Raw genomic sequence first — 115,343 nt, forward strand, 5'->3', positions numbered from 1 at the left:
AAAACCCCATCAAAAGTATTTACGGAAAATGAGGTGGTGAACCTATCGGTAAAGGCATAGTCAAAACCAAATTGTGCTGAAAAACGATCTACCAGAAAACTATTTCGTGGCTCTTCCATGGGTATATTCCAATAACGTGTACCGAAATAGAGCTGTAAGGCTCCTTTTTTACGCGTTTCCACCGATTGGGCCACAGAGAGTCTTGTGTTCTTGAAGGTGGCCATTGTAAGTAGCGTGGTGTCCTTACGTTCCTTGTTCAAAATATCCAATAGATTCTCTTGTGCGCTTACTTTAGATAGGCCCAAAAAGCACACAAAAACAAAAATTATGTTAGCTGACCTATTCATATGGAAAATATTCAAATCTAAATTCTACTTGTATGTTCTTAGCGATGTTGGGAGAAAGTAATGCGGGTATTTTGATATTGAAATCTTTGACCGGAACTTCAAATTGTCCTTGAAAAACCGTACTGTCTGGTGTTTTACTGACCTTGATCTTTAGTTCTATTTCCTTTTTTACCCCATGAAAATCCATTTCTCCACTTACCAAATAAGTACCGTTTTCCAATTTGGGATTTTTCATATCTTGAATCTTTCCGATGAAGGTTAACTCGGGATAAAGGTCCGATTCCACATAACTTTCGTTAAAGTGCTCTTCCATCAACGCCTTTTTAAAAACAAAGGCCCTCATCAACATATTCACCAAAATCTCCCCTTTCGGCACATCTATGATACTCAATACTTGGTTATTTGTCGCCTCGATATCCTCGACTGAGGTATAGGAAAAGAAGGACACGCTGCCCTGTCGTGCAATAATTTCATTGCTCTCTTGGGAATGGACTCCAAAATGGAGCATTGCCAATAAGAACAGTGTTTTATGGATCGGTGTTTTCATTGATTGGAACGCAATTTAACATAATTACATCAATTAAATAGCCTTTACAAACACCCACTAAAGTAATGGTGTCCTCTGTTTTAAGACTTTTTAATGTCTCTTTGTACTTTGGTGAAATATCACAAATAACAAAATGATCTTGATATCGTTTGCTTTTAAGGGTTATTGTATGACGGTTGTTTAAAAAATTAATGTTCTTGACCGTTCCTTTTACTGCTATTACTTGTTCTACAAATTCCGTTTGGGCCTTTTTTTTATTGTCTTTAAAGTGAGAAATAATATCTTCGGTATTTAGTGATTTCACCACATCACCATCTGGTTCAACACTTACTGGCCTGTTTAAATATTCTAACCCAATGGTCACACACATGAACAGTAACATGAAAATAAAAATCCAATAAGGTGATTTTCCTTTACTCATTTCAATACTTTTGTCTGTTTGGCCTTGGTATTGATTACTCAAAAATGAGAATTTATGCTACCAAATTAGGCTCACATACGGTGACAAAGAAAATATAATCAAGTTGGTTTTAGGCTAAAAAAATATGTAAAGAGGAAAAAATAGGCTTAAAGGTGAATAAAATAAAGCAATTATCAGATGTTTATTTTAGACGCTCAAAAGAAGATAGGTTTGAAGCTCATTATGGCGAGGATCACGTGAGGATGGTGGTCCGGATGCTTGGGTAAATATGCAGATGCCGGGAGAGAGAGGCGACTACGTTGAGTATATTCTTATAAACGATATGAAACCAAGTCGAAACCAAATGGGTAATATGCACCATATGTGCCTATTGACAGATGATATTCAAAAGGCGCATCGTGATATGTTGTTCAATGCCTTGCCCGATCTTGAACGCTATGAACCCATGATTGGCCGCAGCAACCGTTGGCTGTTCAATGTACACGATTTAGATGGCACACGTAGTGAATTAATGGAATCAAAGGAGGCAATAACTAAATGACTAAAATGATGAATGAGATGGTACCATCACGTTTCTCGCTATTGGCAATCCTGTTTTTAATGGTTCTTCCGCAAGCGGATTTTGCACAAGACAAGTCGGCCTCGGCTGACACGGAAAGTCCTCGTTTCTTCGGGGCAAGACGTGGAGCCTTACCCAAGGTGAAGCAAGCCATTTCCCAAGATGAATCCTCCCTTATGCCGGCCTACGAAGCCCTGGTAAAAACCGCTGATGAAGCTTTAACGGCAAAACCTCCAACGGTAACCGATAAAAAACGGCATCCTGTCACTGGCGATCTGAATGACTACTATACCCAGGCGCCCTACCTTTGGCCGGACCCATCGAAATCGGACGGGCTACCTCACTTGCCAAAGGACGGAGTAATCAATCCGGAATCCAGAGATTCGGATTTTGCAGACTATTCACGGGGACAACAGATTGGTCACTTGGTAGAATCGCTCGCCCTAGCGTATTACCTAACTGGCAATGAGTCCTACGCTGCCCATGCAGCGCGATGCCTTCGGGTTTGGTTTATCGACCCCGAAACGCGGATGAACCCGCACCTTCAATATGCCCAAGCTGTGCCCGGTAGAAACGAAGGGCGGTACATTGGAATGATAGAAGCGGGTGGCGTTGTGCAAGCGGTGGATGCTGCGGGTCTATTGGATGGGTCAATTCATTGGAAAGAAGAGGACCGAAAAGCACTGGAGATTTGGATAACGGACTTTTTGGATTGGTTTATGAATAGCGAGTACGGTCGTGAAGAGGTACAAATGAGGCAGAACCACGGCACCATGTTCGATGTGCGGGTGGTTCGCATGGCACTAGCTCTGGGCCAGCAAGACCTAGCTCGTGAAAAGCTGGAGTCAGTGAAAGAAAACCGCATCGCGCTTCAAATAGAACCAGATGGGGCCCAACCCATGGAACTGCGTCGTACCAAGTCCTTTAATTACTCCGAAATGAATTTGACGGGGCTCACCGAGCTTGCGATTCTTGGCGAATGGGTCGGAGTGGATTTGTGGAGCTACCAGACGGAAGATGGTCGCAGCGTCAAGCGAGCGTTGGAATTCCTGCGACCTTATGTCGAGGTAGTACCAGAAGGGCTACCCCCAAGGGTCTGGCATTACAAGCAAGTGGTTCCCTATCAACCAGAGATTATTGCCCCCGCATTTCGCATGGGGAGTATTGGATATGAAGATGAAGAATATGAAGCTATTGTCTCGCAGTTTGCTGGTTTTAGGGAATCAAGCTTTCAGCTAACGCATCCAAAAAACTCGTTTTGAGCAATACGAATAGCTCAATGGAGTTGAAATTGACAAGAATACATTTTGGAAACTCTCAGGAATGAGATTGACGAATTACGCTTTGTATTGTAAGTTGCAGGGCTGGAATATAAAACTATGAACAACACAATCAAGACCGGAATAGCTGCCTTTGGAATGTCTGGCAGCTTGTTTCATGCACCTTTTCTTAGGTGTCATCCTCAATTTGAATTTTCTGCGGTTGTAGAGCGATCTAAAAAAAAGGTGCATTTGGATTATGAAAATGTAAAGAGTTACAATTCCTTTGATGCGCTTTTATCGGATGAATCCATTGAGCTTGTAGTTGTAAATACACCTAATGAAACACATTTTGAATTCGCTTTAAAAGCAATTAAGGCCAATAAGCATGTGCTGATCGATAAACCTTTTACCACGACGGCCGCTGAGGCAAAACAATTATTTAAAGAGGCGAAAAAAAAGGGTGTATTCTTACTGCCCTATCAAAACCGAAGGTATGATTCCGATTTTCTCTCGGTGAAGGAAGTTGTCGAATCCGGAAAGCTTGGAAATTTGGTTGAGGTGCATTTTAGATACGATAGGTTTAGAACCGCTATTGTTGAAAATAGCTGGAAGGAGGACCCTGCACCTGGAAATGGTGTGATTTATAATTTGGGTGCGCACCCTATAGATGGAATAATTTCATTATTCGGAATACCCTTAAAATGGTCTAAACACTCCTCATCTGTTCGTCCCAACTCTCAAGTAAATGATTATGAACATGTGCATTTATTGTATCCTAATAACTTGCGAGTGTTTGTAACCATCAGTTTATTGGTTGCGGACCCTCAACCGGCATTTGTACTGAATGGAACCATGGGAACCTTTAAAAAGCACAGAACTGATGTTCAGGAAAATCAATTAAATGAGGGAATGAAGCCTGACAATGAATTGTTTGGTGTTGAATTACCGGAAAGTGAAGGAATACTAACAACTATAGATTCCAATGGATTAAAAAAGCAAGAGAAAATCGCCGCACAGAAGGCAAATTATATGAATGTCTTCGAAGATGTTTATCAAACCTTGAGAATGGGTAAGGGGTATCCGGTAACCGAAGAACAAATAATAGCACAATTGGAAATATTGGAATAGTAAAATATCGTACTAGTACCATCAACAGAGCGTGTCAAGGCTTTAGGTAACACATCCAAATCACTCATTTTGAGCGAAAAATAAAATTCACTAAGAATCATGAAAAAAATCAGTTCAATTTTACTTTATCTATGTTGTGTTACCACCTTATGGGCACAAAACGGAATTCCATCCGAGGAAGAAAAGACGATGGCGGACTCCATTTCAAATCCAACACTCCATAGAACCTTGGACGAAATAAACAATCGTTTTGAGAATATCGATGTTACGCTTGTTGAATGGCCAGATTCACTGCAGCAAAGATTGGGGAAACTGAAGAAGATTGCCTTTTTGGCGTTTCCTGTGAAGAAGCCTGGCGGAAAATTACCCTTACTTATTTCCTTGCATGGGGGCGGAGGTAAAGAAATGAGCCTACAACAACAACTTGCCCGGTCAGCGAAAGTGAAAGGTCTGAGGCTAGCAGAATTGGCCCAAAAAGAGTTGGTTTTACTGGAGCCGAACACGGCGGCCGATTGGGATGTGAATTCACTGAATGTGATGCTTGATTATGTATTGAAGAACTATCAAGAAATTGATGCGAACCGTGTTTATGTGATGGGGCATAGCATGGGTGGTCGGGGTACCTGGGCTTGGATAAATGAATCATCAAATCGTTTTGCGGCAGCCGCGCCCTGCGGTTTCTCAGCTGGTGATAAAGGTGATGCCAAGCGCTTGGTAAACCTACCGATTTGGGGCATGGCAGGCGGGGATGATGGAGATAGAGCTACTGGTATTAAAATGATGGTGGAGCGCTTAAGGGCAGCGGGGAACAAGCATGTGAGGCATACAGAATTTCCAGGCGCGAATCATGCCCAAGGAAACGCGGCCGTTTTTAGCTCGGTGGAACTGGTCGATTGGATGCTTCAATTTTCTAGGGAGATGGATTAAAGGAACCAAAGGCTTACCCTCCATGTAAACAATACTCCTTATACAAACAAAACTAAGTACAACACATTGATATTAAGTATTTTAAATCGTTCATACCGTAAATGATTACCACAGCTTGAATAGCAAACCAACTCATAAAGACTCGTATGCAAAATCGAAGAAAATTCATAAAACAAACAGCGCTCGCAGCAGCTGCTGTTCCTTTTTCAAAGGTCTTTGCAGGACCAAAAAAAATGCACAAGTCAAAATGGTATCCCATTAATTTCTTTACCAAACCACTCGATAAATATGACTGGGAATTTACGATGGATACGCTAAAAATGGTAGGGTTTGATGGATTAGATTCCACCGTTAGGCCTAAAGGTTGTGTGCTGCCAGAGCGCGTAGAACATGATTTGCCCAAATTTGTTGAAATGGCAAATAAAAAGGGACTAGCCATTGAGATGATGGTAAGCAACATTACGAAGGCTGATGATCAATTGGCTGAAACGGTTTTGTCCACCGCTGCCCAAAATGGAATTAAACATTATCGTTTGGGGTACTATAAATATGATATTGGGCTGGGGGTGCGATCTTCCATTGAAAAGATAAAAGACGAAATGGTAGCACTTGCAGAAATGAATAAACGTATAGGAATTCAAGGAGGCTATCAAAATCATGCAGGAACTTGGTTCGGAGCTTCAATGTGGGATTTAGCGCAAGTGCTAGATGATATCCCCAAAGCGTGGATGAGCAATCAGTTTGATATTCGACATGCGGTCTGCGAAGGAAACAAATCGTGGCTAACTTCTATGCACCTATTGGCGGAAAACATAGGTTCGCTCGCGATAAAGGATTTTACTTGGGATGTTACTGGAGGCCAATCGAAAGTCAAAAAACTTCCGCTCGGGGAGGGCATCGTCGATTTCGATTTATATTTTAAAACCCTAAAAACTTTGGGCATTGTTGCGCCGATAACACTTCATGTGGAGCACGAATTACTAAGTACGGCTGAAGAAGGATTATCACTATTGAAACAACAGAAAATTTTGGTTTCAAAGCTTAAATCTGATGTGGATTTCATCCGCCAGAAACTTGAAGAACATCAATTGAACTAACCGTATCTAAAATAGTTTTTTACAAAGCATGGGCTATTAGTGCCTAGTGCCACTACAGTTGGTCATCCAAAAAACTGAACGCCGGCATTAAATGGGCGGGTTATGAAGAAAATTACGATAAAGACCGAAGGTTCCAGTTTTTAAAGTCTAACCTTTCTTGAATTCCCGTTGAAACTCGGCCAACATTTCTTTAAGAATCACTTTAGGGTCACCATCCGATAGGCTTTCAAAAGAAACATACCCTTGGAACCCTTGTTTTTTTATCAGGGCCGCCATCTTGGCCATATCCGTCGGTGTTTTCTCCTGATTAGGATATACATGCTCTTTGATAAACCAATAATTGGCATAAGGTGCCAATTTTTCTGCTTCGGCATAGGGGTCGGCTGTAGTGCGCAGGCACGCAGTGTCCAGAATAAGTCCAAACCATTCTGAATCCACCCGTTTTACGATATCGATAACTTCATCGGCCGTAAACAGAAATTCATTATGGTTTTGTAAAGCGGCAATGACCCCAACTTCTGCCCCATACTGGGCACATAACTTATATTCTTCTACCAACCACGCTTTTACCTGGTCTTTGGTGTAGCCTTCGGGAATATTCCTACCCGTGAACATTCTTAAGATGGAGGAACCTATCTGAGAAGAAATCGCCAACCAATCTTTGATCATTTGTCGGTCTTTTTCTCTTGCTGTCACATCTGCGGTGACGAAATTATTCCGTACTCCGGTCCATGAGATGTTCAAACCCAATTCCAACGCACGTTTTTTTAACGCAAAAATCTCAGCCGTATCGGGTAGGTTTGGATAGGTTGAAAAATAGTAGGAAGTTAAATCCACGGCATTGAGTCCAATATCCGCGGCAAACTCCATCATATCGAACAGATCCATTTTCCCGCTTTTAAATTCATCATTGAACGAGTATGCATTAACGCTGTATTGCACTCGCTGCTCCGTGGAAACAGGTGTTACCCTTTTACTGCTTGAAGCCGCAAACAAGCTGGGAGCCGCTGCAAGTGCGGGCACCATTGTTAATTTACGAAGGGCGTCTCTTCTGCTATTTTTCATGGTCTTGATTTTTAGTTGTTCAAAAGGTTGATTACCCTATTCCAAATTTCTTCACTGACCTGCATCCCGTTTTTCTCGTTTTCAATTTTATTGGCTAGGGATTTTTCACCGGGATAGTAGGTTTGTCCATCGGGTTGGGTAGGTGTAATATCTTTGGTATATGAAATGATTTCTTCCAGCAGTTTTTCCTGTAGCTCTCCATCTTTAAAAGTTGCTGCATCCATACACAGAAAAATCTGTGAGACCCCATATTCGTGTTCTTCCAAGCCTAATTTATAGGTAGACCTTCCTGCGGAAAGCAATGTGGCAAGCATATCCAACACCATGGACAGGGCAGAGCCTTTCCAATAGCCAATGGGGAGTCCGCTTTTGGTCGTTAAAATATCCTCCGGATTTTTGGTAAGATTTCCGTCTGCATCAAACCCACCATCATAGGGCAGTTGTTCTCCACGTAATTGGTACTCGTTTATTTTACCAAAAGAGAATTGGGTCATGGCCGTATCCAGAACGATAGGGCCTTTTTTTCTAGGAATGGCAATGACCAAGGGGTTGTTTCCTAATCGTGCCTCCTTACCGCCCCAAGCGGGCATATTGGGCTCCGTATTGGTGAAAAGGATACCAATACAATTGTGTTCCGCGGCCATCCAACCGTAATAGCCAGCCCGCATCCAATGGTTGGTATTACGCAATGCCACTAGACCCATGCCGTTTTCTTTGGCCATTGCTATGGCACGATTGGTGCATTTCACCGCGTTGATCACGCCAGAACCTAAATTGCCGTCCCAGCGTTCTAGGCTGCCAAAGCCTTCTACCTTTTCAGCCTCAGCATCTTTTTTAACCAAACCACGTTGCAACTGTTCAATAAAAAAAGGCACCCGATTAATGCCGTGGGAATTTACCCCGTGAAGCGTATTTTCGGTGTGTACCTCTGCCAACAGTTTTGCTTTTTCCTTAGAAAATCCGTGTTTTTTAAAGAGTGAAAACAGTACGGAATGCATTTCTTCGGAACGAATGGTTCTGGTCATTTTTTTCTTTTTTAACTATGTTTCAGCTTAAACCGGGTAGCATTTTTAAGGCAAAGAAGCCATTCAGGGATTATGGAATTTAATCATTTTCCGCTTTTTCATAGGTAGTATTTGCCCATCTTATTTGTGCCCGACCACCTTTGACCCGGTAAGCCCCATATCTAATTCCGGACTGGATACCGCGTTCAGGTTCTGGAATGTTCCAATTAAAGGCTACCCCACCAATAGTAGCGTTGGCATAGTGTATTTTTTTGGTGGCATCGTTCGGGTCTTCGGCAAAACCAACTTCCAATTCAATTTCGGTGGGTACATTTTTCCCTATGTTGGTCAAGAAGACAATTTCCCTACCATCTGCACCAGAACCGCCCCTAAAATTGATTTGTTCCCTAAAAATATCAAAGGATTGCTGCACTTGATTGCCATTACCATCATCACCATAAACCGGTTTTGCCAAATAGAGGCAAATTGCAGGGTCGTTAGGTCCACCACCTCCGGTATGTTTGCCTTTTGCCTGCATAATGTAGGTGCCATCCGAGCCTACATTGTCGGTTTTGCCAACTTCCAGTATTCTTACGGTACCAGTAAACTTTGCAAAACTACCTACACCTGTGGTCTGGGACCTTGATAGGGACCGTTCAATTCTGGGCTGTAAAGTATTTGGTGCATCTATGTGATTGGATCCATCGGTAATATTGTAAATGCCCCAAATTGTATTGTCAATAGTAATTTCATTGTAGTTGGAATAGCAGCTTCTATCGTCAACGGCTCCTACATTGACTGGATTGGCTATATCGGTTGCCCTTTCTTGATTGGTTCCAGCCTCGGTACATTGGGTTATTGGGCCCGTGTCCTCATCAATAATTGAAGATTCTCCTTGGGTTTCTTCAGTATCCCTATTTTCGTCGACAGCATCTTCTTCCATTATTTCTTCTTGGGTGATTTCGGGCATTTCATCTGCTGATGAACAGGAGCTGAACAAACCAAAACCACCAAAGAGCAGGGAAATCACCAAGTAAATTCTTAGATAATTTAAACGGACCATAGCGATTCAATTTAATTCGAAACTATTTAATACCTCGGTAAAGACTATCCTGTAGTGGGGTGACAAAGGCTAAAAAATTCTTAATTTAAAAGGTTTTTGTATTAGATATAAGTCCTCTCTGAACCCAACACCACAGGATTGAAGTTGACCATCTGTAGGCTATGTTTGTTTTTAAGTTGTTTTATAATCAAAGAGAACATGCGTCACTTTTTACTTTTCTGTATCATTCTATTTTTTGCAATAGGCAGTACTTCTGCCCAACGGATAGAGACTAGTTTTAATGATAATTGGAGTTTCATTTTAGAGGATAATTCTGATTTTTCCAAAGTAAACTTAAATCTGGAGGGCTGGACCAATTTGGATATTCCACATGACTGGTCATTTGAGAAAGGCGTTCGTAAAGGAGGTGACCAGGGCCAAGGTGGAGGTTATCATGATGGGGGCGTAGGCTGGTACAGAAAGGACTTTATAATCAATGAGGATAAGCTAAATAAAATCCATTACTTGGAATTTGATGGGGTTTACATGAACAGTGAGGTTTGGATTAATGGTAAGCTTCTGGGCAAAAGACCTTATGGCTATATCAGTTTTCGATATGATATTTCACCACATTTAGTTGCTGGCAAGAATAGCATCGCAGTGAGAGTCGACAATAGTTTGGAGCCTTCGGCACGTTGGTATCATCCTTGCGGAATTTATGCTCCTGTAAGGATGATAGAAGTCGACCCAACGCACATCATTCCAAATGGAATTTTTGTTACTACGCCCAAAATTGATGACGACAATGGTTCCGTCTTGATAGACCTATCCCTAATGAACGTAGATGGACAAATAAATGTCGAGCATAGCATTAAGTCACCTGATGGAAGCGAATTGGCAAGCAATATTGAAGAGATATCTATCGGTCAAAAAACCGTTCAAACTGAACTAACGGTGGCCAATCCTAAATTATGGAGTCCAGAAACACCTACACTCTATACACTCGTTAGCCGCATAAGCCGCAATGGAAGTTTACTTGATGAAAAGTCTACCAAATTCGGATTTAGAACCGTGGAATGGAAAACTGAGAGTGGCTTTTGGCTCAATGGTGAAAACATAAAATTAAAAGGAGTTTGCGAACACTGGGAGGGCGGCCCAGTTGGTGGCGCATGGACCAAGCCCATGTTGCGTTGGAAATTACAGCTATTGAAGGATATGGGTATCAATGCCATTCGCCCATCGCACAATCCTACACCCCCAATGTTTTACGATATCTGTGATGAAATTGGCCTGTTGGTCATGGATGAAATTTTTGACGGATGGCATAAAAAAGCGCCCGAAGACTACGGCAAACAAGCCTTTGATGAATGGTGGCAGCGTGATGTGACGGAATGGATTACCCGGGACCGTAACCATCCCAGTATTTTTGTATGGAGTTTGGGCAACGAGACCCACAGCAATGTGGCACCGAAGCTTGTAAAATTCGGTAAATCACTGGATTCAACAAGACTGTTCACCTCTGGGGCAGGTAATCCGGAAGACATGGATATACAAGGTGTAAACGGAGGTTCTGAAACCAAGTTGTTTATTGAAAGTAAGACCTTAGATAAGCCTTTTATATCTACAGAAGCACCGCATACATGGCAAACACGTGGGTATTACAGAACGCAAACTTGGTGGAGAGATAATGAGTTGCCAGGTACCTATGAACTTCCCAACCTCACCGAAAAAGAGATTTTCTTTTATGAAGGGCTAAATCCAAAAGATTGGAAGAACAGAAAGCAGCGTTTCAATTCCTCCTATGATAATGCTACGGTACGCGTTTCTGCAAGAAAATATTGGGAGGTTATGCGAGATACCCCATGGCACAGCGGTCATTTTAGGTGGACAGGCTTTGATTACTACGGCGAAGCTGGACTGGTGCATGGCGGTCTGCCCTTCAACCTTTTTATGGGCGGTGCCTTGGATGTTGCAGGTTTTAAAAAAGACCTATATCACTTTTACCGAAGCCAATGGACCAAGGAACCCATGATACACATGTTACCACATTGGACACACCCAAGAATGAAAAAAGCAACCAAAATTCCGGTTTGGGTATATTCAAACGCAGATGAGGTAGAACTTTTCCTTAATGGAGAATCCCTGGGTAAAGATTCACCTGGAACCGTTTGGAACGAAATGCAATGTGAGTGGTTGGTCCCCTATGAAGAAGGCACTATAGAAGCTGTTGGTTATGCTGATGGAAAGGAAGTGAATAGAACCTCTTTTTCTACAGCAGGCCAAGCCAGTACATTGCGCAATACGCTACAAAAATTAAATGCGGAAGCTGGTTTTAGGGCAAGCTATATTGTGACATCTGAGGCGTTTGATATAGATGATAATCCCTCTCCTTATGCAGAGAACAAAGTATATTATGTTATTAACGGCGATGTTACCAAGGTTTCCATGGAAAATGGTAATCCAATCGACCCTACCAGTAGGACCAAGGCTAATCATCGAGCTTTGTTTTTTGGAAAGACAAGGCTCTTTTTAGAAGAAAAACAGGCGGCAACAAATGCTTCTGTGTTCATTGCCTCCATTTTAGGTGATAAAGCCCTTTACCAATCCAATGAAATAACCATAAGTGTACAGGACCTAAGGTTATTTGGTAATCAACAGCCTAAAGAAATTCAAATTTTTTATACCCTTGACGGAAAAAATCCTGAGTTCAGTGGAATTCCTTACACCAAACCTTTCAGGATTGAGGATAATACTACCGTTAAAGCCGTCGTTAAACAGAACGATAAGGTTGTTTTACACATGGAAGAAAGTTTTGGAAAAAGCGAGGGCTTGTTTTGGGGAGATGAGCATTCTGCTGATATGTGGATTGGTAGAGGTGTTAATATTGCTGCTGAAGATGGTATTTTAACAGGAACCGCTATTTCTAGCAGGGATGCCAATAGATTTAAAGGTTCAGGTTTTGTAGATTTTAAAAAAGGTGAAGGCTCAATAACTTGGTACCAAGAAAATGATGGAGAAAATGGAGATTACAGCATTCGTTTTAGATATATGCATAATAATGAGAAAAAGTTACATCCTATGAATTTGTTTGTTAATGACGAATTTGTAAGGAAAATTGAATTTAAACCTACTGGTGGCTGGGATAAAGAATGGAAGTTTACACCTACAATAATTACTTTAAAATCAGGAGCCAATACTATTAAATTAGAGACAACAGGAGAGAGTGGTCCTTACATAGATGAATTATTTATTGATTAATTAATTAAAGAACTTAACTATACAGCAATATCATCCTCAAGAATGTGCTCCTCCTCATTATTTTTAGACTTCATCCAAATGGCCAAACCAAAAGTGAGTACACCAAGTCTACCAATAAACATAAGCGCTATGATGGTAACTTTACCGATGTTTGTTAAGTCTCCAGTTACTCCAGTACTTAATCCAACAGTTCCTAGAGCAGAGGCTACTTCAAAAATAATATCTTCTAAAGCAAAAGATTCGGAAAATGTCAATATAAAGGTTCCTAGAAAGACTAAAATAGTATAAAATATAAAAGAAGATGTAGCTATGTAAAGTCGTTCAAATGGAATTACTCTGCCCAAAAAAGTAATTTTTGCACTGCCTCTTAATCTACTTTTAATGATTGCTAATACGGCAGTTAACGTGGTTATCTTCATACCTCCTGCGGTACCGGAAGGAGACGCGCCGATATACATTAAAAAAACCGTGACTACTAACATAGAGAGATTAAATGTGCCAAAATCCACGGTATTAAAACCCACAGTAGTCATTGCGGTCATAGCTTGAAAAAAAGCTGCGTAACCTTTAGAGGAACCTTCTAGAATTTGAATACTAGGTTCACAAAAGTAAAAGAACACATATCCTAAACCTAAAAGAACTATGAAACCGTAGATAATAATTTTGGTAGTAAAACTTAACTTATGTTCTTTCTTTCTTAATAACAAAGTAAAATCTGTAACTACGATAAAGCCTAAAGACCCGGCAATGGCTAAAAACGCAATAATAAAATTTACAAGACCATTATCCACATAAGCTGTAAATCCACTATTAAATAAACTAAAACCAGCAGTACAAAATGCACTTATGCTATGAAAAATAGCATTCCACAAAGCTGTCCCTGTTTCCATACCTTCGATTTTAAAAGCGATAAAGAAAAGAATGGCACCTACTAATTCCATAATAGCGGTGAATAGTATTACGGATTTTAAAAAATCATTGATTTTTATAGTAATAGGTAAAGTAAATTCTGTTTTTAATAATCTCTGGTGCCAATGGGTAATTTTTCTTGTCGTGGATAAAAGCATAAATGTGGTAAATGTTAAATAGCCAATACCACCAAGTTGAAATAGAATCATAACCACAAATTGCCCAAATAGGTTATAAGTATCAAAAACACTTACCGTAACCAAACCTGTAGTTGAAACTGCTGATGTAGCGATAAACAAGTGGTCTATAAATGGAGCGCTTTCTTTTTGTAACCACGGTAATGAAAGTAATAACGTTCCAGCAACCACATAGGTAAGAAAGCCATAAAATAGATTTTGTTGCGGTGTCTTGCTTAATTTAAATCTTCTATATCTGTTATATATACTTTTTAAAAAATCCATAGGTCTAAAACGTTCATCTATACAAAAGTAGATAGTTTAAGTAATGAAACTAGACTCAAAATAGTTATTCTAAAAAAAATATAGAATGATATACTGTAAAATTCAGATAATCAATTTTTTAATGCTAAAACTAAAGCACCTTGCCAAACAGTACAGGATACAATTTAATACACCTTAAATTACATTAGTTCACTTTCAGTTGTTTTATGAAAAACCCTGTTTTTGGTATAAGTTGTTTATTTTTTTTTCTTTTAATCTCTTGTGTTGGAGACAACATGTCTAATCAAGACTTAGAATTAGCATTTAAAAACCCACCAAAAGAAGCACAACCCAGAACGTGGATGCATGCAATGAGTGGCAATATGTCCAAAGCTGGTATCACTAAAGATTTAGAAGCTATGGCCGAAGTGGGTATCGGTGGCTTTTTACTTTTTAATGTTACCCAGGGTATTCCCAACGGACCTATTATTTACAACTCCGATGAACATCACGAAATGATAGCCCATGCTGCAAAGGAAGCAGAACGATTGGGGTTAAGCTTTGGTGTTCATAATTGTGATGGTTGGTCCTCCAGTGGTGGGCCGTGGGTAACGCCAGAAGAATCGATGAAAATGGTGGTTTGGAGTGAATCACTGGTTTCAGGGGGTGAAGTGACGATACAATTACCGGTTCCAACAAAAAGGGAAAATTTTTACAAGGATATTGCAGTGCTGGCTTACCCAAGTTTAGAAGGTGAATTGGATGATGCCAAAAACCGCCCTACTGTAAAAGCTTCAGATAAAACGACAGATATTCAATTGATTACCGATGGCAAGGTAGATGCCGAATCCAAACTAAACAAACTAAAGAATACCAATCCTTGGTTGCAGTTCAATTATAACCAAGACAAAACCATACGCTCCGTAAAAGCAGTTTTCAATGACAGACGAGCAACGGCGATACTGCAGACCAGTGAAGATGGCATTACCTTCAAGAACGAACGCGAACTGTTCAAAGTCCGTACCGGTAAAGGCGAATGGGCCATCAACGACCATTTCGAAGGCATTACCTCAAAGATTTTTCGCTTGCAGTTCAATCAAACTACCACGCTTAAGGAGGTAGAATTGACAAGTACCTATTACCTCAATAATCCGCTGGGGAGAACCTCCATCGCTAGAACGGAAGACCATGCTTTAGCACCTATTGGTAATCCTACCCAAAATATGATTATTGCCAAGGAAGGCATAAAAGATTTGAGTGAATTTATGAATGCTGATGGAGTTTTAAAAACAGAACTTCCAGAAGGTGACTGGACTATTCTTCGTTTTGGATATACTTCCACAGGGGCATTCAACAATCCGGCCTCGGATGAAGGTCGTGGACTGGAAGTGGATAAGTTGAGTCGACCCGCTTTTAAAAAACACTATGATGCTTTTGTGGGCCAAGTCGTTCAAAACACAAAAGAAATAGCCCCAAATGCATTACAGTATGCCGAAATTGACAGCTATGAGATGGGCGGGCAGAACTGGACGGAAGGAATCGACAGTATTTTTCAAAGCGAAAAAGGGTATGACCTTATTAAAATGTTACCCTTGGTGACAGGACGTTTTGTGCAAAGTGCAGAAGCTTCGGAAGCCGTGCTTTATGACTATAGGGACGTCATTACCAATTTAATGACCAAAAACTACTTTCAACATTTCACCGAACTCTGCAATGCCGATGGTATTCAGAGTTATATTGAACCTTATGGTTTTGGACCTTTAAATGATTTGGATGTGGGCGGAGTCACCGATATTCCGATGGGGGAATTTTGGATGAGTAGACCTATTACCCAAACAGCTTCAGCGGTTTCATCAGCACATATTTATGGCAAGCCCGTCATATCGGCGGAATCGTTCACCTCTACACCGCAAATCAATTGGAAAGGACACCCGGCCATGGCAAAAACATCAGGAGACTTGGCGTGGACATACGGTATCAATGAGTTTATGTTTCACCGTTTTGCGCATCAAGCCAATATTCATGCAGAACCGGGCATGACCATGAACCGTTGGGGATTTCATTTTGACCGAACCCAAACTTGGTGGAAAAATGCAGGGGCCGCTTGGTTTGATTATATTGCCAGAGGCTCTCATTTGCTACGCCAAGGGGTTCCTGTTGCAGACCTGTTGGTTTATATTGGTGAGGGTACTCCAAACTCTTCTTATTATCGGAACGATTTTAAACCTGCTATTCCTAAGCAGTTAAATTTTGATAATGTCAATACTGATGTGTTATTGAACCGTTTACGGATTGAAGGGAATAAACTAAAACTTCCAGAGGGCACAAATTACAGGATATTAGTTCTAAAAAACACCGAAACACTCTCCCTAAAAACCGCAAAGCGACTCTTAGAAATTGCAAAAGCGGGTATAACCATTGTGGGTCAAAAACCAATGCAATTATCCGGTTACCATCCATCGAAGGAAGCATTGGTCGAATTTAAAAATGTGCTAGGGGAGCTCTTACCCTTAATAGGCGAAACCAACGATTGGAAAAAAGTGATGGAACGTGCCCAACTGACACCTGATATGGATATTTTAGATGGGGATGCAGTGGACTATGCACATCGAAAAACGGTCAATGAGGATATCTACTTCTTTTTTAATGCGGATAGCATCGCCAAAACGTTTCAAACTTCTTTTCGGGTGGATCATAAAATTCCTGAATTATGGAACCCGATGACGGGTGAGATTACCAAACTGGCCCAATTCAAAAGCTACAACGAAAGTACGATTACCAACATTTCCTTAGAAGTTGGCGAATCGGTTTTTGTGGTATTTCGAGAAGCATCAAAAAATACAGTGGCAATCGAAAGTCCTACCGATAATCTCTCCTTTTCTTTGTCAGAAGAAAATAGTCCAGTAGCTACCACTGCAACTGCCGGAAGGTACAAAGTTGCTTTATCCACGGGGAAGGCATGGAATTTTTCGGTAACCGATATTCCTAAGGCTCTGGATATTTCAGACCAATGGAAAGTAACCTTTCTAAAAAAACATGGTTATGATGGTACTGTTGACTTTGACTCCTTGGTAGATTGGAGCAAACATCCATTGGATTCCATTAACTATTATAGTGGTACGGCTAGCTACCAAAAGCAATTTGAGCTCTCTAAAGAACAAGTTGCCAATAACATGAATATTTCATTGGATTTGGGCACAGTTTATATCGTTGCTGAGGTTCTAATCAATGGTGAAAAAGTAGCCGTATCATGGATGCCTCCTTTTACATTGAACATTACTGAATTTGTCAAAGAAGAGGTGAATACCATTGAACTTCTGGTGACAAATCAGTGGAGCAATCGATTGATTGGTGACGAACGTTATCCTGCCAATGATGGTGGGTATCAATTGGGACCACATCGTGCAACAGATTTGACCATGCCTGAATGGTACACCAATAATGAACCACGGCCCAAAGGAGAACGAACCACATTTACCACCGCACCTTTTTACAAAAAAGATGACCCCTTAATGCCTTCGGGAGTATTGGGTCCGGTGACTATAAACTTTTCAAAAACCATCTCATACAACCAATGATTGATACAACGAAAAATAGACTTGTTTTTGTCCTTAAAATGCTTCTGACCTTTTTGGTTATGATGGTGTTGGCTGGCTGTGAAAGCAAAGAAGAAACCAATGCTCTTTCTTTTGTAAAAGTTACCACAGACCATAAGGAAAATCCGTTGGCCATCGAAAACAAAAAACCACAATTCTCATGGGTGGTCAATGTCGATGGGTTCAATCGCTCGCAAACGGCCTATCATATTTTGGTGGCCACGTCTGAGGAACTATTGAATGAAAGCGAAGCGGACAGCTGGAATTCTAATAAAGTAGAAAGTACATCGTCCACCTTTGTGGATTATCAGGGCTCCGCCTTACAACCCACGCAAACCTATTATTGGAAAGTCAAGATTTGGGATGAGAATGGTAGACCTTCCGATTGGTCTGAAGTACAACAGTTTACCATGGGCTTAATGGACGAGAGCCAATGGGGCAATGCCAAATGGATCACATTGAATAAAGATACCAGAACATCTCAGTATCGATTCCGCGATTACAAAACCGGTAAAATGGATAAGTCAACTCCCGTAGCAGGGTTTGCGGCAAGTTATTTTAGAAAGGAAGTGGACCTACAGAAAGATGTAGAAAATGCAGAAGCCTATATCTGCGGTTTGGGATATTATGAACTATACCTAAATGGAGAGAAAGTAGGAGACCACGTGTTGGACCCCGCACCCTCGAATTACGACAAACAAGCATACTACGTAAAATATGATATTACTGACGAGGTCAAGTCAGGTGAAAATGCATTTGGCATTATCATGGGGAACGGTTTTTACGGGCAAAACATTTCTTGGAAAAACGACCCAGAATCTGAACGCGATTTGGCCTATGGCCCGCCAACGGTAAAGCTTATGATTAAGGTTACCTATGCCGATGGTTCCAAAGAAAATATTGTTACCGATGCAAGTTGGAAAGAATCCACTGGACCCATTGTATTCAACAATATTTATGGGGGTGACACCTATGATGCCCGATACGAAATCAATGGATGGAACACGGTAGGTTATGACGATGCCTCATGGGGACGACCCAAAGAGGTCACTCCAGTAGTGGGCAAATTGAGCGCACAGCAAATTTCACCAATTAAAAAATTACAAGAATTTGAGCCTCAAAAAGTATTTAAGGGAGCTGATGGCGAATGGATAGTTGATTTTGGCCAAAATATTGCCGGATGGGTAAAACTGAACGTTTCTGAAAAAGAGGGTCAATTGATAGAAGTAACAACCACCGAAGCTTTGCTTACCGATGGCAGCGATATTTTTCAAGGTTCAACAGGAGGTGGTGCTAATGGCATGCCTCAAATATATAAGTATGTCTGTAAGGGCAATGACAAGGAATCATGGGAACCCAAATTTAGTTACCATGGCTTTCGATATGCCAAAGTCAAAGGAGTTTCTAAGCAACCCGATGCAGAAATGATTAAAGCTGTTTTAGTAGCAACGGATGTTGAAGAAACAGGAAGTTTTAATTCTTCTGAAGAACTGTTCAACAAAATGCATAGCATCAGCAAATGGACCATTCAAGATAATCTGCATGGTATACCCGAGGATTGTCCGCATCGCGAAAAATGCGGTTGGTTGGGGGATGCCCACGCCTTTGCCGAGTACGCGCTTTACAATTACGACATGTATGATTTCTATAAAAAATACATGGAGGATATTCGAACGCAGATGCGCCCCACAGCAGGAACAAATGATCCTGATATTATGTTTCAGGTACCTACCATGATTGCACCGGGCAAGCGCACATCCACATACGCCAAAATAGATTGGGGTGTGGCCACCATGTATTTGCCATGGTACAATTATGTTTACTACGGAGATGATGCTATCATCATGGAATACTACAATGAAATGAAGAACCTCACCGATTTTTATTTGAACTTCAAGGGTGAAAATGGCATCATGCAAGATGGTATGGGCGATTGGTGTCCCCCCTTATGGGATAGAAGATTAAATCCAAGTGCCATGGAAACCGACCCCATCATATCGGCCAATGCCTATTTCTACGATGTTTTGGGAATTATGGAAAAGTTTGCTGAAATGAATGGGGATAGTGAATATGCAGCTCAAATGCAACTTGAAAAAGAGGCCTTAAAAAAAGCCTTTAATGCTGAATATTTGAAACCCATTACAGGAACCGAACATAAATGGTACCTCAGTCAGACCGCAACGGTACAAGCATTGCAATTTGGGATGGTTCCAGAGGATGAATTAGAAAAGGTTGTGAATGGTTTGGCACATGATATTGTTGTTGTCAAAGGTGGGCATCATTCAACCGGTATTCACGGGAATCGCTATATCTACACAGTTCTGGCTGCTAACGGAAAAGCCGATTTGGCGCATGAAATATTGACTACGCCTGATTTTCCCAGTCAGACCTACGTCATGAATTCAGGCTTTACTACTTGGCCAGAGCGTCAGTTTGTTTGGGAAGAAATGGAAGGTCCAACCAACTCTTTGAATCATCCGATGCATTCTGGTTTTGCTGCCTATTTCTATGAATCTTTAGGCGGTATTAAGTCCTCAAAAAACAATCCAGGCTATAAAGAGTTTACGGTAACCCCGCAATTTCCTACTCAAATTGAACATATAGATGTTTCCGTTCCTACGCCTTATGGCACTATTAAAAATAAGTGGGTAAATGAGAATGGCAACGTAACCATGGAATTGGAAGTGCCTTTTAATACAACGGCTCTATTTCCTTTTAAAGACATTAATAAAAACAGTATTCAGATTAACAACACCTCTTGGAAAGATTATCAAGATGAATCATTGGATAAGGTGAAATTGGGCTCTGGTAAGTATACCATAACATTTAAATTATGAAGAAATATCAGTGGGGTAAACTAGTATTGTTAAGCATGGCCATTTGCTGTTTCGAGGCCTGTAGCTCAGATAATACGGCAGAAGAACCTATGCAAGAAATGATGGAGGAAGAAAGTGCTGAAGAAGCGGCAGAAGAGTCCGATGATGACGAATCCTTACCAGACAGAATAATTTATTTAGAACGTGATGGTATTATAAGTGTGGAATTTGAAACCGTGGAAGGAGAAATCGAATGGGAACGTGGTTCAACCTTGGAAGGATTTGATGGGGAAGGCTATTTGGTGTGGAACAATCCTGATAGTTTTCAAATGCCGGGTAATGGGATGTTGACTTATAAACTTAATATAAGTACTCCAGGCACCTATCGCTTTATTTGGAGGTCAAGAATTACTGAAGGAGAAACACAGTCCGAGGCCAATGATTCTTGGTTGCGATTCAATGACGCGGCTGATTTTTTCGGAGAGTGTGATGGACGTATCGTGTATCCCAGAGGAACGGGAAAAACCCCAAATCCTGAAGGAAGCAGTGCCGATGGCTGGTTTAAGGTGTATATGAATCGAGTAGGGGAATGGTTTTGGCGTTCCAATACAAGCGACAATGACCCCCACGATATTTTTGTCACTTTTGATGAACCGGGTGTTTACACCATGGAAGTTTCTGGCCGTTCGAAATTTCACGGTTTGGACCGATTTGTGCTGTATGTTGAAGGTAAAACCTTTGAAGAGGCCGAAAGCGCGGAGCGCAGTGAAATTGTAAGACCCTAAAAATTTGAATAAAGACTGAATTTAAGGCACAGCGTTAAAATAAATCAAACATATATGAAACCATTGAAATACCAAGTTTTAATTATTCTTTCCCTTGTAACTTTTGGCTTAACTGCACAAAAGGGCAAAATGCCCTACAAAGACGCTTCCCTTTCTATAGAAGAACGGGTAAATGATTTGCTGCCCAGAATGTCTTTGGAGGAAAAAGTGGCACAAATGCGGATTTTCCACGCCAATATAGGGGTGGAATCTGATGAAAAAGGAAAATTAAAACTATCCGATAGGGTCATTGAAAAATTGAAACTGGGTATTGCGGGCATTAAAAATCCTGGGGAGCATATTTCTCCATTAGCCGCGGCAAAACTCAATAATGAATTGCAGAAGTACATTATGGAGAGTAATCGTTGGGGTATACCAGCACTCTTTGTCACGGAATCCTACAACGGAGTGGATGCCGCAGGTTGTACCAAATTTGGTCGCCCCATAAATTCAGCAGCTACATTTAATCCTGAACTGGTGAACCGCATTTGGGATGTGGTGGGTAGGGAAGCGCGTTTACGCGGTATGCATATGTGCCACTCACCAGAGGCGGATTTGGTTCGTGACCCACGCTTTGGCCGCATGTCGGAAGCGTTTGGTGAAGACACCTATTTGACGACCCAGATGGTGCTCAATGCTATTAAAGGTGTTCAGGGTGATTACGAAGGTTTGGGTAACGGAACCCACATTGGTGCCGTAGCCAAACATTTTGCTGGCTACGGACAAGTATTGGGTGGTTCTAACTTTGCAGCCATCGAGATTTCGCCGAGAACCTTGATTGATGAAATTTACCCACCTTTCGAGGCTGCCGTAAAAGAAGCAAAAACGTTAGGCATTATGGCATCTCATGGCGATATAAATGGGATAGCAAGTCATGGCAATCCAGAACTGTTAACGGGCGTATTAAGAGACCAATGGGGTTTTGATGGCTATGTGGTTTCCGACTCAAACGACATTGCACGACTGTATTATTTTATGAAGGTTGCTGAAAGTCCTGAAGCCGCTGCTCTCATGGGATTGGTAGCCGGTATTGATATCGATTTATATGCCGAAGATTCTTATGCCTATCTACCGGAAATGGTCAAAAAAGACCCCACCATTGAAAAGATGATAGACCGCTCCGTGAGACGGGTGCTTCGTACCAAAATGAGATTGGGCCTTTTTGATAATCCTTATGTGGATATCAAAAAAACTAAAAAAGAGGTACGGTCAGCCACCTCATTGGCTTTGGCAGAAGAAGCCGATTTGGAATCCATCATCCTATTAAAAAACGAAGCCAATACCCTTCCGCTAGCAAAAAGTAAAAAGAAAATAGCGCTTTTAGGGCCGTTATTAAATCAAGAAACCCAAGAAGCGTTTCAAGCTATTGCCGGAGAAGATATCACTTTTGTGGCCGATAAAGGTTTTGAACTCACGGACGGAAACAAAGGCGTTCCGGTTGTGTTGCCTACAGATGAAAAGGCCTTAGAGCAATTGACAAATCTGGCAAAAGACGCCGATGTTTCCATATTGTTTTTGGGTGGTGATGAATTTACCGCCAAGGAAGCCTATTTCAATAATGCCTTGGGCGACCGTGCTACTATAGAACCTGTTGGACCACAAGACGAATTGGTCCAGCGTATTAAGGCATTGGGCAAACCAGTAATCATCGTTTTAAAACACCGTAGAACCTTGGCTATAAATATAATGGCTGAGAAAGCTGATGCTATTTTAGATGCATGGGATTTAAGCGAAATGGGCGATACCGCGATAGCCAAAGTACTCTTTGGAGAAGTTTCTCCATCAGGGAAACTACCTGTCACCGTGCCACGTTCTATTGGGCAATTTCCGTTTCATTACAGCATGAAGGAAATCAATTATAAAAAAGGCTATCTTTTCTTGGAAGACGGCCCGTTGTACCCCTTCGGATATGGTTTGAGCTATGGTGATTTTACCTATGATAACCTACAGCTTTCAGCTGCAACGATTACGCCAACATCGGAAATTACGGTAAACGTGAAAGTAACTAACTCTGGAAATATGAAGGCCAAAGAAGTGGTACAATTGTATCTAAAAGATGAAATAGGCTCTGTTACCCGACCTGACAAAGAATTGAAGGGATTTGAGAAAATAGAACTCAATCCCGGTGAGACCAAAACTGTAACCTTCACCATAACTCCAAAAATGTTGGAGTTTACGGGTTTAACAATGGAAAAAATTCTTGAACCGGGTGATTATACGGTACAAGTTGGCACTTCTTCTAAAGAAGGATTGACCGCAAGATTTAGATTAGAAAAATAGATGAACAAACAAGTAAAACGATACAAATGAGACGAACACCAAATACAATATACAAAAGTGTCTTCCTGTTTTTGCTATGCTTAGGCGTACAGGCACAAATGACCTTAGATAAAGAAAAAATTGAACACGCAATGGTGCGTGCTATGGAGTGGCAAGAGGCCCATCCTATTTTTGCCCTAGCACCAACCGATTGGACCAACGGTGCCTATTACGTTGGTGTATCAAAGGCTCATGAATCTACTAGGAACCCTATATTTTTGGCTGCGCTTAAAACTCAGGGGTATCGAAATGAATGGAAACCGCTTTACCGAACATATCATGCGGATGATGTGGCGATTTCCTATTCTTACCTCTATGCCAACTCTACAAGGCAGAATCTGGTGGATCTAGGTCCAACTAAGGAATTTTTGGACATTCATTTGTACGAACCTAATAAATGGAGAGACGGCTCGGATAAAATGGAATTCAAAAAAATACTATGGTGGTGGTGTGATGCGCTTTTTATGGCGCCACCGGTACTTACTCTTTATGCCAAACAAACGGGAGAAGAAAAATATTTGGATGCGATGCACAAATATTACATGGAAACTTATAACCTATTGTTTGATAAAGAGGAACACCTCTTTGCCAGAGATACCCGTTATCAATGGGGCGTCAATGATAAAGATTTAAAAGAACCCAATGGTAAAAAAATATTCTGGGCACGTGGAAACGGATGGGTTTTGGGCGGTCTAGCATTGGTATTGACCGATTTGCCCAAAGACTACGAACATCGTGATTTCTACATCAACCTTTACAAAGAAATGGCCGCTAAAATTAAAGACCTACAACATGAAGACGGTCTTTGGAGAACAAGTTTGCTTTCCCCTGAATCATGGGACCATGGTGAAGTCAGTGCTAGCGGCTTCTATACCTTTGCTTTGGCTTGGGGGGTAAACAATGGTATACTTGACAAAGCTACTTATGGTCCAGCAGTTAAAAAAGCCTGGAACGCCTTAGTAGCCTGCCAGCATGAAAATGGTATGGTAGGCTGGGTGCAAGATATTGGGGCGGACCCGCAACCAGCAACGGCAGATAGCTGGCAAAATTATGGTACGGGTGCCTTTTTATTGGCAGGTAGTGAGCTGTTAAAAATGGATTAGTGAATAGGGGGAAATCTGCATATTTTTTAGTCACTTTCCTTTGTCTACTCACTTTTGTTGAGGGCTATTCACAATTGACCAATTTGGACTATGAAAAGTTGGTTGAGGTCAAAAAAGCCATTCAAAATGAAGATGCCAATTACCTGCCCGCCTACCTAAAATTGATAAATGAAGCGGACAAGGCCTTGGATGAAGGCCCATTTTCTGTAATGCAAAAAAAGCAAGTAGCGGCCAGTGGCGATAAGCACGATTACCTTAGTTTAGCGCCCTACTGGTGGCCTGACCCCGAGAAAAAAAATGGCCTACCATGGATACGAAAGGATGGTTTGGTCAATCCGATGACCCGCGGTAATAATGTGGACGACCCAGCAAAAGACCGCTTTATTGCTAATGCGCAGGTATTGTCTTTGGCCTATTTTTTTTCAAGCGAAAAGAAATATGCAAAAAAGGTACAACAACTTTTAAAGGTTTGGTTTTTGGATGAAGCAACCCGTATGAATCCAAATCTTGAGCACGCCCAAGGCATCCCCGGAAAAAACACCGGACGGGGTTTCGGAATCATTGAATTTTCAGGTATTGCGCATGTCATTACCGCCATTGAAATCTTGGAACTAAAAAATGCGCTGCCTGATAAAATGCGTTTAGGACTTCAAGGGTGGCTTAACGACTATTTAGTCTGGTTGCAGAATAGCGAGTTTGGTAAATTTGCAAAAACAAGGACGAATAACCACGCCTCCTTGTATGACGTACAAGTGGTTTCAATTTTGCGTTTTCTTAAAAAGGATGAAGCGGCAAAAGCGCTCTTAAACACTGTCTTTGAGCAACGTATAAAACATCAAATTGAACCAGATGGCAGTCAACCCCACGAACTAAAACGTACCAAAGCACTTAGTTACAGTATTTTAAACCTCTCCGCTTTGGTGAAATTAGCGTATCATGGAAAAAAAATGGGAGTAGACTTGTGGGGTACGACCTCCGAAGATGGCGACCTACAAAAGGCATATGATTTTTTATTCCCCTATTTGGATGATACAACGATATGGCCGCATGAACAATTGGGAAGTATGGAAAAAGCAATAGAAAGATTACGTAGAATGTTTGTAAATTCAGGAAGTATGATGGGTATTTCAGACTACTGTGATGTGTTGGCTCAGCTTAAAAATGTGGAGGACATCCAACAACTTATATATCCTTGTATGGCAGAATGATAACTAGATGAAACGAAGCGGAAACTTATGAAAGAAGTCAAAGAAGAAACGGTACAAACAAATAAAAGTATTTCCAGACGGAACTTTATAAGAAATACGGCCATGGCCACTGGATTAATTACTATAGTTCCAAGGCATGTTTTGGGTAGAGGTTTTACCGCGCCCAACGACAAAATAAACCTAGGCTACATTGGTTTGGGAAAACAGGGTGGTATTTTGGCGAACAAGTTCTTGACCCATACCGAAGCACAAATTGTAGCGGGTGCCGAGGTTTGGAGCTCCAAACAACGCTGGTTTAAGCGGTTGGTAGAAGGCTATTATGCAGAAAAACGAAATTTATCAGCCTACAACGGTATAACTACCTATCTAGACTATACCGAGCTTTTAGAGCGCAAAGATATTGATGCTGTAGTTATTGCTACGCCCGACCATTGGCATGCCAAACAGGCCATAGATAGTATGAAAGCGGGTAAAGATGTGTACTGTGAAAAACCCATGACCAATACCATAGATGATGGAAGAAAGTTCGTGGAGGCCAAAGAAAAATATGCAAGAATTGTACAAATAGGTAGCATGCAACGTTCTTGGGAAAAATTTAAAAAGGCCCAAGAACTAGTAAGCTCAGGAAAGCTAGGTGAAATAAAGAAGGTGTTGGTTAATGTAGGTGACCCTTACCGCAGTTACGACCTGCCATTTCAAGAAACACCTCTTGGTATAGATTGGAACCTTTGGTGTGGCCCCGCTCCTTTGTTAAGCTATCATGAGAGCATTGCACCAGAGGTAGTAAAAACCTATCCTGCATGGCGCGATTTCAAAGAAATAGGTGGCGGCCGTATTGCCGATTGGGGTACCCATATGTTTGATATTGCGCAATGGTGTTTGGGAATGGACAAAACAGGTCCAGTTTCCTTTATTCCACCAAAAGACCCAAAAGCCACAAGGGGACTACGCATGTTTTATGAAAATGGTATTGAAATGGTGCATGAAGATTTTGGTCGCGGTTGGGCGGTGCGTTTTATAGGTGCTGAAGGCGAATTGGACGTGAGTCGCAGTTTTATAGAAACCAGACCTGAGAAAATTCTAATGTCCAATGGAGGTGACCCTAAAACCATGTTCCAAGACCAAGGCAATCATTATCAGAATTGGCTAGACGCTATTCGTACGCGTGAAGAACCTATCTGCAGTGCAGAAACCGGGCATCGTTCTGCAACTATCTGCAATGCGGCTAATATCGCTTACGAGTTGGGTCGGCCTTTGACATGGAATCCCGAAAAAGAAAAATTCATAGGGGATGCTAAGGCCAATAGAATGCGGAAACGCAAAAAACGAAACTATGCGTAATCACAACGAAAACATCATACTATGAAAAGAGTGGCCTTTAAAATGAAATTGAATCCTGGACAAAAGGGAGCCTATACCGAACGTCATAATCAACTTTGGCCAGAATTGAAAAAACTTTTAAAAGAATCAGGTGTAAGCGAATATTCCATCTTTTTTGATGAGGAGACCGATACCTTATTTGCATTTCAAAAAGTGTCAGGAGAAGGTGGTTCTCAAGACTTGGCCGATAATCCAATCGTTCAAAAATGGTGGGCCTTCATGGCAGATGTCATGGAAACCAATCCTGATAACTCTCCTATTTCAACAGCGCTGGAAGAGGTCTTTTATATGGAATAGGTCTTTCACTAAAGTAGAAAATTTTAAGTCTATGGTGGTTTGCAGTACGGTACAGGATATCAGAATGCAGGAGTCTTGTTATAATTGGTATCATTAGAGTAAAACCGAACACTAATTTCATGGAAAGACGCAGCTTTACCCAACTTTCACTTATGGCCAGTATGGGGCTATTAGTTCCCATGCATGCCTGTAAGGATAACAAAAATAATACCTCCGAAATCCTAGCGGAAGAACTTCCTTTTAAAACCTTATCTGCCGAATTGTTGACCGAATGGTGTGATGCCATGCTCGCAACCCAAATCAACAATCCTGAAAATCCAGAATTACACGGTGCTTTGTTTTGCAATGCTTGCAATAGAATTCACGGAAGGTGTATGGATGCAGTGTATCCGTTTTTGTATATGGCAGATACCACAGAAGAACAAAAATATTTAGATGCGGCTCTTAAAGTCATGAAATGGTCAGAAAATGTATCTAAAGAAGATGGTAGTTGGACGGTAGTTCCTAATCCTAAATCATGGCCGGGTATAACCGTTTTTGGTGCAATTGCCCTCGCTGAGGCCTTGCACCACCATGGTCATGTTTTACCTCCTGAAATAAAACAACAATGGACAGAGCGTTTGAAAAAGGCTGCTGACTTTGTCCATAAAAATTTCAACATTGATTACAGCCATACCAACTATCCCATAAGTGCGGTTTATGGGCTTCATCTCTGGGGAACAATGTTTGATAATCAGGAATATTTGGCGCATGCCGAACAACTGGCTAGTGAATTCCAAGGAAGGCTAACCCAACCCAATCATATCATTTTTGGGGAAAACAAACCAGCTACTGAACCCAGTGAAAAGGGACTGCTTCCTGTTGATTTAGGATACAATGTTGAAGAAACCCTGAATGGCATTGCACTTTATGCCTTAGCGATAAAAGATGAAGAACTTTTGGCCTTAGTCCAAAAATCGATGGAGGGTCATTTAGAGTTCATGCTTCCCGATGGCGCATGGGACAATAGTTGGGGTACGCGCCAGAATAAATGGAGTTACTGGGGCAGTCGTACTACTGATGGGTGCCAACCTGCATTTGCCATGATGGCCGATAGAAACCCGACCTTTGGTACAGCTGCCTACCGTAGCACCGAACTTTTACAACAATGTACCGTAGATGGTCTGTTGTCTGGTGGGCTACATTACAAAAGTCATGGTGTTACCCCTTGTTTGCATCATACGTTTGCCCACGCCAAATCATTAGCGTTTGTTTTGGACAATGCTAAAATACTTCCAGAAGTCAATACCAAAACACATTTACCTAGAAGTAAAAACTATGGTATAAAACACTTTTCTGATCTTGACGTTTGGTTGGTTGCTACGGGACCATGGCGGGCAACGGTTTCGTCGAATGATGTGGTCTTTAAAAAACCACTATCCCAGGCTGCCACTGGTGGTTCGCTTGCCGTGCTTTGGCACGAAAAAGTAGGGCCATTGTTTACGGCCAGTATGGCGGAATATCTTTTGGTGGAACCGTATAATCAGCAACCCCAGCCTGACGATGAAGATATCGCCCTAACCCCAAGAATGGAAGTAAAAAAAGGCGGGAGCTGGTTTACCAATTTGTATGATCGAAAGGCCGATGTTTTAACAAGTCAGGCCTCAGGAAAATCTGTGATAAGTGTAAAAACACAGCTCACTGATAAAGACCAAAAACAACTTGCCAACGCCCAATTTTATCTCACGTATAGTTTTGATGATGAGGTCACAAAAATCACGGCTATGACCAAAAATTGGGACCAGAGTTCTGGCGCCGCTTCTTTGGTGTTACCCTTAATATCCCCTAATTACGAAAAAGTTGTACAAGTATCCAAGCAAGAAATTGAGGTGCATAAAGAAGCCGGTAAGGTGGTGGTTTCAGCCAATGCTCCGATTGTCATTAGGAAGACCAAAAAGAGTAGGGTGTTCAATATGGTTCCGGGTATGCAGGCCATACCGTTGCAAATTGATTTTGAAGAAGGGATTAATTCCATTGATTGTAGTATTAAAGTGGTATAGGTATTACTGCAGCTATAGAATATAAGGATAATGGTTTAAGAGAAATTTTATTGGACTTCGTAGGTGAACATCTGCAAGCTCGAAGGATTATTCATTTGAATTTCTTGGGAAAGCTTGGTCAAAGTCCCCGTTTTTGAATTGCGTTTAAATACAACTATATTATCACTGAACTGATTGGCCACCAATACATATTTGCCAGACGGGTCTATACAAAAATTTCTAGGGTGTTTGCCATGTGTAGGTTGATGACCTACTAAATTGAGTTTGCCCGTTTCTTGGTTAATGGAAAAGATGCTAATACTATCTTCTTCTGGTCCGCGGTTAGAGGCGTATAAAAATTTACCATCAGGTGAAATGTGAATATCGGCCGCTCTATACAAATCTTGTTCAATTGCGTAGGAGGAATAATCTTTAATAAAACTTAAATGGCCTTTTGTGTACATGTACGCTGTAACCTTACCGCTTAATTCTGCCAATCCATAGCCAAATTTTCCATTAGGATGGAAGGTGAAATGCCGTGGGCCACTACCTGGTTTTGCTTTTATATTTTCAGAGTTTTTGAGTGATATGTTATCTTCAGTGTCGGTTACTTTAAACGTCCTGATTTTATCGCCACCTAAATCGTGTCCGAATAAAAATTCACCATCGGGTGTAAAATTTGTGGAATGCAAATGTGCCTTATCCTGTCTAGCTTTTATGATACTGCTGTCCTTGAATTGGAGAAGTTGGTGGTAAGGGTTTAGGCTTCCGTTTGCATTTATGGCAAAAACCGAGATTCCCGCATCCGTGTAATTGGAGTTTACCAATTGTTTCCCAGAGGGATGCAACGATAAATGAACAGGATTTCTTCCCCCCGCATCTTGGGAACCCAAAAAAGATAGGCTTCCATTGATAGCATTCACCGCAAAAGCGGCAACCTTGCCATGTGTGGGCAACTGACTTTCCATCACGGAATATAAAAAGCGCCCATCGTCAGAAATTTTTAGAAATGAAGGATTAATGGTGTTTGATTGTTCATAAAGCAATTCTAATTCTCCTGAAGCTTGGTCAAATTCATATACCCGAATGCCGTTTGAGGGCTTACCTTCGGTAAAACTTCCAATAAAAACTAGGGTTCTGTAGCTTTTTGTTTCGCAAGAACTTAACAGAATAACTAAACCTACAATTAATCTTAAAAAATACATTAGCGCTAAACTATGGTATAATAATATATGTACCCTTAAAATTTTGATTGAGTACCATGACGGTTAATTCTGTTTTAGTGCTATCGGGAATTATCTCTATAGATGCACGCCCATTAGCCATACCTATTATTTCACTACCCGTGGGGGTACCTTGGTTTTTGAGCGTTGCTCCGCCTTCAAGGCATTGAAAATATACCTTGTCTTCATAATCCAAGCAGCGTAACCCATCTTTGTCTATAGCGGTTGCCGTAACTAAATAATTACCATTTTTCATGAGCTTGTAAGAAAGCTCAAGGCCTTTGGCTGTGTCATTTCTTTGAAAACGATAGTTCACTAGTAAGGTGTCTTGAACAATACCCTCTTTAGTGATACCCACTGCGATTAACTCATTTTTTCCTTCCTTAAAGTCGATGTCCCAAGTGAGTCCTGATGCTGGAAATTTTGAAATATCCTTTTTCTTTTTACCCAAATTAATACCGTTATGGATTAGTTCTACTTCATCACAATTACTAAATACGCTAAGGTTTCGCTTTTTTCCTGCGGGGCCTTGGCGTTCAGTCCATGTTTTGGATTCGATATACACAAAAGGATCTTTGGCCCAATGACTTTTAAATACGTAATAGGCATCTTTGGGATTACCATTGCGGTCAACCAATCCTTTTTGGTTCATGTATGGAATATCGTTTTCGGGTCGTAGTGGGGTTCCAAAATCCTTGAAAGCCCATTGTGCATTGCCTACAAAAGTGGAATCTTGTTCGGTAATGCGTAAATGCCAATCAAAGAGATCCACGATATAGTTTTCGCTCCAATCCCCAATTTGGGCGATGTTCGCCACTTTTGTTTGTACAATGGCCTCTTCCCAACCATCTGAATTAATAACGCCTTCACCTGTAATAGGGTTTTCAGTGTGCCTGCCTACGTGGCTAGAACCGCCATATTCAGTGTGTAAAAAATGGTCGTATTGCGGTTTGTAGGTATCAATAGCTTTTTGGTAACTTTTATAACTCCCTGAGTACCAGCCTGACCATATGGACGGTGAAAATACGTCCACGATTTCTGCGCCCTCATAGTATTTACGGATAGCTGTTTTTCGTGTAGGGTCCATTTCATGGGCAATGTCGTTGAGTTCGGTCAAAAATGCATTCATTCTATCGATATCATCACCATTTTCAAAATCGGGCAGCCAGTACATTTCATTTCCCAGAGACCAAATAATGATACTAGGGTGGTTGTAGTTTTGGTCTATAATTTCACGCAGCATGTTTTTGGTGTTCGTTTGCCATATTTCTTCGCCCAAACCTCCGCGGCACCAGGGTAATTCGTCCCAAACAAGAATACCCAACTCATCACAAGCCTTGTAGATTTCAGGGTCTTGTGGATAGTGCGCCAAACGAACAAAATTGGCACCCATTTCCTTAATCTGTTCCATATCTTTTCGGTGCTGTGCATTACTCATGGCTGCGCCAACTCCGGCATGTTCTTCATGACGGTGAGTTCCTCGTAAGAGCACCCTTTTTCCATTGAGGTAAAAAGGACCGTTCTTTTTAAACTCAAACCACCGTAGGCCCACTTTTTCACTTGTCTCATCGAGCAACTGGTCATTTTTAAATAGCGATACGACCACTTCGTAAAGGTTGGGGTCGTCAATATCCCAAAGCATGGGATCTTCAATATTCGTCAATGCCATTTTACTAGTCTCTCCTTTTACCGTTTGTTCCGCCGATACCACGACGTCTCCTTTAGGATTCTTAAGTACTGCTTTGATATTTAAAGGAGCTGTAGTATTATAATCAGCGATGGGAATTTCAAGATGTACATCGGCAGTTTTGTGGGATACCGTCGGAGTAGTTACCTTAACTGTGCCGAGAGCCAGTTTTGGTTTGGTTACAAGCCAGACATCTCTAGTGATTCCCCCATATATAAAGAAATCACTTTTTTGAGAAGGAATCACATCACGATTGTACCCATTGTCCACCCGAACTAAAATGGTATTATTTCCTTTGTTCAAATAGGACGTTATATCAATTTCAAAACCGATATATCCGCCAATATGGCCACCAGCCTTTTTCCCATTTACATAGACTTCAGTTGTTATATTGGCTCCTTCAAAATAAAGGCTGTATCTAGTATTTGCAGCAATCCCATCAAATGATAATGTTTTTTTATACCAACTACCACTTCTTCTATAGCCTGCCTTGTTATCCGTGGGGTCTTCACTGTTCCAAGTATGGGGCAAATCTATGCTTACCCAAGAATCTAAATTTTGTATGAGCTCAATACCTTCTGCGTTATCTTCAAGATAGTACCACTCTTCATTAATGTTGGTTTTGCTTCTAAGCGCGGTGGTACTTTCCTTGTTTTGACATCCAACAATAGGAAAAAGTAGACTTAGAAATATAATTGATGCTCTCATTTGAGGTAATTATTAAAAAAGATGAAAATATTGTCAGATTGGTTTTAATCCATCCTGTACTACCAAGGGTAGTAGAAGAACAGACCTTAAATTATTTATATTTTTTGCTGTCTTAACAAAGCCTCTAGAAAATAATAGTCACCATAAACTATAGGTTCATCCATTTCGTCGTTCTTAGGCCAATTACCTGTGCTATGCTTTAATATAAAAGGTGCATTTATACTTTTTTCTAAAATATATTCTTTTGATTTTAGGGTGTTTAAAACCTTATTGGCATAGGATTTATACATTGGAGAGTCAGTATAGGTATGTAGTTCGTAACAGGCGGATGCTATTATGGTCGCAGCAGAAACATCACGTACTGCATTAGGAATCTCTGGGTCATTAAAGTCCCAATAGGGTATACCATCATCTCTTAGAGAAGGATTGTTCAGGTAGAAGTCAAAAGTAGCAATGGCTTGCTGCAAAAATTTTGGATTTTTTGTATATCTGTAGGTCATGGTATAGCCATAAATTGCCCAAGCCTGACCGCGAGCCCATGCTGAATTAGCATCAAAACCTTGATGGGTAACCTTGTCTTTGGCTTTGCCAGTAATTGTATCATAAACCACTACATGGTAACTGCTATGGTCATCTCTAAAATGATTTTTAAGGGTAGTGGTGGCATGCGATACTGCAATGTCATGGTAGGTACTATCCCCTGAAATTTTAGTAGCTTCATAGAGCAATTCCAAATTCATCATGTTATCAATAATGACGGGAAACTCCCAGATATCCTTATTAAAATCCCAAGAACGGAGACTGCCAACATTTTTATTAAATCGAGTGCTAAGGGTTTTGGCACTTTCTACGATGATGTCATCATATGATTGGTTGGGTTGTACATTGTTACCTTGACCAAAACTGCAATAGACTTTAAAACCCATGTCATGGGTCCGGTCATTATATTTTTCTTTTTCAATTAATGCAGTCCATTTTATTGCTTGTTCTTTGAACCGTTCGTCACCTGTAAGTTGGTATAACAACCAAAGGTTGCCGGGGTAAAAACCACTGGTCCAATCTTTGGAGGGAACTTTGTTGATTTCTTTTTTCTCTAGGGAATAGCTTCTGGGGAAGCTGAGGGAGTCAACAGGATGCTTTAAAAGGTGTTCGAATCTAACGGATAATAAGGAATCAATAGTTGCCTCTTGGGTTTCCTTAGATTCTTTTGTCTCTTTCTTGCAGGCTAAAAATAGCGAGGCAAAGGTTAGGACAAAAACTAAATACTTAATTTTTGAAGTCATACATTGAAGGGTAAAAAAGAGTGGCCTTTTTCAAGGCCACATCTTCTGAGGGAATATTAATAACCTGTATTGTTCGGTGCTAAGTTTGGATTACGATCTAACTCATCAAAAGGAAGGGGGAACAAATAATCTCTTGATGGGTCAAAATTGGGTTGTGGTTCTAAGCCATTTGGACCAAAAACCTCTGATCCCAGTTGTCTTCTCTTAATATCATACCATCGCTTGAACTCAAAAGCAAGTTCCCATTTACGTTCCTCAAGTACTAAATCTCTAAATTCTTCTTGGGAAAGTCCACTAACTACATCCGCAGGAAAATCAGAACCATTACCCGCTCTTGCTCTTGCTCTTACGCGATTTATATACCCAACAGCCTCACCTGAACCGGGGCTTATTTCGTTTAATGCTTCTGCCGCAATCAAAAGCACTTCAGCATACCGCATAAGTGCATAATTAAGACTAGAGGCTCTACCATTACCTGTACCTGTGGGTCCGATGGCGCGAGTATATTTTGCGATATAAGCACTCTGAATGTTTCTTGAATCAAACTCGGGGAATCTATCGAAGCGTAATTCTTCACCTCCAAAGATACCCGTAGTGTCCAAGCTTACCGCTTTTCTATAATCACGGCCATCCCATGAGTTGTATACATTAATCGTGGGTACGGCAACAGACCAGCCACCACCAATATTACCGCGTTCGTTTGCTCTAATTCCAGTAAGTGCAGGGGTATAGTCTCTTCCATCATTACCTTCACTAAAGCCATTAAAATCTAGACTTAACAAAAATTCATTTAAACCGGCCTGTTTACTATGGTTAAATAAATCTTGAAAATCACTCGCTAAGCCAAGATTAAATTCAGCTTCACCATCGATAATAAATTTTGCTTCATTATAAGAATTTTGAAATTCTCCTAAAGTTAAGTATACCGAAGCTAAGAAAGCTGCAGCTGTAGCTTTACTGGGTAACGCTCTAACAGATTGTGTGTTTGGTAACATTTCTTTGGCCATTTCTAAATCTGCAATAATATTGGCATAAACTTGGTCTGCAGATGTCTTAGAGATGGTTTTAGCATCATCTATATTTTCTACAGGTGCATCTAAATAAGGTATGTCACCAAATAAGCGCACTAAATGATAGTAAGTATATGCTCTAAAAAAATAGGCTTGACCCACTACTGGATTTAATTGCTCAGCTGGTGAATCTAACCTAGCTGCCGCTGCAATAGCCTCATTGGTACCTGCAATAACTTGATAAGCTCTAGGCCATAAAGCGGTTACCATTCCGTTATCTGAGGCCATTGAAAACCGGTCAACATCTTGCCTACGACCAGGAGTACCTTGATCGCCTATAGAAACCATATCACTCCGTAACATAATAGGTAATGATAATTTTCTTCCCCAATAGGCTTCGGTAGCCATATTACCTATGGCACCATTTACTAGAGTTTGAACGTCTTCGGGGGAATTAATCAAGCCGTCAGGAGAAAGTTGTCCTACGGGTACTTCTTCTAAATCTGAACACCCAATAAATATGAGAGAAAGTAATAGTCCGATATATTGTAACCTTTTCATATTATTCTTTTTAAAATTTTAAATTCAATGATACTGTGTAGGCCCTTATGTTAGGGTAACTACCGTAATCGAAACCTCTATTAACATTACTATTTAGATTTCCTTGACTTTGGTAGCTTGCTTCTGGATCAGTACCAGGAAAGTCTGTAAATGTTAATAAGTTCTGGCCACTTACCCCTAATCTAACTGATTGCATACCAAACTTTGATACGATATCTTGTGGGATATTGTAGCCTAGTGCAAGGTTCTTAAGACGAATATAGCTGCCGTCGTAAACAAATCTGTCAGTTATTCTTTTTTCCCGTACTGCTGCAGATGGTATATTAGTATTAGTATTTGACGGTGTCCAGGCATTTAGCACCTCTGGGGTGGCGTTTGATTCTCCTGAAGCTAATTCAAGAAAAGTATAGCTGAAAATATCACCACCCACCGATGCCTGGAAAAAGATATTTAAATCAAAATCTTTATACCTTAAATTATTATTAAAGCCTGCAATCCAGTCTGGATTAGGATCACCAATTATTTTTCTGTCTGCTCCTGTAATTACACCATCTCCATCAATATCTGTAAATAATTCATCACCAGCTCCTGTTTCTGCAAAGCCTGCAGTCCCGGTTTCTGGTGTACCTTGGTTAACTCCTCGATACTCATAACCCCAAAATACACCTACAGCTTCACCTTCTCTTAAAAGATGTGTTTCGTCTTGTAAAAAAGACCCTGGAGAAGAATCTAGAAATATATCTTGGCCATCTACTAATTTTATTACCTCATTGCGGTTTCTTGACCAGTTAAAATCCGTACTCCAGCTGAAGTTTTCGTTAGTGATGTTTTTTGTATTTAAAGTAATTTCTAACCCTCTATTATTAATTTCACCAATGTTTCTAAGAGATGTTAAGTTTGCAAAACCTATATATTCTGGTGCAGAAGAATCTCCAAGAATTAAATCTTTGGTGTCTATGGTGTAATAGTCGAAGGTCATGGCTATTTTATTGTCTAATAACCCTAAATCAAATCCAATATTAGTTTGGTACGAGGTTTCCCATTTTAAATCTGGATTAGCCAATTGTTCAGGTACCACCGCATTAACAGCCTGGTCGCCAACGTTTGAATAAATTCTGCTAAAGCTCGCCAATGATTGGTAAGGAGAAATAGCTGGATTGCCGGTTAGACCATAACTAGCTCTAAGTTTTAAATTAGAAATGGTAGTATTGTTTCTTAGAAATTCTTCATTTGAAATTCTCCATCCGACTGCACCTGAAGGAAAAAAGGCATATTTATTATTTCTAGAAAAGTTAGAAGATCCATCTCTTCTTGCAGTGAATGTTATTAAATATCTATCATCATATTCATAATTAAGTCGCCCAAATTGTGATACTATTTCACGTTCAACGAGACTAGAAAAAGGAGTTTGTATATCTGATCCTGCTCCTAAATTAAAGTAAGAAAGGCTATTACTAATAAAGTTTTGAGCTGCTGCTCCAAAAGATTCAGTTCTGGTTTTTTGATAGGAATACCCCAACAAAGCTGTTAGATTTCCTTTTCCAATTTCTTTAGTGTAGGTAAGATAATTTTCTGATAGAATATCTTTTCTTTTAATTGCTTGTATACTACCAATACCCCCTTGATTACTTGCTTGACCTATAAGTGTTGAGGGTTGAAAACGTCCACGTGTGCTGTTTGTGGTCCCATAACCAAAAGTTGTTTTAAAAGATAAGCCATCTATAATTTGATAATCGGCATAAAAATTAGCTCTGTAATCATCTGTTTTAGTTTCGTCTATTGATTCAGTTGCAATAGCAAAAGGGTTGTCAAACTGATCCCCAACAGGATTGGTAGTATTTACCCCGTTTGCATCTTGAATGGGTGTATCAGGTGCAAAACGATAAGCCGTTGAGATAACATCACCTCCACCGCTACCACCACTGGTAGCCTGACTCTGAACGCCGTCTCTATTGCCTACATTTGCAAATGCATTGAATCCTAATTTTAATTTGTCTGTTGCTTGAACATCAATATTACTTAAGAATGAAAAGCGTTCAAAACCTGAATTAATAACTACACCTTCTTGATTAAAATAATTACCAGACACGTAATAATTAATCTTTTCTGAACCTCCAGAGAAAGAAAGTTGATGATTAGATACACTACCGGTTCTATAAATTAAATCTTGCCAATCAATATTAGCTGTACCTTGCTCATATGTTGGATTTATAGCTTGTCTGTAAGTGCCAAATTCAGAGGCATCTAATAATTCTAGGCGTTCAGATACACTTTGAGATGAGTAAGACGTGTTTAATTCTATAACCATTCTACCCTTGCTTCCTTTTTTAGTGGTCACCAAAATGACTCCGTTTGCACCCCTTGAGCCATAGATGGCTGTAGCTGAAGCATCTTTTAGTATTTCTATAGACTCAATGTCCGATGGTTGGGGTAATGTACCACCTACAAAACCATCTACTACAACTAAAGCCTCACTACTTGCACCAATTGAAGTGTTACCTCTAATACTAATAGAAATTGGCGCTCCGGGTTCACCACCATTGTTTGATTGTACGGCAACACCCGCAGCTCTACCTTGTAAAGATTGCTCTGCAGTAAGTACTGGAAATGCAGCAAGTTCTTCAGCTTTAACGGATGACACAGAACCTGTAATGTCTGATTTTTTGGATGTACCGTAGCCAACAACCACTACTTCATCTAAGGCACTTACATCTTCTTTAAGTGTCACATTTAAGTTGCTATTTCCATTTAGCGGTTGTTCTTGAGCAACAAATCCAATGTAACTGAATATTAAAATGGCATCTTTATTAGATACGGTAATGGTATAATTACCGTCAAAATCGGTAGATGTACCATTAGTTGTTCCTTTTTCGATTACATTAACTCCTGGAATACCTAGACCATCATCACTGGATACAACCGTACCAAATATTTCTTGCTGTTGACCAAATGCTGATAAGGTTAAAAGAAGGAAAACCCCAAAGAGTGAATTCTTTAGTTTTTTAAAAATTTCACTTTCATACATAAGTTTAGTTTATTTAGTTAGTAACTTAAATCAGTTTTAAATTTACCTTTCTTGTAGGTGTCTCATAATGCTATACCTAGGTTATTAAAACCTTTTCAAAACTATTACAATACAGGTTTTCAAAAGTTCAGAAATAGGGGTTAAATAATACAAAAATCTAAAAATTAGAGGGGTATGATTGTGATTTTAATTTAAATCGAAGAAGTTTTCAGAAAATTTCTGAATGTAAGCTGTTGGACTTAGATTGTATTTTTTTTGAAAACATTTACTAAAATACTTTGGGTTATTAAAACCAACTAGATAGCTTATTTCCGAAATATTTAAGTTCCCCTGTTCCAATAGTTCAGCGGACCTTTTCAATCTTAGTTCTTGTATAAATTCGTTTGGTGTGCAATTTGTCCAAGCTTTAATTTTTGTAAACAACAAAGTTCTGCTTACACCCAATTCTGTGGCAAATGTGATTATATCAAAATTAGCATTAGAGATATTACTTTCTACAATTTCTAATGCTTTTTTCAAAAGATTTTCATCCATTGACGATGCCACAATTTCGTTAGCAAGTAAGTTTTGTTTTTCAGAAAATTTGGTGCGCATTCGTTTAGACGAATCAATTAGGTTTCTAATTCGCAGTTTAAATTCTGTTATGTTAAATGGTTTACTTATGTAATCATCTGCACCACTTTCAAGACCTTCAAACTTGTATAACAGAGCTGTTCTAGAGGTTAAAAGTATAACTGGTATGTGACTGGTTTTTAAATTGGATTTTAATTTGGCACACAACTCAGTGCCAACCATTTCTGGCATTATAACATCAGATATTACAAGGTTTACGTCATGTTTTAAAGCTTTCGACATTGCTTCTTTACCATCACCAGCTTCTAAAATATTGTACTTGTCTTTAAGAAAATCTTTTATAAAATTCCTTAAAGGCACATTATCTTCAACCAAAAGAATTGTATCTTTTTGTTTTTCTTGTAATAAATCTTCGGTACTAATTAAAGCATCAAAATCAGTCTGAATAAGTTGAGATTTATACAAGCCCAAATCATCACTGAATTTGTATTCATGGTTGATTTCATTTAGCTCAATGTGGTCTTTGCCTAATTTTAACTGGACCTTGAATATTGCACCACAATTTTGAGCATTGCTTACACTAATATCTCCTTTATGCAGGTCTACTATACTTTTAGCTATAGATAACCCTATACCTGTCCCAGAACCTTTTGCATTTGCAGGTTTTTGATATTCTGGTATTTCGAAAAATCTGTCAAAGATTTTTTCTTTAAACTCTTCAGGTACTCCTGGTCCAGAGTCCGATACGCAAATTAGAATACAATCTGCTTCTTTACGTACTTGAATCTGTATCTTACCTCCTGCAGGAGTGTATTTAAAAGCATTTGATATTAAGTTATAAAAAACTTGCTCTAATTTAGGCCTGTCGTAATAGACTAAAATTTCTTCTGCCTCGGAATAAAATTTATAGGTAAAACCGTTGCATCTAGCATACTCTGAAAATGATAAATAAATCTCTTTTAAAAACTTTACAATATTACCTTCAGCTGCTTCTAAAGTATATTTTTTGTGTTCAAGCTTTCTAAAGTCCATTAATCTATTAATCAATTGTAAAAGTCTATTCGCATTACTTTCTATCACCAATAATTTTTTATAGACTACCCTACTGCCTTTATAATCGGTCAACAATTGCTGTAAAGGACCAGTGATAAGAGTTAAGGGAGTTCTAAATTCATGAGAAATATTTGTGAAGAACTGCAATTTTGCGTCATTAAGAACTCTATTTTTTTCATTTTCTAAATGTTCTAATTCCAGCCGATGTTTAAGTTTAGTTCTAGAACGAATAATGTTTGTTAACCAAAATAGTATAGCTAGAGTAGTTAATATATAGATAGCTTTAGCCCAATTGGTTAACCATGGTGAAGGACTAACATTTATTTTTAAAGATGTTGATTTTTTATTCCATACGCCGTCATTATTTGCGCCTTTTACTTCGAATACATAATCTCCTGGTCTTTGTATTATAAAATTGGCACTTGTAGCTTTCGTATGAATCCAATTTTCTTCTAAACCAAGCATACGATACTTATAACTATTACTATTGGAATTGATATAATTTGGGATAGAAAAATCAATAGAAAAGTTTGTATTATCATGGTTAAGATTAATGGTTTTGGTAAACGAAATATTTTGCTTTAAAACACCATTATTTTCATTAACTTTTACCGTTTGGTTTTTGAGTTTAAAATCGGTTAAAATTACTTGTGGGCTATGGGAATTTGTAGTTAGCTTGTTTTCGTAGAAGATTGATACACCGTTTGGCCCTCCAAATAAAAACTTTGATTTCCCTTGCTTTAAAGCAGCTCCACTGCTGAATTCATTACCGACTAAACCATCTTTTTCAGAATAATTTTGGAATGTTCTGTTGTTTATGTCATATTTAATTAATCCTTCATTACTGCTCAACCACATAGTATTATAATTACCTTGAAGCATAGCGTATATTGAAGTGATATCACTTGAGATGTTTATAGTAACTTTTTTAAATGTGTTTCCATTAAATCTAAACAGCCCCTTTGCTCTTGTGCCGACCCAGATAACACCTTTTGTATCTTGGAAAAGGGTTAAAATATCCTCTCCAGAGCTTGTATTTATATCGTAAAAAAAGCGCTTTATTTGAACTTTATTGTTTGTAGAATCAGCAATTGTCAATAGATTTAAACCGCTTTGGGTTCCAACCCAAACGTTTGAGTTTTTATCTACCATTAAACAACGAACTCTGTTACTAGATAGACTCTGTTCAGAATTGGTTTTGTTTCTGTAATTGAGGATTGATTTGTCTTTAAGATTATATCGCCAAATCCCTTTGCCAAAAGTACCTATCCAAATTTCATTATTTACACCTTTAGTTATTGAATATATTCCAGTGTTCTCTAAAAGTGAATTAAGTTCTGTAGAAACTAAATTTGGTTCTTCCTTGTTCTTTTTTAGATTGAATGTTTCAATACCCTTGTCAAACGTTCCAATCCAGAGTATATCCTGATCAATTAAAAGTGACTTTATATTGTTACTTTCTAAAAATTCAGTATTTGCGGTATTTAAATATTTAGTTTGGTTGTCATTTGTATTTAAAATGGTAATTCCACCGCCTTCGGTTCCAAAATATAAGTTGTTATAGCTGTCTTCTACAATTGAACTAACTACTTTATGAGAAAGTCTTGTTTTACTATCTGATTCTGTAAGATTGATAAAATTAGTGTTAGATTCATCCCAAATGTCAATTCCTCCATAGTATGATCCAATCCAAATTGAACCTTTACGATCTTTAAAAACAGACTTAATATAGTTATGACTTAAGCCATTATTATCATTTGAGTCATACTCAAGTCGTTTCACGTGTTTTTCTGGACTGATAATAGCAATACCTTTAGAGGTGCCTACCCATAATTCTCCATTATTGCCTGAAATGATAGCTCTTACATCTTCGGATTGTTCTAATAGTTTATTTGGAATAAATGATTCGGATATCAAATCAAACTGCAACAATCCTAAGTTTTTTGTACCAATACAAATGGTGTTGTCATCGCAAAGAGACATATTTTGAACGTATGGATAATGTTTACTATCTAATGGCGAAATTGACTTGAAATCATAAGAATGATTATCCTTTTTACTTGCTTTAAATAAGCCCTTAGAGGTTCCTATCCATATTGTACCATTTTTTGCTTGCTTTATGCTCAAAATAAAATTAGATGAAAGTTGATTATCTTTTACAAATTCATTGAGCTGATAATTGGTAAAATGATTTGTTTTTTTATTGTAAATACTTAATCCATTTGCTGTGCCAATCCAGAGTTTGCCATCTGCTGTTTCTTCTATTGCCCAAACAGAATTGTCACATAAAGAATTTTTATCCGTGTAGTAATAGTATCTTGTAAATGAATCTTCAATGGGGTCATATTTGTTCAGGCCGTTGTATGTGCCAATCCAGATATATCCTTGAGAGTCCTCTTTTATTGTTAAAATATCACTATTACTTATAGTAGTGCTGTCAGATGGGTTATTTCTAAATATTCTAAAACCACTGCCATAATATAAGTTTAAGCCATCACGTGTTCCTAACCACATTCTATCCAAATTATCTTGCTCCATTGCTATCACAGAGCTTTGAGAGAGTCCATCAGAAGTGCCAAGATGACTAAATGTATAGGGATTATAGTTTTCCTGAGGATAATTTAAGGTTATCGTTAGAAGACAAATTAAGAGATGAAAAGTTTTCATTTTTATTAGATATATCGCTAGGTGCATTTTCAAAACTGAGCTTTCAACTAATTTTATTTAAGATTAAACAATGGCATTGCAAACAAGATACAACAGGATGGGCAAACTTTATTCACTACCTAATTTTAAGCTATCTAAATGAACAGAATTAGGAGTATTGTGTACGTATTTACACCCCCTAAAAAGAAATGTGTCAAACAAATAAATTAATATTACCAAAACAAATATTTAGAATTATAAATGACAACCAAAACCATTATTTTAACTGGTGCCGGTGGTGTTTTGTGTAGCACTTTGGCAAAGGCATTAGCAAAAGAAGGTCATAAAATTGCCGTTTTAGACCTTAATAAAGAAGCTGCTGATAAGGTAGCCGCAGAAATTACTACAAGTGGCGGTGTTGCTATTGGTGTAGAAGCTAATGTGCTTCAGAAAGAATCTCTTGAAAAAGCACGAGAAACGGTTCGCTCTGAATTTGGTCTATGTGATATTTTGATTAATGGAGCGGGGGGGAACCATCCGTTAGGGACAACCTCTAATCCATTTTTTGAAATGGATGATTTAAAAAACACTACGGAAGGATTCAAAACTTTTTTTGATTTGGATACTGATGGCATACAGTTCACCTTTAATTTGAATTTTATTGGTACGCTTTTGCCAACACAGGTTTTTGCTGCTGATATGGTAGGGAAGGGAGGCTGTAGTATATTGAATATTTCTTCGATGAATGCCTTTACACCGTTGACTAAAATTCCCGCATATAGTGGTGCCAAAGCCGCGGTATCAAATTTTACGCAATGGTTGGCAGTACATTTTTCAAAAGTTGGCATTCGGGTCAATGCCCTAGCTCCAGGTTTTTTCTTGACCGACCAAAACAGGGCCTTGCTAACAGAAAGCGACGGTTCGTTGACCCCACGAGGAAATACGATTATCAGTCAAACTCCTATGGGCAAGTTTGGTGAACCTGAAGACCTAATAGGTACCACACTTTGGCTTTGTGGCGATGGCGCTTCCTTTGTTACAGGTGTGGTTGTTCCTGTTGATGGCGGGTTTAGCGCATTTAGTGGGGTATAACGAAAGTATAGATTGAAAATGAATATAGGATTAGAAAATACATGGCGCTGGTATGGCCCAAATGACCCCGTTAGTTTGGCGGACATTAAACAAGCTGGCGCAACGGGAATAGTCAGTGCCTTGCATCATATACCCAATGGTGAAGTTTGGCCGATTGAGGAAATTCAAAAACGAAAAAAAGAAATTGAGAAAGTCGGACTCTCGTGGTCGGTGGTAGAAAGTGTACCAATTCATGAAGCCATAAAAACCCAAGCTGAGGGCTACATGAATTATGTTGAAAACTATAAACAGACGCTGCGCAACTTGGGCGAATGTGGCATAGATATAGTTTGCTACAATTTTATGCCTGTTCTGGATTGGACGCGTACCAATCTAGACTATGAGGTGGAAGATGGCTCAACAGCCCTACGTTTTGAGGCGGCTGCTTTTGCCGCCTTTGAGCTATTTCTTTTGAAAAGACCGGGTGCTGAAGAAAGTTATACTTCGGAAGAAAAGAAAAGGGCAGCGACCTATTTTGAAAAACTTTCCAACGAGCAAAAAACGCAGTTGAGTAACAACATTATTGCTGGGTTGCCCGGAGCGGAAGAAGGGTATACCCTTGAAGCGTTCAATGAGGTTCTTGCCACTTATAGCCACATCGGCCCAAAAGAATTAAAAAAACATCTTTTTGAGTTTGTAGGTCATATTATTCCTGCAGCTGAAAAAGCTGGAGTACTAATGTGTATCCATCCTGATGATCCACCGTATCCTATTTTGGGGCTTCCTAGAGTGGTGAGCACCGAGCAAGATATTGTTGAACTATATGATGCTGTTGATAGCCCCAATAACGGGCTCACATTTTGTACGGGTTCTTTTGGCGTACGTGCCGATAATGATTTAGCGGGTATGGTAGAACGTTTAGGTCACCGTATACATTTTATCCATTTACGAAGCACCAAACGCGATGAGCACGGTAATTTTCATGAGGCAAATCATTTGGAGGGAGACGTGGATATGTATGCAGTAATGAAAGCCTTGGTTGCGGAACAAGAAAAAAGAAAAGCAGCTGGTCGTGAAGATACTAGAATGCCTATGCGTCCAGATCATGGGCATAAAATGCTTGACGACCTTAAAAAGAAAACCAATCCAGGATATTCGGGTATTGGTCGCTTACGCGGACTGGCTGAATTGCGTGGCCTAGAACTTGGAATACGAAAATCAATATATAACTAACATAAACAAATTATAATGTCAGTATCCTACGAAACACGATATGCTTCAAGTCCTGAAGCAGTTAAAAAATATGACACCACTGAACTGCGAGATGAATTTCTAATTGATAACCTGATGCAAAAGGGGAAAATCAATCTGACCTACACGCATTATGACCGATATATTGCAGGTTCTGCGGTGCCTGATAAGCCTTTGAAGCTGGAAACCATAGACGCTTTGAAAGCGGAGTATTTTTTAGAACGCCGTGAAATGGGTATTATCAACGTTGGCGATTCAGGAAGTGTTGAGGTTGATGGTGAATCGTATACCTTGGCTCATAAAGACGCCTTGTACATTGGTCAGGGTGCAAAAGAAGTGGTATTTAAAAGTGATGATGCGGATAAACCTGCAAAATTTTACTTGAATTCCGCTCCTGCACATACTTCCTATCCTACAAAAAAAGTAAGTTTAGCTGAGGCCAATAAATTAGAACTGGGTTCACTTGAAACCGCAAACCATCGTACGGTAAGTCAAATGATTATTGGTGGTGTGGTTACCACCTGCCAACTTCAAATGGGGATGACCGAGTTAAAAACCGGTAGCGTATGGAACACCATGCCAGCGCACGTACATGACAGGCGTATGGAAGTATATTTTTATTTGGATGTACCTGAAGGGCAATCTGTGTGTCATTTTATGGGGCAACCCCAAGAGACACGACATATTTGGATGCAAAACCATGAGGCAGTGATTTCGCCACCTTGGTCCATTCATTGTGGTTCAGGGACTTCAAATTACACTTTTATCTGGGGTATGGCCGGCGAGAATTTAGATTATGGCGATATGGATGTAGCCAAAATAACCGATTTAAGATAAGCCATGAGCGTAGAACTATTCAATCTTAAAGGTAAAATCGCCTTGGTAACGGGCAGTACTCACGGTCTAGGAATGGCAATGGCCAAAGCAATGGGTAAAGCCGGAGCTACACTTGTGGTCAACGGAAATTCTTCCCAAGAAAAAATAGACAAGGCGCTTGAAGTATATAAAGGGGAAGGTATTCATGCGGTAGGATATAAATTCAATGTTGCTGATGAGGCCCAAGTGATAGAGGCCATTGCTAAGATAGAAAGCGAAGTCGGTCCCATTGACATTTTGGTTAACAACGCCGGAATCATTAAGCGAACTCCTTTGGAAGAAATGGAAGTGGCCGATTTTAGGCAAGTCATTGATATTGATTTGGTGAGTCCGTTTATCATGTCAAAACATGTGGTAAAGGGGATGATTGCTCGGAAAGAAGGTAAAATCATCAACATCTGTTCAATGATGAGCGAATTAGGTCGAAACACCGTTGGAGCCTACGCTGCTGCCAAAGGTGGACTCAAAATGCTTACCCAGAATATGGCTACGGAATGGGCCAAACACAATATACAAATCAATGGTATTGGTCCAGGGTATTTTGCCACTTCACAGACCGCTCCCATTCGGGTAGACGGGCATCCGTTTAATGAATTTATTGTGAACCGTACACCAGCCGCCAAATGGGGAGACCCTGATGAACTTGGTGGCGCCGCTATTTTCTTGGCTTCAAAAGCTAGTGATTTTGTAAACGGTCATGTGCTTTACGTTGATGGGGGAATTTTGGCTACGATAGGTAAACCTTCAAATGAGAACTAAACGATATCTATGAAACCCTTTTCTTCAATATTAGTGGTGCTGTTAGCCGTTTTTGCTATTTCCTGTCAAGAAAGAACAGCTACACAAATGATAGTGGTTGATAATACCATGAATGTCGAACGTGCTTTTGAAACTGTTTCAGTTGACCTTTCAGTCATCAAAAACGATACTGCTTCTGCTGCTATTATTTTAAAGGAATCGGAAACAGGTGAAGTCATGACTACCCAAGAAGTAGATACCGATGGAGATGGTCTTGCGGATGCCTTACTTTTTCAACCTGAAATGGGGGCGAATGAAACCAAAACCTATGAAGTTCATTTTGGTACCGATGAAGAAGAAACCGAAGGCGACCCTGCTTGTTATTCAAGGTTTGTACCCGAACGTACCGATGATTATGCCTGGGAAAACAATCGTGTAGCGTTTAGAACCTATGGGCCTGTTGCCCAGCAGATGAAAGAAGACGGAATTAAAGGGGGCACCTTATCCAGTGGTATGGATGCTTGGTTGAAAAGAGTGGATTATCCCATCATCAATAAATGGTATAAAAAAGAATTGGAGACCGATGGCAGTTATCATAAAGATGATGGCGAAGGTTTGGACAATTTTCATGTGGGTATAAGTCGCGGAGTAGGTGGTATCGCCAAAAAAGTGGATACGTCATATTACATCTCCAAGAATTTTACCGATTGGAAAACCTTAAGTACAGGACCTATTCGGACCAGTTTTATATTGACTTATGCTGATTGGGATGCGGCAGGAAATATAATATCCGAAGAGAAAAAGATTTCATTGGACTATGGTCAGAATCTGTCCCGTTTTGAAGTTACGTTGAAAGGCACGGATACCATTTCCGCTGGTTTAACTCTTCATGAAAAAGATGGAGAAATTGGGGTAAATCAAGATAGTGGTTGGGTAAGCTACTGGGAACCTCATGAAGATTCAGAACTGGGCACAGGTATTGTTATTCCTGGCGATATGATGGCTGGCCATGAACATTATGTAACCAATACAAAAGATGAGAGCAACCTATTTGCCCACATCAAAACCAATGACCAAAAGGTAGTGTACTACGCCGGTTTTGGTTGGAAGAAAAGCGGGCAATTTACTACCAAAGCCGAATGGGAAGCTTATTTGGAAGAATTCGCTCAAAAATTACAAAATCCACTACAGGTAACTGTAAAATAAAGCGTTATGAGATTCAAGTACATTTCCATCATCCTAATTTTAATCTTCTGTTGCAACTCATGTTCAGAGTCCGAGAATTTTAAAACCTTACGCTTAGGTCACGGTTTGGATGTCAGCCACTCTGTGCACAAGGCGATGGTTAAAATGGGTGAAGATTTAGAACAGCTTTCCGGAGGAAAGCTAAAACTCGAGATATACCCTAGCCAACAATTAGGTACCGAAAGACAGTGCCTAGAGTTATTACAAATAGGCAGTTTGGATATGACAAAAGTGTCAGTTGGTGTTTTGGAAAATTTTGCTCCTAAAATGAAGGTACTGGGCTTACCTTTCTTGTTTCGTAACCGTGAACATGCTTTTACGGTGCTAGATGGGCCTATTGGGCAACAATTATTGAATGACGGCGAACAATATTGGTTAAAAGGCTTAGGCTATTACGATGCGGGTAGCCGTAGTTTTTACACTAAAGAAAAACCAGTCAATTCGCCAGAAGATTTGGAAGGTCAAAAAATACGGGTTATGGAAAGCGTAACGGCGATGGATATGGTTCGCGGACTAGGAGGTTCGCCAACACCCATATCTTGGGGAGAACTCTATACAGCATTGCAACAAGGGGTAGTTGATGGGGCTGAGAATAATCCGCCCAGTTTTTATCTTTCAAGGCATTACGAAGTGTGTAAATATTATTCGCTAAATGAGCATACAATGCTGCCAGATGTTTTACTAGCAGGTACCCAAACATGGAAAAAACTCACCCAAGAAGAAAAAGGGTGGTTAAAAGAAGCCGTTAAAAAATCTGTGGTATACCAACGTAAACTTTGGCTAGAAGCGGAAAACGAGGCTTTGGAGGCGGTAAAAAAAGCAGGGGTGGAAATCATTAGACCAGATAAAACCCTTTTTGCCGATAAAATTAAAGACAGCTTTGATAAGTACAAAGATGACAAGGTCATGTACAATCTCATTAAAGACATTCAGGCAACTGAATAATACCTAAAAAACCAAACCATGCAACTACGAAAAACTATAGACAAAATATTGGCTAATTTTTTGGTCATCATCATGGCCGTTATGGTCATCAACGTATTGTGGCAAGTGGCCAGTCGCTTTATCATTGGTACACCAAGTTCTTTTACGGATGAACTCGCTCGGTACTTAATGATATGGATTGGTATTTTAGGTGCTGCCTATGTTTCTGGCAGAAATATGCATGTGGCTATTGACGTGCTTCCTAAAAAGTTCAATCCTCCAACCCAACAACGGTTGATGTTGGTGGTTCGTTTGTTGATTATTCTATTTTGCTTGCTTGCGATGGTTATCGGGGGTTCCCGTTTGGTGTATATCACTTATGTTTTAGGCCAAAATTCCCCCGCGCTACAAGTGCCCTTGGCAGTGGTCTATGCGGTAATACCCATCAGCGGGGTGTTGATTATATACTACAAGCTATCTGATATCCTAAAAAAACAATAGACCATGGAATATATACCTATACTTGTACTAGTACTTAGTTTTGTGTGTTTATTAGCTATTGGTACTCCTGTAGCTTGGAGTATAGCTAAATCGTCTTTTTTAACCCTTTTAGTTAGTATTCCTTTCCTTCCAGCAGCAACTACAGTTTCACAACGTATCGGAACTGGACTTGATAGTTTTGCACTTTTGGCCATTCCTTTGTTTATTTTATCGGGAGAATTAATGAATAAAGGAGGTATAGCAAACCGTTTAATTTCTTTTGCTAAAACTTTAGTGGGAGCATTGCCAGGTGGGCTTGCGCTTATAAACATTATATCAGCCATGCTTATGGGGGCTATTGCAGGTTCTGCTATGGCGGCAGCATCTGCTATGGGTAGTATATTAGGACCTGAAATGGAAAAGGAAGGTTATTCTAAAGAATTTGGAGCTGCTGTAAACATTACCGCTGCAACGACGGGTTTGGTTATACCACCAAGTAACGTGCTAATTGTTTATTCTTTAGCAAGTGGCGGCGCCTCTATAGCAGCTTTATTTCTTGCAGGTTATATTCCAGGTTTGCTCACTGGACTTTTTTTGATGATTGTGGCTTCTATCTGGGCAAAAAAGAAAGGATATAAAGTGGGGAAACGCAGTAGCTTAAAAGAGGTGTTCAAGACTTTTATTGATGCCCTGCCTAGTTTGTTTATGTTGGTCGTGGTCATCGGAGGTATTGTGACGGGAATCTTTACAGCCACAGAGGCATCGGCTATAGCCGTATTATACAGTTTTTTACTAGGATTGTTTTATAAAGAAATAAGCCTACCTAAAATGCCGCAAATTTTATTGGATTCCTCAACAACCACGGCCATTGTGATGTTGTTGATTGGAGCGTCGATGAGCATGTCATGGGCATTGAGCTATGAGAACATTCCGCAAGATATTAGTACGGCACTATTAGCCTTAAGTGATAATCCTATAGTCATTTTGTTGATTATCAATTTACTATTGCTTTTTGTCGGGATTTTTATGGATATGACTCCCGCTGTACTCATTTTTACACCCATATTTCTACCTGTGGTAACGGCCTTAGGTTTAGACCCAGTGCACTTCGGAATTATTATGGTATTGAACCTTTGTATTGGGCTTTGTACGCCACCCGTAGGCTCGGTACTATTTGTTGGCGTAGGTATAGCAAAGACATCTATAGAAAAGGTGGTAAAACCATTGCTTCCACTGTTTATCGCAATGATTATTGCTTTGTTTTTAGTGACCTATTTCCCAGAGTTGAGTTTGTGGTTGCCAAGGCAGTTTGGGCTATAACAAATAGCTTGATTAGCGCCCGCTGAGTTTTTCCATAGCTTGCATAACAGTGAGTCCGTCTTCTGCTGGGCAAGGATTTTTGGCTTTACCTAAGAAATAAGCAACAACAGCTTCAATCATTGGCTGTTGAATATGTTTGGGGTTTTGAAATTTAAAAACGGTTTCACCAGCTTGATTGTTGAGGATGACTTTATCCCCATAAAAAGAAAAACGAATGCTGCCTTTCGTTCCATAAATGACGCACTCCTCTTTTTTACAGTTATCAGGAGCAGTGAAGTTCCAAACACCCCTAAACTGCACTCCATTGTTAAATCTTATAATACCGTTTACGGTATCCTCAACCTTATTTTTTTGCCCAGTCGCATAACCGTCAACTTTGTCAAATGAACCAAAATAATGATACATGAGGTCAATTTGATGCGGAGCTAAATCATAAAAATAACCCCCTCCTGAAACAGCGGGATTCAACCGCCAGTTTTCTTCAGAATTAGCAACGATATCAGAATTTCTAGGTTGTAGAATTTGGATATCTGCAAAAAGTACCGACCCAATAGCGTTCTCGATAAGTAATTTTTTGACTTTTTTAAAGGCGGATAGCTTTCTACGGTAGTGGGCAACGGATAACTTGTTATTACTATTTTTTACGATAGCAACGATTTTCTCTGCTTCTTCCGAGGTAAGTGCCATTGGTTTTTCCAAGTAAACATCTTTACTTGCTGCAAGCGCAGCTTTAGCATAGGCTAAATGGGTGGATGGGGGAGTGGCTACATAAATTGCATTAATTTCATCATTCTTTAAGAGGTCTTCCGCAGAATTCGTCCACATTGGTACACCATGGCGTTTTGCAAAATCTTTAGCCTTTTCGCCATTTCGACGCATGACGCCAATAAGTTCTGAGCCATTCACATTTTTAAAGGCAGGACCACTTTTAACTTCGGCAACATCACCACAACCAATAATGCCCCATTTTACGGTTTCCATAAGTTGAATTTTTTATAGTCCGAAGTATGTTTTTGCATTGTAATAACAGATATCACTTACAATTTTACCAAGCCATTTTTCATCAGCTGGTAGTTCTCCATTTTCAACATCTTGGCCTATTAGGTTACAAAGGATACGTCTAAAGTATTCATGCCTTGGAAAGGATAAGAAACTTCTTGAATCTGTAAGCATACCAACAAAACTACTCAACAAACCCATATTGGACAGGGTGTTGATTTGTTTTTCCATTCCGTCTTTTTGGTCTAGAAACCACCAAGCAGAACCATATTGCACTTTTCCTTTTACAGTACCATCATTAAAGTTTCCAGCCATTGTAGCAAATACCTCATTTTGGGCTGGGTGGAGGTTATACAAAATCGTCTTCGCTAATTGGTCGGTACCATCTAAATCATTTAAAAATCCGCTTAACGCACGTGCCTGCGAAAAATCGCCAATGGAATCAAACCCGGTATCTGGACCAAGTTGATTCAGAAGTCTTTTATTATTATTTCGAATCGGACCCAAATGGAATTGTTGCGCCCACCCCTTTTTATGGTACATTCTGCAGAGCAGGAGTAAAGTGGTCGATTTGAATACATGTATTTCTTTTGTTGACAGTGTTTTTTTTGAAATTATTTTCTTAAAAATACTGTCACAATTTACATCAGCTGTTTCAAAATAATATAGTTGCTCCAAGCCGTGGTCTGCAAGCCTACATCCGGTCGTATGAAAATAATCTACGCGTTGTTCCAATGCAGCAATAAGGTCATCATAGGTATTGATTTCTGAATTGGTGACCGAAGCCATTAACCTCAAAAATTCTAGATAGGCACCGCCATTTTCCACGGCATAGGCCTTGTCGGGTCTAAAAGTCGGATAAGTACTTGGATTAATATTGTTATCAGCAATATGTTTATGGTGCTCCAAGGAATCGGTTGGGTCGTCAGTTGTGCAGAGGTATTCTACTTTCTTTTGCTGTAACAAACCTTGTGTATGATACTCCGAGGTTTTCAGTTTTTCTGAAGTAGCTTCATAAACGGCTTCGGCGTTATCAGGTGTGAGCAATTCATCAATATCAAAATAACGTTTTAGCTCTAAGTGCGTCCAATGATACAAGGGATTTCTAACTGTATATGGTACAGTTTCGGCCCATTTTAAGAATTTCTCTTTGTCAGAAGCATTACCGGTAATGTATTTTTCATTTATACCGAAAGCGCGCATGGCCCGCCATTTATAGTGGTCGCCCTTCAACCAAGCCTGACTAATATTTTCAAAAACACGGTTTTGGGCGATTTCGTTCGGGGGCAAGTGATTGTGGTAGTCTATAATTGGTAAATTTGCTGCAAAGCCGTGGTAGAGTTTTTTAGCAAAATCACTCTGTAATAAAAAATCTTCTGTGATAAAGCTCATATGTCTTACGAACGTATTTTTTTTATAAGGTCAAGGGTTTTGCGCACCTTCGCTGTTAAGCCGTCATAATCCTTAGTGGCCAAGACCTCTTTACTGATTAATTTTGAACCCATACCCACACAGGTCACGCCAGCATCAAACCAGCCGCTAAGGTTAGCCTCCTCAGTACTTACACCGCCAGTGGGCATAATGCTCGTCCATGGTTGTGGCCCTTTAATGGCTTTAACAAACCCAGGGCCGTAGGTGGAACCAGGGAATAATTTGATGATTTCACAACCCAATTCTTCGGCCTTGTTGATTTCGGTGAGTGAACCGCAGCCTGGTGACCATAATACTTTTCTTCGGTTACAAACGATAGCGATATCTTCTCTAAGCGATGGGGTAACTATAAAGTTAGCTCCCATTTGCATAAACAGACTAGCTGCCGCTGCATCTGTGATGGAACCAACACCCATAATCATGCCCGGAAGTTCTTTAATTGCATATTTGTTCAGCTCTAAAAATACTTCATAAGCAAAATCACCTCGTGCAGTGAATTCCATCAAACGCGCACCCCCATCATAACAGGCTTTTAATACATTTTTACCCAATTCTACATCTGGGTGATAGAATAAAGGCACCATTCCGGTTTCCTTCATTACTGTTGCAACTTCAATTCTTGAATATTGTGCCATAAGCCCATCCTAAATCCTTCCCAAAGGGAAGGACTTTTGTTTTTTACTGTTAAAATTATATCTTTTATATTATTCCATTGAAGGATAAGGAGAAATCTATCGGGCAACCCGTCCAGAGGCATCACCACCCATCAATTTTTCTACTTCCTCTACCGTAGCCAAATTAGCATCACCTTTAATAGTATGCTTTAAGCAAGAAGCAGCAACTGCAAAATTCAATGCGTTTTGGTCATCTTCTGGGTATTTTAATAATCCGTAGATTAAACCACCCATGAAAGAGTCGCCCCCACCTACACGGTCTACAATGTGTGTAATCTGGTATTCTGGAGATTTGTACATAGTTTTACCATCATACAATACCCCTGCCCATGTGTTATGGCTTGCAGAAAGGGAACCTCTTAAGGTGGTAATTACTTTCTTAGCCCGTGGAAAACGTTTCATCATTTGTTCACAAACCGATAAAAATGCTTCGGCCTTTACGTGTTCTCCTTGAGTAGTAATATCTAAACCTTCTGGTTTAATGCCAAAATGCTTTTCTGCATCTTCTTCATTCCCCAAAACAATATCGCAATAGGAAGTAAGCTCAGACATAATTTCTTCGCGTTTAGCATCATCACAATACTTCCAAAGTTTAGCTCTATAATTTAAATCTGTAGAAATGGTAACACCCATTTCACTAGCTGCTTTTACCGCTTCTAAACATGCATCTGCTGCACCTTGAGAAATAGCTGGGGTAATACCAGTCCAATGAAACCATTCAACACCTTCAAAGACCAATTTCCAGTCTACCATACCTTTTTCTATTTCTGCCATGGCAGAATGCGCACGGTCATACACCACCTTGCTACCTCTAGATACAGCTCCCGTTTCTAAAAAATAAATACCCAAACGGTCACCACCGTAAACAATCTTATCTGTACCCACACCACGCTTACGCATTTCCATAAGAGCACATTGACCAATATCATTCTTAGGTAAACGAGTTACAAAATCTACAGGTACACCATAATTGGCTAAAGAAACAGCAACATTAGATTCACCACCGCCATACACTACATCAAAACTGTTGGCCTGTGAAAATCTTAAAAATCCTTGAGGTGCCAAACGAAGCATTATCTCTCCGAAGGTTACTACTTTTTTCATTATTTGTTTTTCTAAGTTGTTTATTGAATTATTAATTATTTATAGAAATCTATTTAAGGTGGCAAAGTACTAACTACAAAGCATTCTCAGGTTCATTATTAGAGTGATATTGTACATTGTTTCTTAAAATAATTAAGATTACCGTAAAAAAGTCTCTTTTAATTCTTTAATCTGTTGATCATTAATTGGTTTTAAATTACCAAGAGAAGCCCCCATTACAAGGGATTTAGCACTAAATTCAGCAACTTCTAAGCGGTCAAATGTTTGTAATAACTCATCTCCGGTAATCAAAACACAGTCATTTTTAATAAGTACTGCAGGTTTGGAATCTGTCCAAAGCTTATTTTCTTTATTACTTGTAAAATGATCACCAAAGGGATATGCTAACAAGTCTTGTAAAAAAATCCAACTCTCGGGAATAGTTCTTACATCTAAATGAACACCAGTAATACTAAATGCCATTAAATATGGAGATTGAGTCATAATAATTGAATTCACATTCGGATTATTACGATATATTTCTTGATGGATGGCTGTGGCCCTACTTGGATATTTACCTTTTTCTCTTGTTCCATTTTTGATTTGAACTATATCATCAAGTTGGATTTCCCATCTAGAAAAATCTCTTGGAGTAATCAAAAAATCATTTTCTTTCCATCTAACAGAAACTGTTCCATAGGAACTTATCATTAACCCTTGTTGGCACGCCCTTTTAACAATGGTACATATTTTAGCTCTTTTTTCTCTCTCTTCAGAAGTGTACTTAGGATTGTTTTTTGTTTCTGTTAACTCAGTAATTTGATTATAAAATGCTTCTATTTGTTCGTTTTTGAGGTAGTTCGGCGTTCCTAACATTTGACCATAAAGTAAGGTACTAGCACAAAATTCTAAGGTTTCGAATCTTTGATAAGCATCATCAATATCCGAACCGCCTAGAACAATACCGTGATTTTCCATAATTACGGCTTTAAAGCCCTTTTTAAATTCTTCGGCGATTACACTTCCTAAATCTTGACTTCCCGGCAGCTTATATGCTGCATAACCTATAGGCCCACAAATAGTTTTTGCTTGCGGAATTACATTGGTATTTGGAATTTTATGAACAATACTAAAAGATACTAATGCAGGCGGATGTGCATGTATAACCGATTTTAAATCTGGCCTAGTATCGTAGATTGCTTTATGAAATGGAAACTCTGAAGAAGGTTTATGTTTGCCTTCGATGGTTCCATCTAATTTAACGCAAACAATATCGGATGCTCTGAGGGTTCCTTTATCAATTGCTGAGGGTGTTATCCAAATGTTACCATCTTCATCCTTAATAGATATGTTTCCACCGGAGGTCGTTGTCATACCTCTTTTATAAATTCTATCAATAATGATAATTATCTGTTCCCTTGGATGCAAAAGTTCATGAATCCTCATTAGTTGTATTATTTATTCTTTTGAAGTTGTTTACTAAAAACTAAAAATAGTATACCACACAAAACCCAAGCTGGCAGCGTAACAAAAGACAGAAACACATTAAATTGGATTGAAATGAAATAAAATAGTCCAAAGCTAACTACCCAAGCAAGAAATACCGCTTTATTAAATTTTATTCCAGCTTTTTCTGCATAGTTTTTTTCAATGCCTGCTTTAGTATGATAAAAGTGTTCAAATACGATAACGGCTCCGAATGGTGCCAAGATAAACCCATATAATGCCACAAAACCCAATAATTTCATAGCAAACGCTGGAAATAATCCAGCTATTGTAGCTATGGTACCTGCAATAATAGTGACCCAAAATGTTGAAATCTTAGGTATAATTGCTTGGAAAGCTAAACCTGCTCTATAAATTGTAGGGTTGGCTGTAGTCCATCCGGCAAGCACAACTGCAATAATTCCAAAGACACCAATGGCATTATGTGCTAATGGTCCGGGCGCAACAGGTGGGGCTTCACCGTTAGAAAGAAAAGCTTGGGCTTCTGGAGATTTAAGATATACAGCATATAATAATGCTGCTGCTATCCACGCCATGTAATGCCCCACATACATACCAGCGGCAGTAGTCCATCCTGCACTTGATTTTTTTGCAAATCTAAAAACAGACAAATCAGACATACCTATATGCATGGCTGCATTGGCAAACCATGACCAAATTACTACGTGCCAAAAAGTAAATTTAATTTGACCGGGAAAAGGTTCAGAACCTTCTCCCCAAATATTCCAAAAATCTTTAAAACTACCAACACCTAACTGGTTAAGGGCAACAAACCCACACGCCACAAAAGCCAAAACAATCACGGGAGACATCCAATTTGCTGCTTTGGAAACCGTATCATAGCCTTTTGAAGCAATCAAAGAAATTACAGCACCAATACATATTACAATAATTATCCATGTAGGTCCATTAGGTAAGGTATCTGTAAGTTTAGGCATCTCCATATTAAAGGGTATACCAACTGCGGTTGCAGATACGGTAATCATTGCTCCTGCAAGGAAGCAAAAAAGTATACCATTGGCGAGGTTATAACCAATAACTAAATTTTTACCACAAATTTTTTCTAATTGATAGTAGAGCGTTAATCTATTATCAACGGCAATTTTTGCAGTTAAATAGCGCCAACTTAAAACAGCTAATAAATTACCTAGAAGAAGACCTATAATTAAATCAAAAGCACTTACACCTGCAGTCAAAAATAGGGGTCCAATCATAAACTCTGTACCTGCCGCGTGTTCACCGGCATACATGCCTAGAAAGCTTTTCCAACCTTTGAGTTTAGAAGTTGGTACGGGTTCTCTTTCAAATTCGCCTCCAGCGATTTCCTCAATAATTTCTTCTTCAATGTTGTATTGGCTCATATTTGGTGATTTAGTTGGTAATTAAATGCTTTGGAAGATCTTCAACACGTTCACAACAAAGTTGGTCCATTACTTGTTTAAATTGTGTTTTAAGCATAGTAATAGTATGGTCACCCCCTTGGTTTCCTAGAGCTCCGCATCCGTAAAGAAAAGAACGTCCCATAAAAGTGAATTTTGCGCCAGATGCCATAGCTCTGGCAATATCTGGTCCAGAACGCAATCCACTATCCATCATCACTTCAATTTTATCACCATATTTTGGTGTAATTTCAGTTAATGAATTTATTGTCGATTCTGCAGCATCTAATTGTCTACCTCCATGATTGGAAACAATAATACCATCAAATCCTAATCTTATAGCATCTTCGGTATCTTGAGTAGAGGCTACGCCCTTTAATACTAGTTTGCCTTTCCATCTATCTCTAATAGGCTTAATGCGCTCTTCATTTAGTCTACCAGAAAATGTTTTATCCATAAATTGGCCCAATTGTTTAAGATTTAAGCCTTCTGGGGTATAAGGTTTCAACGTCTCAAATGTAGGTTGACCGTGTTTTAAAGTGTTTAAAGCCCATGTTGGCTTACCTAATATTTGTAAGATATTCGCAATGGACATTTTGGGAGGCAAAGCAAGTCCATTTCTTATATCTCTTGGTCGATAACCAAAAGTGGGAACATCGCACAATAAAACTAATACAGGGCATTGTGCCGCTGCCGCTCGATCGATAATATCGTTTCGTATAGCATCTTCAGCCGGATTATACAATTGAAACCAAGCATTTCCGTTGGTTAGTTCACTTGCGCGTTCAATATTCATAGTAGTTACCGTACTAAGAATAAAAGGGATATTGTGCTGATAAGCTGCTTTAGCTAAAATTTCAGGAGAATTTGGCCACATTAACCCTTGTAGACCAACAGGTGCAATACCAAAGGGAGCATCGAACTCCATTCCTAAAACCTTGGTTTTAGTTGAACTAATTCCTTTATTTCTAAGATATCTTGGTTCTAGTTTTACATCCCTAATCTCACTTGTATTTCTAATGATATTAACGTCTTCATTACATCCCCCGTCTAAGTATTCAAATGCAAACTTTGGAATTCGTCTTTGAGCCTTATTTCGTAAATCTTCCAAAGAAGGATATTTCGAGTTAATTTTGTTTGCCATTTTTTTATTTTATTATGAAGGGAACGTGTTTTTTTAGGGAATAATTCTTTCTTAAAAATTTTGAATTTAATTTTGTATCTGAAATTGCGATAGCAGCACCTAAAGCGGAACCCAAAGAAGAATCTGTTGTGCTCAAATCCATATTTCTTAAATAGTGAGAAACTAATTTTATATAAACATCGTTGTCACTAAAACCACCATCAACATAAAGTTTTTCTATAACATCGTTACCTGCTGCTACTTTAATATAATTGACCTGAATTAATACTAATTCAATCATTAATTGATGATAGGCATGTTCAAACTTATTGTAACTAAACGTAGTCCTCTCTGGCATGTTAGGGTCCGTTATGGTCTCCCATTTAAAACAATAACTAAAATCCTTAATGATATCAAAGAAGGTGTCGTAATCAAAACTTACTGATTTATGATATACCTCTGGAAGATTAAAATGTGCTGCTAATTTTTTTACTTGAATACCATATTCATTACCAAGAAAAACTCTGCTAGCTTTCACAGGCTTTCCATTAATCCTCATGTAATTTATACAGTTTTTGGCAATATCTTCTTCATTTAAAGCTTGTTCAGAAAAAGGATTTAGCGCAATACTCCATGTTCCAGTAGATACTAAAATAAATTTATCTTTGATACTCCTAACATAAGGTAAAAGAGCCGCAGAACTATCATGAATTCCTACTCCAATTTTAATTCTTCTACCATTATAGTTCATATTAACACTCGTCTCCGTTGATACAATTTGAGGTAGTTTTCTATGAATTTCTTCTTCGTATACCCATTGATGATAATCTTTTTTATTATAATCCCACAATGCCGTATGGCACCCTATACTTGTATACTCGCTAAGCGCTATTCCTGTAAATATGTAACTTAAATATTGAGGTAGATGTAAGGAAAATTTAATTTTACTATAAATCTTTGGCTTTTTATGCTTTAACCAATAGAGTTGAAAGCCAGAGTTAAGCATTCCATCATTAGCAGATCCAGTACTCTTATAAAATTCCTCAGGAGGACCATATTTACCATAAAATTCTTCTATGATATCTTCGGGTAACGGTTTAGTATAGTTATATAATGGAGTTAATACTTTACCCGATTCATCTAGGTGTACAAGGCTTGCTCCGTAGGTAGAAAAGTTGATAGCTTTTATATTGTGCTTATCAGTATTTAGAATACGCGTAAATACCTCTTTCATCCATATTTTTAGTGCATCTAAATTCTCTGTTGGATGACCATCTTCATCAACAATTAAATCAAACCTAGCATATTCCCGATAAATTTCTTGGAAATCCTGATTGAATAAAAAAAACTTTTTGTTGGTTTTACCTATATCAAAAACAGCTGTTACCTCCTCCTTCATATCCTATGTATTACAAACCAGTTGCTATCGAAAAAGCCCCCCTTTTTTCAATTAAGTGATTTCTTACATTCAATTCTCTATAAACACTAATCGGTTTTATGGCACCACCCACGTCTAATCTTGATTTTTCTATTAATGGTCTTACGTCTGTTCTGTAAGCATCTTGCAATAATTCCTGGCATGCAACAACATCATGATTTAGTTGTGCTTCTAATAACTTTTGTTGATCAACAAGTAATGCTTTTGCATAGGCTTCTTGTATTGCCTCTAAAGATTGTATTAAATCTTCTAATGGGTCTTTGATGTTGTGACTTGCATCAATCATCCAAGAGGGATATGGATTAATAGGATTATTTTCCATTCCGTATACCAACGCATTAAAGATTAAAAATAACGAATAGGGCTTTATACTGCCTACTGTTAAATCATCATCACCATATTTACTATCATTAAAATGAAAACCGCCAAGTTTGCCTTTCATCATTAAAGTAGAGACAATCTGTTCTATATTAGTGTTAGGTAAATGGTGTCCTAAATCTACCAATGAATACGCTTTTTCTCCGCAGGCATTAGCTAACATGAAGGATGTTCCCCAATCTTGGATTACTGTACTATAGAAATTTGGTTCATATGGTTTATACTCTATAAATAATTTCCAGTCATTTGGAAGTTCTTTATAAATACGTTTTAAGCTATCTTCTGTATGTTGCAATGCATACTGAAAATTAGTTTGTCCTGGGAAATTGGATCCATCCGCTAACCAAACGGTCAAGCTTTTAGAACCCAATTTATCGCCAATTTTAATAACTTCAATGTTATGGGCGATTGCTTGATCTCTTGAATTTATACTTGTATTTGACAGCGAGCCATATTTATATGATTCCTTAGAATCTGGCTGGTCCTGAAATGTGTTGGAATTGACAGCGTCAAAAACAATATTGTTGGAGTTGGCAATTTCTTTAACAGCATTATAATCTTGGGGAACGTCCCAAGGAATATGTAGCGATATTGCACCAGCTGTACCAGTTAATTTATGAATAATACCAACATCATCAATTTTCTCCTCTAGTGATCTAGGTTCACCACTAAAACCAAACCTGCCAAATCTTGTGCCACCAGCACCTAATGCCCAACTTGGAATGGCTACCTGAAAATCTATTAATTTCCGTATTATAGAATCTACGTTAACCCCTTTTTTTAGCAACGAATCTTTAAGAAAATTAAAATGAACTTCATGTACGTCCTTATAAGATTTATTTATATCTGTTAATTGATTTGGATTAATTTTCATATTTAGGTAAATTATTAAAAAAGCCTCTACATATTAGATGTAGAAGCTTAATATATAAACATTTAAATTATTATCTGACAAAGGCATTGGCCATACCACCGTCAACATTTATAATATTACCAGTAGTTTTATCCAAAATTCCTACGCACGCAAAAACACCATTAGCTATATCTTCAGGATATATTATCTGATTCAATAAATTTCTCTTTGCATAATGTGCTGGTAGCTCTTCTACTGTGATACCATAAGCTTTAGCGCGACCTTCAGCCCAATCTCCTTCCCATATCTTGCTGCCAACTATAACTCCGTCAGGGTTAACAACATTAACTCTAATTTGATCTTTGCCTAATTCTGCTGCAAGTAATCTAGACATATGTTGTTGCGCCGCTTTAGAGGTGCCATAGCCAACATTGTTAGGGCCAGAAACCAATCCGTTTTTACTAGCAATACTTATTATGTCGCCTCCAAAACCTTGTTTCCGCATAATTTCTACAGCTTGTTTTGCTAATTCAAATTGACCTTTTACTAGAACATTTTGTAATAAATCCCAATCTTTTTCAGAGGTTTCTTCGAGCGGTTTTGAGATGGCTAAACCAGCACTATGTACAACAATGTCAACACCTCCAAACTCTAAGCATGCTTTACTATAAGCTTCTTTTATTGAAGCTGTATTTGTAACATCGCAAACTGCGTAGCTTGCAGTATCTCTTTTGTAGGTGTCAACGGCTTCTTTTAATCTATCTTCAGCAATATCTGTTAAAACAACATTCGCACCTTCTTCCGCAAGTTTGTCCGCTATTGCTTTTCCAATTCCACCTCCAGCACCAGTTATGAAAGCAACCCTCCTAGAAAGTGGTTTTTCCTTTGGCATTCGTTGTAATTTGGCTTCTTCTAATAACCAATATTCAATATCAAATGCTTCTTGCCTTGGCAGTGAAGTATATTCTGATATGGCTTCAGCACCGCGCATTACGTTAATTGCATTAATATAAAACTCACTCGCAACTCTAGTGGTTTGCTTGTTTTTAGCAAAACTAAACATACCAACCCCAGGATAAATAATTATTACGGGATTAGGATCGCGCATTGCAGGACTATTATCTCTTTTGCATTTTTCGTAATATTCCTTGTATCCTTGACGATATTGTTCAAATTCTGGCTTTAGCTTTTCTAGTACCGTATTAGAATTTGTAAGGTCCTCTGATGTATCTAGTGATAGTACTAGAGGTTGAATTTTTGTGCGTAAAAAATGGTCAGGGCAAGATGTACCCATAGGCGCAAGACGCTCTAAGTCATTACTATTTATGTATTGAAGCACAACATCCGTATCTGTAAAATGTCCAATCATTTGAGCTTCTGAGGAACATAAACCTCTCAATAATGGCATTAATTGCGCAGCTTTAGCAGATCGCTCTTCTTTGGGTAAACTTTTTATTTTTTCACCACCAAATACAGTTCCATTTTCTTCTATTTTCTTTGCAATATATTCAGAAGCCATTTCAATAACTTCTAAACTATTCATATAGCATTCATAAGAGGTGTCTCCCCATGTAAACAAACCATGACTACCAAGTACAATTCCTCTAATTCCCGGGTTATCATTTAAACATTTTTCTAATTGTAAGCCTAAATCAAAACCAGGTCTTTGCCAAGGTACCCAGCCCATAGTATCACCCCAAATTTCTTTAGTTATTTTTTCACTATCCTTGGCTGCGGCAACGGCGATTAAGGCATCTGGGTGTAAATGGTCAATATGCTTAAAAGGTAAAAGACCATGTAATGGAGTATCTATAGAAGGTGCTCTACTATCCAAATCATAAATACAATGATTGAATAAGCCGACCATTCTATCCTCATCATCCAATCCTTGATAGACATTTTTTAAGTTTCTAAGTCTTTCTGTATATAATCCTGCAATTCCAGCTCTAGTAAGTGTTCCTATGTCGCCACCAGAACCTTTTATCCACATGACTTCAACCTCTTCATTTGTTAAGGGGTCTTTTTCAATAGTTTTACAACTTGTATTTCCGCCTCCGTAATTGGTAATTCTTAAATCAGAGCCAAGAAGATTAGAACGGTAAAGAAAAAGTTCCACTTGGTTATCACCAAGCTCTAAAGCTTTATTCTCATTCCAGAGATAATCTACGTGTTTAAAAGTTTTTACGGCCATAGTATTTATTTTAATAACTTTTTAACGAAAGTAAATTTACTAACTAATAATGGCGTCCTGTACTATACTGTTAGTCTTAGAAATGCATTAGTAATAGTTTAGAAAAGGTATTTATGCTATTTTGCAGCACTAATAACTAAGACTGAAAAATGGAAAATATTGAAATTAATGAAGATTCACGCGTCCCAAAATATAAACAGGTGATAGACTCCATTATAAGAAATATAAATAACGGAAATCTTAAAATAGGGCAAAAAATTCCTTCAATAAATGAATTAAGTGAAGAACACCTTCTGTCAAGAGATACTGTAGAAAAAGCATACAGTACCCTAAAGAAAAGACAAATAATAGAATCTGTTAAGGGTAAAGGTTATTATATTTCTAAAACTGATTTATCTATAAAAACAAGTGTTCTATTCTTAATCAATAAATTAAGCACCTACAAGATGAAGATTTTTAACTCATTTGTAAATACATTAGGTGCAGGCACAAATGTTGATTTAGATATTTATCACTGCGAACCCTTGTTGTTTGAAAGTATCCTCAATAAAAAAAAACATCTATATGATTACTATGTGATAATGCCACATTTTAAAAATGAAGAGTTACAACATATGGGGTGTACAGATAATATTCTTAAAGCTATATTATCCATACCAAAAGGAAAGCTTATTATAATGGATCGGAATTTAGATAGCCTGTCTAAAGAGGCTGGTAGGGTATACCAAAACTTTACTGAAGACATTTTTGAGGCTCTAAATTCTGGTGCGCAAAAAATTAAAAAATACAATAAGGTTGTTCTTGCTTATCCCAGTAAGGCGGTATACCCTTATCCTAGTGGTATTGTTACAGGTTTTAAAAGATTTTGCATTATTAACGACTTAAATTTTGAAATACTTGATGAAATTTATGAGGGAATGGAACTGCAAAAAGACGACCTATATATTACTATTGAAGAAAATGATTTGGTTAATCTAGTGAAACAAATAAGGGATAAAAACTTAATTCTTGGAAAAGATGTAGGTATTATATCTTATAATGACACTCCATTAAAAGAATTATTAGGAATTACCGTTGTCACTACAAATTTTGACAGAATGGGCGAATTAGCCGCTCAAATGATACTTGATAATAATTTTATTGAGGTAAAAAATGAATTCAATCTTATAAATAGAAACTCTGTCTAGAACTTATTTTAAAGCTTTTCTCAACAGAACACTACAGGACACTTCGTTAAAATTTGGTTAATATTATTGTTAATGAATAGGCGTGTTTAAAGAAATTTTGTTTCACAGTTCGTAGCAAAATGACCTTTATTCTTGCTGAATTTATTAACTAACAAAAACTAAATTTTACATGAAAAGGATGTTTAACAAAAAATCTAGCAAACACCGGTTAGATTTAATGTTGGCTGTAGTTGTGATGCTTGTAATAAGTATTAATAGTTACGGGCAGATTAGCAATGTATCCGGTAAGGTTACTGACCCTGATGGAGAACCGATACCAGGGGTGAATGTTGTGCAAAAGGGTACTACCAATGGCATTTCAACCGATTTTGATGGTAATTACACCATAAACTTAATCGAAGGCTCTAAAACACTTATATTTTCTTACATTGGTTTTGATACCAAAGAAGTTAAAGTTAACTCTTCATCGCTAAGCGTTGTCCTGAAGCAAGATACGCAAAGCTTAGATGAGGTGGTAATCATTGGTTATGCCAAGGTGTCAAGAGAAAAAGTGCTTGGTGCATTATCTACTGTCAAATCAGAAAAATTAGCAGAAGTAACTCCAACGAATGCATTTGAAGGGGTTCAAGGTAGATTAGCAGGGGTGCAAATTGCAAGTAATGGAGGTCCTGGAGCTGGGTTTGACATTAAGGTAAGAGGTACTTCTACATTTAGTGCTGGTGGTACCGGTCCGTTGTACGTTGTTGACGGTCAACAATTGGATAATATTGATAATATTGACCCTAACGATATTGCTTCTTTAGAAGTATTAAAAGATGGTGCAACAACTGCAATTTATGGTACAAGGGGTGCTAACGGTGTTGTTTTAATCACAACAAAATCAGGTAAAAAAGGAGAAGTTAGTGTTGATGTAAATGTTGTTACCGGCGTAAATTCTTTAAACGGTGCAATTCCGGTTGCAAATACCAGACAACGGTTGTTTTACGAGGATGTAAGAAGAACAGAAGCGCAAAGGCAAAATCCAATTGGAGCACAAAGAGATTCTTTAAACTTGCTTTACAGAAATTCTTTTGATCTTCAAGATTTAATTACTAGAGCTGGTTTTAGAAATCAGGTTAATGTAGCGGTTAGTGCAGGTAATGAAAAATCAAGAGCGTACTGGAATACTGGTTTTTTAAATGAAGATGGTATTGTGGTAAATAGCAATTTTAGAAGAATAAATACGCGTCTTAAAATTGACTTTATGCCAAGTGAAAAATTAACCTTTGGCACTAATTTTAATGCCTCTTTCGAGGAACTTAGTGGACTTGAAGAAAATCAGGTTTTTCAACAACTTGTAGAACGTATTGCTTATTTTCCTGTGCTTGAGCCAAATGGAGACTTTACTCCAGAAATCGCAGGTAGACAAAATCCCTTAGCAGAAGCAAATCTAAGAGAACTTAGACTCCGAACATGGAGAGGACAGAGTTTTAGTTTTGCACAATATGAGCTATTGCCTTCTCTTACTTTAAAGTCAACATTAGGTTTAAATTTTAGATTACGTAGAAATAATGATTTTCAACCACTGTTAGTTTTAAATCCAAGAAACACCAATCCATTAGCAAGTTTTAGAGATCGTATTGATTATGATATTCAACAAGAAAACTTCGTCAATTACACTAACGAGTTTGGTAAGCACAGTGTTTCTGCGTTTGCAGGTATGCAAATTTTAAAGAGATATCAAGAAGAATTTGGTATTTCTAATGCATTATTTGTTTCTGAAGATATAAGAACTTTTAATAATGCTGATCCAGACGGATTAGGAATAAATTCAGGTCAGACATTTAATACTAGAAGTAATCTATACTCTCTGTTTGCTGGTTTTAATTATGATTTTGATAACAGATATTTAATAAGTGCCACCCTTAGAAGAGATGGTTCTTCAAGATTTGGAGAAAACAAAGAGTTTGGTTATTTCCCATCGGGGTCGATTGGCTGGAGGGTAAGTAATGAACCTTTTCTAAAAGGTAATACAGTATTAAACAATCTATTACTTAGAGCTAGTTATGGTGAAACTGGTAATGACAGAATAGGTGATTACGAATTTACATCAGCTTTAGTTCCAGGAGCTATATATGATGGTATCAGTGGGGTGCAACCTACCAGGTTAGGAAACCCTAATCTAAGCTGGGAAAGTACAAATGCCACTAACATTGGTTTTGATTTGGGTATGTTCAGAAATCGATTAACAATCAATTTTGATGTTTGGAGAAAAGATACTGAAGACCTTTTAGCTAACGTTCCATTGCCAGAAGAATCAGGTTTTAGTTCAATAAGACAAAATGTAGGTGCAGTACGTAACCAAGGAATCGATTTAAATGTTGGCGGTACTATTATTAAGGCACCAAACTTTCAGTGGAATAGTAATTTCAATATTAGTTTTCAAGAGAATGAAGTTACTAAGTTAGCTGGTGGCACACCTTTTCAATCGGGAGATTATATTATAGAAGAAGGACAGCCAATAGGTAACATTTTTGGATTTAAGAATTTAGGTGTTTTTCAATACGATGAGTCTAATGCCTTTACAGATGAAGGGGTACAATTAACCCCAAATTTTGACGCAGATGGGCAGTTTACCAATTACACCTTAAACGGCCAAGAATTTACAGGTAACGTAAATCAAATAAGAAATGATGGTAGAGTAGCCGAAGGCGGTGATATTATATGGGATGATGTAGACGGTGATTTTGTAATAACTAATGAAGACAGACAAGTTATTGGTAACGGTTTACCTACAGCTTTTGGAGGCTTTAACAACGATTTCACGTATAAGGATATCTCGTTAAGTTTTCTGTTCGATTTTACTTTGGGCAATGACACTTGGAGACGTTGGGATGAATTGCGAAACGATTTGAATTCTGCTAATGAAACTCCTGGGCCAGACCGTATTGAAGGTTCATGGCAAAATCCTGGTGATATAACTGCTTACCCTAGATTAAATAGAGTTCCACAGAACAGAGATAGACCTAATAGTTTTTATGTAACAGATGGTAGCTTTATAAAGTTAAGGTTTGTAAGGTTAGGTTATAATGTTCCACAATCTGCATTAGACAGATTAGGCTTTTTAAAGAAATGTTCATTCTTTATTTCAGGAAATAACTTGTTAACATGGACAAATTACCCTGGGTACAACCCAGAATTAGGTACACGAGGTAATCCACTACAACCAGGTTTGGATAATCTTAGATTTCCGAATGATCGTGAAGTAATATTTGGAATGAATCTTAAATTTTAAACTGTATTACAATGACAACTTTTAAAATAAGAAAATACACAAAATTTATTCTTGCGGTAACCATTCTATTTATGGGTGTTACTTCTTGTGAAGAATTGGTGGATGAATCCCCAATTAGTGAAATTGATCCAGAAAACTTTTTTAACAACAACAATGATGCACTTGCAGCTGTAATTGGTATCTATGATGCTATGCAACCTGCTTTTAGAGTTAAGCATTATTTATGGGGTGAATTTAGGGGAGATAGCTACATCAACGGTAATGATGGAGCAAACGCAAATAATATTGAACTTACATCTAATGATGTTACTTCTGGTAATTCACCTGCTTTAAGATGGGATAATTTTTATACCATGATAAATAGGGCAAATGAGGCAATCGTAAATATTCCAACAATAGAAGGATTTGATGCAAACCTATTAGCTGAAGCTTATGCTTTAAGGGCATATGCGTACTTTCAGGCAGTTAGAGTTTGGGGTTCAGTACCAGTATTCACTGAGCCTACAAGGTCACCTGAAGATCTACAGAAAGAAAGAACGTCAGCAACAACAATTATCAATGAAATAATTATTCCAGACATGCTTGCTGCCGAGGCAAACATGGATATCGGTCGAATTTCGGACCCTTTTCGGTTTTCTTTAACCAGTATTTGGGCTTTACAAGCAGATGTATACGGTTTTTTAGGAGAGGATGTGAACGCAAAAGAAGCGCTAGAAAAGATTATTAATAGTAATCAGTTTCGTTTAGCAAATTCTCCTGAAGAATGGCAAGATATGTTCTTAAATGATAATGGTGATCCGTTTGATGCAGATTCTGAAAGTGATGGTCCTTTCAAAGTAATGCAAGGTCCAGAATTAATGATGTCTATTAAATTTAGTTTAGATGAAAGTCAAGGTAGTGGTAATGCTAATAGATCAGGTATTTTTTCATTGTTTTTTGCAGGTATACCTTCTTTCACTTTATCACCAGCTTTAGAGAATAAATGGAGAGAAAAATTTCCGATAGATTCTACTTTATGGGTAACAAAATATCCTGATACAGACCCTATTTTAACCAATCCAGAAACCGGAAATTTTGTGTATGGTGATTATCGCTACTATCTATGTAGAGAAGGTTTTACAAATCTCGAATCAAAAGGTGTGGGTAATGCCCGTTTAGCTAAATATAATAAAACTAATTATAATGCAGGTCTAGATGATTCCGATATAGTACTTTATCGTTACGCTAATGTTATTTTATATTTGGCTGAAATTGAAAATCGATTGGGAAATGATGCCGAGGCATTGGCACTCATCAACCAGTTTAGAACAGCACGGCAACTGCCTTTGGTTGAAGCTTCTGAATTTGGTGCTACTGTTGAGGAACGAGAACTCTATATTTTAGATGAAAGACATTTAGAACTTATTGGAGAAGGTCAAAGATGGTGGGATTTACGCCGAACTAATAGAGCACTAGAGATATTGAATCCTATATTAGATACCTTATCTACGGGTACACCTCTTACACAGGAGCGATTATTATTTCCAATCTTTGATGAGCATTTGGTTGAAAACCCATTACTTGAACAAACACCTGGTTATTAATTAAAAATCTATTAAAATGAAATTTCTTATTAATAAATTAAAAGCGATAACCGTGTTAACCATAGCGTTAATTACAGTCGGTTGTGATTTAGAGCTTCAGGATAGATTTGTATTTGAACCTGAGGTGAATTTAGAAGACCCTTATAAAGACATTACTGCTTGGCAGTTTTTAAGTTCTAGTCAAGTTAATAATCAATTTAATGAAGACGGTGCATTAATAGGTGATAATTATGATTACATGTCGGCTGCTATAGAAGCTGCAGGTTTGATTGATGAGTATAATACACCTAATGATGGCAGAACATTTTTAATGTTGAATAATAATGCGTTTCTAGGTAATGGAGATGTAATAGCTTTAGTTACTGGTAGCCCAGATATAGAAGAAGGGGAAACTCCAGCAGAGGTAATGGCACGAGCAGATTTAGATGTACTTAGACTTGTATTACGCTACCATATAATATCAACTTATATAACTCAAAATGACCCTCTAGTTGAATTTGGAGTGAATTATACATTTCAAACTTTGATACCTGGTGAAGATGGTAAGATAGTTTTAAGAAGGGATGATAGACTACGTGTAGATATCAATAGAAATCCTGCTCCATTACCAAGCACTGCTACAGGAGGTGGTAATAATGAACGAATCAGAAATTACAATTATGTTTTTAGCAATGGTATAGGGCATAGCATTAATGATCCAGTTAGAAATAAGCCCTACCCAAAACCCAACAATTAAATTAGAGTAAGTTAGTTTATTTGAGTTAGAAAAAATCCTCCATGATACTTAGTTATTTATGGAGGATTTTTAATTTATTCTGAAAGATATTTGATTGTCGATTTCCTGATGCTTTCTTCTCTTTTTGCAAGAGTCAAAATATGTTTTATACTGTTGGTATAGGTCCATTTATGTTCTGTGAATCAAAGTATTCGCTTTAATATTTAACAACTCTTATATAAGGTTCAATGAACATATTGTTTATCGCTATTTTCTTATCGTCCAAACTCAATTTGACTAAACGGTGAAATACTTCGAAAAAAAAATTGCTTCTTTCTAAGGTTTCGTAAAAGTTTGGGTTATATTTTATTTATACGCGTTATTTCACCAATAGGCTTATATTTTTTAGATAAAATGGATTTTAGCTCTATTTTCTTGTAATATACATGGTCTAAATGCTTTTGGTTGATTCCGCATTTTTTTTCATGGTATGCTAAATGTACATTCATTGGCACCCTTTAAATAGTGGTCGGAGTAGTGCTCGTTCATCCAATGTATGAACTCTAGGTTCAGTCGGGTCTCACCCTTGGGTTTGTAATGATTATAGGACGGTGCAATTGTAAAGTTTGCTCTTTTTTAAGATACTTAGATTGGAATGATTATCCTTAAGTATTTATCTTTATTCCCTTAGGGTTTTTAGTGCAAGGCGAATTTTATATAATAGAGCTCCACTTTTGCTTGCTCATTATCTTTAAAAACAATTACAAAGGATTATAAAAAATAAAACCCTATGTAAAATAGGGGTTTATGCTAGTATTGTAAGGTGCTCCAGAGATTACTCTTGCATTGTATGATATACGTTTTGTACATCATCATCTTCTTCAATTTTTTCTAAAAGCTTTTCTACATCTGCTACTTGCTCTTCATTTAAAGCTTTAGTGACTTGTGGTATACGTTCAAAACCAGAAGACAGTATTTCTATCTCCCTAGATTCCAACTCTTTTTGGATGTCACCAAAACTTTCAAAAGGGGCATAAATAAGAATTCCATCTTCATCTACAAACACCTCTTCTGCTCCAAAATCTATCATTTCTAACTCTAGCTCTTCTGGGTCTAATCCTTCTGCATTAATTCTAAAATTGCAGGTATGGTCAAACATAAATTCAACCGAGCCAGAAGTACCTAAACTACCATTACACTTATTAAAGTAACTTCTAATATTAGCTACAGTACGTGTGTTATTATCGGTAGCGGTTTCTATTAAAATAGCAATGCCGTGTGGTGCATAGCCTTCAAATAGAACTTCTTTGTAATCCCCCTGACTTTTATCAGAGGCTCTTTTAATGGCTCTTTCAATATTGTCTTTGGGCATGTTCACAGATTTGGCATTCTGTATAACAGCTCTTAATCTAGAGTTGGCATCTGGGTCAGGGCCACCTTCTTTTACTGCCATTACTATGTCCTTGCCAATTCTGGTAAACGCTTTGGACATCGCTGCCCAACGTTTCATCTTTCTGGCTTTTCTAAACTCAAAAGCTCTTCCCATGTTTACAATATCGTTTTTTAGATAGCGACAAATTTAATCAAACCCATACAAGAAATACAAATTACTTAGCCCTTAGCTAAGTTCTTCTATACTTTGGGCTAGTTTAATGTCTTTTGTTGTGATGCCATCAGCATCATGCGTATTCAATTTAATAGTAACCCTGTTATATACATTCTCCCATTCTGGGTGGTGGTTTTGTGCTTCACATTCAAAAGCAATCCTAGTCATAAATGCAAATGCGGCTTTAAAATCTGCAAATTCATATTTTTTAAAAATTACCTCACCATTGTAAGCCCAACCGTTAAGTGTTTCTAGAGCAATTTCTATTTCTTTAGCGTCCATTTTTTTCATAGCCCTAAGGTAACTATTATTCTATTGGCAAATGATGGTCAATCACTTCTTGATAAGTAAATTGAAGATTTTTAGGCAACAAATGATCTTTGGGTAAGGCAGCTAGATAACGGTCGTTATTGGTAGTGTATACCTTTTTAAATATAGGATGAAAATTGCCTAAATTCTTAATGGTTTCTTTAACAAAATCTTCGTGATGAACTAAATCTTTGCTACCCAAATGAAATATACCGTACAGATCTTGATTTATAATAAAATGAATTTGCTGCGTTAGCTTATCATCATCTATAACATTGGTAATAAGGTTAGGAAAAACTTCTATAGGTTCTTGCTCTTGCAGGGCTGTTTTTAGCTCTTTTAAGCGGGGAGAGGCATTACCATACACCATTGATACGCGTAAAATTGCCATCTTATATTTAGGAATACGCATAAGCATATTCTCTATTTTAATTTTTAATTTTCCGTAGATACTTTCTGATAAAGTTTTATCGTACTCGTAAGAGGGGTATTTGCTATAGGCGTCAAATACATTAGCAGAAGAAATAAACAGTAAGCGCGCTTCATTTTCTTCTAGGTATTCTACTACATGTTGGTGTGCAATAATCTGAGAAGCAAAATCGCCACGTACCGCAGATATTATGATATCTGGTTTTATTTTTTCTAAAAGCGGAAATATGTCATCTTCCACCATATTGTAAGGATAAAATTGCTGATTATCCTTAAAGGAAGGATTGGTGCAATAGGTGCCATAAGTGTCAAAATATCCTCTTAATTCTTTATAGAGGGCATTACCAATAAAACCACTGCCGCCTAAAATCAATATTTTTTTTCCTTTATCTCTGCTCCTCAAATCCTCTTGGTCGTTAATTAAAAAACAAACATCCTATCTTTTACAAAGGTAGGATGCTTTATTAAAGTGTTTGTTTCTGTTTACACTTTATAAAATGGTAACTTAACCACTTTTGCAGGTACGGTTTTCTTCCGTATTTGTATTTCTATTGTAGTATCTTCTTTTGCCAGTGCAATAGGTACGTAACCTAAACCAATACCTTTATTTAAAGACGGGGACATGGTGCCAGATGTAACATTACCCACAGTTTCCCCTTCAGAAAGAATAGCATAGCCTTGTCTGGGTATTGCTTTTTCTAACATTTCAAAAGCAACCAATTTTTTGTGTACCCCTTCTTCTTTTTGTCGTTTTAATGCCTCTGAGTTTACAAAATCTTTGTTGAATTTGGTTATCCATCCTAAACCAGCTTCTAGCGGAGATGTAGAGTCATCAATATCATTACCATACAAGCAGTAACCCATTTCTAGGCGTAAAGTATCTCTTGCTGCTAAGCCTATTGGCTTAATTCCGTAGGCTTTACCGGCCTCAAAAACTTTATCCCAAACTTGTTGTACTTCAGAATTTTTGCAATAAATCTCAAATCCACCAGAACCAGTGTAGCCTGTAGCAGAAATAATTACATGCTCAATGCCAGCAAAATCACCTACCACAAAATTGTAAAACTTAATCGCAGATAAATCATGAGAGCTCAAGCTTTGCATGGCTTCTACAGCTTTGGGACCTTGAATAGCTAAAAGGGAGTAATCTTCAGAGATGTTCCTCATAGTGGCGCCAAAATCTGCATTGTAGGCAGATATATGGTTCCAGTCTTTTGCTATGTTAGCTGCGTTGACTACTAATAAATAGGTTTCTTCCTTAATCCTATAAATAATTAAATCATCTACAACGCCACCAGCCTCATTAGGCATGCAACTATATTGAGCTTTACCAATGGTAAGTTTGCTAGCATCATTAGTACTTACTTTTTGGATTAGAGCGAGCGCGTTAGGGCCTTCAATTAAGAACTCTCCCATGTGGGAAACATCAAAAACACCAACTCCGTTGCGAACGGTTTCGTGCTCTGCGTTTACACCTTCATAAGAGACAGGCATTTCATAGCCTGCAAAAGGTACCATTTTAGCACCTAAGGCAATGTGTGTATCGTTTAAGGCAGTTTTTTTCATTAGTTACAATATTAGTCGCTGCAAAAGTATTAAAACTAAAGAAGTAAATATTGCAGATGTTTGGTTAACCTTTTATCAAGAATGCTTTTAACTCTTCATATGTTTTTAATTGAGTTGCAACCTTTTTACCGTCCATAACTTTTGCTATTTGTGCAGGTATCTTTGGTGTTAAGCCTAAAGTTTCTTGTACAACGGGTAAAAATTTAACTGGGTGTGCAGTTTCTAAAAATATACCGTAGGTATTTGGGTGTTGCTCCTTAAATTTCTTTAAACCTAGGTAACCCACGGCACCATGGGGGTCTGCTACATAGCCTGTTTCTTGGTATAGTTTTTTCATGGCAGCTTTTGTTTCTTCGTCTGTAAATGAATAGGAAGAAAAAACTTTTGAAAGTTCGTTGAACTGATTACCATATAATTTTTGAATACGAATAAAATTACTAGGGTCACCAACATCCATAGCGTTACTAATAGTTGCTATGGAGGGTTTGGGTTGATAGTCACCTTGACTCTTCATAAATTGTGGTACCACATCATTTACATTGGTGGCTGCAACAAAATGTTTAACAGGCATACCCAATTTTTGAGCAACCATACCTGCACAGATATTTCCGAAATTGCCAGAGGGTACAGAAAATACTAATTCTTTTCCTTCTTTTTTAGCCTGTTTATAGGCAAAAAGATAATATAGCAATTGCGGTAACCAACGCGCAACATTAATACTATTTGCAGATGTGAGCTTGCGCACATTGGTTATTTCTTCATCTAAGAATGCAGTTTTCACCATGCTTTGGCAATCATCAAAAACGCCGTCTACTTCTATTGCTGTGATATTTTGACCTAATGTGGTCAGTTGTTTTTCTTGAATCTCACTTACCTTTCCGCTAGGGTATAGAATAACTACTTGTACACCTTTTACTCCCAGAAATCCATTGGCGACAGCGCCACCGGTATCACCAGATGTAGCTACTAAAACAGTAACCTCCTCTGTATTACCCTCAGAAAAATAGCCAAGACAGTACGCCATAAAACGTGCGCCAACATCTTTAAATGCCATAGTTGGCCCATGAAAAAGTTCTAGTGTGGCTATATCAGTTTCTAGTGGTACTACAGGGAAATCAAAATCTAAAACGTCTGCTAATATTTCTCTAAGTTTTTGATTGGGTATTTCATCACTTACAAATTGATGTATGGCATTAAAAGCAATTTCTTCTTTAGATAGGTTTTCAATATTCTTAAAAAAAGATTCAGGTAGCGGTGTAATTTCTTCTGGAAAATACAACCCTTTATCTGGTGCAATGCCTGCGATTACTGCCTCTCTAAAAGTTGCGGTATGCTGGTTGTTATTTAAGCTGTAATACTTCATATTTATGCAATTGTGCGAACTCCTTTAGTTGCTATTTTAGAAACGTGAATATCAAAATCAATTCCCGTTGAACTATATATTTTTCTCATGGCATCTGCCACTTTTTTGGCTATTTGCTCACCTTCGCTTAAAGCAAAAATAGAAGGGCCAGAACCAGATATACCAGCGCCTAGGGCTCCTGCTTTTTTAGCAGCTTGTGTTACGTTGGCAAATTCTGGAATGAGAATGGAACGTATGGGTTCTATTATATGGTCTTCTAAAGACCTGCCAATAAGCTCGTAGTCATTTGTAAATAGACCTGCAACTAAACCACCCACATTACCCCATTGTTTAATGCCTTGTGTTAATGAAAACGTATTTTTTAAAATTTTACGAGAATCTGCGGTTTTAATTTCTATCTGTGGATGAATAACAGTAGCATAAAGAGCTGTAGGAGTTGGAATAGGAATAACATCTAAAGGTTCATAACTCCTTACTAAGGTAAATCCTCCAAATAGGGCTGGTGCTACATTGTCTGCGTGTGCCACGTTACTGGCTAATTTTTCGCCTTGCATGGCAAAGGTAACCAGTTCTGATAAGGTAAAGGGATTGCCCAATAACATATTCATCCCAGCTACAGCCCCAGCAGAACTTGCAGCGCTGCTACCAATTCCGCTTCCTGGTTTTATTTTTTTGTGAATTTCTATTTCAAATCCACCTTTATAGTTAGCTTTTTCTAATAGGGCTAAGCCGGCAACACCAGCGACATTTTTTTCTGTAGTTAGAGGTAAATCCTGTCCAGTTATTTTGCTGATTTTAATACCGGGTTCTTCCGTTTTACGGACTATCATGGTATCTCCTACACTGTCTAACGCTAAACCTAGAACATCAAATCCGCAGGAAACATTGGCAATGGTTGCTGGGCAAAAAATGTGTACTTCTTCCATGCTTAAAAATTTCCTATTCTAACAATGTCTGCAAAAATTCCAGAAGCGGTTACATCTGCTCCAGCGCCTGCACCTTTAATAATTAAAGGTTGCTGCGGATAACGTTCTGTATAAAAAAGGACAATGTTATCACTACCTTCTAGGTTGTAGAAATCATGGCCTTGTGGAATTTCTTGTAAGCCTACTTTGGCTTTGCCATCTTCAAATTGAGCAACATACTTTAGCTTGCAATTTTTATCTGCTGCGCTTTTGTATAACTTTTGAAAATCTGATTCGTATTTTACTAAAGATGCAAAAAAGTCCTTATTGCTAGAAGTTTGCAGACTTTCTTCTGGAAGAAACGAATTGTTCTCAATATCTTCTAATTCTAATTGATAACCACTTTCGCGGGCAAGAATTAAAATTTTACGGGCTACATCTACACCACTTAAATCTATGGTTGGGTCTGGCTCGGTATACCCTTGTTCTTGTGCTTGTTTTACTACATCATGAAATGTAGTACTATTATTAAAATTATTAAATACAAAATTTAAACTACCAGATAGCACAGCTTGTATTTTCTTTACTTTATCACCAGATACAATAAGATGTTTTAAAGTGTCTAAGATAGGTAGGCCTGCTCCAACGTTTGTTTCGAACAGGAAGGGCGCGTTGTATTTTTTTGCCAATTGTTTTAAAGACAAATAGTTTTGGTATTCACTAGAACATGCAATTTTATTGCAGGTAACTACAGAAATACTGTTACTTAAGTAGTCGCTGTAGGTGCTAGCAATTGCTGCATTGGCCGTATTATCTACAAAAATGCTGTTTCTTAAGTTTAATTCTTTTACTTTCTGTATAAAGGCAGCCCTGTCTGTTTTCTCCCCGGCATCCAAAGCAGTCTTCCATTGCGTTAAGGCAATACCTCCCTCATCAAAAATCATTTTTTTAGAGTTAGATATGCCAATAACCCTAACATTGAGTTTTAATTCCTTTTTTAGGTATTTATGCTGTTGCTCTAGCTGGGCCAACAATTTAGAACCTACATTACCGCAGCCCATTACAAATAAATTGAGCTGTTTTGTGTTTTCTTCAAAAAAAGCTTCGTGTAAAGCATTCAATGCTTTTTTAATATCTACTTTGTTAATAACGGTAGAAATATTTCTCTCAGAAGCACCTTGAGCAATAGCTCTGATGTTTACGTTGTTTTTACCTAGGGTAGCGAACATTTTACCACTTAAACCTTGGTGACTTTTCATATTATCACCAACTAAAGCAACAATAGCTAAGCTAGACTCTACAACTACAGGGTGTAGTTTGTTAGAAGCAATTTCGTATTCAAAGGCTTCATTTACCGCTTTCACGGCTTTTTCCACATCTTTATCGGCAATACCAATACAAATAGAATGCTCAGAAGATGCTTGGGTTATTAAAACAACGCTAACACCAATAGTAGAAATAGTCTCAAAAAAGCGTTTAGAAATACCAGGAATACCAACCATTCCAGGCCCCTCTAAAGATAACAAGCTAATATGCTCTATATGACTTATACCCCTTACCGTTTTGCCACCACCATTGGTGTTTTTAGTGATGAGTGTGCCTTCTTTTTCTGGTTCAAAGGTATTTTTAATTATAATAGGAATTTGCTTATGTAATACCGGTTGTATGGTTGGTGGATATATAACTTTTGCTCCAAAATGCGAAAGTTCCATCGCTTCTTCATAAGAAATATGGGTGACACACTTAGCTTGTTTTACCAGTTTTGGATTGGCAGTAAATAAACCACTCACATCAGTCCAAATCTCTAATTTTTCTGCTTCTAGCGCTGCGGCTATTATTGCAGCGGTATAATCAGACCCACCACGGCCTAATGTAGTGGCATCGCCCTTGGCAGTTGCAGCTACAAAACCTGGTACTACCGTAATTTTATGGTTTTGATCCTTAAAAAAGGATTGGCACACTGCGTTGGTGGTTTTAAAATCTACACTAGCATTGCCAAAATTTGCGTTGGTTACAATCAATTCCCGGCCACTTTTTAAACTCGCATCTAAACCTTCTGTTTTAAAATATTCACTAATGATGTAAGAAGAAAGTAATTCTCCATAACTTACTACTTTATCTGATAAACGTGAGGTAGTTTCGCCAATCAAATAAGCTCCTTCTAACAGTGTTTCAAGTTCATTTAGTTCACTCTTAACCTTACTTATGATACTACTTTGGGCGGTTACAGGAAATAAGGTTTTGATTGTGTCAAAATGTCGAGCTTCAATTTGAGCTAAAACTTCTCTATAGCTTACATCGCCAGAGGCAGCTAGTTCTAAGGCATTTAATAATAAATCTGTTACGCCACCAAAGGCAGAGACAACCACAACCTGTTTATCTTGATTGTTTGCTATTATGGATTTTACGCGTTTTATGTTGGGTGCATTGGCTACCGAAGTACCACCAAATTTTAAAAGTTTCATTAGGGATGAATATTAAATTCTAAAAAAAATAAATACGTGAACAGACGGAAATTATATATACAGACTACCCCAAAGGGGTGGTAGTGGTAATCGTAGTTTGGGTCGATTTACCATTGGATAGGAAAGTTTTTATGTCCGATTGATTAAATTGCATCCTTCATTTGTGTGTATCAAATGTAGTGTATACCAAAAGTGCATCAAACACGTTTGTGTAATTTTTACGATTTTAATAATTAATCAATCCCTTTCTTAGAAAATGAAGATATTATCTGCCCAACAAGTACATGACGCTGACGATTATACAATCAAGAAATATGGTATTTCTAGTGATATACTGATGGAAAGGGCTGCGGACCAATTATTTAATTGGTTGCATAGTAGGTTGCAAGGTGGTCCTGTAAAATTACATTTGTTCTGCGGTATTGGCAATAATGGTGGTGATGGGTTAGCTCTTGCTAGGATGCTTAAGGAGCATGGTTATAACATGGAAGTTTACGTAGTAAAGTACAGTGAAAAACGTTCTAAAGATTTTTTAATAAATCTAGACCGCTTAAAAGACCGTAAACTCTGGCCAGAATTTATAGACGAAACTTTGCACTTGCCAGAAATTGGTAAAGATAATATTGTTATAGATGCCATTTTTGGAATTGGTCTAAACAGAGACCCAGAAGATTGGGTACTACAAGTAATACAACATATTAATAACGCCAACGCATTTACTCTAGCAGTAGATATACCTTCTGGTTTGTTTATGGATAGGTTGCCCACCAAACCAGAAAATGTGGTGCAAGCAGACTTTGTGTTGTCTTTTCAAACACCAAAGTTGCCTTTTTTCTTGCCGCAAACTGCGCAACATTTAAACCATTGGGAGTTGCTAGACATCGGTTTGGAACCCGAATACATTTATAACCTGCCAACCGCTTACGAATATATTGGCAAGCCAGAAATTGCACCGCTATACCAACCTAGGTTGAAATTTTCTCATAAGGGAAATTATGGTCACGTTGCCGTGGTTGGTGGCAGTTATGGAAAAATAGGGGCTATACAATTAGCAAGTAAAGGCGCTTTACAAGCAGGAGCAGGTTTGGTAACCGCCTATGTCCCTAAATGCGGATATATACCTCTACAAACGGCAATACCAGAGGTGATGGTGATGACAGACACCAAAGAGGATTGTATTTCTGAAATTAAAGTGCCAGAAAAAGTCAATGTTGTTTGTATAGGTATGGGTATGGGGCATGATCAGGGTACTCAAAAAGCATTACTTTCCTTTTTAAAAACTAACAAATTACCCTTGGTGCTAGATGCAGATGCTATAAACCTATTAGCTAAGCAAGAAGATTTTTTAGGTTTAATACCAGAAGGCAGTGTTTTTACGCCACATCCTAAAGAGTTTGAGCGATTAGTAGGACCATGGAAAGACGATTTTGATAAGGTTGAAAAGGGAAAACTCTTTTCTAAAAAATACAACTGTATTTTGGTATTAAAGGGAGCGCATACCATAACCTTTGCTAACGGTGTGGGGTTTGTAAATTCTACAGGTAATCCTGGTATGGCTACAGGTGGCTGCGGAGATGTTTTGGCTGGGATGATTGCAGGTTTACTTGCGCAAGGATATAGTAGTTTAAAAGCAGCAATAATGGGCGTTTATTTACATGGTTTAGCAGCTGATGTTGGTGTAAATGCCAGTGGTTTTGAAGCCTTTACTGCCTCGCAATTAGTGGATAATATTGGCAATGCTTTTTTAGAATTATTTAAAAGGGAACAATCTGCTACACAAGAAGCTGATAAGACAGAATAATAAGTTGTGCGGGTTATACGTAAGATTAAAGATTTTTTAAACGGCCAAACAGGTGTTTTAATACTCTTTTGGACTTTGTTGGCATGGTCTGGGTACAAGGCGTTTAAAACAGATTTACATCTTAAATACTATCCCCAATACAGTATTGCTAAATGTACAGGGATTGAGTATCAAAATTCTAATACTTTTATGAACTATTATTTTTATGTTAATGGGGAAAAATACAAAAGTTCCTATTACTTAGGAGATAATTACAGAGCTTTGGAAATTGGTGGTTATTACCGTGTAAAATATTCTAGTAAGGACCCCAGAATAAGTAAATTAAACAAAAATATACGTATTACAGATACGCTTTTTATAAAGGAAGCGGGTTTTAATCTTAAATAAAAATATGAAAACGGTACTAATAAATATTTGATGCTATCTCCCAGCACTTTCTTACCTATTGTATGCTAGGGTTTATAAAGAAAAAAGTGATGGCTTTGATTTTACAGAGCTTTTAATAGTTATAGTACTAGCTTTTGTTGGAGATGTAATCTCAAAAAGATTAATTGCAAAAGATAAATAATTACTTCTTTGCTTTTACTCTTTTTTTAGCCCACGCCACAGCGTTGTCATACTCTATAAAGAACTCCATACACTTTTTATAGAAAAGCTTTTCTATTTTAAAATTATGCATATCTATTTCTTTTTTAGAAACTATAGCTAGCGCAACAAGGTTGTCTAAACCTCTAAGATAGGTGTAGATAATGGGGTCTATAGCGTAAGAGTTCTTACGATTACTGATATAAGCAAAGTTTTTATCTCTAAAATGTATTTCTGATATTCCAATTAATTGGTACACGCGCTCAAGGGTTAAGGTAGCCCCTTCATTAAAATGTGCAACTAAATAATTGTCAAAAACCTGTATAATACCAATATCCAGGTGGTATTCACGGACAACCACCTGTTTTTTACCCGTCCCTAACTTCATTAAATCTTAATATAGTGTTCTCGTTAACAAAAGTAGATGGGTAGAGCTGTCTACTGAAATAAATTAGATTAACGGTAAGTTTCTACTGATTACTGTTAAAATTTAATAGGATGATATAAAATTAACAGAATTGTGCGCATAAAAAAAGGGAGTCAAAAGACTCCCTTTTTTTATTTATTTAAAATGCTAAATTTTACTCTTTAGTTTCAGAAGATTTTTCTGCTTTCTGAATTTTAATCGTCAGCTCTTCTGTCTTTTTATCCAAATCCATAAAAATGCTATCACCCTCATCAAGATTAGAGTTTACAATTTCTTCTGCTAATGCATCTTCAATGTATTTTTGGATAGCTCTTTTTAGCGGTCTGGCGCCATATTGCTTATCAAAACCTTTGTCTGCAATGTAGTCCTTGGCCTCTTCTGATAATTGCAAGTCGTATCCAATACTTTTGATACGCTTGTACAACTTATTTAATTCAATATCAATGATTTTGTGTATGTCTTCTCGTTCTAAGGCGTTGAATACAATTACATCATCAATACGATTTAAAAATTCTGGAGCAAAGGCCTTCTTAAGTGCATTTTCTATCACACTTTTTTGGTGACTATCTGCCTGTGCTTTTTTAGAGGCTGTACCGAAACCAACACCTTGACCAAAATCTTTAAGCTGTCTAGCTCCTATATTAGAGGTCATAATGATAATGGTGTTTCTAAAATCTATTTTTCGTCCTAAACTATCGGTAATAAAACCGTCATCCAATACCTGTAAAAGCATGTTGAAAACATCTGGATGGGCTTTTTCTACTTCGTCTAAAAGCACTACGGAGTAAGGCTTTCTACGCACTTTTTCTGTCAATTGCCCGCCTTCTTCATAACCTACGTAGCCTGGAGGTGCACCTACCAATCTAGAAATAGCGAATTTTTCCATGTATTCGCTCATGTCTATGCGGATTAACGCATCTTCAGAATCAAACAACTCTCTAGCCAAAACTTTAGCTAGCTGTGTTTTACCTACCCCAGTTTGTCCTAAAAAGATAAAAGAGCCAATAGGTTTGTTGGGGTCTTTTAAACCTGCACGGTTACGTTGAATAGCTTTGGCCACTTTCTGTACCGCTTCGTTCTGACCAATTACAAAATCTTTAATATGATTTGGTAATTCTGCCAATTTATTGCTTTCTGTTTGTGCAATCCTATTTACAGGAATACCACTCATCATACTAACAACATCAGCCACATTGTCTTCAGAAACCGTTTCTCTATTTAACTTGCTTTCTTCTTCCCACTGTTGTTGCGCCGTAGCAAGGTCTTTTTCTAAACGTTTTTCATCATCACGTAATTTAGCAGCTTCTTCATACTTCTGCTTTTTTACTACGCTATTTTTCAATTCCCTTACATCTTCTAGTTGCTGTTCTAGCTCTAGAATTTGTTTGGGAACATCCATATTTACAATATGTACACGGGAGCCTGCTTCGTCCAAAGCATCTATTGCCTTGTCTGGTAAAAAGCGGTCTGTCATGTACCTGTTGGTAAGGTTAACACAGGCCTTTATAGCATCGTCTGTATACGTTACATTGTGATGGTCTTCATATTTACCTTTGATGTTCATTAGAATCTCTACAGTTTCCTCAACACTTGTAGGTTCTACCATAACCTTTTGGAACCTTCTTTCTAAAGCACCATCTTTTTCTATATACTGACGGTATTCATCCAGGGTAGTAGCGCCAATACATTGAATTTCTCCACGTGCCAACGCTGGTTTAAACATGTTAGAAGCATCCAAACTACCTGTTGCTCCACCAGCACCCACGATGGTGTGAATTTCGTCTATAAAAAGAATAATGTCATCATTCTTTTCTAGTTCATTCATCACAGCTTTCATTCGCTCCTCAAACTGTCCGCGGTACTTGGTACCTGCAACTAAAGAAGCTAAATCTAGTGTAACCACCCGTTTGTTGTACAAAATCCTAGATACTTTTTTGTTGATAATACGCAATGCTAAACCTTCTGCAATAGCGCTTTTACCAACACCTGGTTCCCCAATTAATAGAGGATTGTTCTTTTTACGTCTACTCAATATTTGAGAAACACGTTCTATTTCTTTTTCACGACCAACAACAGGGTCTAGCTTATTGTCCTCTGCAAGTTTGGTTAAATCTCTTCCAAAATTATCCAAAACAGGAGTCTTAGATTTTTTGTTGGATTTAGCCTGGCCCGCAGAACCAAAAGTACCTTCCTTAGAATCGCCTAAATCATCTGGCTCTCCCGGGAAAGATTCTGCCCTTGTATTGTCTAAAAAGTCGTCATCGCTTGTTATCATAGACTTAAATTGCTCCTTAACATTATCATAATCCACTTTTAGCTTGTGTAAAAGTTTGGTAGTAGGGTCGTTCTCGTTTCTAAGTATACATAGTAACAAGTGCGCCGTATTGATAGAGGAGCTTTGAAACAACTTAGCTTCTAAGAAGGTTGTTTTCAGGGCTCTTTCTGCCTGTCTGGTTAAATGTAAATTCTTTTTGTCTTTTTGTGCTGAACCAGAATTCGGATTAGCAGGGCTTAAAATCTCTACTTTCCTCCTCAAATGATCCAAGTCCACATCTAGAGCATCTAAGATGTTGATGGCCTTACCATTGCCGTCTCGCAATAGTCCAAGCATAAGGTGCTCGGTACCAATAAAGTCGTGCCCTAATCTAAGAGCCTCTTCTTTACTGTAAGCAATCACATCTTTTACTCTTGGTGAGAAATTATCATCCATAGCTTATCTTTTCCGAACTAAAATTAATAAAAGTATTACAACCATGTTCAAATACCGTACCCATAATCTATAAAGATTTGGGAAATTGTGAGATTTGGCAGCATTTTGTATAAACTTTAACGGTTTTATGGGTTGTTTTATTGGCAAGCAAAGTGTTAATAATTTTTTTAATAAACAAGTTTGCAAATTCTTACAAAGGCGCAATTTTTGGTATATTGCCACGATATTTTAACCTCAATAAAATTTAGCATTTACTTATGGCTGAAGGAGAAAAGTTAATACCGATTAACATCGAAGATGAAATGAAGTCTGCCTACATTGATTATTCAATGTCGGTCATTGTGTCACGTGCACTGCCAGATGTTAGAGACGGTCTTAAACCTGTACACCGTAGAGTGCTCTTTGGAATGCACGAACTAGGTGTAAGGTCTACAAGTTCACATAAAAAATCTGCTCGTATCGTTGGTGAGGTTTTAGGTAAATATCACCCACACGGCGATACATCTGTATATGATACCATGGTACGTATGGCTCAAGAATGGAGTTTGCGTTACATGTTGGTAGATGGTCAGGGTAACTTTGGTTCTGTAGATGGCGATAGCCCTGCAGCAATGCGTTACACCGAAGCCAAAATGCGTAAGATTTCTGAAGAAATGCTTGCGGATATTGATAAAGAAACCGTAGACCATCAATTAAATTTTGATGACACATTAAAAGAACCCACAGTACTACCAACCCGTATTCCTAATTTATTGGTGAATGGAGCTTCTGGTATTGCGGTGGGTATGGCAACGAATATGCCTCCACACAACCTGTCAGAAGTGGTAGATGGTACGGTTGCTTATGTGGATAACCCAGATATAGAAATAGATGAGTTAATTACACATATTAAAGCACCAGATTTCCCTACCGGAGGTACAATTTACGGTTATGATGGTGTAAAAGAAGCTTTCCACACAGGCCGTGGACGTGTTGTGATGCGTGCAAAAGCCTCTTTTGAAGAAGTGCAAGGCAGAGAGTGCATTGTCGTTACAGAAATTCCTTATCAGGTTAATAAGGCAGACATGATTAAAAAGACTGCCGAACTTGTTAATGATAAAAAGATAGAAGGTATTTCTACTATTCGGGATGAATCGGATAGAAAAGGAATGCGAATTGTATACATATTAAAGCGAGATGCTATTCCAAACATCGTTCTAAATATGCTATACAAATACACGGCGTTACAATCTAGTTTTAGTGTCAACAATATAGCATTGGTTAATGGCCGTCCGCAATTGTTGAACCTAAAAGAAATGATACATCACTTTGTAGAACACAGGCATGAAGTGGTGGTGCGCAGAACACAATACGAGCTTAGGAAGGCAGAAGAGCGTGCGCATATTTTAGAGGGTTTAATTATTGCTTCTGACAATATTGATGAAGTAATTGCTATTATCCGTGGGTCTTCTAATGTAGAGGAAGCTAGAAATAGCTTGATGGAGCGTTTTAAATTAAGCGAAATACAGGCTAAGGCAATCGTAGAAATGCGATTGAGACAGTTAACGGGTCTAGAGCAAGATAAGCTTAGAGAAGAGTATGATGAATTGCTAAAAACCATAGAAGACCTTAAAGATATTCTTGATAAGAAGGAGCGCAGGATGCAAATTATCAAGGAAGAATTATTAGAAGTTAAAGATAAGTATGGTGACGCAAGACGCTCAGAAATCAATTTTGCTGGGGGTGATTTAAGTATAGAAGATATGATTCCGGATGAGCAAGTGGTGATTACCATTTCTCACGCGGGTTATATCAAAAGAACTTCCTTGTCAGAATATAAAACGCAGAATAGAGGAGGTGTAGGTCAAAAAGCATCTAATACAAGAAATGAAGATTTCTTAGAGCACTTGTTCGTGGGTACCAACCACCAATATATGTTATTCTTTACCCAAAAAGGAAAATGTTTCTGGATGCGTGTTTATGAAATTCCAGAAGGGAGTAGAACTTCTAAAGGTAGAGCAATACAAAACTTAATTAATATAGAGACAGATGACAAGGTTAAGGCCTTTATTTGTACTCAAGATCTTAAGGACGAAGCGTATGTAAATAGCCATTTTGTAATTATGGCAACTAAGAAAGGTACTGTTAAAAAGACCTCTTTAGAGCAGTATTCTAGACCAAGACAGAATGGTATTAACGCCATCACTATTAAGGATGGAGACGAGTTGTTAGAAGCTAAATTGACCACAGGTACTAGTGAAATCTTTTTAGGATTAAAATCTGGTAAAGCAATTCGTTTTGAAGAAAGCAAAACACGTCCAATGGGTAGAAATGCTTCTGGGGTGCGTGGTATTACCTTAGCTGACGATAATGATGAGGTAATAGGTATGGTTTCTGTAAATAATTTTGAAGATAATATTCTTGTAGTTTCAGAAAATGGCTATGGTAAAAGATCCGATATCGAGGATTATCGCGTAACTAATAGAGGTGGTAAAGGAGTAAAAACTATTTCTATTACTGAAAAGACTGGTGGATTGGTAGCTATTAAAAATGTGACCGATTCTGATGACCTTATGATTATTAACAAATCTGGTATTGCAATCCGCCTAAGTGTAGAAGACCTACGTGTTATGGGTAGAGCAACACAAGGAGTACGTTTAATAAATTTAAAAGGGAAAGATGCCATAGCTGCTGTTGCTAAAGTGATGAAAGACGAAGATGCCGTAGACGAGACAGATGTCTTGGATATGGAGGTTAAAGAAGAAGATGGCACGGCAATTGATAATAAGACAGACGAAAACGGTTCTGAAGAACAATCCTCACCGGAAGGGAATGATGATGAATCAAAGGAATAATAAATAAACACTAAATATTTAATTACAACAAGTACAGAAAATGAAAGGTAAAATGTTAATACTACTTGCTATGGGAGCTTCTCTAGCAGGTTTTGCCCAAAAAGACGAAATAAAGACCGCTGCAAAAGCCATGAAAACTGGTGATGCTGCAGGTGCTAAAACAGCATTAATGGCTGCTTCTGGAAGCATTTCTGGTGCTGACGAGAAAATGCAGGCCCAATATTACGCTTTGTTAGGTGATGCGCATGCAAAATTATCTGAGTTTAACCCTGCAATAGAAGCTTACAAGAAAACCTTAAGTATTGAGGAGAAAACAGGTAAGCAAAAATATAGTGCAGACATTAAGCAGAAGATGTCTCAAATGACTGCAGATTTAATTAATTCTGCAGTAGAAGATAACAGCAATAAAGATTTTAAAACTGCTGCAGAAAAGCTTTACCAAGCGTATACGTTAAGTCCTAAGGATACCATCTATTTGTATTACGCGGCTTCTAGTGCGGTGCAAGTTGGTCCAGATAATTATGATCAAGCTATACAGTATTATGAAAAGTTAAAAGAAATTAATTATGATGGTAGCGGTGTAAAATATACGGCGGTTAATGTTGCCACAGGTGAAGTAGAAGAGTTAGATAAGTCTACAAGAGATTTATATGTAAAGGCGGGTACACACAAGGACCCTAAAGAAGAAAAAACCGAATCTAAAAGAGCTGAGGTAGTTAAAAATATCGCACTTATATACCAACAACAAGGTAAGAATGAGGAAGCTTTAGCAGCTTACGAAGATGCTATTGCAAGCAATCCTGATGATGTAAATTTGGTGCTTAACAAAGCAAACCTATACTATAGTATAGGTGAGAAAGATAAGTTTAAAGAGTTGATGGCTCAGGCTTCTGCTATGGATCCAAATAATCCAGATTTGTTATATAATATTGGTGTAATTAACATGGAGCAGGGCGATTTAGAAGGTGCGAGAGCAGCTTATGAAAAAGCTTTGGAAATAGATCCAAACTACATCAACGCTATGCTAAACCTGTCTACGTCTTACGTAAATGAAGGTAACGGACTTATAGATGAGATGAACAATTTAGGTACTTCTAGAGCGGACACTAAAAAGTATGACGAGTTAAAAGCTAAGAAAGATAGCTTGTTTAAAAAAGGAGCTCAAATCTTGGAAGATGCTTTGGTAAAGAATCCAGATAATGAAGGTATTTTGTCACAACTTAAAAACATTTATGGTGCTTTAGGTGATAATGATAATTTCATGAGAATTAAAGGGATGATGGAGTAATCCTGATACACCTTATAAAAAAAAGCCTCGATTTTAAATCGAGGCTTTTTTTATACATAATAATTTGCCTTATAGAATTTTTTTAATCACCCGTAATTGGTGAGAATATCTATTTTCTTCCGTGTTAAAAATACCAGTATGGTCAATACGGTCTATGCGTACTTTACCATACGCATGGATAATATAATTGTCTTTTAAAATGATACCCACGTGATCTATAATACCATCAGTATTGTCAAAAAAGGCTAAATCTCCAGGTTCACTTTCTTCTATAAAACTTAAAGCATCTCCTTGTCTGGCTTGTTCTTGTGTGGTACGCAAAAGATTAACGCCATTTAGTTTATAAACCATTTGGGTTAAACCTGCGCTATCAATACCTATTGGGGTTTTGCCACCCCATAGAAAAGGAGCGTTTAAGTACATAAATGCAGTATTGACCAAATTTGTTCGATTCTTGGTTGTTATTACTTCTTCTTCCTCGTATTTATGATTTAAAAGGGGAGCAATGTCTAACCTAGAACCTAATACAATAGGGCAGAGCATATCATCCTTAGTGGCAATATAGGACAGTAAATCTTGTGATAACGTAGGTTGTGTTACAGCATCTAAGGTAAGGAATGTTTCCTCATTTATTTTAGTTAGTTGTCGGTTGTCTAACCAACCTTCACAACCGTCTGCTATCAACTGTATTCTACTCCAAAATTTACGTTCTTCTTTAATTTTAAAATGATCACCATATAATATTTGGGTTATCATCTCAGAAGAATTATCTGGTGCAATCCTTAAGGGAGCAACACTTAAATGCCCTAAGCCATACTGCATCAATCTAAATTATAAGCGTTCTACAACTAGGGCAGAGGCACCGCCACCACCATTACAAATTCCGGCAGCACCTAACTTGGCGTTATTCTGCGCTAAAACATTTAATAACGTTACTACAATGCGTGCACCTGAACAACCTAATGGATGCCCTAAAGAGACCGCACCACCGTTTACATTAACATTGGAGTCTGTTAACCCTAAAAGTTTCATGTTAGCCAAACCTACTACGGCGAAAGCTTCATTAAATTCAAAATAATCAATAGCATCAATACTTACACCAGCTTTAGCTAAGGCCTTTGGTAATGCTTTTGCGGGAGCAGTTGTAAACCACTTAGGTTCTTGAGCGGCATCCGCATAACCTCTTATTTTAGCTAAGGGTTTTAAGTTAAGTTCTTTTGCTTTCTCAGCACTCATTAACACAAGGGCAGCAGCACCATCATTAATGGTAGATGCATTGGCGGCAGTTACTGTACCATCCTTGGTAAATGCAGGGCGTAAAGCAGGTATTTTGTCCATCTTTACATTCTTGTACTCTTCATCTTCACGTATTACTAGTGCATCTCCTCTGCGTTGCGGTACTTCTACAGGGACCACTTCGTCCTTAAACTTGCCTGCTTGCCATGCTGCAGCAGAACGGTTGTAAGATTGTATGGCAAAAGTGTCCTGGTCTTCTCTGCTAAACTCGTATTTATCAGCACAAGCATCTGCACAAACACCCATTGCGGTTTGGTCATAAACATCTACTAGTCCGTCTCTTTGCAGACCGTCTACTAAGGTAGAAGGGCCAAACTTTGTGCCTGTTCTCATATGAACATAATGTGGAATTTGACTCATATTTTCCATTCCACCAGCAACAACAATATCAGCATCTCCTAAAGCAATAGACTGTGCGGCTTGCATTATGGTTTTCATGCCAGAAGCACAAACCTTATTTACGGTTGTACAGGGGACAGTATCTGGAATCCCAGCATAAATTGCAGCTTGTCTGGCAGGAGCTTGCCCCGTTCCTGCTTGTACCACATTCCCCATGAGCACCTCTTGCACAGCATCTGGTGCTAGATTAATTTTATCTAAGGCTCCCTTAATAGCAACGGCGCCTAATTTTGGTGCTGGGACAGTGGATAATGCACCCATAAAACTGCCAATTGGAGTGCGGACAGCGGACACGATTACAACTTCTTTCATTAAATTCAGTTTTGTGCCACGAAAATACTAAATTTAAGTGCAATCCCACGGAATGGTTAATAACCTTTGATTGTATTTATATTTTCTATTTTTGGGACAGTCCAAGCGTAATTATGGGAAAATCCTTAGATAATTTTTATAAAAATCAAACCCGTATCTATAAGTACATTCTTTATGTAGTTACTGTAGGGCTTATAGTATTTTTCTTTCCTAGAGGAGGTAAATTTAAGTACGATTATCAGAAAGGAAAGGCTTGGCAGTACGAGAACTTATATGCTCCATTTGATTTTAATATTCAGAAGAATTTATCAGAAATAGATGAGGAAAAACAAGAATTACTACTTAATAAAGCCTCTTACTACAGTTATAATGCCAATATTGCTACCAAGGTAGAGAACGATTTTGCAGACGTATTTGCAAAACATTTTGGTGCGGCTAATTATAGTATGGCAGAAAGAGAACGCCTTTTTAAAATAGGGAAGCAGTGGCTATCAGAAATGTACCGCTTGGGGGTTTTTAAAAATAGAGAAATAGAAGGAAGACCCTATCTAATTAAAAATAATGAAGCAATCCTCATTCGTAAGCATCAGGTATTAGATGTAACCAGCGCAAAACAATATTTGGTAAATCTAGTACAAGATTCTATAGCAGAAAGCGTCCGTAATCCGTTTAAGACTTCCTTGCAAAGTGTTATAAAACCTAATGTTTTTTATGACGAAGATTTATCAGAAAAGGCATTGAAAGACGAGTTAAGTAAAATTTCTTTTACTAGAGGCACCGTGCCAGAAGGAAAATTAATAATAGCCAAGGGCGAAGTAGTAGAAGCAGAAGACTTTACTATTCTAGACAGTTTAAAAAAGGAATACGAATCTGAGGTTTGGGATGCAAATAATTACTACTTTATTTTATTGGGTTATGCCGTTTTGGTGGCATTAGTGCTGGTAATGTTGTATTTGTTTTTAATGCGTTACAGACCCGATATTTATGAAAATAATATAAAGGTCACTTTTATTTTCTTTAATATTTTATTGATGGTTTTTGTCACTACTATGGTAGTGAAAAGGGTAGATAATTATCTGTATGTGGTACCTCTTTGTATTTTACCCTTGATCCTTAAAAACTTTTTTGATGCTCGTCTTGGTTTATTTGTTCATGTTTTAACCATTCTTATTCTAGGCTTTGTTGTACCCAATAGTTTTGAATACATCTTCTTACAAATAATTGCAGGGATTGTGACAATTTTAACCGTCTCGGAGTTATACAAGAGAGCCAATTTATTTATTTCGGTAGGGCAGATAACCTTAATCTACATTATTGGGTATTTTGCTTTTCATATTATTCATGAAGGGAATATGAATAATATAGAATGGTATGTTTTTGCTATTTTCTTGCTTAATGGAATGCTAACGTTGTTTGTGCAGCCATTAATTTATTTATATGAAAAACTATTTGGCTTAGTTTCTGATGTAAGCTTATTAGAGTTGTCAGATACCAATTCTAAGTTATTAAAGGAATTAGCAAACAAGGCACCAGGTACTTTTCATCATTCTTTGCAAGTAGCGAATTTAGCCGAAGCAGCCGCCAATGAAATTGGAGCCAATGCCATGTTGGTTAGGGTAGGGGCACTCTACCATGATATTGGTAAGATGAACAGACCAACCTACTTTACAGAAAACCAGATTACTAATGTTAATCCGCATGATGATTTACCACCAAAAGAAAGTGCTAAAATAATTATAGATCACGTGATAGCGGGAATAGAATTAGCAAGGAAAAATAATTTGCCAGATAGGATTATTGATTTTATAAGAACACACCATGGTGATTCTATGGTGTATTATTTTTACAAAAAGCAGCAAGAGATAGAACCAGATACTGAAGATGAACCTTTTAGGTATCCTGGTCCAATACCCTTTTCTAAAGAAACGGCAATTTTAATGATGTCAGATGCGGTGGAGGCAGCATCTAAAAGTTTAAAATCACCTACCTACATTATCATTGATGAATTTGTAGAAAAAATTATTGGCGGACAACTAAAAGCGGGGCAGTTTACCAACGCTAATATTACCCTTAAAGAAATAGAAACAGTAAAGAAGGTGCTAAAAAAGAAGCTAACAAACATTTATCACTTGCGTGTAGAATACCCAGAATAAGGTAGTTATGAAATTTATCAAAAAAAAGCTGTTTAAATAGTTGCATTGTATGTTTACTTGTGGTATTTTTGCAACCGCATTTTTAAAGACGTTCATACAGAAAATATTGGAGAGGTGCCGGAGTGGTAACGGAGCAGATTGCTAATCTGTCAGCGCGTAAGTGCTGCCTGGGTTCGAGTCCCAGTCTCTCCGCTTTTTTCCAAATAAAGATAACCTTCGGGGTGTAGCGTAGCCCGGTTATCGCGCCTGCTTTGGGAGCAGGAGGTCGCAGGTTCGAATCCTGCCACCCCGACAACAAGAGCCACTGAGAAATCAGTGGCTTTTTTTGTTTCTAATCGTTCATACCTATCTTAAATCGTGCTACAAACTGTACTTGTTTTAGGAACTAAGGGATACTCTGTTGGATTACAGACATCTATAACTAACTGAAATAACCAAATGAGAACGGATAAATAAACTTTGCTGTTTATTTAAGGGTGTCCCATTAATAATCCATTCTAGTGCTACAAATTTCTTTTCTTTCTATGCCCATTAAAAATTAATTCGGTAGTGGGCTATATTGGGGTAGGATATACTCCCAAATTTTATAGAGAAAGGTTTATTTAGAAAATGAATAGTGATTAAGAAAAAAAGTACAGATTACTATTAAAATGTGATGAGAGCCTGAAGGTTTATGGTGTAGCCGCCTATTTAGAAAGTGTCCCGCAAAATTTTATTACTGACGCTACAAACTATAGAGATAAATCAAAGGAAAGATATGTAAAAGTTCTCTCGAACCTTACGGATAAGAAAGTGCAAATTATTGTAAAAGATAATGGTCTAAGTATTAATTTAGAGAAGCATGAAACTAAATTATTTGGTATATACAAAACCTTTCGCAAACATCCAGAAGCTTGAGGAATAGGTTTGTTCTTGACTAAAAATCAGGTAGAGGCTATAGGCGTGAATATACATGTTAAAAGTGAGGTTGGGTTATGTTCTACTTTTATAGCAGAGTTTCTATTTTGTTATTATATTTTCTGAATTTAGTTAAACAAAATATAAAATTATTAGTAAAAATCTTACATTTGTTAAAATTAAGATTTGTGAGCTAGTAATCTTTTAAAATTTTAAGAAAATACTTAAAACGTACCATGAAAATAATAGAGGAGCAACAATCAAGGGAAAACTTTTTAGTAGTTGCCATTGGTGCGTCTGCAGGTGGTCTTAAAGCTGTACACACTTTTTTTGATGCTATGCCAGATAGTCCTGGAATGGCGTTTATATTGGTTCAACATTTGGCACCAAACTTTAAAAGTCTTATGCCAGAACTGTTGGCTTCTCATACAAAAATGAAAATTTTTGTAGCCAAAGAAAATCAAGAAATTAAACCCAATTGCATCTATTTAAATAATAAGGACAATAACCTCGGGGTAGCAGACGGTAAATTTATTCTACTAGAGAAAGCCCCAAGAAAACAATTGAACTTGCCTATAGACATCATTTTCCAAATGGTAGCTAAAGAATACATGGAATATGCAGTAGGTGTAATTTTATCTGGTACAGGTTCCGATGGTTCTAAAGGGGCGTATGATATAAAAGAACACGGTGGCACACTCTTTGCTCAAAGTCCAAAATCTGCAGAATTTGATGGTATGCCTAAATCTGTGATACAAACCAATTGTGTAGACTTCATATTATCACCCAATAAAATAGCAGATAATATTGTTTGGCTTGCCAATCAAGACCAACAACTTGTAAATCTCAGTGCTTCTAATAGCAATTCCATCTACGACAAAATTTTAACACTTTTATACAAAACAGGTGGGGTAGATTTTAAAAAATACAAGCCCAATACACTTATCCGGAGAATGAACAAACGGATGAGTTTTTTAAAATTAAATACACTAGAAGATTACTTTACATATTTATTAGACAATAAAGAAGAGATAGAAGTAATTAGTCAAAGTTTTTTAATTGGTGTTACCTCTTTTTTTAGAAATCCAGAAGCATTTCTATTTCTCAAACACAGCATAATTCCAAAACTTTGCCAACAAAAAAAAGGAGAAGATACCATACGTATTTGGGTGCCAGGTTGTTCTTCAGGTAAAGAGGTATATACACTTGCTATGCTGTTTGATGAATACATACAAGAACATAAATTAAACCTCAAGTTTAAAATTTTTGGGTCAGATATAGATAAAGAAAGTCTAAAAAAAGCGGGCAATGGAGAATTTAGCATTAATGATGCTGCAGAAATAGCCGACCAATATCTAGTTAATTATTTTATCAAAAAAGGAGATAGACTTCAGATTACTAAACGCATCAGAGAAAAAATAATATTCTCATATCACGACATAACCAATGACCCACCTTATATTCAGATAGATTTAATTTCTTGCAGAAACTTACTCATTTACCTAAATCGAGAAGCTAAAGAATCGGTTTTTAAGTCTTTTGAGTTTTCTCTAAATAAGAATGGTTTTCTCTTTTTAGGGAATAGCGAATCTTTGGGTAACATCAGTCAGGCGTTTTTTACTTTAGACTCTACAAATAAGGTGTACCAAATTAAAAAAGGCAGAATGGCAACTAAAAAATCTACTTTAGAGAATAAGACAATTGTAGACCAAGTGAGCTATTTAAATGCAAATAATAGTAGCTCTCACAGAAGTTTTGCTTCTCAGAAAGAATTATTGTATTACAAACATTTATGTAAAAAGCATGTGCCCGTTACGGTTTATGTAAATGAAAATTATGACTTGACCTTTATGATGGGCGACTTTAAAAAGTGGTTCCAATCTAATGACGGGCTTTTTACCAATAACTTATTACATCTCATACCAGAAGACTTAGCTGTTTTAATTAGGAATGGGGTTAGAAGGGTAAAACAAAGTGGTACCCCCGTGACTTACAAGGCGGTTAACATACATACACTAGAAGGTAATGTAATTACCAATGTTTTACTAGAAAGTGTAACATTAGAACCAGAAGCGGATCCCATGTTTTTAATTCAGTTTGGGGAGGGTAAAGAAATTGTAGAAGCAGAAGAGGTCACATTTAAAAATGAGGATATTCCTAGCTACGCACAACAACGCATTACCGATTTGGAGTTTGAATTGGGTGAAAAGAATGTTTTGCTAGACGATATTAGAGAAGAATTAGAGACCAGTAATGAAGAATTGCAGAGTTCTAATGAAGAACTCATGTCTTCTAATGAAGAATTACAGAGTTCTAATGAAGAATTACAATCTGTTAACGAGGAACTTTATACCGTAAATACAGAATTACAAGAAAAAAATAAGGAGTTAGAAGCACTGTATAATGACATGGATAACCTCCTAAACAGTACAGATATTGGAACCTTGTTTTTAGACGATGCGCTTAATATCAGAAAATTCACCCCAGCAATAACCAAGATTTTTGAGATAGAAGAGCAAGATGAAGGGCGTTCCATAGCCAAATTTTCTTCCTTTGTTACAGAAGAGGTTCGTACAGATTTACTAAACAAATGCAAAACTGCTCTTAGCGAATTTAAAAGTTTTGAATTCCAGTTAGCAGATACTAAAAACAATTTCTATTTAGTACGTGTTGGGCCGTTCGTTACCAAACGTAAACAGATTTCTGGGGTAGTCATCACTTTTGTAAATATCAATGATATTAAAAATAAGGAGGCTGCCTTAGAGCTTAAAACCACAGAGCTTACCATGGCACAAAATATTGCTAAATTAGGTAGTTGGACCTTGGATTTAGCAACAAACCAAGTAAGTTGGTCAGAACAATTATTTGATATTTATGGTTTAGACCCTGCCTTAGGTGTTCCCAACTACGATGATGAAAACCATAAGAAGCTGTTTACCAAAGCATCTACTAATAAATTAGAGCAAGCGGTTCAAAAAACTATTGAGACTGGAGAACCTTATTCCCTAGAATTACGTCTAATACGTAAAGATGGTACTCAAGGATGGTTGTTTGCGCATGGTAGAGCAGTTAAGGATACGGATGGTAACATAACACATTTACAGGGTATTGCTCAAGATATTACAGACCGTAAAGAGCTTCGTTCTAGTTTGCAAAAAGCAAAGGAGTTTACCAGTAAAATTACAGAATTATCGCCATCTGGCATCTATATCTATGATATGGAAAAGGGTGTAAATATTTACATGAACGATGGTTACACTAACATTCTTGGCTATACATCAGAAGATATTGCAAAATTAGAGGATGGGGAATTCTTTGCTCTCTTTCACCCAGAAGATAGAGCTTCTATAGAAAAACATATGGGTAAGGTAGCTCAAGGCCAATTAGAAAATAAAATAGAATACCGGTTTAGGCATAAAAATGGAAAATACATTTGGTGTTATTCTATAGATTCTCCTTTTGAACGCGATGACCAAGGCAACGTAAAGAGCTTTTTTGGTGTTTTCTTAGATATCACAGAAAAGAAAAAAACCGAAGAGCGTTTAAAAAAAGCGCTTAAAGATGCCAATAGCGCTAACATTTACAAGAATCAATTTTTAGCAAACATGAGTCATGAAATTAGAACACCACTCAATGGTTTGGTTGGGTTTTCTAATTTGCTAAGAGATCATGATTTAGACATTCATGAGAAAAAGGAATACATAGATATTATAGAAAACTGTAGCAAGCAATTGCTCAATCTGGTAGATGATATTATAGATTTAAGTAAGATAGAAGCAGGAGAACTGGATATGAATTTTACCCAATGTGAACTGAATCATTTGGTAAAAGAATTAGAATTAACGTTTAGAGAGATTAAACGACAGCAAGAAAAGGATCAGGTGGAAATTATAGCTTACACCCCTAATCCCAATCAGCCAATAAATATCAAAACAGACCCCAACCGTCTTAAACAAGTGCTTATAAATCTGATAGGGAATGCTCTAAAATTTACAGATAAAGGCCATGTTAAGTTTGGCTATCAAATAGAAGGCGATTTTGTGATGTTCCGCGTCACAGATACTGGAATAGGCATAACGGAAGATAAGTTAAAACTCATTTTTGAACGTTTTGAACGTGTTAACCCAGGTAATACAGATAAATATTCTGGTAAAGGATTAGGCTTATCTATTTCTAAAGGAATAATAGGTTTGTTAGGCGGAGAGATTAAAGTGGAATCTGTACCTGGCCAAGGGAGTACTTTCTCCTTTATTATTCCCTACTCAAAAACTGAGCCAGTTAGCTTAGGGTTTATTGTAAAAGAAACACCAGATTACAAAGCGCTTTTTAAAGATCAAAGAGTATTGGTAGTAGATGATAATAGAATTAATAGACAATATCTAAAAACGATTTTTAAACGAACCACTTTGAGAGCGGCTTTTGCGGACAGTGGAGAAGAAGCTATTAGCATGTTTAAAAAAGACGATGCATATGATATTGTTTTAATGGATATAAGAATGCCCAATATGGATGGTTTCCAAGCAAAAAATCATCTGTTAGAAATTAACCCCAATACTAAAATTATTGCGCAAACTGCACATGCTATGTCTAATGATAGGGATCAGTGTTTAGAAAAAGGATTTGTGGATTACATTCCAAAGCCTTTAGGTAAAGACGACCTTTTTGAAGTCTTAGCTAAATGGGTTTAAAGGTTTACTTTGGGTAACCAATTGGTTAGTGTTAAGTGTTGTCCAAACAAAAGCCACTGCAGATGCAGTGGCTTTTACATTGTAAAAAAACGTTTTTATTTGTGCGCAGAGGCATCAAAAATACCGGGAAAATTGCCCATGTCATGCGTTTTCCAATCGGTTTCTAATTCTGGGGGATTGTACCATAAGGGTTTTACATGCTTTTTAGACCAGACTTCCGCTTCTGATACTAATGTTTTTAATACCTCTGGATATTCACTTTCTAAATTGTTTTCTTCGCTTAAATCTTCTTTTACGTTAAACAATTGCCAGTTTGCTTTACCTTTCTTTAAGGCTTTAAAATCATTTTTGCGAACAGCTACATCAGAATAGCCAGGCCAGTGGCGCATGGCAAAAATGCTTTCGTCTTGTCGAGCACTAGTGCCAGTAGTTAAACTTTCCCAAATGTTTTTACCATGTAATTCCTGTGTTTTAGGTAATTTTGCCTGTGCTAAATGGGCAAAAGTAGGGTAGAAGTCCAATGCGGAAATAGGGTGGTCGTAAATGGTGTTGGCTTGTATTTCTTTTGGGTAGTGGATAAACATAGGCACTCTAAAACCACCTTCTTGCATACTGCCTTTTCCTTCTTTTAACGGATAGTTATTAGCACCTTCGGTTGTTTTACCGCCATTATCACTTAAAAACACAATTAAGGTATTGTCTAGCTGATTGTTAGCTTTCAACGCATCTGCCAACTGGCCTACGCCACGGTCTACTGCATACACCATTGCAGCGTAGGTTTTGCGTTTTTTATCCGTAATATGGCTAAACTTGGCCAAGTCTTCTTTCTTAGCTTCCAAAGGCACGTGTGGCGCATTATACGCTAGAAATAAAAAGAATGGATTTTCCTTCGCTTTTTGGTCAGACACAAAATTAACTGCCGCATCAGAAAGTTCATCGGTTAGGTATTTATCAGCATCCATAATAGGATTACCGTTGTGTTCTAGAGGCGTAATGTACTCCCATATGTCATCATTCCCCTTGGCTTTTTCACTTTGATAGGCGGAGTAATACTGCTCAGGAAAATATTTGTGGCCACCACCAAGGAAACCGTAAAACTCATCAAAACCTCTTTTCTGCGGATGGAATTCTGGTTTTATACCTAAGTGCCATTTACCCACTAATCCTGTAAAATAGCCTGCATCCTGCAAAGTGCTACTCATGTAAGCTAAGTTGGTCGGTATCCCTTTGCCTTCATTCTCATGGCGTCTAGGCAAATTAAACTGCGAACCAAATTCGTGTGGATACTGCCCTGTTAAAAATCCTGCTCTACTAGGACCACAGAACGGATGCACTGCATAACCAGCGGTGGCAATAGCACCATTGGCTGCCAATGCATCAAGATTGGGCGTGGGGATGTCTTTGCTGCCGTTAAAGCCAACATCATTATATCCCAAATCATCGCACATAATTACCAAAATATTAGGTCTGTCGGTAACAGCTTCATTTTGTACTAAATCTGTCTTAGCCTCTTCTTTCTTTTCTTGGTTTTTACAAGCAATCACACTAAAACCTAGTAAGATGCTCACCATTATTTTATTCCAATTCATGTTATAAAATCAGTTTACTTCTTTTTCACCTCTAATAACAAAACCCCTTCTGATGGTAGTTCAAATGAAGTTTCCATAGTATTCATCGTCATTAAGTCTGTAACAGCTATAGCCTCTCCAGAATCCAATTGCAATTTAATTTTGGTTGTATTGCGCCCCACATTCAAAAGATTCACCAAATAAGAGCCATCTTCTTGGGTTACCACTCTAGAAATAGTGGTTTTGTATTTTTCACTATTATCAGCTACTATTTGTACAGGGGGTATTTGGTCTGCTACACTTTCTAAAGCCGCTTTTTTCAGACTTTCTATATTTTCTGTGTTTAAGACTATCAATTCACCTTTGCTGGCAGAGAGTTTTTGTTTGCGTTCTTTTCCGTACTCATTAAGAGACAAGCTTTCGTCGGAATCAATAATAACCGTACCACCATTATTTAAAAAAGTTTGTAGTGCCGCAAATTCTTTTTCCGTAACATATTTGGTTTTATGTACCAACACGGTACTCCATGTACTATTGTCTTGCTTTTCTATAATATTTTTGGTTACAAAGCCCAGTGGAAAGCCTTCAAAGAACAAGGAGTTGTAAATTTTTCCGGTTTCCGTCATATAATCCGCTGTGTTGATGGCGGATGTTTCTGAGTAAAACAGGCGTAATGGTCTTTTTTGATTACGCAGAGCGATGATTTCTTCAGAAAAGCTATTTAAATCGTACATCACTTGAGTTACCTCATTAGCAATGTGGGGTTGCATGTTTACAGAGCCTGCATAAGCACCACCCAAACCAGGGTCAAAAAAGTTAAGTTCCCCCTCTAAACGGTCTTCTGGAGAGCCATCTGGGTCACGTGCCCAAAACCAACCCATATTGGCATCCATGCCCATTAAGGTTGCCAACCAGTATACGTTGCGTACATAACTGGTACGGGCATCCAAATCTCGCCATTGCCCTGAGGAAAGAAAATGGGATTCTGAGTTTACATTTATCTTATCTGGAGCTACGGACTCTAGAAAATCGTGAAGAATGGCCATACCGTCCCACTTGTAGGCATATTTTTCTACAAAGTCAGACTTAATATGTGGTCTAATACTAGGCCCACCCAAGGCTTTAGCGTCATGACCAATCATGGTGGTAAGTTCTGTAAGTGCTTCAAAATCCATTCCGTGAGAACGAGAATCCTCATAAAACGTTCTAGGAAATAGTTTTATATGGGTATCTGCTTCTGGATTCACGCTGTGTAAATTTTCTTGATTAAAAGTGAACCAATCCGTAGTACGCTGCATGTGGTATCGGTTCCAATCATACCAAATAGGTTTTCCTCTAAGTGCAGTATCTATAGGTATTTCAATCTCCACAGAATCAAAAGAGGAAAATTTTGTCTCCCAATTGGTGTTTAATTGTTGAATGTCATTGTTATAGGTACTCTTTAACCAATTTCTAAAATTAGTAAGTGTGTAGCTAGAAATACCATGCATTTCTTGGTAATTGTAAGTCCAATGGTCTTTTTCTGAATACCAGTGTGGTTCGTTAGCAAATACATACCCTAATTCCGTCACCTTTTTACCCTTGGTAAGTTCTCCCGTCTTACGTATTATTTTGCCCCAAAGGTCTTTGGCTGTTGGGTTATCAATGTCAAAACCTAAAAACAAGGAACGCCCTTTGCGTATCTCTGGCTCTTTTTGCTCTACCCATTCTGGTATGCCCATGCCCCAGTAGTACAAAAAGCCAACGTTGGTATCTGGAATAGTAGTGAGCTCTTTCATCAATTCTTCGTCAAATGTGCCATCTTCTTTAAGTAAGAATGAATTTATGGCACGGTCATGGTCTACCGGATAAAGATTTTCACCACCGTGATAGAGTGCCCCTAAATGATCGTTATACACCTGAGTGTTGGTCAAAGGTTGCCCAACTGTTTTAGAAAAATAATCGTACGGAAAAGAAGGCTTACCATTGCTTACAAACATATTGTCGCCAGCTTTCGTATTTTGCCAATCTACTTTATTTACTGGCCTACGTTTAATTTTTCCGTCTAATTCTTGTTGCAAGATAGCAATACCTTCATCTAGAATTTCAATGACTTTTTTACGCTCAAAATCTGGTAAAGCCGCCGCCAAAGAGTCCTTCTTAGGGGCATAATAACGCTCATAACCAAATAGTTTCTCTACAGCTTCTTTATGGGTTTCATCCCAGTTGGCAAACTTTACAAATTCCTTGGAGAACCAAAGCAAGGTTTCTTCTCGTTGTACATCAATAGATTTGGTTTTAGCCTCATCCATCAACTTTTCTAGTGTAGCTATTTTTTCTAACGCCTCTTCTTCTAATGATTTGGGTTGATTGTTGCAACTTGCAAATAGTAGTATGGTATAAATACCAAATATAAATACGTAAAAAAAGGTTTTATTAGTTGGGTGCATTATAAGATGTTTTTAGTTGTTTTTAATTGGGCCTTATTCCCTTCCCAGCCTTTATTAAATTGTTCCAAAAGTTCAGCTACCAATTCTGGTTGTTCTTTGGCAATATTGACGGTTTCTTTAGGGTCTCTGGTATGGTCATACAATTCAATAAAAATTGGTTCTGCATTGGGGTTGGTGTACTCTTTCCACACGATTAATCTGTAATCTTGCGTACGCATGGAATAGCCCATCAATCTATTTTCAAATAAATCGCGGTTCCAACTAGCTCCCATTTGTGCTTTTATATCTGCCTCCACATCTTTAATCAACGGTCCAAAATAGGTCTCTCGCATCCCTTTAGACAGTGGGTTTGCCGCCCACTCGCGCAAGGCCGGTGTGGGAAATTGACTATAAGCAGCGGTTTTCCAATCTTGTTTTGGGTTATTTAAAAGTGGTGCAAAACTTTGTCCTTCTACATGCTCAGGAATGGAAACTCCTGCCATTTCGCACAACGTGGGGTACATATCCACTAATTCTACCAATGCATCGGTTTTTGTGCCAATTACTTGGGTAGGCATGTTAGGTGCAGAAACAATTAAAGGCACGCGGGTGGCAATCTCATAGTTGGTGGCTTTGCCCCAAATTCCCATATCACCCAAATGCCATCCATGGTCGCTCCAAAGTATAACAATGGTGTTGTCTTTAATCCCTTCTTCTTCTAAAGCGTCTAGCATTCTCCCTATTTGTGCGTCTACAAAACTTACAGTAGCTAAATAGGCTCGTTTTAAATTTTTAGCTTGTGCTTTATCAATGTCTCCATATTTAGGAATATCGGCACGGGCACGGAGTTCAAAAGAAGCGTGTAAACCCATACTAGCACCGTCTTTAGGAGCTGAATCTTCTGTAGCCAAGGATATATCTACATCTGCATACATATCCCAATATTTTTTTGGGGCTATCCATTCTAAGTGTGGTTTAAAATAACCTAGGCCTAAAAAGAAAGGTTTGTCTTTTTTAGTCATTTCTTTCATGGTGGCAATGGCCAAGTCTGTATTGTGTCCATCTTGGTAGGTATTGTCTGGGGCATCTGCAAACTCGTATGCTGGTCCCTTACCAAGACCGTTTCTCGGGGCGTTTTCGCCATATTTTTCAATGACCTCGGCTCTGTTCTTTTTGAACATTTCTTGGTTTTCTTCTAATACATAACCTCTTATCCGTTCTGGAATAGGTGGTACATCTGGGCCAGCATAGATTTTTCTGCTCCAAGAAAGGTCCTCATCGGTATATCCTGGGTGAAAGATTTTACCGGCATAAACCGTTTCATAGCCGTTTGCCCAAAGGTGTTGTGGTAGGGTGACAATATCTGGATTTACATCTCTGAAATAGGTAAAGTTTTCTATCACCTTAATGGTTTCTGGCCTAGCGCCCGTCATAACACTAGCTCTAGAAGGACTACAAATAGCCTCTTGGCAATGGGCATTATTAAAAAGCAATCCGTTTGCTGCCAAGGCATCCATATTTGGAGTAATAGCCACTTCTGACCCATAGGCGCCTAACTCAGGTCTTAAATCGTCTATAGCGATAAAAAGTATGTTAGGTTTTTTAACTGTTTTTACTTCGGATGCCGGATTGGCTTTTTCTTTACAACTATATAAGGAAGCGAAAAGAGTAGCCCCTAGTATTATTGTAAATGTTTTATTGAATTTATTAATGTAGGTTATCATTTTCCTAAGTGTATTTTCGTTTGATTGTTGGTAATGGTTTTAGTTAAATTTTCGCCATTGCTCCACTGGATGGTAATAGTCGATTTAGATGCGCAATTGCCTAAACCAAAAACCATATTGGGGTCAAAATCCAAAGAATAGGCAGCAGCTGTATTCCCGACAAAGCGTACTTGTGTGCCTAAGCAATTTTTAAAAGTGACTTTAGCTCCAAGTGCAGAAGCATTGTGCTCAGGCGAGTTGCCTATATGCATCGTGATACTGTTGTTTGGATTAGTTTGAGCCTTATTATTAGCAAATAGATGCCATTTACCACGTTCATTCCCTATTATGACATCCATATCCCCATCCAAATCATAATCTAACGTGCCCAAGGCCATACCAATACTACCAATGTCATTAGTAATAAGCCCATGATTTTGCTGCGCGATAAAAGTACCATTACCGTTATTTTTCCAAATAGTAATCGGGTTTTTATGTACCAAGTCGCCACGTTGTGCAACTAAAATATCTTGAAACCCATCTATATCTATATCTGCGATAGCGATAGCTACGGAATGTTCTTTAGCTGTAAGTTTGGCTTTCTTGGTTATATTTTTAAAATTTCCACCTTTATTCTCTAATAATACATTTTCTAAGCCATCCGTAACCATGGTTTCGGTTTTATTTTTAATACCTATTAAGGTTCCTGTGGTGGGGGAGAAAGTATTACCAGCAATACGCCATTCTTTATTGCCTACATAACCCACATGGATGCCGCCATCAGGGTTTAATTTATCGGGAAAGCCTAATGCGTTACTGCTCACCAAACGAATGTCTTTTCCTGAGTGGGTTTCCCCAGGAAAATCATAAGAATAACCTGTTTCACCTATATAATACGCATCATTATACGGCCATTGCGATTGAAAATTATGCATTTGTAACACATCACCAGCCTCTAGGTTTGGAAAGTTAAAATCTCCTCTGCGAGTGTAAAAACCCCAAGTGGCTGTGGCTTTGTTATAAAAATTATCTCCAGGATTAAAATCTTTACCCCTAGTTACAAATACATCTAAATCGCCATCATTATCATAGTCAAAAGCAGCCACGGAGGTCACATCTTTTATAGAACTATCCAAAACCCTATCAGTAACGTCTTTAAAATTTAAATCGCCTACATTCTTGAAGATTTTTAAGCGGTCATTGCCGTAAAGAATGATGTCTGGCAAGGTATCATTATTTAAGTCTGCCAGACATACTTTTTGTCCATCTCCTTTAGTTTCTGGCAAGGTGTTTTTTAGCAGTAACTGACCGTTTCCTGTGTTTCCATAAATATAGTTTTCGCTCTTTCCTTTCATTTCTTTAGAAGGAAAAGCAAAGTTGATGAGGTCTAAATCACCATCATTATCCCCGTCAAAAAATTTGACTGTTCTTCCACGCATAAAGGCCAATGGGGGATTTAAATCAGCTACAGATATAAATTCTCGACTTTTGGTTACTTTAAAAAGTTTACTATTTCTGGCATTGCTACCAGAACCGCCACCTCTAGACATGATAACCTCTAATAAACCATCTTTATCCATGTCTCCTACAGAAAGCCCGTGCAAATCGCCCATAATTATATCATGGGGGAGGGCAAAGGAACCTTTGTTGTTCCATGCAATACTTACACCTAGGCCATGGTCATTTAGTAAAATATCTGTGTATCCATCTTGGTCTATATCTGCAAAAGTGGGATTGTCCCATTTGCGTAAGTTTTTTTCTTTTCTTGGGAAATCTTTTAATATTTCTGTAAATAAAGGCGAACTCTCTTGTGCGTTTAATGCAATAGTTGCCAATAATACAAAAATAAAAACCATATACCTTTTGGTCATAAGGTATGGATTTAAAAGGGTATGCGAGTTCATGCAGTTTCGTTAAGTCTATCAAAGAAACTTTTTTTTATACGGATACATTTCTTCGCTCTTAACTGATACTAGCACTAACTTAACCTTAACTTAATGTCTATTTATAAATTTAAGGTAGTTCTAGTAAGTTTGTTTATATATGTGAAAATATAATCCTTATAAAATGTGCGGAAAGTAAAACCTTCCGCACGTTCTTTTCTAAAACTTTTTTAGGAGAACATATGGTGATAATACTTATACTTTTTCTTTCTTTAACTCGTGCCAGTTAGATTCTTCCCAATGAATTGGTCTTGGGAAATTTTTGGACTCTTTAAAATAAATCGCTTTCATTTCCTTTACTTTATCAGGGTGGTCTTTTGAAATGTCTCTAGTCTCAGAAGGGTCATTTTTTATGTCAAATAATTCTAATACAGGCGCTCTGCCGGCCATTTGGTCGTAATATAAACCGGCTTCTATTTTTCCTGTAAATCGCAATAAATAGTTATCCTTTATAACAACCCAAGCGGGGGGAGCAAACTGGTCTTCATCTGCGTGGGTTTTGGTAGAATTAGCAATTAAATAGCCCCATTTAGTGGCATGTACCCCAGACCATAATAAATAATCATGTATTTTTTCTTCTCTTGGATTGTTTAATAATGAAAGTAAACTTTTGCCATCAATACTATCTGGTATTTTTGTGCCAACAGCATCTAAAACGGTTGGTAAAATATCCATAGTAGATACAAGAGAATTGGAAATTTTTTGCTGTTTAATACCGTTGGGCCAATGGATAAAAAATGGAACTCTAAAACCGCCTAAATAATAATTGCCTTTATGCCCAGAAAAAGGCGTATTACCTGGTAGTGGTGAGCCAGATTTATGACCATCATAAGAGCCACCGCTCATAGCGCCATTGTCTGAGGTGAATACAATAATGGTATTTTTATAGGCTTCTTTAGCTTTGAGGAAATCAACAATTTTCTCAATATTTCTATCTACCGCGTATAAATGCGCATAAAAGTTATTCAATTCAAAGGAGTCCGAATTAAACTTTTTAAGGTATTTATCTGGGGCTTTTAATTCTACCGAATCATGAACCGCATGGTAATGTAATTGTACATAAAATGGCTTGTTTTCTTGTATACTTTCGTCTATTTTTTCAATGGCTTTTTCTGTAAAGACATCTGTATTGTAGCCTGCTTGCTTGCCTAAATGCGTCCTGTTTTCCCAAATGTTATAGGAATTGTAGTACTGACTAGCCCAGTGATTATATCCATAGTAATAATCAAATCCATGGTTTAAAGGATTTTGTGATTCTACGACAGAGCCCAAATAACCACTTTCTCTTATTTCATTAAATAATTCTGGATGTGTTGGTTTTAAAAGGTAAAAATTAGTGTCTTTTGCTAATTGATGTTTGGTTAAAATTTTATGTAATATTTGGTCGTTTCTCTGGCCTATATGCCATTTGCCAATGTGGGCGGTTTTATATCCCGAAGCTTTTATTTTTTCCGCTAAATGCGTTCCTTTTCTTATTCCGGATTGTTCAGAATCATCATTGGTATATATGCCCCATCTATTCTGCAAGATACCTGTTACCATACCTAATCTAGATGGAGAACAAACATTGCTAGAGGTGTATGCATTGGTAAAAGTTACGCCTTCTTTGGCCAGTTTAGTAAGGTTAGGAATAGCAGTCTGGGAGTATTCTAATGATTTTTCTAGGGAATAGCCTTGTAAACTATCTACTAAGCTAACAAAAAATGGATTAAAGTCTGCTGTGGTAATGGTATCGTTGTAAATACCAAATTGTCCATAACCTAAATCATCCATAAGTACAAATAACACGTTTGGTTGTTGAACCTTAGGTTGTTCTTTTTTTTTGCAATACGTTAGAGTGAATAAAGCACTCAAAGAAACAAGTATGCTAAAGAAATGTTTCATGGTCAAGTATATATTTTTATAAGGAGGTAGTGAAAACAATATATCCACAGACAAATTATGTCTGTGGATTAAACAACTAAATTGTTTTTTTAGTCTAAGAACTTAGATTGATCTCTGTATGCATCCATACGATCAATGTCTACTTTTTCAAATTCTTTTTTAAGCATCCAACGTGGACGTTCAAGGGTTAATTCCCACTCAAACAACTCTTTAAAAAGTGATTTGACTAACTCTGGATGTGCATCGGCAATGTTATTGCTTTCAGAAATATCTTCTGCAATATTGTACAATTCTGCCGGCCTATCTGGAAAACGAATTAGTTTAAAATCCCCTTTGCGTATTACCCCTCGGGCATCTTTTTTCCAGAATAATGTTTCATGGGGTTTAGCGTTATCTATACCCGTGATAAAAGGTGTTAAGTTAACACCATCTATATTTTGGATAGCACTGACATCACCGCCAGCTGCAGCGTAAAAGGTTGGTAACAAATCCATGGTGCTGATTGGATTAGTATAGGTGGTATTGGCTTTAAGTTTTCCAGGCCATTTCATTAAAAAAGGAACCCGAATACCACCCTCTAAATGATTGGATTTTGTGCCACTTAGTGGATAATTTACAGACGCATTTTTATCCGTAGGACCACCATTATCATTGGTGAAAACGATTATAGTATTGTCTTCTATCCCTAGTTTTTTTAGCTGGTCTATTATCTTACCGCACGCCCTATCTAAGGCCAAAGTCATAGCAGCTACTATTTTTCTTTTACCTGTTAGGTTTGGAAATTTTGCCAAATCTTCTGGAGTGGCATCCATAGGGGTGTGTACTGCGTTAAAAGATAACATGGCAAAGAAGGGTTGTTTTTCTTTGTGTTTTCTTTTTATAAAGTCTACAGCTTCTGTTGCCAAAGCATCCGTTAGGTATTTTGCAGGTTCTTGATAGTTGCCAAAACCTTTTTCCATCAGGTCCATTTTGCTTGGTGGTAAATCCGAATAGGGGAAGTAACTTCTGGCACCACCGCGAAAACCATAGAATTCATCAAACCCTCTTTTTGTAGGGTGAAATTTATCGGCTCCCCCCAAATGCCATTTTCCATAGAAGGCCGTAGCATACCCTTGCTTTTTTAAATAATCTGCTAAGGTGACCTCTTCCGTAGGTACCCCCATATCCCAGCCATCTGCAGCAGAAACTTTGCTCATAAAGCCAGGTACATTGTTTTCTTCAAAGCCAAAGCGCTGTTGGTAGCGCCCAGTAATTAAACCGGCTCTAGAAGGGCCACAGGTTGGGTCAGAAACATAAGCCTGTGTAAATTTTACACCTTGTTTGGCTAATTTATCCAAGTTGGGTGTTTTCATAGTTTTGCTACCATGAAACCCAAAATCTGCATAGCCAGCATCATCAGAAAACAATAAAACAATGTTGGGTTTGTCTTGGCTGTAAGCAAACACGCTTGTAAGACAGCAAAAAATAAAAATGGTAATTGACTTCATCATCTTGTAATTTAAAATAAAAATACCAGGAACAGGCCCTGGTATTTTGTTGCTAATTGTGAACTAGGATTAATATCCAGCGTTTTGTTCCAAAGACGGTGCTTTTTCTATTTCTGATAAAGGAATAGGCAAGTAATATTGTCTATCGAACCAAGGTCTTGTAATAACGGTGTACTCTTCTGGAACAACGTTGCCATCGGTCATTTTGGTCCATCGTAATCCTTTAATGTCAAAACCCAGGTTTTCACTATTCATCCACCTTCTTTCATCGTAAAAATTGTGACCTTCAAAAGCAAGTTCTACGCGTCTTTCTCTTTTTATTGCTTCTAATAGTTCTTCTCCACTTGCACTAATTGTTGGTTGTAAAGCTCTAGTAGAAACTTTGTTTAAGTATTCTAAAGCAGCAGCCTCATCACCTGTATGGTAGCTTGCCTCTGCATAATTTAAAAATACTTCTGCCAATCTATATAGTATAAAAGGTCTTCCAGGAGATGTTTCTGTTAAACCTACAGATTCATCTTGGAACTTTCTAATGTTGTATCCTGTCTTAGAAGAATGTAAGGTGTTGCCTAGTCCTTCTGGAGAATCTAACCCATGGGGAAATACATTTACGTCTTCAGATAAAAAATACTCAACTTCTCTATCTCTAAAGGTTGCGCCATTATAATTTAAATTAGCATAATAACGCATTTCTCTATCTGTATTTGGATTCATTGGGTCGTACCCACCTTCTTGTGTTGATGTACCATCTGCCATATTGTATTGTAAAACATAGTTCAGAGTAGGCGATGATAGTGCCCAACCGCCATAACCGCTAGGTGCTTGGGTTTGATTCCATAAAGAATTAACATCTGTACCAAAGTCGTACAAGTCACTACCGTAAGGTCTAGCCCAGATAATATCTTCGTGAGCTTCTAAGAACAAATCTCTATATTCTTCTGCATTAGCAACAGCAATTAAATCTCTATTTCCTAAGAGGTCTATAATATCTTTTGCAGCTTTAGCAGCATCTTCCCACTTTGTGGTTTTTGTGTAATCATATAACGGACCACTAGGTGCAGTACTGGGGTCGTGTAGTTCGCTAGCGGCGTATAATAATGCTCTAGATTTAACAGCCATTGCAGCAACCTTAGTTGCTCTACCAAATTCAGTAGCAGGTCTTGTTTCTGGTAAGACTGCAGCTGCAGCGTCTAGCTCGGCTACGATATATTCTACGCATTCTTCGTACGTATTTCGTGGAATATCAAAGGTTTCTGCATCAAAACCTACGGTTTCTTTAATTAAGGGGACCGCTCCGTACAATCTTGTTAACTTAAAATATAGATTGGCTCTTAAGAAGCGCATTTCTGCTTTCAATATTTCCGCTTCCTCTGGAGCATCCATAGCTGCTTGCGAATCGTCTATTTTATCAAAAAATAGGTTTATTTCTCTGATATAACTATAATAAATTCTCCACTTGTTATTAAAGTCGCCCACATTAGCAGGGTTCCAGCCTCTACGTAGTGCTAATCTGTCTAAATCTCTAAAATTGAACTTAGACTCAAAAGAAGCATTTTCTATGTTGTATCTTCTAGACCACCAAATGGTTTTATTTAAGCCCCAACTTTCTGTACTATTATAATTGGTAAGTACTAAGCTGGTTACCTGATTAATATCACTATACACAAATTCTTCTGTAAAGGAATCTGCGGCATCTATTTCTAAAGAATCTTCACAACTACCTAGTATTAGTAGGAAGGTTGCAAGAAAAACTAGTGTTATTTTATTTGATTTCATTTTGTTGCAATTTTTTATTAGAAACTGAAGTTTAAACCAAAACTGTACGTTTTAATAGGGGTATACGTGGCGTTTCTGAAGTTGTAATAACTGGTTGCTTCTGGATCAAGACCTAAATCATAAATGTCAGAGAAAAATGTGAACAAGTTGTATCCTCTAGCGAACAATCTAATGTCTGCGATTTGAGTAACTTCTTTTGGAATCGTATATCCAACTTCAATCTCTTTAAGTCTTACAAAAGAGGCGTCTTGCAACCAAATATCTGCTCCTTGAAAATTTTCTACGTTACCGTTCTGGTTGCCATTTATACCGTCTCCTTGAGGAAATGCCCTTGGGAAACTTGCGTTACGATTTTCTGGGGTCCATCTTTGATTAAAAACGAAGTCGGGTCTAGCGCCTCCTTGGTCAAAGAACACTAAAGTTTCTGCTTTTGCTTGACCTTGGAAAAGGAAACTTAAACCAAAATTCTTGTAGGTAAACCCACCATAAACACCATATTGTATTTGGGGAATGTTAGAGGTGCCAACACGTATTCTATCATCAGCATTAATTACACCATCGCCATTGGTGTCTTGATAAAAGATATCACCTTCTTGAGAACCGTTTAGCTTAGCCTCTGTAGCATCTACTTGGGCTTGGTCACGGAATAATCCGTTGGTAGGGTAAACTATATAAGAATCTATAGGAGTACCTTCTCTTCTAAGATTTTCTTGTACGTTTTCCCCTTCTGCAAGAAAAACAACTTCATTCTGGGCCTGAGAGAAGTTAACACCAAAGTTGTAATTAAAATCCTCATTGATAGCATCGTTCCAAGCGAGCTCAAATTCTACGCCGTAATTTTTAACTTCTCCAAAGTTTTCTGCGGGTAAATTAAACCCTAGATAATCTGGGATGGCTGCTTGTCTTTGTGCTAATATATCTTCTCTTCTCTGGAAGAAATAGTTAACATCACCCGTTAATCTACTATCAAAAATTCCAAAGCTCAAACCAATGTTTTGCATAGTTGCTGTCTCCCAAGTTACATCTGGATTAGCAGTGGTAGAAGAACTAAAGCCATTTGCTAAAACACCAGGGCTACCAATGATAAAGTAATCTGGTTGTGCTACATTAAAGTTTGGGTTACCGTTGTTAGTTGCAACGCCATAATCATATAACGTTAACCATTGATTGGGCGCAATTCTATCATTACCTAGTTTAGACCAAGAAGCTCTTAATCTTAAGGAGTTTATCCAGGATACGTCTTCTAAAAAGCCTTCTTTGTCTATAGCCCAAGATGCAGCTACACTAGGGAAGGTACCATATCTTTTTCCAGGACCAAATGCACTAGAACCATCATGACGAATGGTAAAGTCTAAAAAATATTTTTTCTTGAAGTCATACGAAAAAGAACCAAAGAAGTCCATTCGTGCAAATTCACTTCTAATACCAGAGGATTGTTGTTGTTCTGAACCACCAGCAAACAATTCAGGTCTATCGCTAGATGGAAATCCTTGTCGCTGAGCAAAGAATGTTCTAGTATCAGAATCTAAGCGTTCTGTACCAATAAATGTGCTAATAGAATGGTTGTCTCCAAATAGCTTGGAATATCTTATGGTAGCGTTGATAAGCGTTTCATCATACTTCCAAAAAGATTCTCTTAAAATTCTATTTTCACCTTGTTGAGAAAAACCAGTAGTAGGTATGTACTCATTAGAACCTTCTTGAAATGTGTAAACTGTCCATGGTGTGTACCAGTTTTTTTGGTCGTTATTCATTTTACGAATCCCAACAAAACCATTAAGACTTAGTCCATCTAAAATTTTATCAAGTCTAATGTCTAACGAAAATTTACCACGTAAATCAGTATCTTTTCTGTTTACAAAACCAGACTCATTACTAGACATTACCAGTGGATTTTGACCGTTTTCACCACCAAACCCAGGTAATCCATTTGGATATACTCCAACCTCTGTTGGCAAATTGGTAAAAATATGCTTGTAGATATTTAAATCATCTACACCAGGTCTATTTCTATCCCCAAAACGACCTAGTAAGTCCACACCCAACTTTATATCCTCTGTTAATTTAATATCTAAGTTAGAGCGTACTTGTTTTTGATTAAATTTTAATGAACCAGACCTATATAGACCTTCTTGGCTTAGTACATCACCACTTACAAAATACTTTACAGCATCATTTCCACCAGAGATAGAAAGTGTGTTTCTAGTTTCAGGAGACGAACTTGCAAACGTTAAATCTGCCCAATCCGTACTCGGAAAATTTATTGGGTCATCTCCAGCAGCATACGCATTAATTTGTTCTTGAGAAAAAGGAAGTTCTGTCCCTGCACGCTGTGCAATTTCATTCTCATAAATAGCGTATTGCTCAGAGGTCATTAAATTAGGTGTCCTCGTAAAAGATGATAAATTGTAAGATGATGAGAAGTTAATCTTAGGCTTTCCAGTAGAACCTCTTTTAGTGGTAATTAAAATAACACCATTCGCTGCCCTAGAACCATAAATAGCAGCAGCACCATCTTTTAGTACAGTTAAAGAGGCAATATCCTGCGGAGAGAGATTAGAAAAGCTAGCTGCTTGAATACCATCAATCAGGATTAAAGGCGAATTGTTATTTAGGGTAGATTTACCTCTAATTAAAATAGTAGTGGCATCATCATCTGTATTGCCACCACCGCCGTTACCAGCACCTGGTACACCCCCACGGTCACTAATAATAAGACCAGAAGCTCTACCAGCAAGAGATTTGGCAATATCTTTATTAGAAGATTGTTCAATGGCTTTACTGTCTATAGTACTTACAGATCCCGTTACTTCTCCTTTTTTACGGGTACTATAACCTAATACTACCACTTCCTCAAGATTTTGTGTATCTGCTGCAAGCGTTACATTAACAGTGGATTGCCCATTAATTGGCACCTCTTGGGTAGAATACCCTACATAACTAAATACCAAAGTAGCATTGGCATCTACCACATCAATGGTATAATTACCATCAAAATCTGTTTGCACGCCATTAGAAGTACCTTTTACAATTACTGTTGCTCCTGGTAAAGGTCCTTGCTCGTCCATAACGGTACCGCTAATTTGCATTTGTAAAGCATCCGTGGTAGAGCGTACGGATACAATAGTAGATGCAAAAGTGTGTGCTGGTACAGCTACGACCATAAGCAACCCAAGAAGTAATCCCTTAGGTTTTTCCAAACTTTCTTTTAACCAAGACAATGCTTTCGTCTGGGATAGGAAAGTTAGATTTTCTCGTAAATTTCTCATAGTTCAGTTAATTAATATTGGGTCACTTTCGTTGTGCTTACATCAATGCCCCGTTCGTTTTTAGTTTTTGAACTTTGATTGACTATTTCTCAATTTTATAACTGCCTATTGTTAATAATGAAATTATCAAATGCAGTTTTTGTCAATTTGAAAGTTCTTTTACAAAAGAAGTATGGAGAGGGGTAAAACTATTCTTAAAATTTACCAAGCTTTAACA

At 37.9% G+C, this 115,343-nt stretch carries 75 protein-coding genes and 2 tRNA genes (1 of these 77 cut by a window edge); 34 read left to right on the forward strand and 43 right to left on the reverse strand.

Going from position 1 to position 115,343, the window contains the following annotated elements:
• The 3 genes in view from HCO57_RS00665 to HCO57_RS00675 are tightly spaced (each overlapping or abutting the next) and all read right to left on the reverse strand, a layout consistent with a single transcriptional unit that may run on beyond the window.
• Positions 1-347 carry the 5' end (the start) of a DUF5777 family beta-barrel protein gene (locus HCO57_RS00665; RefSeq protein ID WP_167987393.1) on the reverse strand. 556 nt of this gene lie to the left of the window's left edge, so only the first 347 of its 903 coding nucleotides appear in the window; the start codon lies at positions 345-347; its stop codon lies off the left edge, out of view.
• Positions 340-894, reverse strand: coding sequence for a YceI family protein (locus HCO57_RS00670; protein ID WP_209065904.1), 555 nt, complete (start codon positions 892-894; stop codon positions 340-342). Before HCO57_RS00670 ends, HCO57_RS00665 begins: the two co-directional genes overlap by 8 nt.
• Positions 875-1,357 (reverse strand): OB-fold protein, encoded by a 483-nt coding sequence (locus HCO57_RS00675; RefSeq protein WP_167987394.1) that lies wholly within the window; start codon positions 1,355-1,357, stop codon positions 875-877. Before HCO57_RS00675 ends, HCO57_RS00670 begins: the two co-directional genes overlap by 20 nt.
• 504 nt (positions 1,358-1,861) lie before the next feature.
• Here HCO57_RS00675 and HCO57_RS00680 point away from each other — a divergent pair.
• The 4 genes from HCO57_RS00680 (at position 1,862) to HCO57_RS00695 (ending at position 6,288) form a co-directional block, all read left to right on the forward strand.
• Positions 1,862-3,136: an alginate lyase family protein gene (locus tag HCO57_RS00680; protein WP_167987395.1), complete on the forward strand. Its 1,275-nt coding sequence runs from the start codon at positions 1,862-1,864 to the stop codon at positions 3,134-3,136.
• A gap of 117 nt (positions 3,137-3,253) precedes the next feature.
• A complete protein-coding gene (locus tag HCO57_RS00685; protein WP_167987396.1) occupies positions 3,254-4,264 on the forward strand; it encodes a Gfo/Idh/MocA family oxidoreductase in 1,011 nt (336 codons plus the stop codon).
• A 99-nt stretch (positions 4,265-4,363) separates the two neighbouring features.
• Positions 4,364-5,191: a prolyl oligopeptidase family serine peptidase gene (locus HCO57_RS00690; protein ID WP_167987397.1), complete on the forward strand. Its 828-nt coding sequence runs from the start codon at positions 4,364-4,366 to the stop codon at positions 5,189-5,191.
• A 146-nt stretch (positions 5,192-5,337) separates the two neighbouring features.
• Entirely contained in the window at positions 5,338-6,288 is a 951-nt protein-coding gene (locus tag HCO57_RS00695) for a sugar phosphate isomerase/epimerase family protein (RefSeq protein WP_167987398.1), read from the forward strand.
• A gap of 147 nt (positions 6,289-6,435) precedes the next feature.
• On the opposite strand, the gene HCO57_RS00700 is transcribed toward HCO57_RS00695, so the two are convergent.
• The 3 genes from HCO57_RS00700 to HCO57_RS00710 form a co-directional block, all read right to left on the reverse strand.
• Positions 6,436-7,353: a sugar phosphate isomerase/epimerase family protein gene (locus HCO57_RS00700; protein WP_167987399.1), complete on the reverse strand. Its 918-nt coding sequence runs from the start codon at positions 7,351-7,353 to the stop codon at positions 6,436-6,438.
• A gap of 11 nt (positions 7,354-7,364) precedes the next feature.
• Positions 7,365-8,378: a 3-dehydro-L-gulonate 2-dehydrogenase gene (yiaK, locus tag HCO57_RS00705; protein ID WP_209065906.1), complete on the reverse strand. Its 1,014-nt coding sequence runs from the start codon at positions 8,376-8,378 to the stop codon at positions 7,365-7,367.
• Between the two features lie 79 nt (positions 8,379-8,457).
• Positions 8,458-9,420 carry a hypothetical protein gene (locus tag HCO57_RS00710; RefSeq protein ID WP_167987400.1) on the reverse strand — a complete coding sequence of 321 codons (963 nt, stop codon included), beginning with the start codon at positions 9,418-9,420 and terminating at the stop codon, positions 8,458-8,460.
• 198 nt (positions 9,421-9,618) lie between these two features.
• On the opposite strand from HCO57_RS00710, the gene HCO57_RS00715 reads away from it, so the two are divergent.
• The gene (locus tag HCO57_RS00715) at positions 9,619-12,657 is read left to right on the forward strand and encodes a glycoside hydrolase family 2 TIM barrel-domain containing protein (protein ID WP_209065914.1); all 3,039 of its coding nucleotides are present in this window, start codon (positions 9,619-9,621) and stop codon (positions 12,655-12,657) included.
• Positions 12,658-12,674: 17 nt separating this feature from the next.
• On the opposite strand, the gene HCO57_RS00720 is transcribed toward HCO57_RS00715, so the two are convergent.
• Complete coding sequence (locus HCO57_RS00720; RefSeq protein ID WP_136950743.1) at positions 12,675-14,027, reverse strand: TrkH family potassium uptake protein; 1,353 nt, start codon at positions 14,025-14,027, stop codon at positions 12,675-12,677.
• A gap of 275 nt (positions 14,028-14,302) precedes the next feature.
• On the opposite strand from HCO57_RS00720, the gene HCO57_RS00725 reads away from it, so the two are divergent.
• From HCO57_RS00725 to HCO57_RS00765, 9 genes are all read left to right on the forward strand, one after another.
• A complete protein-coding gene (locus tag HCO57_RS00725) occupies positions 14,303-17,584 on the forward strand; it encodes a glycosyl hydrolase (RefSeq protein WP_167987401.1) in 3,282 nt (1,093 codons plus the stop codon).
• A 38-nt stretch (positions 17,585-17,622) separates the two neighbouring features.
• Positions 17,623-20,439, forward strand: coding sequence for an alpha-L-rhamnosidase (locus tag HCO57_RS00730; protein ID WP_167988091.1), 2,817 nt, complete (start codon positions 17,623-17,625; stop codon positions 20,437-20,439).
• Positions 20,436-21,203, forward strand: a complete 768-nt coding sequence (locus HCO57_RS00735) for a hypothetical protein (protein WP_167987402.1) — start codon at positions 20,436-20,438, stop codon at positions 21,201-21,203. Before HCO57_RS00730 ends, HCO57_RS00735 begins: the two co-directional genes overlap by 4 nt.
• A gap of 54 nt (positions 21,204-21,257) precedes the next feature.
• Positions 21,258-23,522: a glycoside hydrolase family 3 N-terminal domain-containing protein gene (locus HCO57_RS00740; RefSeq protein ID WP_167987403.1), complete on the forward strand. Its 2,265-nt coding sequence runs from the start codon at positions 21,258-21,260 to the stop codon at positions 23,520-23,522.
• Between the two features lie 26 nt (positions 23,523-23,548).
• Positions 23,549-24,664 (forward strand): glycoside hydrolase family 105 protein, encoded by a 1,116-nt coding sequence (locus tag HCO57_RS00745; RefSeq protein ID WP_209065916.1) that lies wholly within the window; start codon positions 23,549-23,551, stop codon positions 24,662-24,664.
• Entirely contained in the window at positions 24,664-25,872 is a 1,209-nt protein-coding gene (locus tag HCO57_RS00750; protein WP_167987404.1) for an alginate lyase family protein, read from the forward strand. The genes HCO57_RS00745 and HCO57_RS00750 overlap by 1 nt, the downstream gene beginning before the upstream one ends.
• A 27-nt stretch (positions 25,873-25,899) precedes the next feature.
• Entirely contained in the window at positions 25,900-27,213 is a 1,314-nt protein-coding gene (locus HCO57_RS00755; protein ID WP_167987405.1) for a Gfo/Idh/MocA family protein, read from the forward strand.
• Between the two features lie 21 nt (positions 27,214-27,234).
• Positions 27,235-27,549: an L-rhamnose mutarotase gene (gene rhaM, locus HCO57_RS00760; RefSeq protein ID WP_167987406.1), complete on the forward strand. Its 315-nt coding sequence runs from the start codon at positions 27,235-27,237 to the stop codon at positions 27,547-27,549.
• 119 nt (positions 27,550-27,668) lie between these two features.
• Entirely contained in the window at positions 27,669-29,588 is a 1,920-nt protein-coding gene (locus HCO57_RS00765; RefSeq protein WP_167987407.1) for a hypothetical protein, read from the forward strand.
• A gap of 47 nt (positions 29,589-29,635) precedes the next feature.
• Here HCO57_RS00765 and HCO57_RS00770 read toward each other — a convergent pair whose 3' ends face one another.
• From HCO57_RS00770 to HCO57_RS00795, 6 genes are all read right to left on the reverse strand, one after another.
• Positions 29,636-30,772 carry a lactonase family protein gene (locus HCO57_RS00770; protein ID WP_167987408.1) on the reverse strand — a complete coding sequence of 379 codons (1,137 nt, stop codon included), beginning with the start codon at positions 30,770-30,772 and terminating at the stop codon, positions 29,636-29,638.
• Between the two features lie 10 nt (positions 30,773-30,782).
• Positions 30,783-33,185 carry a glycoside hydrolase family 2 protein gene (locus HCO57_RS00775; protein WP_167987409.1) on the reverse strand — a complete coding sequence of 801 codons (2,403 nt, stop codon included), beginning with the start codon at positions 33,183-33,185 and terminating at the stop codon, positions 30,783-30,785.
• A 95-nt stretch (positions 33,186-33,280) separates the two neighbouring features.
• Entirely contained in the window at positions 33,281-34,468 is a 1,188-nt protein-coding gene (locus HCO57_RS00780) for a glycoside hydrolase family 88 protein (RefSeq protein ID WP_167987410.1), read from the reverse strand.
• A gap of 56 nt (positions 34,469-34,524) precedes the next feature.
• Positions 34,525-36,039 carry a RagB/SusD family nutrient uptake outer membrane protein gene (locus tag HCO57_RS00785; RefSeq protein ID WP_167987411.1) on the reverse strand — a complete coding sequence of 505 codons (1,515 nt, stop codon included), beginning with the start codon at positions 36,037-36,039 and terminating at the stop codon, positions 34,525-34,527.
• 10 nt (positions 36,040-36,049) lie between these two features.
• A complete protein-coding gene (locus HCO57_RS00790; protein WP_167987412.1) occupies positions 36,050-39,064 on the reverse strand; it encodes a SusC/RagA family TonB-linked outer membrane protein in 3,015 nt (1,004 codons plus the stop codon).
• A 186-nt stretch (positions 39,065-39,250) separates the two neighbouring features.
• Positions 39,251-43,357: a hybrid sensor histidine kinase/response regulator transcription factor gene (locus HCO57_RS00795; protein ID WP_167987413.1), complete on the reverse strand. Its 4,107-nt coding sequence runs from the start codon at positions 43,355-43,357 to the stop codon at positions 39,251-39,253.
• 240 nt (positions 43,358-43,597) lie between these two features.
• On the opposite strand from HCO57_RS00795, the gene HCO57_RS00800 reads away from it, so the two are divergent.
• Genes HCO57_RS00800 through HCO57_RS00835 form a run of 8 tightly spaced genes read left to right on the forward strand, consistent with a single transcriptional unit; the run spans position 43,598 to position 51,241 of the window.
• Positions 43,598-44,428 (forward strand): SDR family oxidoreductase, encoded by an 831-nt coding sequence (locus HCO57_RS00800; RefSeq protein ID WP_167987414.1) that lies wholly within the window; start codon positions 43,598-43,600, stop codon positions 44,426-44,428.
• Positions 44,429-44,446: 18 nt separating this feature from the next.
• Positions 44,447-45,640 (forward strand): mannonate dehydratase, encoded by a 1,194-nt coding sequence (uxuA, locus tag HCO57_RS00805; RefSeq protein WP_209065918.1) that lies wholly within the window; start codon positions 44,447-44,449, stop codon positions 45,638-45,640.
• A 15-nt stretch (positions 45,641-45,655) separates the two neighbouring features.
• Positions 45,656-46,495, forward strand: coding sequence for a 5-dehydro-4-deoxy-D-glucuronate isomerase (kduI, locus tag HCO57_RS00810; protein WP_167987415.1), 840 nt, complete (start codon positions 45,656-45,658; stop codon positions 46,493-46,495).
• Between the two features lie 3 nt (positions 46,496-46,498).
• Positions 46,499-47,293, forward strand: a complete 795-nt coding sequence (locus HCO57_RS00815; protein ID WP_167987416.1) for a gluconate 5-dehydrogenase — start codon at positions 46,499-46,501, stop codon at positions 47,291-47,293.
• Positions 47,294-47,302: 9 nt separating this feature from the next.
• The gene (locus tag HCO57_RS00820; protein ID WP_167987417.1) at positions 47,303-48,478 is read left to right on the forward strand and encodes a DUF4861 domain-containing protein; all 1,176 of its coding nucleotides are present in this window, start codon (positions 47,303-47,305) and stop codon (positions 48,476-48,478) included.
• Positions 48,479-48,484: 6 nt separating this feature from the next.
• Positions 48,485-49,462 (forward strand): TRAP transporter substrate-binding protein, encoded by a 978-nt coding sequence (locus HCO57_RS00825; protein ID WP_167987418.1) that lies wholly within the window; start codon positions 48,485-48,487, stop codon positions 49,460-49,462.
• 18 nt (positions 49,463-49,480) lie between these two features.
• The gene (locus tag HCO57_RS00830) at positions 49,481-49,942 is read left to right on the forward strand and encodes a TRAP transporter small permease (protein ID WP_136950724.1); all 462 of its coding nucleotides are present in this window, start codon (positions 49,481-49,483) and stop codon (positions 49,940-49,942) included.
• Positions 49,943-49,945: 3 nt separating this feature from the next.
• Positions 49,946-51,241 (forward strand): TRAP transporter large permease, encoded by a 1,296-nt coding sequence (locus tag HCO57_RS00835; RefSeq protein ID WP_136950723.1) that lies wholly within the window; start codon positions 49,946-49,948, stop codon positions 51,239-51,241.
• Between the two features lie 12 nt (positions 51,242-51,253).
• Here the strand turns inward: HCO57_RS00835 and HCO57_RS00840 are convergent, their stop codons facing one another.
• From HCO57_RS00840 to HCO57_RS00885, 10 genes are all read right to left on the reverse strand, one after another.
• Entirely contained in the window at positions 51,254-52,222 is a 969-nt protein-coding gene (locus tag HCO57_RS00840) for a Gfo/Idh/MocA family protein (RefSeq protein ID WP_167987419.1), read from the reverse strand.
• Positions 52,223-52,234: 12 nt separating this feature from the next.
• Positions 52,235-53,632 (reverse strand): glucuronate isomerase, encoded by a 1,398-nt coding sequence (uxaC, locus tag HCO57_RS00845; protein ID WP_167987420.1) that lies wholly within the window; start codon positions 53,630-53,632, stop codon positions 52,235-52,237.
• Positions 53,633-53,637: 5 nt separating this feature from the next.
• A complete protein-coding gene (locus HCO57_RS00850) occupies positions 53,638-54,306 on the reverse strand; it encodes a bifunctional 4-hydroxy-2-oxoglutarate aldolase/2-dehydro-3-deoxy-phosphogluconate aldolase (RefSeq protein ID WP_167987421.1) in 669 nt (222 codons plus the stop codon).
• A 96-nt stretch (positions 54,307-54,402) separates the two neighbouring features.
• Positions 54,403-55,449, reverse strand: coding sequence for a sugar kinase (locus HCO57_RS00855; protein WP_167987422.1), 1,047 nt, complete (start codon positions 55,447-55,449; stop codon positions 54,403-54,405).
• A 138-nt stretch (positions 55,450-55,587) separates the two neighbouring features.
• Positions 55,588-56,874, reverse strand: a complete 1,287-nt coding sequence (locus tag HCO57_RS00860; protein ID WP_167987423.1) for a class II aldolase/adducin family protein — start codon at positions 56,872-56,874, stop codon at positions 55,588-55,590.
• A gap of 8 nt (positions 56,875-56,882) precedes the next feature.
• Complete coding sequence (locus HCO57_RS00865) at positions 56,883-58,295, reverse strand: purine-cytosine permease family protein (protein ID WP_167987424.1); 1,413 nt, start codon at positions 58,293-58,295, stop codon at positions 56,883-56,885.
• A 10-nt stretch (positions 58,296-58,305) separates the two neighbouring features.
• Entirely contained in the window at positions 58,306-59,457 is a 1,152-nt protein-coding gene (locus HCO57_RS00870; RefSeq protein ID WP_167987425.1) for an alpha-hydroxy acid oxidase, read from the reverse strand.
• Between the two features lie 4 nt (positions 59,458-59,461).
• Positions 59,462-60,835, reverse strand: a complete 1,374-nt coding sequence (locus HCO57_RS00875) for an FGGY-family carbohydrate kinase (RefSeq protein WP_167987426.1) — start codon at positions 60,833-60,835, stop codon at positions 59,462-59,464.
• A 10-nt stretch (positions 60,836-60,845) separates the two neighbouring features.
• Complete coding sequence (locus HCO57_RS00880) at positions 60,846-62,126, reverse strand: sugar isomerase (protein ID WP_167987427.1); 1,281 nt, start codon at positions 62,124-62,126, stop codon at positions 60,846-60,848.
• Positions 62,127-62,196: 70 nt separating this feature from the next.
• Entirely contained in the window at positions 62,197-64,296 is a 2,100-nt protein-coding gene (locus HCO57_RS00885) for a bifunctional aldolase/short-chain dehydrogenase (RefSeq protein ID WP_167987428.1), read from the reverse strand.
• A 149-nt stretch (positions 64,297-64,445) separates the two neighbouring features.
• Here HCO57_RS00885 and HCO57_RS00890 point away from each other — a divergent pair, with 149 nt between their 5' ends.
• From HCO57_RS00890 to HCO57_RS00905, 4 genes are all read left to right on the forward strand, one after another.
• A complete protein-coding gene (locus HCO57_RS00890) occupies positions 64,446-65,483 on the forward strand; it encodes a winged helix-turn-helix domain-containing protein (protein WP_136950711.1) in 1,038 nt (345 codons plus the stop codon).
• 169 nt (positions 65,484-65,652) lie between these two features.
• Positions 65,653-68,757: a SusC/RagA family TonB-linked outer membrane protein gene (locus tag HCO57_RS00895; RefSeq protein WP_167987429.1), complete on the forward strand. Its 3,105-nt coding sequence runs from the start codon at positions 65,653-65,655 to the stop codon at positions 68,755-68,757.
• A gap of 11 nt (positions 68,758-68,768) precedes the next feature.
• Positions 68,769-70,340 (forward strand): RagB/SusD family nutrient uptake outer membrane protein, encoded by a 1,572-nt coding sequence (locus HCO57_RS00900; RefSeq protein ID WP_136950709.1) that lies wholly within the window; start codon positions 68,769-68,771, stop codon positions 70,338-70,340.
• A 16-nt stretch (positions 70,341-70,356) separates the two neighbouring features.
• Positions 70,357-71,076, forward strand: a complete 720-nt coding sequence (locus HCO57_RS00905; RefSeq protein WP_167987430.1) for a fasciclin domain-containing protein — start codon at positions 70,357-70,359, stop codon at positions 71,074-71,076.
• A 338-nt stretch (positions 71,077-71,414) separates the two neighbouring features.
• Here the strand turns inward: HCO57_RS00905 and HCO57_RS00910 are convergent, their stop codons facing one another.
• The 8 genes from HCO57_RS00910 to thrA all read right to left on the reverse strand — a co-directional run bounded on the left by HCO57_RS00910 (position 71,415) and on the right by thrA (position 79,698).
• A complete protein-coding gene (locus tag HCO57_RS00910; protein ID WP_167987431.1) occupies positions 71,415-71,564 on the reverse strand; it encodes a hypothetical protein in 150 nt (49 codons plus the stop codon).
• Positions 71,565-71,890: 326 nt separating this feature from the next.
• The gene (locus tag HCO57_RS00915; protein WP_136950707.1) at positions 71,891-72,601 is read right to left on the reverse strand and encodes a YebC/PmpR family DNA-binding transcriptional regulator; all 711 of its coding nucleotides are present in this window, start codon (positions 72,599-72,601) and stop codon (positions 71,891-71,893) included.
• 72 nt (positions 72,602-72,673) lie between these two features.
• Entirely contained in the window at positions 72,674-72,952 is a 279-nt protein-coding gene (locus HCO57_RS00920) for a 4a-hydroxytetrahydrobiopterin dehydratase (RefSeq protein ID WP_167987432.1), read from the reverse strand.
• A 16-nt stretch (positions 72,953-72,968) separates the two neighbouring features.
• Positions 72,969-73,802, reverse strand: a complete 834-nt coding sequence (locus HCO57_RS00925; protein WP_136950705.1) for a sugar nucleotide-binding protein — start codon at positions 73,800-73,802, stop codon at positions 72,969-72,971.
• An 80-nt stretch (positions 73,803-73,882) separates the two neighbouring features.
• The gene (gcvT, locus tag HCO57_RS00930; protein ID WP_167987433.1) at positions 73,883-74,965 is read right to left on the reverse strand and encodes a glycine cleavage system aminomethyltransferase GcvT; all 1,083 of its coding nucleotides are present in this window, start codon (positions 74,963-74,965) and stop codon (positions 73,883-73,885) included.
• Positions 74,966-75,029: 64 nt separating this feature from the next.
• Positions 75,030-76,328 (reverse strand): threonine synthase, encoded by a 1,299-nt coding sequence (thrC, locus tag HCO57_RS00935; protein ID WP_167987434.1) that lies wholly within the window; start codon positions 76,326-76,328, stop codon positions 75,030-75,032.
• 2 nt (positions 76,329-76,330) lie between these two features.
• Positions 76,331-77,254 carry a homoserine kinase gene (locus tag HCO57_RS00940; RefSeq protein WP_167987435.1) on the reverse strand — a complete coding sequence of 308 codons (924 nt, stop codon included), beginning with the start codon at positions 77,252-77,254 and terminating at the stop codon, positions 76,331-76,333.
• A gap of 2 nt (positions 77,255-77,256) precedes the next feature.
• Positions 77,257-79,698 (reverse strand): bifunctional aspartate kinase/homoserine dehydrogenase I, encoded by a 2,442-nt coding sequence (gene thrA / locus HCO57_RS00945; RefSeq protein WP_167987436.1) that lies wholly within the window; start codon positions 79,696-79,698, stop codon positions 77,257-77,259.
• Between the two features lie 256 nt (positions 79,699-79,954).
• On the opposite strand from thrA, the gene HCO57_RS00950 reads away from it, so the two are divergent.
• Both HCO57_RS00950 and HCO57_RS00955 read left to right on the forward strand, forming a co-directional pair.
• Entirely contained in the window at positions 79,955-81,499 is a 1,545-nt protein-coding gene (locus HCO57_RS00950; RefSeq protein ID WP_167987437.1) for an NAD(P)H-hydrate dehydratase, read from the forward strand.
• Between the two features lie 6 nt (positions 81,500-81,505).
• A complete protein-coding gene (locus HCO57_RS00955) occupies positions 81,506-81,886 on the forward strand; it encodes a hypothetical protein (RefSeq protein ID WP_167987438.1) in 381 nt (126 codons plus the stop codon).
• A 181-nt stretch (positions 81,887-82,067) separates the two neighbouring features.
• Here HCO57_RS00955 and HCO57_RS00960 read toward each other — a convergent pair whose 3' ends face one another.
• Both HCO57_RS00960 and HCO57_RS00965 read right to left on the reverse strand, forming a co-directional pair.
• Positions 82,068-82,472 carry an STAS/SEC14 domain-containing protein gene (locus HCO57_RS00960; RefSeq protein WP_136950698.1) on the reverse strand — a complete coding sequence of 135 codons (405 nt, stop codon included), beginning with the start codon at positions 82,470-82,472 and terminating at the stop codon, positions 82,068-82,070.
• Positions 82,473-82,665: 193 nt separating this feature from the next.
• Positions 82,666-85,221 carry an ATP-dependent Clp protease ATP-binding subunit gene (locus HCO57_RS00965; protein ID WP_136950697.1) on the reverse strand — a complete coding sequence of 852 codons (2,556 nt, stop codon included), beginning with the start codon at positions 85,219-85,221 and terminating at the stop codon, positions 82,666-82,668.
• Positions 85,222-85,478: 257 nt separating this feature from the next.
• On the opposite strand from HCO57_RS00965, the gene gyrA reads away from it, so the two are divergent.
• Together gyrA and HCO57_RS00975 are read left to right on the forward strand one after the other, a co-directional pair.
• Complete coding sequence (gyrA, locus tag HCO57_RS00970) at positions 85,479-88,055, forward strand: DNA gyrase subunit A (protein WP_136950696.1); 2,577 nt, start codon at positions 85,479-85,481, stop codon at positions 88,053-88,055.
• Positions 88,056-88,095: 40 nt separating this feature from the next.
• Complete coding sequence (locus tag HCO57_RS00975; protein WP_167987439.1) at positions 88,096-89,343, forward strand: tetratricopeptide repeat protein; 1,248 nt, start codon at positions 88,096-88,098, stop codon at positions 89,341-89,343.
• 69 nt (positions 89,344-89,412) lie between these two features.
• Here the strand turns inward: HCO57_RS00975 and HCO57_RS00980 are convergent, their stop codons facing one another.
• Both HCO57_RS00980 and HCO57_RS00985 read right to left on the reverse strand, forming a co-directional pair.
• Entirely contained in the window at positions 89,413-90,165 is a 753-nt protein-coding gene (locus HCO57_RS00980) for a C40 family peptidase (RefSeq protein WP_136950694.1), read from the reverse strand.
• A 9-nt stretch (positions 90,166-90,174) separates the two neighbouring features.
• Positions 90,175-91,350: an acetyl-CoA C-acyltransferase gene (locus HCO57_RS00985; RefSeq protein ID WP_167987440.1), complete on the reverse strand. Its 1,176-nt coding sequence runs from the start codon at positions 91,348-91,350 to the stop codon at positions 90,175-90,177.
• Positions 91,351-91,463: 113 nt separating this feature from the next.
• On the opposite strand from HCO57_RS00985, the gene HCO57_RS00990 reads away from it, so the two are divergent.
• The 4 genes from HCO57_RS00990 (at position 91,464) to HCO57_RS01005 (ending at position 99,088) form a co-directional block, all read left to right on the forward strand.
• Complete coding sequence (locus HCO57_RS00990) at positions 91,464-93,503, forward strand: HD family phosphohydrolase (RefSeq protein ID WP_167987441.1); 2,040 nt, start codon at positions 91,464-91,466, stop codon at positions 93,501-93,503.
• 108 nt (positions 93,504-93,611) lie between these two features.
• Positions 93,612-93,695: transfer RNA gene (locus HCO57_RS00995), tRNA-Ser, on the forward strand.
• A gap of 25 nt (positions 93,696-93,720) precedes the next feature.
• A tRNA-Pro gene (locus HCO57_RS01000) sits at positions 93,721-93,795 on the forward strand.
• 841 nt (positions 93,796-94,636) lie between these two features.
• Positions 94,637-99,088: a chemotaxis protein CheB gene (locus tag HCO57_RS01005; protein WP_167987442.1), complete on the forward strand. Its 4,452-nt coding sequence runs from the start codon at positions 94,637-94,639 to the stop codon at positions 99,086-99,088.
• A gap of 95 nt (positions 99,089-99,183) precedes the next feature.
• Here HCO57_RS01005 and HCO57_RS01010 read toward each other — a convergent pair whose 3' ends face one another.
• From HCO57_RS01010 to HCO57_RS01045, 8 genes are all read right to left on the reverse strand, one after another.
• Positions 99,184-100,677 carry a sulfatase-like hydrolase/transferase gene (locus HCO57_RS01010; RefSeq protein WP_167987443.1) on the reverse strand — a complete coding sequence of 498 codons (1,494 nt, stop codon included), beginning with the start codon at positions 100,675-100,677 and terminating at the stop codon, positions 99,184-99,186.
• A gap of 14 nt (positions 100,678-100,691) precedes the next feature.
• Positions 100,692-103,085, reverse strand: coding sequence for a hypothetical protein (locus tag HCO57_RS01015; RefSeq protein WP_209065920.1), 2,394 nt, complete (start codon positions 103,083-103,085; stop codon positions 100,692-100,694).
• Positions 103,085-104,788, reverse strand: a complete 1,704-nt coding sequence (locus HCO57_RS01020; protein WP_167987444.1) for a sulfatase — start codon at positions 104,786-104,788, stop codon at positions 103,085-103,087. Before HCO57_RS01020 ends, HCO57_RS01015 begins: the two co-directional genes overlap by 1 nt.
• The gene (locus HCO57_RS01025; protein WP_167987445.1) at positions 104,785-106,671 is read right to left on the reverse strand and encodes a CRTAC1 family protein; all 1,887 of its coding nucleotides are present in this window, start codon (positions 106,669-106,671) and stop codon (positions 104,785-104,787) included. Before HCO57_RS01025 ends, HCO57_RS01020 begins: the two co-directional genes overlap by 4 nt.
• 234 nt (positions 106,672-106,905) lie before the next feature.
• Positions 106,906-108,594 (reverse strand): sulfatase, encoded by a 1,689-nt coding sequence (locus tag HCO57_RS01030; RefSeq protein ID WP_167987446.1) that lies wholly within the window; start codon positions 108,592-108,594, stop codon positions 106,906-106,908.
• An 89-nt stretch (positions 108,595-108,683) separates the two neighbouring features.
• Positions 108,684-110,084 carry a sulfatase gene (locus tag HCO57_RS01035; protein ID WP_317171089.1) on the reverse strand — a complete coding sequence of 467 codons (1,401 nt, stop codon included), beginning with the start codon at positions 110,082-110,084 and terminating at the stop codon, positions 108,684-108,686.
• Positions 110,085-110,150: 66 nt separating this feature from the next.
• Positions 110,151-111,857, reverse strand: a complete 1,707-nt coding sequence (locus HCO57_RS01040) for a RagB/SusD family nutrient uptake outer membrane protein (RefSeq protein ID WP_167987447.1) — start codon at positions 111,855-111,857, stop codon at positions 110,151-110,153.
• 17 nt (positions 111,858-111,874) lie between these two features.
• Entirely contained in the window at positions 111,875-115,126 is a 3,252-nt protein-coding gene (locus HCO57_RS01045; protein WP_245167516.1) for a SusC/RagA family TonB-linked outer membrane protein, read from the reverse strand.
• Positions 115,127-115,343 lie beyond the last annotated feature (217 nt).

This window comes from Croceivirga sp. JEA036 (assembly GCF_011882165.1).
In the GTDB taxonomy this organism is placed as follows: domain Bacteria; phylum Bacteroidota; class Bacteroidia; order Flavobacteriales; family Flavobacteriaceae; genus Croceivirga.

What these genes read in the sequence shown, in the direction of transcription:
- HCO57_RS00795 (WP_167987413.1), bottom strand. Translation starts at nt 43,357, where the DNA reads ATGAAAACTTTTCATCTCTTAATTTGTCTTCTAACGATAACCTTAAAT.
- HCO57_RS00735 (WP_167987402.1), top strand. Translation starts at nt 20,436, where the DNA reads ATGAAGAAATATCAGTGGGGTAAACTAGTATTGTTAAGCATGGCCATT.
- HCO57_RS00960 (WP_136950698.1), bottom strand. Translation starts at nt 82,472, where the DNA reads ATGAAGTTAGGGACGGGTAAAAAACAGGTGGTTGTCCGTGAATACCAC.
- HCO57_RS00895 (WP_167987429.1), top strand. Translation starts at nt 65,653, where the DNA reads ATGAAAAGGATGTTTAACAAAAAATCTAGCAAACACCGGTTAGATTTA.
- HCO57_RS00870 (WP_167987425.1), bottom strand. Translation starts at nt 59,457, where the DNA reads ATGGCAAACAAAATTAACTCGAAATATCCTTCTTTGGAAGATTTACGA.
- HCO57_RS00790 (WP_167987412.1), bottom strand. Translation starts at nt 39,064, where the DNA reads ATGTATGAAAGTGAAATTTTTAAAAAACTAAAGAATTCACTCTTTGGG.
- gcvT (WP_167987433.1), bottom strand. Translation starts at nt 74,965, where the DNA reads ATGAAAAAAACTGCCTTAAACGATACACACATTGCCTTAGGTGCTAAA.
- HCO57_RS01010 (WP_167987443.1), bottom strand. Translation starts at nt 100,677, where the DNA reads ATGAATTGGAATAAAATAATGGTGAGCATCTTACTAGGTTTTAGTGTG.
- HCO57_RS00840 (WP_167987419.1), bottom strand. Translation starts at nt 52,222, where the DNA reads ATGGAAACCGTAAAATGGGGCATTATTGGTTGTGGTGATGTTGCCGAA.
- HCO57_RS00860 (WP_167987423.1), bottom strand. Translation starts at nt 56,874, where the DNA reads ATGAGGATTCATGAACTTTTGCATCCAAGGGAACAGATAATTATCATT.
- HCO57_RS00695 (WP_167987398.1), top strand. Translation starts at nt 5,338, where the DNA reads ATGCAAAATCGAAGAAAATTCATAAAACAAACAGCGCTCGCAGCAGCT.
- HCO57_RS01030 (WP_167987446.1), bottom strand. Translation starts at nt 108,594, where the DNA reads ATGAAACATTTCTTTAGCATACTTGTTTCTTTGAGTGCTTTATTCACT.
- HCO57_RS00950 (WP_167987437.1), top strand. Translation starts at nt 79,955, where the DNA reads ATGAAGATATTATCTGCCCAACAAGTACATGACGCTGACGATTATACA.
- HCO57_RS00670 (WP_209065904.1), bottom strand. Translation starts at nt 894, where the DNA reads ATGAAAACACCGATCCATAAAACACTGTTCTTATTGGCAATGCTCCAT.
- yiaK (WP_209065906.1), bottom strand. Translation starts at nt 8,378, where the DNA reads ATGACCAGAACCATTCGTTCCGAAGAAATGCATTCCGTACTGTTTTCA.
- HCO57_RS00770 (WP_167987408.1), bottom strand. Translation starts at nt 30,772, where the DNA reads ATGTATTTTTTAAGATTAATTGTAGGTTTAGTTATTCTGTTAAGTTCT.
- HCO57_RS00940 (WP_167987435.1), bottom strand. Translation starts at nt 77,254, where the DNA reads ATGGAAGAAGTACACATTTTTTGCCCAGCAACCATTGCCAATGTTTCC.
- HCO57_RS01040 (WP_167987447.1), bottom strand. Translation starts at nt 111,857, where the DNA reads ATGAAATCAAATAAAATAACACTAGTTTTTCTTGCAACCTTCCTACTA.
- HCO57_RS01020 (WP_167987444.1), bottom strand. Translation starts at nt 104,788, where the DNA reads ATGATAACCTACATTAATAAATTCAATAAAACATTTACAATAATACTA.
- HCO57_RS00720 (WP_136950743.1), bottom strand. Translation starts at nt 14,027, where the DNA reads ATGGATTTTTTAAAAAGTATATATAACAGATATAGAAGATTTAAATTA.
- HCO57_RS00985 (WP_167987440.1), bottom strand. Translation starts at nt 91,350, where the DNA reads ATGAAAGAAGTTGTAATCGTGTCCGCTGTCCGCACTCCAATTGGCAGT.
- HCO57_RS01015 (WP_209065920.1), bottom strand. Translation starts at nt 103,085, where the DNA reads ATGCACCCAACTAATAAAACCTTTTTTTACGTATTTATATTTGGTATT.
- HCO57_RS00815 (WP_167987416.1), top strand. Translation starts at nt 46,499, where the DNA reads ATGAGCGTAGAACTATTCAATCTTAAAGGTAAAATCGCCTTGGTAACG.
- HCO57_RS00825 (WP_167987418.1), top strand. Translation starts at nt 48,485, where the DNA reads ATGAGATTCAAGTACATTTCCATCATCCTAATTTTAATCTTCTGTTGC.
- HCO57_RS00905 (WP_167987430.1), top strand. Translation starts at nt 70,357, where the DNA reads ATGAAATTTCTTATTAATAAATTAAAAGCGATAACCGTGTTAACCATA.
- HCO57_RS00685 (WP_167987396.1), top strand. Translation starts at nt 3,254, where the DNA reads ATGAACAACACAATCAAGACCGGAATAGCTGCCTTTGGAATGTCTGGC.
- HCO57_RS00910 (WP_167987431.1), bottom strand. Translation starts at nt 71,564, where the DNA reads ATGAATGTACATTTAGCATACCATGAAAAAAAATGCGGAATCAACCAA.
- thrA (WP_167987436.1), bottom strand. Translation starts at nt 79,698, where the DNA reads ATGAAACTTTTAAAATTTGGTGGTACTTCGGTAGCCAATGCACCCAAC.
- HCO57_RS00880 (WP_167987427.1), bottom strand. Translation starts at nt 62,126, where the DNA reads ATGAAAATTAATCCAAATCAATTAACAGATATAAATAAATCTTATAAG.
- HCO57_RS00690 (WP_167987397.1), top strand. Translation starts at nt 4,364, where the DNA reads ATGAAAAAAATCAGTTCAATTTTACTTTATCTATGTTGTGTTACCACC.
- HCO57_RS00740 (WP_167987403.1), top strand. Translation starts at nt 21,258, where the DNA reads ATGAAACCATTGAAATACCAAGTTTTAATTATTCTTTCCCTTGTAACT.
- HCO57_RS00780 (WP_167987410.1), bottom strand. Translation starts at nt 34,468, where the DNA reads ATGACTTCAAAAATTAAGTATTTAGTTTTTGTCCTAACCTTTGCCTCG.
- HCO57_RS00865 (WP_167987424.1), bottom strand. Translation starts at nt 58,295, where the DNA reads ATGAGCCAATACAACATTGAAGAAGAAATTATTGAGGAAATCGCTGGA.
- HCO57_RS00755 (WP_167987405.1), top strand. Translation starts at nt 25,900, where the DNA reads ATGAAAGAAGTCAAAGAAGAAACGGTACAAACAAATAAAAGTATTTCC.
- HCO57_RS00725 (WP_167987401.1), top strand. Translation starts at nt 14,303, where the DNA reads ATGTCTAATCAAGACTTAGAATTAGCATTTAAAAACCCACCAAAAGAA.
- HCO57_RS00700 (WP_167987399.1), bottom strand. Translation starts at nt 7,353, where the DNA reads ATGAAAAATAGCAGAAGAGACGCCCTTCGTAAATTAACAATGGTGCCC.
- HCO57_RS00715 (WP_209065914.1), top strand. Translation starts at nt 9,619, where the DNA reads ATGCGTCACTTTTTACTTTTCTGTATCATTCTATTTTTTGCAATAGGC.
- HCO57_RS00920 (WP_167987432.1), bottom strand. Translation starts at nt 72,952, where the DNA reads ATGAAAAAAATGGACGCTAAAGAAATAGAAATTGCTCTAGAAACACTT.
- HCO57_RS00915 (WP_136950707.1), bottom strand. Translation starts at nt 72,601, where the DNA reads ATGGGAAGAGCTTTTGAGTTTAGAAAAGCCAGAAAGATGAAACGTTGG.
- HCO57_RS00850 (WP_167987421.1), bottom strand. Translation starts at nt 54,306, where the DNA reads ATGGCACAATATTCAAGAATTGAAGTTGCAACAGTAATGAAGGAAACC.
- uxuA (WP_209065918.1), top strand. Translation starts at nt 44,447, where the DNA reads ATGAATATAGGATTAGAAAATACATGGCGCTGGTATGGCCCAAATGAC.
- HCO57_RS01035 (WP_317171089.1), bottom strand. Translation starts at nt 110,084, where the DNA reads ATGATGAAGTCAATTACCATTTTTATTTTTTGCTGTCTTACAAGCGTG.
- thrC (WP_167987434.1), bottom strand. Translation starts at nt 76,328, where the DNA reads ATGAAGTATTACAGCTTAAATAACAACCAGCATACCGCAACTTTTAGA.
- rhaM (WP_167987406.1), top strand. Translation starts at nt 27,235, where the DNA reads ATGAAAAGAGTGGCCTTTAAAATGAAATTGAATCCTGGACAAAAGGGA.
- HCO57_RS00885 (WP_167987428.1), bottom strand. Translation starts at nt 64,296, where the DNA reads ATGGCCGTAAAAACTTTTAAACACGTAGATTATCTCTGGAATGAGAAT.
- HCO57_RS00730 (WP_167988091.1), top strand. Translation starts at nt 17,623, where the DNA reads ATGCTTCTGACCTTTTTGGTTATGATGGTGTTGGCTGGCTGTGAAAGC.
- gyrA (WP_136950696.1), top strand. Translation starts at nt 85,479, where the DNA reads ATGGCTGAAGGAGAAAAGTTAATACCGATTAACATCGAAGATGAAATG.
- HCO57_RS00975 (WP_167987439.1), top strand. Translation starts at nt 88,096, where the DNA reads ATGAAAGGTAAAATGTTAATACTACTTGCTATGGGAGCTTCTCTAGCA.
- HCO57_RS00785 (WP_167987411.1), bottom strand. Translation starts at nt 36,039, where the DNA reads ATGAAAAGGTTACAATATATCGGACTATTACTTTCTCTCATATTTATT.
- HCO57_RS00980 (WP_136950694.1), bottom strand. Translation starts at nt 90,165, where the DNA reads ATGCAGTATGGCTTAGGGCATTTAAGTGTTGCTCCCTTAAGGATTGCA.
- HCO57_RS00990 (WP_167987441.1), top strand. Translation starts at nt 91,464, where the DNA reads ATGGGAAAATCCTTAGATAATTTTTATAAAAATCAAACCCGTATCTAT.
- HCO57_RS00765 (WP_167987407.1), top strand. Translation starts at nt 27,669, where the DNA reads ATGGAAAGACGCAGCTTTACCCAACTTTCACTTATGGCCAGTATGGGG.
- HCO57_RS00830 (WP_136950724.1), top strand. Translation starts at nt 49,481, where the DNA reads ATGCAACTACGAAAAACTATAGACAAAATATTGGCTAATTTTTTGGTC.
- HCO57_RS00890 (WP_136950711.1), top strand. Translation starts at nt 64,446, where the DNA reads ATGGAAAATATTGAAATTAATGAAGATTCACGCGTCCCAAAATATAAA.
- kduI (WP_167987415.1), top strand. Translation starts at nt 45,656, where the DNA reads ATGTCAGTATCCTACGAAACACGATATGCTTCAAGTCCTGAAGCAGTT.
- HCO57_RS00710 (WP_167987400.1), bottom strand. Translation starts at nt 9,420, where the DNA reads ATGGTCCGTTTAAATTATCTAAGAATTTACTTGGTGATTTCCCTGCTC.
- HCO57_RS00900 (WP_136950709.1), top strand. Translation starts at nt 68,769, where the DNA reads ATGACAACTTTTAAAATAAGAAAATACACAAAATTTATTCTTGCGGTA.
- HCO57_RS01005 (WP_167987442.1), top strand. Translation starts at nt 94,637, where the DNA reads ATGAAAATAATAGAGGAGCAACAATCAAGGGAAAACTTTTTAGTAGTT.
- HCO57_RS01045 (WP_245167516.1), bottom strand. Translation starts at nt 115,126, where the DNA reads ATGAGAAATTTACGAGAAAATCTAACTTTCCTATCCCAGACGAAAGCA.
- HCO57_RS01025 (WP_167987445.1), bottom strand. Translation starts at nt 106,671, where the DNA reads ATGAACTCGCATACCCTTTTAAATCCATACCTTATGACCAAAAGGTAT.
- uxaC (WP_167987420.1), bottom strand. Translation starts at nt 53,632, where the DNA reads ATGAGCTTTATCACAGAAGATTTTTTATTACAGAGTGATTTTGCTAAA.
- HCO57_RS00680 (WP_167987395.1), top strand. Translation starts at nt 1,862, where the DNA reads ATGATGAATGAGATGGTACCATCACGTTTCTCGCTATTGGCAATCCTG.
- HCO57_RS00875 (WP_167987426.1), bottom strand. Translation starts at nt 60,835, where the DNA reads ATGAAGGAGGAGGTAACAGCTGTTTTTGATATAGGTAAAACCAACAAA.
- HCO57_RS00775 (WP_167987409.1), bottom strand. Translation starts at nt 33,185, where the DNA reads ATGAGAGCATCAATTATATTTCTAAGTCTACTTTTTCCTATTGTTGGA.
- HCO57_RS00745 (WP_209065916.1), top strand. Translation starts at nt 23,549, where the DNA reads ATGAGACGAACACCAAATACAATATACAAAAGTGTCTTCCTGTTTTTG.
- HCO57_RS00820 (WP_167987417.1), top strand. Translation starts at nt 47,303, where the DNA reads ATGAAACCCTTTTCTTCAATATTAGTGGTGCTGTTAGCCGTTTTTGCT.
- HCO57_RS00855 (WP_167987422.1), bottom strand. Translation starts at nt 55,449, where the DNA reads ATGAAAAAAGTAGTAACCTTCGGAGAGATAATGCTTCGTTTGGCACCT.
- HCO57_RS00835 (WP_136950723.1), top strand. Translation starts at nt 49,946, where the DNA reads ATGGAATATATACCTATACTTGTACTAGTACTTAGTTTTGTGTGTTTA.
- HCO57_RS00800 (WP_167987414.1), top strand. Translation starts at nt 43,598, where the DNA reads ATGACAACCAAAACCATTATTTTAACTGGTGCCGGTGGTGTTTTGTGT.
- HCO57_RS00965 (WP_136950697.1), bottom strand. Translation starts at nt 85,221, where the DNA reads ATGGATGATAATTTCTCACCAAGAGTAAAAGATGTGATTGCTTACAGT.